Origin of the sequence: Oceanobacillus sp. CF4.6, assembly GCF_051262635.1 — a bacterium.
GTDB lineage: Bacteria > Bacillota > Bacilli > Bacillales > Amphibacillaceae > Oceanobacillus.
In genome coordinates, this window is sequence record NZ_JBIMEX010000002.1 from 461,370 (window position 1) to 576,712 (window position 115,343).

112 protein-coding genes, 1 pseudogene and 1 riboswitch (2 of these 114 cut by a window edge) are annotated in these 115,343 nt (G+C 39.8%); of the genes and pseudogenes, 48 read left to right on the forward strand and 65 right to left on the reverse strand.

The window, feature by feature from the left end:
- The 4 genes from ACHABU_RS05890 to ACHABU_RS05905 form a co-directional block, all read left to right on the forward strand.
- Positions 1-1,645, forward strand: partial view of a thiamine pyrophosphate-binding protein gene (locus tag ACHABU_RS05890; RefSeq protein ID WP_435763287.1) — the 3' portion only. It extends 116 nt beyond the left edge of the window; only the last 1,645 of its 1,761 coding nucleotides appear in the window; its start codon lies off the left edge, out of view; the stop codon is at positions 1,643-1,645.
- A gap of 28 nt (positions 1,646-1,673) precedes the next feature.
- A complete protein-coding gene (locus tag ACHABU_RS05895; RefSeq protein WP_435763288.1) occupies positions 1,674-2,648 on the forward strand; it encodes an NAD(P)H-quinone oxidoreductase in 975 nt (324 codons plus the stop codon).
- A 92-nt stretch (positions 2,649-2,740) separates the two neighbouring features.
- Positions 2,741-3,829 carry an NAD-dependent epimerase/dehydratase family protein gene (locus tag ACHABU_RS05900; protein WP_435763290.1) on the forward strand — a complete coding sequence of 363 codons (1,089 nt, stop codon included), beginning with the start codon at positions 2,741-2,743 and terminating at the stop codon, positions 3,827-3,829.
- A gap of 28 nt (positions 3,830-3,857) precedes the next feature.
- The gene (locus ACHABU_RS05905) at positions 3,858-5,309 is read left to right on the forward strand and encodes an aldehyde dehydrogenase family protein (RefSeq protein WP_435763688.1); all 1,452 of its coding nucleotides are present in this window, start codon (positions 3,858-3,860) and stop codon (positions 5,307-5,309) included.
- Positions 5,310-5,490: 181 nt separating this feature from the next.
- Here the strand turns inward: ACHABU_RS05905 and ACHABU_RS05910 are convergent, their stop codons facing one another.
- Positions 5,491-5,730, reverse strand: a complete 240-nt coding sequence (locus tag ACHABU_RS05910) for a transposase (protein WP_435763292.1) — start codon at positions 5,728-5,730, stop codon at positions 5,491-5,493.
- A gap of 112 nt (positions 5,731-5,842) precedes the next feature.
- Between ACHABU_RS05910 and ACHABU_RS05915 the strand changes: the two genes are divergently transcribed.
- The gene (locus ACHABU_RS05915; protein WP_435763690.1) at positions 5,843-6,277 is read left to right on the forward strand and encodes a substrate-binding domain-containing protein; all 435 of its coding nucleotides are present in this window, start codon (positions 5,843-5,845) and stop codon (positions 6,275-6,277) included.
- Positions 6,278-6,371: 94 nt separating this feature from the next.
- Here the strand turns inward: ACHABU_RS05915 and ACHABU_RS05920 are convergent, their stop codons facing one another.
- The 10 genes from ACHABU_RS05920 to ACHABU_RS05965 all read right to left on the reverse strand — a co-directional run bounded on the left by ACHABU_RS05920 (position 6,372) and on the right by ACHABU_RS05965 (position 17,230).
- Positions 6,372-7,787 carry a hypothetical protein gene (locus tag ACHABU_RS05920; RefSeq protein ID WP_435763294.1) on the reverse strand — a complete coding sequence of 472 codons (1,416 nt, stop codon included), beginning with the start codon at positions 7,785-7,787 and terminating at the stop codon, positions 6,372-6,374.
- 154 nt (positions 7,788-7,941) lie between these two features.
- Complete coding sequence (locus tag ACHABU_RS05925; protein ID WP_435763296.1) at positions 7,942-9,207, reverse strand: TRAP transporter large permease; 1,266 nt, start codon at positions 9,205-9,207, stop codon at positions 7,942-7,944.
- The gene (locus ACHABU_RS05930) at positions 9,188-9,676 is read right to left on the reverse strand and encodes a TRAP transporter small permease (RefSeq protein WP_435763299.1); all 489 of its coding nucleotides are present in this window, start codon (positions 9,674-9,676) and stop codon (positions 9,188-9,190) included. Before ACHABU_RS05930 ends, ACHABU_RS05925 begins: the two co-directional genes overlap by 20 nt.
- Before the next feature lie 76 nt (positions 9,677-9,752).
- Positions 9,753-10,745 (reverse strand): TRAP transporter substrate-binding protein, encoded by a 993-nt coding sequence (locus ACHABU_RS05935; protein WP_435763301.1) that lies wholly within the window; start codon positions 10,743-10,745, stop codon positions 9,753-9,755.
- 519 nt (positions 10,746-11,264) lie between these two features.
- Complete coding sequence (locus ACHABU_RS05940; protein WP_435763304.1) at positions 11,265-12,224, reverse strand: biotin-dependent carboxyltransferase family protein; 960 nt, start codon at positions 12,222-12,224, stop codon at positions 11,265-11,267.
- Entirely contained in the window at positions 12,225-12,989 is a 765-nt protein-coding gene (locus tag ACHABU_RS05945) for a LamB/YcsF family protein (protein WP_435763306.1), read from the reverse strand.
- 18 nt (positions 12,990-13,007) lie between these two features.
- Positions 13,008-13,730 carry a 5-oxoprolinase subunit PxpB gene (pxpB, locus tag ACHABU_RS05950; RefSeq protein ID WP_435763308.1) on the reverse strand — a complete coding sequence of 241 codons (723 nt, stop codon included), beginning with the start codon at positions 13,728-13,730 and terminating at the stop codon, positions 13,008-13,010.
- 70 nt (positions 13,731-13,800) lie between these two features.
- Positions 13,801-15,021, reverse strand: coding sequence for an NRAMP family divalent metal transporter (locus ACHABU_RS05955; RefSeq protein WP_435763312.1), 1,221 nt, complete (start codon positions 15,019-15,021; stop codon positions 13,801-13,803).
- A 395-nt stretch (positions 15,022-15,416) separates the two neighbouring features.
- The gene (locus ACHABU_RS05960; RefSeq protein ID WP_435763314.1) at positions 15,417-16,589 is read right to left on the reverse strand and encodes a toxic anion resistance protein; all 1,173 of its coding nucleotides are present in this window, start codon (positions 16,587-16,589) and stop codon (positions 15,417-15,419) included.
- On the reverse strand, positions 16,586-17,230 hold the full coding sequence (locus tag ACHABU_RS05965) for a 5-bromo-4-chloroindolyl phosphate hydrolysis family protein (RefSeq protein WP_435763316.1): 645 nt from the start codon (positions 17,228-17,230) through the stop codon (positions 16,586-16,588). Before ACHABU_RS05965 ends, ACHABU_RS05960 begins: the two co-directional genes overlap by 4 nt.
- 204 nt (positions 17,231-17,434) lie before the next feature.
- Between ACHABU_RS05965 and coaW the strand changes: the two genes are divergently transcribed.
- Positions 17,435-18,235 (forward strand): type II pantothenate kinase, encoded by an 801-nt coding sequence (gene coaW / locus ACHABU_RS05970; RefSeq protein WP_435763319.1) that lies wholly within the window; start codon positions 17,435-17,437, stop codon positions 18,233-18,235.
- Here coaW and ACHABU_RS05975 read toward each other — a convergent pair.
- From ACHABU_RS05975 to ACHABU_RS05990, 4 genes and pseudogenes are all read right to left on the reverse strand, one after another.
- A pseudogene (locus ACHABU_RS05975) lies at positions 18,224-19,023 on the reverse strand (polyphosphate kinase 2 family protein). The gene coaW and the pseudogene ACHABU_RS05975 sit on opposite strands and share 12 nt — an antisense overlap.
- Positions 19,024-19,075: 52 nt before the next feature.
- Positions 19,076-19,756, reverse strand: coding sequence for a hypothetical protein (locus ACHABU_RS05980; protein ID WP_435763321.1), 681 nt, complete (start codon positions 19,754-19,756; stop codon positions 19,076-19,078).
- Positions 19,757-19,879: 123 nt separating this feature from the next.
- The gene (locus ACHABU_RS05985) at positions 19,880-20,455 is read right to left on the reverse strand and encodes an REP-associated tyrosine transposase (RefSeq protein ID WP_435763323.1); all 576 of its coding nucleotides are present in this window, start codon (positions 20,453-20,455) and stop codon (positions 19,880-19,882) included.
- A gap of 15 nt (positions 20,456-20,470) precedes the next feature.
- Positions 20,471-20,770 carry a DUF3006 family protein gene (locus ACHABU_RS05990; RefSeq protein WP_435763325.1) on the reverse strand — a complete coding sequence of 100 codons (300 nt, stop codon included), beginning with the start codon at positions 20,768-20,770 and terminating at the stop codon, positions 20,471-20,473.
- Positions 20,771-21,027: 257 nt separating this feature from the next.
- Between ACHABU_RS05990 and ACHABU_RS05995 the strand changes: the two genes are divergently transcribed.
- Both ACHABU_RS05995 and ACHABU_RS06000 read left to right on the forward strand, forming a co-directional pair.
- Entirely contained in the window at positions 21,028-22,344 is a 1,317-nt protein-coding gene (locus ACHABU_RS05995; protein ID WP_435763327.1) for an MBL fold metallo-hydrolase, read from the forward strand.
- Positions 22,345-22,441: 97 nt separating this feature from the next.
- On the forward strand, positions 22,442-22,702 hold the full coding sequence (locus ACHABU_RS06000; RefSeq protein ID WP_435763329.1) for a DUF3006 domain-containing protein: 261 nt from the start codon (positions 22,442-22,444) through the stop codon (positions 22,700-22,702).
- 105 nt (positions 22,703-22,807) lie between these two features.
- Here ACHABU_RS06000 and ACHABU_RS06005 read toward each other — a convergent pair whose 3' ends face one another.
- The 4 genes from ACHABU_RS06005 to pdxS all read right to left on the reverse strand — a co-directional run bounded on the left by ACHABU_RS06005 (position 22,808) and on the right by pdxS (position 25,723).
- Complete coding sequence (locus tag ACHABU_RS06005) at positions 22,808-23,707, reverse strand: sulfurtransferase (RefSeq protein WP_435763331.1); 900 nt, start codon at positions 23,705-23,707, stop codon at positions 22,808-22,810.
- Between the two features lie 168 nt (positions 23,708-23,875).
- On the reverse strand, positions 23,876-24,067 hold the full coding sequence (locus ACHABU_RS06010) for a CsbD family protein (protein WP_379496040.1): 192 nt from the start codon (positions 24,065-24,067) through the stop codon (positions 23,876-23,878).
- 88 nt (positions 24,068-24,155) lie between these two features.
- Positions 24,156-24,746: a pyridoxal 5'-phosphate synthase glutaminase subunit PdxT gene (gene pdxT, locus ACHABU_RS06015; RefSeq protein WP_435763692.1), complete on the reverse strand. Its 591-nt coding sequence runs from the start codon at positions 24,744-24,746 to the stop codon at positions 24,156-24,158.
- Positions 24,747-24,835: 89 nt separating this feature from the next.
- Positions 24,836-25,723: a pyridoxal 5'-phosphate synthase lyase subunit PdxS gene (gene pdxS, locus ACHABU_RS06020; protein ID WP_435763333.1), complete on the reverse strand. Its 888-nt coding sequence runs from the start codon at positions 25,721-25,723 to the stop codon at positions 24,836-24,838.
- A gap of 132 nt (positions 25,724-25,855) precedes the next feature.
- Between pdxS and ACHABU_RS06025 the strand changes: the two genes are divergently transcribed.
- The 4 genes from ACHABU_RS06025 (at position 25,856) to ACHABU_RS06040 (ending at position 31,155) form a co-directional block, all read left to right on the forward strand.
- Entirely contained in the window at positions 25,856-27,289 is a 1,434-nt protein-coding gene (locus tag ACHABU_RS06025; RefSeq protein ID WP_435763335.1) for a PLP-dependent aminotransferase family protein, read from the forward strand.
- Positions 27,290-27,576: 287 nt separating this feature from the next.
- Positions 27,577-29,022: a dipeptidase gene (locus ACHABU_RS06030; protein WP_435763336.1), complete on the forward strand. Its 1,446-nt coding sequence runs from the start codon at positions 27,577-27,579 to the stop codon at positions 29,020-29,022.
- Positions 29,023-29,379: 357 nt separating this feature from the next.
- The gene (locus tag ACHABU_RS06035) at positions 29,380-29,772 is read left to right on the forward strand and encodes a helix-turn-helix domain-containing protein (protein WP_435763694.1); all 393 of its coding nucleotides are present in this window, start codon (positions 29,380-29,382) and stop codon (positions 29,770-29,772) included.
- 174 nt (positions 29,773-29,946) lie between these two features.
- Entirely contained in the window at positions 29,947-31,155 is a 1,209-nt protein-coding gene (locus tag ACHABU_RS06040; RefSeq protein ID WP_435763338.1) for a CynX/NimT family MFS transporter, read from the forward strand.
- Here ACHABU_RS06040 and ACHABU_RS06045 read toward each other — a convergent pair.
- Complete coding sequence (locus ACHABU_RS06045; RefSeq protein ID WP_435763696.1) at positions 31,152-31,562, reverse strand: CAT RNA binding domain-containing protein; 411 nt, start codon at positions 31,560-31,562, stop codon at positions 31,152-31,154. The two genes, ACHABU_RS06040 and ACHABU_RS06045, sit on opposite strands and share 4 nt — an antisense overlap.
- A 432-nt stretch (positions 31,563-31,994) precedes the next feature.
- On the opposite strand from ACHABU_RS06045, the gene gvpQ reads away from it, so the two are divergent.
- From gvpQ to ACHABU_RS06100, 11 genes are all read left to right on the forward strand, one after another.
- Entirely contained in the window at positions 31,995-32,558 is a 564-nt protein-coding gene (gene gvpQ / locus ACHABU_RS06050; protein WP_435763341.1) for a gas vesicle protein GvpQ, read from the forward strand.
- 54 nt (positions 32,559-32,612) lie between these two features.
- A complete protein-coding gene (gene gvpA, locus ACHABU_RS06055) occupies positions 32,613-32,888 on the forward strand; it encodes a gas vesicle structural protein GvpA (RefSeq protein ID WP_435763343.1) in 276 nt (91 codons plus the stop codon).
- A 71-nt stretch (positions 32,889-32,959) separates the two neighbouring features.
- Positions 32,960-33,226, forward strand: coding sequence for a gas vesicle protein GvpO (gvpO, locus tag ACHABU_RS06060; protein ID WP_435763345.1), 267 nt, complete (start codon positions 32,960-32,962; stop codon positions 33,224-33,226).
- 19 nt (positions 33,227-33,245) lie between these two features.
- Positions 33,246-34,160 (forward strand): gas vesicle protein GvpN, encoded by a 915-nt coding sequence (gvpN, locus tag ACHABU_RS06065; protein ID WP_435763347.1) that lies wholly within the window; start codon positions 33,246-33,248, stop codon positions 34,158-34,160.
- Between the two features lie 5 nt (positions 34,161-34,165).
- Complete coding sequence (locus ACHABU_RS06070; protein ID WP_435763349.1) at positions 34,166-34,933, forward strand: GvpL/GvpF family gas vesicle protein; 768 nt, start codon at positions 34,166-34,168, stop codon at positions 34,931-34,933.
- Positions 34,930-35,187, forward strand: a complete 258-nt coding sequence (locus ACHABU_RS06075) for a gas vesicle protein GvpG (RefSeq protein ID WP_435763351.1) — start codon at positions 34,930-34,932, stop codon at positions 35,185-35,187. Before ACHABU_RS06070 ends, ACHABU_RS06075 begins: the two co-directional genes overlap by 4 nt.
- Positions 35,188-35,197: 10 nt before the next feature.
- A complete protein-coding gene (locus ACHABU_RS06080) occupies positions 35,198-35,998 on the forward strand; it encodes a GvpL/GvpF family gas vesicle protein (RefSeq protein ID WP_435763353.1) in 801 nt (266 codons plus the stop codon).
- Between the two features lie 14 nt (positions 35,999-36,012).
- On the forward strand, positions 36,013-36,273 hold the full coding sequence (locus ACHABU_RS06085; protein ID WP_435763356.1) for a gas vesicle protein: 261 nt from the start codon (positions 36,013-36,015) through the stop codon (positions 36,271-36,273).
- Entirely contained in the window at positions 36,263-36,583 is a 321-nt protein-coding gene (locus ACHABU_RS06090) for a gas vesicle protein K (protein WP_087972787.1), read from the forward strand. Before ACHABU_RS06085 ends, ACHABU_RS06090 begins: the two co-directional genes overlap by 11 nt.
- Positions 36,584-37,114: 531 nt before the next feature.
- Positions 37,115-37,438 carry a gas vesicle protein GvpJ gene (gene gvpJ / locus ACHABU_RS06095; protein WP_435763358.1) on the forward strand — a complete coding sequence of 108 codons (324 nt, stop codon included), beginning with the start codon at positions 37,115-37,117 and terminating at the stop codon, positions 37,436-37,438.
- A gap of 34 nt (positions 37,439-37,472) precedes the next feature.
- A complete protein-coding gene (locus tag ACHABU_RS06100) occupies positions 37,473-38,066 on the forward strand; it encodes a YtxH domain-containing protein (RefSeq protein WP_435763361.1) in 594 nt (197 codons plus the stop codon).
- A 196-nt stretch (positions 38,067-38,262) separates the two neighbouring features.
- Here the strand turns inward: ACHABU_RS06100 and purU are convergent, their stop codons facing one another.
- Entirely contained in the window at positions 38,263-39,162 is a 900-nt protein-coding gene (gene purU, locus ACHABU_RS06105) for a formyltetrahydrofolate deformylase (RefSeq protein ID WP_435763363.1), read from the reverse strand.
- A 177-nt stretch (positions 39,163-39,339) separates the two neighbouring features.
- Between purU and ACHABU_RS06110 the strand changes: the two genes are divergently transcribed.
- Complete coding sequence (locus tag ACHABU_RS06110) at positions 39,340-39,660, forward strand: hypothetical protein (RefSeq protein WP_435763365.1); 321 nt, start codon at positions 39,340-39,342, stop codon at positions 39,658-39,660.
- Positions 39,661-39,842: 182 nt separating this feature from the next.
- On the opposite strand, the gene ACHABU_RS06115 is transcribed toward ACHABU_RS06110, so the two are convergent.
- Complete coding sequence (locus ACHABU_RS06115) at positions 39,843-41,834, reverse strand: S8 family serine peptidase (RefSeq protein ID WP_435763367.1); 1,992 nt, start codon at positions 41,832-41,834, stop codon at positions 39,843-39,845.
- Positions 41,835-42,144: 310 nt separating this feature from the next.
- A riboswitch (TPP riboswitch) is annotated at positions 42,145-42,252 on the forward strand.
- Positions 42,253-42,355: 103 nt separating this feature from the next.
- On the opposite strand from ACHABU_RS06115, the gene ACHABU_RS06120 reads away from it, so the two are divergent.
- From ACHABU_RS06120 to ACHABU_RS06135, 4 genes are read left to right on the forward strand one after another with little or no spacing between them, the layout of a single operon-like run.
- Entirely contained in the window at positions 42,356-42,970 is a 615-nt protein-coding gene (locus ACHABU_RS06120; RefSeq protein WP_435763369.1) for a YkoF family thiamine/hydroxymethylpyrimidine-binding protein, read from the forward strand.
- Positions 42,963-43,541, forward strand: coding sequence for an ECF transporter S component (locus ACHABU_RS06125; protein ID WP_435763372.1), 579 nt, complete (start codon positions 42,963-42,965; stop codon positions 43,539-43,541). The genes ACHABU_RS06120 and ACHABU_RS06125 overlap by 8 nt, the downstream gene beginning before the upstream one ends.
- On the forward strand, positions 43,538-45,202 hold the full coding sequence (locus ACHABU_RS06130) for an ABC transporter ATP-binding protein (protein WP_435763374.1): 1,665 nt from the start codon (positions 43,538-43,540) through the stop codon (positions 45,200-45,202). The genes ACHABU_RS06125 and ACHABU_RS06130 overlap by 4 nt, the downstream gene beginning before the upstream one ends.
- Entirely contained in the window at positions 45,183-45,923 is a 741-nt protein-coding gene (locus ACHABU_RS06135) for an energy-coupling factor transporter transmembrane component T family protein (RefSeq protein ID WP_435763376.1), read from the forward strand. The genes ACHABU_RS06130 and ACHABU_RS06135 overlap by 20 nt, the downstream gene beginning before the upstream one ends.
- Positions 45,924-46,260: 337 nt before the next feature.
- Here the strand turns inward: ACHABU_RS06135 and ACHABU_RS06140 are convergent, their stop codons facing one another.
- From ACHABU_RS06140 to ACHABU_RS06175, 8 genes are all read right to left on the reverse strand, one after another.
- A complete protein-coding gene (locus ACHABU_RS06140; RefSeq protein WP_435763379.1) occupies positions 46,261-47,976 on the reverse strand; it encodes a CocE/NonD family hydrolase in 1,716 nt (571 codons plus the stop codon).
- 426 nt (positions 47,977-48,402) lie between these two features.
- On the reverse strand, positions 48,403-49,287 hold the full coding sequence (locus tag ACHABU_RS06145) for a glycine betaine ABC transporter substrate-binding protein (RefSeq protein WP_435763381.1): 885 nt from the start codon (positions 49,285-49,287) through the stop codon (positions 48,403-48,405).
- A 17-nt stretch (positions 49,288-49,304) separates the two neighbouring features.
- Positions 49,305-50,135, reverse strand: coding sequence for an ABC transporter permease (locus ACHABU_RS06150; RefSeq protein WP_435763383.1), 831 nt, complete (start codon positions 50,133-50,135; stop codon positions 49,305-49,307).
- Positions 50,132-51,328, reverse strand: coding sequence for a quaternary amine ABC transporter ATP-binding protein (locus tag ACHABU_RS06155; RefSeq protein ID WP_435763386.1), 1,197 nt, complete (start codon positions 51,326-51,328; stop codon positions 50,132-50,134). The genes ACHABU_RS06150 and ACHABU_RS06155 overlap by 4 nt, the downstream gene beginning before the upstream one ends.
- A 40-nt stretch (positions 51,329-51,368) precedes the next feature.
- Positions 51,369-51,839, reverse strand: coding sequence for a thioesterase family protein (locus ACHABU_RS06160; protein WP_435763389.1), 471 nt, complete (start codon positions 51,837-51,839; stop codon positions 51,369-51,371).
- Positions 51,840-51,853: 14 nt separating this feature from the next.
- Positions 51,854-52,810: an L-carnitine dehydrogenase gene (locus ACHABU_RS06165; RefSeq protein ID WP_435763391.1), complete on the reverse strand. Its 957-nt coding sequence runs from the start codon at positions 52,808-52,810 to the stop codon at positions 51,854-51,856.
- 11 nt (positions 52,811-52,821) lie between these two features.
- Complete coding sequence (locus ACHABU_RS06170) at positions 52,822-53,700, reverse strand: 3-keto-5-aminohexanoate cleavage protein (protein ID WP_435763394.1); 879 nt, start codon at positions 53,698-53,700, stop codon at positions 52,822-52,824.
- 281 nt (positions 53,701-53,981) lie between these two features.
- On the reverse strand, positions 53,982-54,524 hold the full coding sequence (locus tag ACHABU_RS06175) for a TetR/AcrR family transcriptional regulator (RefSeq protein ID WP_435763396.1): 543 nt from the start codon (positions 54,522-54,524) through the stop codon (positions 53,982-53,984).
- A gap of 581 nt (positions 54,525-55,105) precedes the next feature.
- On the opposite strand from ACHABU_RS06175, the gene ACHABU_RS06180 reads away from it, so the two are divergent.
- A complete protein-coding gene (locus ACHABU_RS06180) occupies positions 55,106-56,704 on the forward strand; it encodes an esterase/lipase family protein (protein WP_435763398.1) in 1,599 nt (532 codons plus the stop codon).
- A 168-nt stretch (positions 56,705-56,872) separates the two neighbouring features.
- Positions 56,873-57,658 (forward strand): sulfite exporter TauE/SafE family protein, encoded by a 786-nt coding sequence (locus ACHABU_RS06185; RefSeq protein ID WP_435763400.1) that lies wholly within the window; start codon positions 56,873-56,875, stop codon positions 57,656-57,658.
- A 120-nt stretch (positions 57,659-57,778) separates the two neighbouring features.
- Here ACHABU_RS06185 and ACHABU_RS06190 read toward each other — a convergent pair whose 3' ends face one another.
- From ACHABU_RS06190 to ACHABU_RS06215, 6 genes are all read right to left on the reverse strand, one after another.
- Entirely contained in the window at positions 57,779-58,606 is an 828-nt protein-coding gene (locus ACHABU_RS06190; protein WP_435763402.1) for a mechanosensitive ion channel family protein, read from the reverse strand.
- A 132-nt stretch (positions 58,607-58,738) separates the two neighbouring features.
- Positions 58,739-59,719 (reverse strand): Gfo/Idh/MocA family protein, encoded by a 981-nt coding sequence (locus tag ACHABU_RS06195; protein WP_435763404.1) that lies wholly within the window; start codon positions 59,717-59,719, stop codon positions 58,739-58,741.
- 171 nt (positions 59,720-59,890) lie between these two features.
- Positions 59,891-61,024, reverse strand: a complete 1,134-nt coding sequence (locus ACHABU_RS06200) for a glycerate kinase (RefSeq protein WP_435763406.1) — start codon at positions 61,022-61,024, stop codon at positions 59,891-59,893.
- An 88-nt stretch (positions 61,025-61,112) separates the two neighbouring features.
- Positions 61,113-62,213, reverse strand: coding sequence for a CdaR family transcriptional regulator (locus ACHABU_RS06205; protein WP_435763408.1), 1,101 nt, complete (start codon positions 62,211-62,213; stop codon positions 61,113-61,115).
- 155 nt (positions 62,214-62,368) lie between these two features.
- On the reverse strand, positions 62,369-63,493 hold the full coding sequence (locus ACHABU_RS06210) for a M20 peptidase aminoacylase family protein (protein ID WP_435763410.1): 1,125 nt from the start codon (positions 63,491-63,493) through the stop codon (positions 62,369-62,371).
- Complete coding sequence (locus tag ACHABU_RS06215) at positions 63,493-64,323, reverse strand: MurR/RpiR family transcriptional regulator (RefSeq protein ID WP_435763412.1); 831 nt, start codon at positions 64,321-64,323, stop codon at positions 63,493-63,495. The genes ACHABU_RS06210 and ACHABU_RS06215 overlap by 1 nt, the downstream gene beginning before the upstream one ends.
- A gap of 90 nt (positions 64,324-64,413) precedes the next feature.
- On the opposite strand from ACHABU_RS06215, the gene ACHABU_RS06220 reads away from it, so the two are divergent.
- The gene (locus ACHABU_RS06220; RefSeq protein ID WP_435763414.1) at positions 64,414-64,548 is read left to right on the forward strand and encodes a hypothetical protein; all 135 of its coding nucleotides are present in this window, start codon (positions 64,414-64,416) and stop codon (positions 64,546-64,548) included.
- A gap of 20 nt (positions 64,549-64,568) precedes the next feature.
- Positions 64,569-65,675 (forward strand): o-succinylbenzoate synthase, encoded by a 1,107-nt coding sequence (menC, locus tag ACHABU_RS06225; protein ID WP_435763416.1) that lies wholly within the window; start codon positions 64,569-64,571, stop codon positions 65,673-65,675.
- Positions 65,676-65,779: 104 nt separating this feature from the next.
- Here the strand turns inward: menC and ACHABU_RS06230 are convergent, their stop codons facing one another.
- From ACHABU_RS06230 to ACHABU_RS06245, 4 genes are read right to left on the reverse strand one after another with little or no spacing between them, the layout of a single operon-like run.
- A complete protein-coding gene (locus ACHABU_RS06230) occupies positions 65,780-66,991 on the reverse strand; it encodes a M20 metallopeptidase family protein (protein WP_435763419.1) in 1,212 nt (403 codons plus the stop codon).
- 6 nt (positions 66,992-66,997) lie between these two features.
- Entirely contained in the window at positions 66,998-68,209 is a 1,212-nt protein-coding gene (locus ACHABU_RS06235) for a cystathionine gamma-synthase family protein (protein WP_435763422.1), read from the reverse strand.
- A gap of 15 nt (positions 68,210-68,224) precedes the next feature.
- The gene (locus ACHABU_RS06240; protein WP_435763424.1) at positions 68,225-69,196 is read right to left on the reverse strand and encodes a cyclodeaminase; all 972 of its coding nucleotides are present in this window, start codon (positions 69,194-69,196) and stop codon (positions 68,225-68,227) included.
- Complete coding sequence (locus ACHABU_RS06245; protein WP_435763426.1) at positions 69,183-70,397, reverse strand: M24 family metallopeptidase; 1,215 nt, start codon at positions 70,395-70,397, stop codon at positions 69,183-69,185. Before ACHABU_RS06245 ends, ACHABU_RS06240 begins: the two co-directional genes overlap by 14 nt.
- A gap of 234 nt (positions 70,398-70,631) precedes the next feature.
- Between ACHABU_RS06245 and eutB the strand changes: the two genes are divergently transcribed.
- On the forward strand, positions 70,632-71,633 hold the full coding sequence (gene eutB, locus ACHABU_RS06250; protein WP_435763428.1) for a hydroxyectoine utilization dehydratase EutB: 1,002 nt from the start codon (positions 70,632-70,634) through the stop codon (positions 71,631-71,633).
- Positions 71,634-71,666: 33 nt separating this feature from the next.
- On the forward strand, positions 71,667-73,283 hold the full coding sequence (locus ACHABU_RS06255; protein WP_435763430.1) for a PucR family transcriptional regulator: 1,617 nt from the start codon (positions 71,667-71,669) through the stop codon (positions 73,281-73,283).
- A 366-nt stretch (positions 73,284-73,649) separates the two neighbouring features.
- On the opposite strand, the gene ACHABU_RS06260 is transcribed toward ACHABU_RS06255, so the two are convergent.
- Genes ACHABU_RS06260 through ACHABU_RS06285 form a run of 6 tightly spaced genes read right to left on the reverse strand, consistent with a single transcriptional unit; the run spans position 73,650 to position 79,938 of the window.
- Positions 73,650-74,738: an ABC transporter ATP-binding protein gene (locus ACHABU_RS06260; protein ID WP_435763432.1), complete on the reverse strand. Its 1,089-nt coding sequence runs from the start codon at positions 74,736-74,738 to the stop codon at positions 73,650-73,652.
- Positions 74,735-76,477, reverse strand: coding sequence for an ABC transporter permease (locus tag ACHABU_RS06265; RefSeq protein ID WP_435763434.1), 1,743 nt, complete (start codon positions 76,475-76,477; stop codon positions 74,735-74,737). Before ACHABU_RS06265 ends, ACHABU_RS06260 begins: the two co-directional genes overlap by 4 nt.
- A gap of 28 nt (positions 76,478-76,505) precedes the next feature.
- Complete coding sequence (locus tag ACHABU_RS06270; RefSeq protein ID WP_435763437.1) at positions 76,506-77,537, reverse strand: ABC transporter substrate-binding protein; 1,032 nt, start codon at positions 77,535-77,537, stop codon at positions 76,506-76,508.
- Positions 77,538-78,323 carry a 5'/3'-nucleotidase SurE gene (gene surE, locus ACHABU_RS06275; protein WP_435763439.1) on the reverse strand — a complete coding sequence of 262 codons (786 nt, stop codon included), beginning with the start codon at positions 78,321-78,323 and terminating at the stop codon, positions 77,538-77,540. It abuts the gene before it with no gap.
- Complete coding sequence (locus tag ACHABU_RS06280; RefSeq protein WP_435763441.1) at positions 78,320-79,114, reverse strand: sugar phosphate isomerase/epimerase family protein; 795 nt, start codon at positions 79,112-79,114, stop codon at positions 78,320-78,322. Before ACHABU_RS06280 ends, surE begins: the two co-directional genes overlap by 4 nt.
- Positions 79,111-79,938, reverse strand: a complete 828-nt coding sequence (locus ACHABU_RS06285) for a PHP domain-containing protein (RefSeq protein WP_435763443.1) — start codon at positions 79,936-79,938, stop codon at positions 79,111-79,113. The genes ACHABU_RS06280 and ACHABU_RS06285 overlap by 4 nt, the downstream gene beginning before the upstream one ends.
- Positions 79,939-80,325: 387 nt before the next feature.
- Here ACHABU_RS06285 and ACHABU_RS06290 point away from each other — a divergent pair, with 387 nt between their 5' ends.
- The 4 genes from ACHABU_RS06290 (at position 80,326) to ACHABU_RS06305 (ending at position 84,135) form a co-directional block, all read left to right on the forward strand.
- Complete coding sequence (locus ACHABU_RS06290) at positions 80,326-80,823, forward strand: N-acetyltransferase family protein (RefSeq protein WP_435763445.1); 498 nt, start codon at positions 80,326-80,328, stop codon at positions 80,821-80,823.
- Positions 80,824-81,293: 470 nt separating this feature from the next.
- Positions 81,294-81,689 (forward strand): hypothetical protein, encoded by a 396-nt coding sequence (locus ACHABU_RS06295; RefSeq protein WP_435763447.1) that lies wholly within the window; start codon positions 81,294-81,296, stop codon positions 81,687-81,689.
- A 62-nt stretch (positions 81,690-81,751) separates the two neighbouring features.
- On the forward strand, positions 81,752-81,997 hold the full coding sequence (locus tag ACHABU_RS06300) for a PAS domain-containing protein (protein ID WP_435763449.1): 246 nt from the start codon (positions 81,752-81,754) through the stop codon (positions 81,995-81,997).
- Positions 81,967-84,135: an EAL domain-containing protein gene (locus tag ACHABU_RS06305; protein WP_435763698.1), complete on the forward strand. Its 2,169-nt coding sequence runs from the start codon at positions 81,967-81,969 to the stop codon at positions 84,133-84,135. The genes ACHABU_RS06300 and ACHABU_RS06305 overlap by 31 nt, the downstream gene beginning before the upstream one ends.
- 269 nt (positions 84,136-84,404) lie before the next feature.
- On the opposite strand, the gene ACHABU_RS06310 is transcribed toward ACHABU_RS06305, so the two are convergent.
- The 5 genes from ACHABU_RS06310 to tatA all read right to left on the reverse strand — a co-directional run bounded on the left by ACHABU_RS06310 (position 84,405) and on the right by tatA (position 89,773).
- A complete protein-coding gene (locus ACHABU_RS06310; protein ID WP_435763451.1) occupies positions 84,405-85,118 on the reverse strand; it encodes a DUF6320 domain-containing protein in 714 nt (237 codons plus the stop codon).
- Between the two features lie 5 nt (positions 85,119-85,123).
- Positions 85,124-86,389 carry an alcohol acetyltransferase gene (locus ACHABU_RS06315; protein WP_435763453.1) on the reverse strand — a complete coding sequence of 422 codons (1,266 nt, stop codon included), beginning with the start codon at positions 86,387-86,389 and terminating at the stop codon, positions 85,124-85,126.
- 317 nt (positions 86,390-86,706) lie between these two features.
- On the reverse strand, positions 86,707-87,558 hold the full coding sequence (locus ACHABU_RS06320) for an HAD family hydrolase (RefSeq protein ID WP_435763455.1): 852 nt from the start codon (positions 87,556-87,558) through the stop codon (positions 86,707-86,709).
- Between the two features lie 154 nt (positions 87,559-87,712).
- A complete protein-coding gene (locus ACHABU_RS06325; protein ID WP_435763457.1) occupies positions 87,713-89,446 on the reverse strand; it encodes a phospho-sugar mutase in 1,734 nt (577 codons plus the stop codon).
- A 129-nt stretch (positions 89,447-89,575) separates the two neighbouring features.
- Positions 89,576-89,773 (reverse strand): twin-arginine translocase TatA/TatE family subunit, encoded by a 198-nt coding sequence (gene tatA, locus ACHABU_RS06330; protein WP_435763459.1) that lies wholly within the window; start codon positions 89,771-89,773, stop codon positions 89,576-89,578.
- Positions 89,774-89,982: 209 nt separating this feature from the next.
- Here tatA and ACHABU_RS06335 point away from each other — a divergent pair, with 209 nt between their 5' ends.
- On the forward strand, positions 89,983-91,428 hold the full coding sequence (locus ACHABU_RS06335; RefSeq protein WP_435763461.1) for an alkaline phosphatase PhoX: 1,446 nt from the start codon (positions 89,983-89,985) through the stop codon (positions 91,426-91,428).
- 126 nt (positions 91,429-91,554) lie between these two features.
- Here the strand turns inward: ACHABU_RS06335 and dacB are convergent, their stop codons facing one another.
- Positions 91,555-93,084 (reverse strand): D-alanyl-D-alanine carboxypeptidase/D-alanyl-D-alanine endopeptidase, encoded by a 1,530-nt coding sequence (gene dacB / locus ACHABU_RS06340; protein WP_435763463.1) that lies wholly within the window; start codon positions 93,082-93,084, stop codon positions 91,555-91,557.
- Between the two features lie 346 nt (positions 93,085-93,430).
- On the opposite strand from dacB, the gene ACHABU_RS06345 reads away from it, so the two are divergent.
- The 5 genes from ACHABU_RS06345 to ACHABU_RS06365 all read left to right on the forward strand — a co-directional run bounded on the left by ACHABU_RS06345 (position 93,431) and on the right by ACHABU_RS06365 (position 97,257).
- On the forward strand, positions 93,431-93,685 hold the full coding sequence (locus ACHABU_RS06345; protein ID WP_435763465.1) for a GlsB/YeaQ/YmgE family stress response membrane protein: 255 nt from the start codon (positions 93,431-93,433) through the stop codon (positions 93,683-93,685).
- 329 nt (positions 93,686-94,014) lie between these two features.
- The gene (locus ACHABU_RS06350) at positions 94,015-94,863 is read left to right on the forward strand and encodes a glutamine ABC transporter substrate-binding protein (RefSeq protein ID WP_435763467.1); all 849 of its coding nucleotides are present in this window, start codon (positions 94,015-94,017) and stop codon (positions 94,861-94,863) included.
- Between the two features lie 117 nt (positions 94,864-94,980).
- A complete protein-coding gene (locus ACHABU_RS06355) occupies positions 94,981-95,643 on the forward strand; it encodes an amino acid ABC transporter permease (protein ID WP_435763469.1) in 663 nt (220 codons plus the stop codon).
- A complete protein-coding gene (locus ACHABU_RS06360; RefSeq protein ID WP_435763471.1) occupies positions 95,640-96,362 on the forward strand; it encodes an amino acid ABC transporter ATP-binding protein in 723 nt (240 codons plus the stop codon). Before ACHABU_RS06355 ends, ACHABU_RS06360 begins: the two co-directional genes overlap by 4 nt.
- Before the next feature lie 112 nt (positions 96,363-96,474).
- Positions 96,475-97,257: an ABC transporter ATP-binding protein gene (locus tag ACHABU_RS06365; protein WP_435763473.1), complete on the forward strand. Its 783-nt coding sequence runs from the start codon at positions 96,475-96,477 to the stop codon at positions 97,255-97,257.
- A 92-nt stretch (positions 97,258-97,349) separates the two neighbouring features.
- On the opposite strand, the gene ACHABU_RS06370 is transcribed toward ACHABU_RS06365, so the two are convergent.
- Positions 97,350-98,129: a transposase gene (locus ACHABU_RS06370; protein ID WP_435763475.1), complete on the reverse strand. Its 780-nt coding sequence runs from the start codon at positions 98,127-98,129 to the stop codon at positions 97,350-97,352.
- A 680-nt stretch (positions 98,130-98,809) separates the two neighbouring features.
- Between ACHABU_RS06370 and proC the strand changes: the two genes are divergently transcribed.
- The 4 genes from proC to ACHABU_RS06390 all read left to right on the forward strand — a co-directional run bounded on the left by proC (position 98,810) and on the right by ACHABU_RS06390 (position 103,358).
- On the forward strand, positions 98,810-99,652 hold the full coding sequence (gene proC, locus ACHABU_RS06375) for a pyrroline-5-carboxylate reductase (RefSeq protein WP_435763477.1): 843 nt from the start codon (positions 98,810-98,812) through the stop codon (positions 99,650-99,652).
- Positions 99,653-99,686: 34 nt separating this feature from the next.
- Positions 99,687-100,820: a glutamate 5-kinase gene (proB, locus tag ACHABU_RS06380; protein ID WP_435763479.1), complete on the forward strand. Its 1,134-nt coding sequence runs from the start codon at positions 99,687-99,689 to the stop codon at positions 100,818-100,820.
- Positions 100,821-100,890: 70 nt separating this feature from the next.
- Positions 100,891-102,150, forward strand: coding sequence for a glutamate-5-semialdehyde dehydrogenase (locus ACHABU_RS06385; protein WP_435763481.1), 1,260 nt, complete (start codon positions 100,891-100,893; stop codon positions 102,148-102,150).
- 161 nt (positions 102,151-102,311) lie between these two features.
- Positions 102,312-103,358 (forward strand): lactonase family protein, encoded by a 1,047-nt coding sequence (locus tag ACHABU_RS06390; protein WP_435763483.1) that lies wholly within the window; start codon positions 102,312-102,314, stop codon positions 103,356-103,358.
- 167 nt (positions 103,359-103,525) lie between these two features.
- Here the strand turns inward: ACHABU_RS06390 and ACHABU_RS06395 are convergent, their stop codons facing one another.
- From ACHABU_RS06395 to ACHABU_RS06450, 12 genes are all read right to left on the reverse strand, one after another.
- The gene (locus tag ACHABU_RS06395; RefSeq protein WP_435763485.1) at positions 103,526-103,933 is read right to left on the reverse strand and encodes a VanZ family protein; all 408 of its coding nucleotides are present in this window, start codon (positions 103,931-103,933) and stop codon (positions 103,526-103,528) included.
- A 179-nt stretch (positions 103,934-104,112) separates the two neighbouring features.
- Entirely contained in the window at positions 104,113-105,507 is a 1,395-nt protein-coding gene (locus tag ACHABU_RS06400; RefSeq protein WP_435763487.1) for an L-cystine transporter, read from the reverse strand.
- Positions 105,508-105,655: 148 nt separating this feature from the next.
- Positions 105,656-106,822, reverse strand: a complete 1,167-nt coding sequence (trpB, locus tag ACHABU_RS06405) for a tryptophan synthase subunit beta (RefSeq protein WP_435763700.1) — start codon at positions 106,820-106,822, stop codon at positions 105,656-105,658.
- A 160-nt stretch (positions 106,823-106,982) separates the two neighbouring features.
- Entirely contained in the window at positions 106,983-107,891 is a 909-nt protein-coding gene (locus ACHABU_RS06410; RefSeq protein WP_435763489.1) for a nucleotidyl transferase AbiEii/AbiGii toxin family protein, read from the reverse strand.
- Between the two features lie 209 nt (positions 107,892-108,100).
- Positions 108,101-108,424 carry a hypothetical protein gene (locus ACHABU_RS06415; RefSeq protein WP_435763491.1) on the reverse strand — a complete coding sequence of 108 codons (324 nt, stop codon included), beginning with the start codon at positions 108,422-108,424 and terminating at the stop codon, positions 108,101-108,103.
- On the reverse strand, positions 108,403-108,933 hold the full coding sequence (locus ACHABU_RS06420) for a hypothetical protein (protein ID WP_435763493.1): 531 nt from the start codon (positions 108,931-108,933) through the stop codon (positions 108,403-108,405). Before ACHABU_RS06420 ends, ACHABU_RS06415 begins: the two co-directional genes overlap by 22 nt.
- Before the next feature lie 264 nt (positions 108,934-109,197).
- Positions 109,198-109,884 (reverse strand): hypothetical protein, encoded by a 687-nt coding sequence (locus ACHABU_RS06425; RefSeq protein WP_435763495.1) that lies wholly within the window; start codon positions 109,882-109,884, stop codon positions 109,198-109,200.
- A 567-nt stretch (positions 109,885-110,451) separates the two neighbouring features.
- Complete coding sequence (locus ACHABU_RS06430) at positions 110,452-111,672, reverse strand: CaiB/BaiF CoA transferase family protein (RefSeq protein WP_435763497.1); 1,221 nt, start codon at positions 111,670-111,672, stop codon at positions 110,452-110,454.
- 19 nt (positions 111,673-111,691) lie between these two features.
- Entirely contained in the window at positions 111,692-112,597 is a 906-nt protein-coding gene (locus tag ACHABU_RS06435) for a hydroxymethylglutaryl-CoA lyase (protein WP_435763499.1), read from the reverse strand.
- An 18-nt stretch (positions 112,598-112,615) separates the two neighbouring features.
- Positions 112,616-113,902: a TRAP transporter large permease gene (locus tag ACHABU_RS06440; protein ID WP_435763501.1), complete on the reverse strand. Its 1,287-nt coding sequence runs from the start codon at positions 113,900-113,902 to the stop codon at positions 112,616-112,618.
- Positions 113,899-114,411 (reverse strand): TRAP transporter small permease, encoded by a 513-nt coding sequence (locus ACHABU_RS06445; RefSeq protein ID WP_435763503.1) that lies wholly within the window; start codon positions 114,409-114,411, stop codon positions 113,899-113,901. Before ACHABU_RS06445 ends, ACHABU_RS06440 begins: the two co-directional genes overlap by 4 nt.
- Before the next feature lie 33 nt (positions 114,412-114,444).
- Positions 114,445-115,343 carry the 3' portion of a TRAP transporter substrate-binding protein gene (locus ACHABU_RS06450; RefSeq protein ID WP_435763505.1) on the reverse strand. 103 nt of this gene lie beyond the right edge of the window, so the window shows 899 of its 1,002 coding nt (coding positions 104-1,002); its start codon lies off the right edge, out of view; the stop codon is at positions 114,445-114,447.

Genomic DNA, 115,343 nt, shown 5'->3' on the forward strand with positions numbered 1-115,343 from the left:
ACCTGGTGGAAATATGAGTAAGTTGTATCCTGAGTTATATGATAACGACAAAGTAAAAGCAATCCTTGTACGCCATGAACAAGTTGCAAGTATTATGGCTGAAGTATATGGTCGATTAACGAAGAAACCAGGAGTTTATACTTCACAAGGTGCATGGGCCATTGCAAATGGAACAATGGGGGCAATCGAAGCACTGCAGGGTGGAAGTCCGATGTTGATTCTGACAGACATGTCTGACAATGCACCATTTTCTCATCATGCACCATATCAAATTGGAACAGGAGAATATGGTGGCTATGATGTTAAAAAATCCATGGAAGCAGTGACTAAATATACTACTGCTGTATATAACGCGGAACAAGCGATCCAAAGTACACAACTTGCGATAAAACATTCGATATCAGGTAACCCTGGCCCAGTTTCGGTCGTATTCCATAGTAATGCGTTTAAAGATAAAGTAAAAGAAGATGGACCAAAAATATATCATACGAGAAATTATATGAAATTTGCTAATAGATCGGAAACAGTTGACAAAATCAAACAGGCTAGTGAGAAGCTTTTGACTTCTAAAAAGCCATTTATTATTGCAGGAAGTGGAGTCAACCTGGCTCAGGCAAACGATGAATTAAGAGAAATATCGGAGCTAATTGGTGCTCCTGTTGGTACGACCGCTGGTGGTAAGAGTGCTCTTGAAGAGACGCATCAGCATTCAGTAGGTGTGATGGGAAATTGGGGACATGATGTAGCGAATGAGTTTCTTTCGGAAGCAGACACTGTTTTAGTAGTTGGCTCCAGATTAACTCCAACTGATACTGTCTTTGAAAGTGAAGAGTTAATCAATCCTGCTAAACAGAATATCATCCAAATTGATATTGAAGAGAAAAATGCAAGCTGGACGTATCCTGTGGATCTATCCTTAATAGGCGATGCAAAAACGATTTTAAATCAAATCAAAGATTATATGAATGTGAATCGCTTAAGACTAACAGATTTTGAATTAAACAATAGAACGGAAGAAATTAAAGCACGAAAAGAACAGCAAGCTTTTATGTGTGCCGATGAAAAATATTCAGATGATACGCCAATCTTGCCTCAACGAGTAGCGAAAGAGCTAGAAGAAGTAATCGATAAAAAATCCATTATTACCTTCGATTCAGGGGAAAACAGAGTATTATTGACCAAACACTTACAAACAAAATCACCAAGAAGTATCATTGCACCAACTGCCTCTGGTGCAATGGGATATGCGATGCCAGCAGCATTAGCTGCAAAATTAGTTCATCGTGATTCAGAAGTCTTTGCCGTTTGTGGTGATGGTGGCTTCCCAATGACAATGAATGCATTATTAACTGCGATACAATATGACTTAAAAATTACGGTTATCGTGTTAAACAATTCTGCGCTTGGCTGGGTGAAAAATAACCAAGGAGCGCGACAAATTGCCTCCGTTTATGGGGAACATGACTATAGTAAGATAGGAAAAGGGCTTGGATGTGAAGGAATTAGAGTTACAGATCCAGATAAAATTGGAGAAGCACTACAAAAAGCGAAAGAGTCAAAAAAATCGACTGTCATCGATATCGTGACAACAGATCAAGAGAGTTTTAGAAAAGCACAATCTACATTAATGAGAAACCGTAAATAGATTTTAATCATAGTTAGGAGGAAAGCCGTTGCAAGCAGTACAGGTAAATAAAGAAACGCAGCAATTATACATCGGAAAAGAAGAAGATCCTATTCCTAAGGAAGGGGAAATCCTTGTTCGAATCCATGCATCAGGAGTTAACCGAGCAGATCTTTCTCAAAAAAAGGGAAATTACCCCCCGCCAAAAGGAGAAAGTGAAATTCTTGGGCTGGAAATGGCTGGAGTAATTGAAGAATTAGGAGAAGGGGTCACCGATTTGAGAATCGGAGACCGTGTTTGTGCCTTGCTACCTGGTGGAGGGTATGCGGAAAAAGTAACCATCCCATCCAGTATGGCCATGAAAATACCAAATGAATTCTCGTTTGAGGAAGCTGCAGCGATTCCAGAGGTTTATTTAACTGCATACTTAAATATAATTAAACTAGCCGAGTTAAAAAAGGATGAGTTTGTATTAATACATGCTGGTGCTAGTGGTGTAGGAACGGCCGCTATCCAGTTAGCAAGAGTAATTGGTGCAAAATCTATTGTCACAGCAGGAACAGATGAAAAGTTAGAGGTATGTAAGTCTCTTGGTGCAAATTATACGGTTAATTATAAAAAAGAATCTTTTTCTGATAGAGTCCATGAGATTACGAATGGAAAAGGAGTAAACGTTATTATTGACTTTGTTGGATCTTCATACTGGGAAAAAAATTTAAAATCAATTGCAACGGATGGTAGATGGATTATCGTTGCTGTAATGGGTGGAACTCATGTGGAAGTGAATTTAAAAGCGTTAATGGCAAAAAGGATTTTACTGAAAGGGTCCACATTGAGAACAAAATCGAAAGAGGATAAAATTTCCCTAACAAAGGAGTTCTATTCGTTTTCGATCGAGAAGTTTTTAAAGAAAGAGTTGATTCCAGTCATTGATACCGTGTTCGATTGGGAAGATGCCAATAAAGCCCACGACTACGTGGAAAATAATAAAAATATAGGAAAAGTCATATTAAAGATCCATTAAGTCCGTATTTGGTGATACTAGAAATCTATTAGTAGTAACAGTATTCCATAGTGATCGTAATCGATATTATTAGATTTAGAAAGGATGCCAAAATGACAGATAAAAAAGTTTTAATCGTCGGAGCCTCTGGCCTTGTTGGGTATGCCGCATTAAAATATTTTTCCAAAGAGAATTGTGAAGTTATCGTTGTTTCTAGAAGAAAACCACTAGATACTTATGGTTCTCAATTTATCTCCGTAGATTTAATGGATAAAAACCAATGTGATAAGTTTTTTAGCACGATGAATGACGTAACTCATATAGTTTATACCGCCCTTTATGAGAAACCTAATTTAATTGATGGATGGGTAGATGAAGAACAAATAAAGACGAACGATCAAATGCTTCGAAACATGTTTGAGCCTTTTGAAAAAGCTGCAAAAAACTTAAAACATGTAACTTTATTACAAGGTGCAAAGGCATATGGTGTACATGTTAAATCCATTCAAAATCCGGCACGTGAAGGAATATCTGAAATGCGTGAACAACCGAATTTCTATTGGCTACAAGAGGACTATTTAAAAGAAAAACAAGTAGGTAAAGATTGGAGCTGGACCATCTTTAGGCCTGCACTTATTGTCGGAGAATCGATTGGCAGTGCGATGAATATTATCCCAGTATTGGGTGTATATGCAACCATTTTAAAAGAACGAAATAAACCACTTTATTTTCCGGGTGGTGTGGAAACGATTCGAGTTGCCACTGATGCAGATTTATTAGCAAGTGCAATTTCTTGGGCTGGTGAAGCGAATACCGCCTATAATGAGATCTTTAATATTACAAATGGGGATGTTTTTGTATGGTCAACCATTTGGAAAAACATAGCAGAAACATTGCGCATGCAACCAGGTGAAAATATTCCGTTTTCCTTAAAGGCAGAATTACCTAAGTATGTCGACGAATGGGATAAAATTCGAGAAAAATACGATTTAATATCCCCGTCGCTATTTGAATTTGTTGGCTACTCACTAGAATATGGGGACCGATTTTTTGCTTATGGACATAAAGAGATGCAATACCCAAACCTCTATTCAGATATCAAGCTAAGACAAGCTGGTTTTACGGAATATATTGACTCTGAACATATGTTTATAAATTGGCTTAAACTCTATCAAGATAAGGGATTTCTACCAAGACCGTAAAATTAAAATATTTATTAGGGAGGAAATCATTTTGTTAAAAACGAAAGTAGCAGAAAAACAACGACTGTTTATCGATGGGGAATGGTTTGAAGCAAGAGAATATGCTCCGTTATATTCACCATATGACGGAGAAATCATTACCCATATCCCAATGGCTTCTGAAGCAGAAGCTGAGATGGCCATTCAATCAGCAGTAAAAGCACAAACGAGTATGAGAAAGCTAGCTTCGTATGAGCGTAGTGAAATACTCTATAATCTTACCAATCTATTAAAAGAAAATTTTGATCGAGCAGCTGAGCTAATTTCAATAGAAGCTGCGAAGCCAATTGCTACGGCTAGAGAGGAAGTAAAACGGACGATCCAAACGTATCGATTTAGCGCACAGGAAGCGAATCAATTATATGGGGAAACGCTACCGATGGATGCCGCTCCAGGTGGCACGGGTAGAATTGGATATACAAAAATGGAGCCATTGGGAGTGATAGGGGCCATCACCCCATTTAATTTTCCAATGAATCTAGTAGCACATAAAGTAGGACCTGCCATTGCAACAGGAAATACAGTTGTTTTAAAGCCAGCTTCCCAAACACCACTATCTTCTTTATTTTTAGTAGAGTTACTTCAAAAGGCTGGTTTACCAAAAGGAGCAATCAACGTCATTACCGGTAGAGGCAAAACGGTTGGTGATTATATGGTTAAACACGATAACGTAAAAATGATTACATTTACTGGTAGCCCAGAAGTAGGAAAACAAATAAGAGAAAAAGCCGGACTGAAAAAAATTGTCTTAGAGCTTGGATCCAATTCTGCTTTAATTGTCGACCAAGACACGGATATCGAACAAGTTGTAAGTCGTTGTGTCCAAGGTGCTTTTTCATATCAAGGCCAAGTATGTATTTCGCTTCAGAGAATTTATGTGCATGAAAATTTATATGAATCATTTGTAGAACAATTTGTAAAAGAAACAAGGAAGTTAAAAACTGGTGATCCGCTGGATGAGCAAACCAATGTTTCAGCACTTATTACAAGTAACGATGTTGAACGCGCGCTTTCTTGGATCGATGAAGCAAGAAACAGTGGTGCTAAGATTTGTTTAGGAGGAACGAGCAAAGGAAATGTATTATTGCCAACCGTTATTACAAATGCTTCTCCTGACTTAAAAGTATCATGCCAAGAAGTATTCGCTCCAATCGTAGTGATTAATTCTTTTTCTACATTAGACGAGGCGATAAGTGAAGTAAATAACTCAAGATATGGACTTCAAGCTGGAATCTATACAAAAGATATACGAAAAGCAATCTATAGTACGGAACAACTAGAAGTTGGTGGAGTAATCATCAATGATATCCCTACATTTAGAGTCGACCACATGCCATATGGTGGAGTGAAAGAAAGTGGAATAGGAAAAGAAGGAATTAAGTATGCAGTGGAAGAAATGACCGTTCAAAAATTAGTAGTTATCAATAATTCGATTCAATAAGATTAATAAAATGAATGTAAATGAACAACCATCTGAAAGTGGTTGTTCATTTTGTTTTTTATCTCCTAGTTTTATTTCCTTTTATATCGGTTTCCCATCTTAACCCGAGTTACGGCAAAAATTTTGTAAAAGGGCTAAAATGGGTTATATGGCACCTCATAAACCTTGATATTAAAGGATTTTAATTTTGGTGTAACTGCTTATTTCTTTTTCGTAGCTGCATCAATTCTTGTTCTTCAGGGCTTCGATTATCTTTCTCTTTAAAAGATCCAGACTGTTGGAATTGATTAATCCATCTGTCTAAAGCAGATGAAATTAATTGGTATACACTGACAATATCTTGGCGGCTTTTTCCATTTTTATATAAAGCAACCACTTGCTTTTTAAACTCCGTTGTAAACGTTCTTCTTTTTCTGGACAAAGTAGATTCTCCTCACTAGTTATCTATTATTCTACTTGCCCTTATTTTTATGTCTAACTAAGTGTAATCGATTCAACCTGCCAAAGTATTCCTCAAAGGACCGTGTATAGATATCAAAGGTGACTATCCCTGGAAGGAGCAAAAAGAACTACTCTATGAGGAAAATATTTGCATCGCATCTCCATGGGATTTTGAATGGGAAACCCTTCCTACATTACCGCGTATTGATTACTTTACGGATGAACGAATGAAAAATCTTGTAGATATTTGGTGGTACAATAATTACAAGCAAAGCCCAAATATAAATATTCAAGTCAATCAAGTGGAAACATGTAAAGAGATGGTTATCAATGGATTGGGCTATGCTATTTTAGCGGATTTAGTAGTACGGCCTTACCCTGAACTTATCACCAAACCTTTATATAATCATTTAGGCGACCCGATTACACGCAAAACATGGATGTATTATCATGAAGATTCGCTGAAGCTGAATATTGTTCATGCATTTGTTAGTTTTATCCGCACATTGGATGTTAAAAAATTATAAATGGAATATATAAAGATAGAAAGCGACTTAATTGTTTTAGCGCTTTTCTATCTTTGTTTATAATTTGGATTACAATACCTAGGTCACTAATCACCTACCACCCCAAATAAACCCTCACCTGCACATACCCCATCACCAGCACATAAATAACGAGCGCATACTTCCAATTAAACAGCACCCCATTCTTAAACCCGCTCAATCCATTGGCACTACTCAATATAATAATGGGCATGAGTACTGGCGATAAAAGGATGGAAATAGAACTCCCAAGCGTAATTACGAGCACAATAAGTTCTGGTGGATATGGGAGATAAATAGTTTCCAGGATTCCTGCTACAAGGACCATTACCGTAAGTGGTCCAAGACCGACAAAACCTAGAATAATAACCATAAATGGCAAGAAATATAAGACATTTAGGAAAGGTAGGGTCTCCTGTATGGAATAAATACCGTTCACAACGAAACTTGCAAACCCCGTCTGAGTCAGTGCGAAAATGAGTATTCCAGCGCCCAGCATGACACAGAGCTGATAAGATTGACGTGCCATATCCTTTTGCACATAACTTTTTGTATTATTAAACAAGTTATTTATTTTGCGCTTGATCACATAATAAGTAACAATCCATACCATAACGACTAGTGGAATCAGAATAAGCAGTTCCACTTTCACAAAAGCATTTAATATAAATATGGAACCGAAAAGCGATATAAATAAGACAGCAAACTCAATAACGTTGCGGTTCATTTCTTTTTTGTTGGAAGAATGGCTGAGGAGATCCTCTATTTCGGTTGTTAATCCTGCTGTCAGATTCACGCCATATTTTTTCTCCTCGTATTTAGAAAAGATCAGCGCTACAAAGATGCCAATAATCGATACGATCATCCCTTGCATAATTGTTATTCCAAGATTTGCATCCATAGTTTCCACTACAAATGCAAAACTTGGAATACTGACCACCCACATGACAGAGAGCGCGAATCCGCGAAGTACAGCAGTTCCCTTGAAGTGCTCCCATGCTTCACCCTTCTCGTCTTTTAAGATCATGTTCACAAATTGATACATCATTGGAATCGACCCAAATAACAGAAAGTATGCGATTATTTGGGTAAAAGAAATAATCCCAAAATAAAACTTCCTGCTCGTATTTAACAGACGGTGGCCAAAACCCATAATTGCTTCCAGGTAAGGTTCTTCACGCAGCACCCAGCTGATCATCGGCACAATAACGAGTAAACCAATTATATTCCGCATCTGCAAAAATCCATTCATCACACCCTGGATCATCGATGTATCCGAAAAGATTAAAATGATCATTCCTACAATAAACAGCCCAAATGGCATTTTAATTTTAGGAGGTGTATAGATGATTACAGCAAAGAAGAAAATTCCCATGCCGCTGATGGAGAGGAGATTCAGAAGAATTGTATTTTCATAAAAATAGGTGTAGAAATGCAGAATCGTAAAGATGATGATGGAAATGGTAATTCCCCATTGATTGACTATCTTCATGGTAAATGCTCCTAAGTAACTTTTTTATTCTTATCTTTTCATAAATTTCATCTTTCGTCCAGAGCCGTTGGTATGTTCCTTATTCTAAAGACTGCTCTTTTACTAGAAACTGCATACCCCCAAATGAGGTATGCAGCATCAAAAAAGTCATTTCTTAATCAATTAACAGCATACTCAATGCTGGTACAAAAGAAATAATTAGTAAACTTATGACCATCACCAACACAAACGGTATGATGGCCCGTATGACATGTTCGATTTTTGTCCCTGAAATATTGGAAGCAACAAATAAGTTAACCCCAACAGGAGGAGTGATAAACCCAATGGCAAGGTTGACGATCATGATAATTCCAAAATGAATGAGATCAATCCCCAATACAGTTGCAATAGGTGCAAGAATAGGCGTCATAATAATAATTGCTGCAGACGTTTCAATAAACGTGCCTACAATTAAGAGCAGCAAGTTAATGATAAGTAATGCGATAATCCAGTTATCTGTAATACCAAGCATAAATTCTGCCAATTCTCTTGGTACCCTTTCCCTCGTTAAGTAATAACCGAACACAGAGGCGCCCGCAATAATAAACATAATTACCGCACTCGTAACAACTGCAGATGAAAATATATCAGGCAAATCTTTGATATGAATTTCCCGGTAAATGAATAGTCCTACGATTAATCCATATACAACTGCAACGACCGCAGCTTCGGTTGGTGTGAAAATCCCTCCATAAATACCACCTAAAATAATGACAGGCATCATGATAGCTAAGATCGCATCAAGAAAAGCTTTCACAATTTCCTTCGAAGTAAAAGATTCACCACCACCATAGCCTTGTTTTAAAGAGATAATATAAACTAGTATCATTAAAGACAGCGTAACAAGTACACCTGGAATAATTCCTGCTATAAATAGTTCGCTGATTGATACTCCTGCAGTAACCCCGTATAATACAAGCGGAACACTTGGAGGAATCATAACACCGATTGTCCCACCAGCTGCTTGAATCGCCGTAGAAAAACTTTTATCATATCCCTTTTTCACCATCGCAGGAATTAAAATCGATCCAACTGCTGCTGTTGTTGCAGCCGCAGAACCTGAAATTGCTGCAAAAAATGCACAGGCTGCAATCGAGACAATTGCCAAACCCCCATTGACTCTACCAAAAATGACGTTGGCAAAATCGATAAGTCTTTTGGAAATCCCTCCACTTTCCATCAACTTACCTGCAAGGATAAAGAACGGTATAGCAAGCAATGGAAATGAATCGACCGAATTAAACATCCGCTGCATAATAACGACTAAGGAAACATCACCTTGAATGAGGAAAATAAAAGATGCAGCCATTGCAAGGGCAATTGCAATCGGCACATTAATGAAAAATAAACAGATCATCAAACTAAATAACAGAATCGTCATGTACGCTGCCCCCCTTCAATAATTCCACAAAGTTGGACAGGTGATTAACTGCAAGAAGTAAACCACTAATTGGAATAACTAAGTATAGAACACCCATCGGAATGCGAAGTACTGGAGATAATTGGCTCATGGCACTCGCTGCAAGATTAAAACCTTGAAAGATCATAAGTAAATAAAATAACAAACAGACAAGCAGTGCGATTGCCTGCATTACTTTCTTTCCAGCAGGTGGAAATTTATCTACTAGAAACTCGATGCCGATATGTTGTTTTAAGGACATCGCGTAAGCCGCACCGAGGAAAGTCAAAATGATTAAACAATAGCGAGCCAACTCTTCCGTCCATGCAAGTGGGTTACTTAAAAAGAACCTGAAAATCACCTGCATAAAGGTGGAGAATACGAGAACCGCCATAATGAGATTGAGGATATGTTTCATACCGGAATTTATGTAACTAACGATTCGCTGCATTGTATCTACTCCCTATTAATGGGAGAAACAGGAGAAAGTAGTATTCCTCCTGTTTCCCCATTCAGCTAAAACCTATTTACTTTTGTGCTTCTAAAATTTTGTTTAAAAGTTCCTGATGTTCTACTAATTCATATACGGGACTAACAGCTTCCTGGAATGGTGCAACGTCAACTTCTTCAATAATTTCCATTCCTTGCTCTTTTAAAGTTTCAATCGATTCTTTTTCCATCTCTATAATCATGTCCCGTTCAACAGCCCCAATGCGCTGTCCTTCCTCGAGTACAATCTCCCGCAAATCTTCAGGGAGCTCGTCATGTGTTTGCTTGCTCATCATATAAATTGCTACAGAATAAACATGGCCAGTCAATGTCATATATTGTTGATTGGCTTCAAAAAGACTGTACTGATCAGCAACGATAGCCGGATTTTCCTGTGCATCCACAACTCCTTGCTGAAGCGCTGTAAGAGCCTCTGTCCATGCCATTGGAGTTGGCTGGGCTCCCATTTCTTCAAAAGCAGCCAAGTGAATCTCGTTTTCTTGTGTTCTAATTTTTACCCCATTTAAGTCTTCTGGTTTTTCAATTGGGTGGGTGCTATTTGTGATGTGACGGTATCCATTTTCAGCCCAGGACATACCTATAATTCCCTGTTCTTCCAATGCCGCAAATAACTCATCCCCAATTTCACCCTCCAGGATCTCAACCGCGGATTCACGGTCATTAAAAATAAATGGAGCATCCAATACGGCCAATTCCGGTACAAAATTAGTTACTGGTGCAGTAGATGATACGACAAGGTCAACCGTCCCCAATGTCATTCCTTCTGTTAATTCGCGTTCAGCTCCGAGTTCACTAAAAGGAAAAACTTCAATTACTACTCTACCATCTGTTCTTTCCTCTACATTCTCAGCCATTTCCAGTAACCCCAAGTGATATGGATGATCATCTGGCAGTGAATGCCCTGCCTGTAATGTATAAACCTCTTCACTGTCTGTATCTGAACTACAAGCTGCAATAAATAAGATTGCAGTCATCATTAGTACTAGTATTCCAATTCTCTTTTTCAACATAATTGCCTCCCCATTGCTATTTCTATTTGTAATTCCAACTTCCTACTCAATATTTGTCGTTTTATGTAAACCTCCTTAATGGCCACCTGGATAATATCGTTTTTTCAGAAAATAGTTCAAATACTTTTTCCTACTTTAATGACAACAAAATGATGGCTATGGTAACGAATTCAGCGTCTAAATAAAACAATGATTAAAATATATACTACCTAATTTAAAATTGTTTGTAAATAGGGTTTATAGGAATATTTCCTATTTATAGAAAATTCATTCCTTGTCAGTTTTTATCACAAGGAAGAAACTTCTATTTTGTTAGAAAACTTGACATGCGCCAAGCCTTTTTCGGCGAATGGCTTAGTTGCATAAAAAAACAGCAATTCTTCTTCTCTACTTAAGAGTAAAAGAATTGCTGCTTTTTTATTCCCCGGGAAATATTTTGCCGAAAATTGTCCGTGTATTACCTTTATCCTTCGACAAAATTCATTAGTAATAATGATTGTCACCTATCCATTACTACATTTACAGTACTCCAGCCCGTAAACTTAGCTTTCGCAATAAAATTTCCCGTTCTACATACAGTTTTTGCGCATCCTCCACACTCACCGCTTCAAACTGCAATATACTGCCGGACAACTTTTGGACAACATAGGGAAGATCAACGGAAATAACTGTTGCAATTCTTGTATAGCCACCGGTCGTTTGCCTGTCTGCCAATAAAATGATAGGCTGCCCATTTGCAGGAACTTGTATTGCTCCGGGTAAAATGGCATCTGAAATAATATCAGCTCCATCCACATGCGAAAGCTCCGGTCCTTCCAGACGGTAGCCCATTCGATCAGACTGTGTGGTCATTTTAAATTGGGACGTGCAAAACGCTTCTACCATACTGTCCGTAAAAGCAAACAAATCTGGTCCCAATACGACACGGATTTTCCTCTGTCTACCGTAATCTGGCACAGCCCGTTCCGATAGTCCACGTCCGGAAAGTTGCTTCAAGGGCTTACTCGCTTCTCCTGCTTCCAGACGATCACCCTTTTGCAGATTACGACCTTCGAAACCACCTAATTCTGCTTTTGGATATGTAGACTTGCTTCCCATGACAACAGGGGAATTAACGCCACCCGCTGCAGCAATATATGCATAACTACCAATTTTCGGTTGCCCAAATGTTACGCGTTGTCCCTTTTTAGCTGAAAAGGATTTCCAGATAGCCACTGGTTCTCCATCCAATTCTGGGGATAAATCCGCACCACAAATCGCAAGTACCGTATCTTTTAGTACACAAAGCTCCGGCCCCATAATAACGACCTCAAGAACAGCCTCATCCCGACGATTGCCAACAAGTATATTTGCAATTTGCAATGCATAACCATCCATTGCACCTGATTCGACAACACCATATTGCTGATAACCAGTCCGTCCAAGGTCCTGGACAGATGTTGCCAATCCTGACTTTATAACTTCAAATAGTTTCCCCATTTATTCCCCTACTTTTTCTATAGAAATACCTTCTGCGATCAACTCTTTAGACAGTTTCTTTGCAAACTCCAATGATTTTGGTTCATCTCCATGAATGCAAATCGTGTCTGCTTGAATAGCTATATCAGAGCCATCCACAGCTTCCACTTTTCCATCTTTCACCATCCGAATGACTCTATGGACTGCTTCATCAGCATCTTCTACCATCGCGTTTTTAAGCGTTCTTGAAGTTAAAGAGCCATCCGGTTGATATGTACGGTCAGCAAAAACTTCCTCCGCAACAGACAGTCCTGATTTTCTGCCCATATGAACAAGTTCACTGCCTGCCAATCCAAAGAGAATAAGACCTGGATGGATAGCATAAACAGCCTCAGCAATCGCCTGAGAAATCTCTTGATTTTTGGCAGCCATATTGTATAAAGCACCATGCGGTTTTACGTGATTTAATCTATTCCCATTAATTTTGGCAAACATATCGACCGCACCTACCTGGTATACAACAAGATTGTAGACTTCTTCTGGGTCCATTTTCATTGGACGACGCCCAAATCCAATTAAATCCTGCAGTCCGGGATGTGCTCCAAGACCGACATTTTTTTCCGTCGCTTTTTTTACCGTATGCTGGATAACGTTATGATCGCCGGCATGATAGCCGCAAGCAATATTGGCAGAGGATATATAGTTCATCACTAAATCATCCTGCCCAATTGTATATGCACCAAAACTTTCTCCCAAATCGCTGTTCAGGTCGACATGATGTGCCATCGTACCTCTCTCCCATCTTCATTCTTTCCGTTTTTCAATGTGAGGAATATAATTTCCTGCCTCTATATCCTTCTCAATTGCTACAAATTCCTCTGCATTGATTGGCAAAAATCGAACATAATTCCCTGCTCGAAGCAAAATAGGTGTCTCCCGATTTGGATCATATATTTTCACTGGTGTTTGTCCAATAATCTGCCAACCTCCTGGCGACTCGAGTGGATAAATTCCGGTCTGTTCACCGGCAATACCAACCGATCCTAATGGGATTTTTGGACGCGGATTCGAAAGTCTTGGCGCGGCAATTTTCTCAGACATTCCACCTAAGTATGGAAAACCTGGGATAAAACCCATCATGTAAATTAAATAATCTGTTCCAGAATGAATCGAAATCACTTCTGACTCAGCAAGCCCATTTAAATATGCAACCTGTTCAAGGTCAGGTCCTTTTTCTCCCCCATAAAGCACCGGAATATGAATGACCTCAGCTGCAGGCAATTCGATGGCCGATAGTTGATTTTGCATTAGTTCGATTCGCTTTTTTAATGAATCATACAAAATGTAATAAGGGTCATAAACAATAGAAACCGATGTATATGTTGGGATCCATTCGATAACACCTGGTATATTTTCTTCTTTTAGATACAGACAAAAATTCCGGATTTGCTCATTCGTTTTCTTAGAGATTATTTCCCCAAATTGAACCCGTAAGCCTGCATCTCCATAAGCACTAATTTGAAACACTCGTATCCACCACCTATGAAGAATAAAAGGAGAAACGGATTTCTCGCCTTTTTATTGTACCATTTTTTGGTTAGAACAATTGTGGCAATGTCTGGATTAATGTTCTAACTCCTAGATATGTTGTTAAAAGAACGACAATCACACCGAACACAGTCAACCATATGGGATGTTTGTAATCTCCGATAATTTTTTTATTATGTGCTGCCAATAAGATGGATCCTAATGTCAACGGCAAAATCAATCCATTCACAGCACCGGCGAGTACGAGCAATGTTACTGCCTCACCGATAAACACGAAAATGGTGGTTGAAAAAATAATAAAGCCAATGATCCAATAACGATAATATTCTTCAATCTTTTTATGGAATGACCGCAGAAATGATACGGATGTATAGGCTGCACCGATAACAGATGTAATCCCGGCAACCCAAAGCACAAGCCCGAACATGCGATAACCAATTTCTCCTGCTGCATGTTGGAATACAGTTGCCGCTGGGTTGGCTGGATCAAGACTTATCCCTGCAGAAACTACTCCGAGAACTGCAAGGAATAGCATAATACGGATAAATGATGCTACCAAAATCCCCATAACAGATGTTCTCGTCACTTCAGGAATGCTTTCCTTTCCGGAAATACCGGCATCCAGCAAGCGATGTCCACCGGAAAATGTGATATACCCACCAACCGTACCACCAACGATCGTTATAATGGCATAAAAATCAAGCTCTAAAGGAACAAATGAACGATAGATTGCTTCCCCGACTGGTGGCTGACTCACGAACATCACATACGCAATTAAAATAATCAGAATGCCACCAAGCCATTTCACGATTTGGTCCATCGCTGCTCCGGCTTCTTTTGATAAAAATATAAAAATCGCAATAATAGCTGTAATTACAGCACCAACTCTTGGATCAAATCCCAGCAGTGCATTGGTACCAAGCCCTGCACCACCAATATTCCCAATATTAAAAGCAAGACCACCAATCACGATAAAAATCGCTACAACAAAACCAAGTCCCGGCAGAACTGCATTGGCAATCTCTTGGCCCCGCATTCTGGAAACAGCGATAATTCGCCAAACATTTAGCTGTGCACCAATATCCAGGAATATCGATGCTAATATAACAAAACCGAAACTAGCAAGCAAGGTTTCCGTAAATACAGCTGTCTGTGTTAGAAAACCTGGTCCGACTGCTGAGGTAGCCATCAGAAAAGCAGCACCAATCAGCGAATTTTTTCTATTCTTTTTATCTTTCTCCGACAGTATCACTGGTTCTTTTTGGGACATGTTGTCACTCTCCTTTTTTCCGCTTCGTATAGTAGGATGTTTCCCTGATTCTTCATTTATTAGTAAAAACGATAAAATGGCTCCAAGGAAGAGGCTAAAGCTGAGCCCACGGAAAAGCGAAGTGTATCTCCAAAGCGTTATGTTACGTCACAGTATGCAGGTTTTTATCGCAGTAACAACAAACTTTTATAAAACAGCCCTATTATTATACCATACGATGTTTTTTTTAGTATTTTGGAATTTGGGAATTGCTACCTTCACGGGGCATGACAGAGGGATTCCCAAGGCCGGATTTCCTTCACACACATCCTAAACGAAAAAGCCGTTAGCATCCGTGCGTACGCACAGAAACCAACAGCTTCTATTTTTCGACAAAATTCGAGGAGTGACAGGCACTACCGTAGTTCAAGCAGTTTTTGTTTGAGTTCTTCTTCCATTCCGTGTAATTCTTTTTCGGCTAGGTGACGTTTTTCACGTCCCTCGGATTGGATTTGGATTGTTTCTTCAATAGTGGAAACAAGATGTTCCTGTGTTTGTTTTAATGTATCAATATCGATTAGGCCTCGTTCATTTTCTCTCGCTGTTTCGACTGTATTTGTTTTTAGCATCTCTGCATTTTTCAAGAGTAGATCATTCGTCGTTTTCGATACTTGTTTCTGTGCTTCGACTGCACTACGCTGTCTTAGTAGTGTTAGTGCGATTGCAACCTGATTTTTCCAAAGTGGAATAGCTGTTAGGATGGACGATTGAATTTTTTCAACCAAGGCCTGGTTTGTATTCTGTATAAGTCGAATCTGTGGTGCACTTTGCATCGTGATCTGTCTGCTCAGCTTTAGGTCATGTGTCCTTTTTTCCAGACGATCAGCAAATTGCATCATGTCGTTGACTTTCTGAAAATCCATCTGACTTTGGCTCACTTCTGCTACTCTTCTCAGTTCCGGAATAGTCTGGTTCTCCAATTCCTCCAGCTTCACTTCACCTGCAGCGATATAAATATTTAAGGCATCATAATAATCTCTGTTTTTATCAAATAACTGTTCCAGCATCGTATTATCTGACATTAATGCGTCCTTGCTCCGATCCAGTTTAACGCTGACCCGGTCAATTTGGGCACCTGTTTTTTGGTACTTGGAAAGGATCTCGTTCACGGAACCGGAAATTTTCCCAAAGACGCGGGAAAAGATGCCTCGCTTTTCTGGCTTCAGTTCATCCGGGTTAACCTGTTCGAGCTTTTTCATTAGATCCGTTAGAATCGATCCGATCTCACCAACATCCTGATTTTGGACATGTTCTAGCATACCATGGGAAAACTCCAACAGTTTCGATTGTGCCTCTGTTCCATATTGGGCAATCGACTGATTGTTTTGTGGGTCAATTTGCTCTGCCAGTTGCATTGCCCGCTCGCGGCCTTCTTCAGGTAATTTATTAATTAATTTCTCAGGCTTGTCTGTTTGTTGATGAGGTTGTTTGATAGGTGCTGAGGCTTCTTCACCTTTTTGCACGCCAAATGGATTAGCAAGTAAATCATCCATTTCCTCAGATCGTTTGCCCTCGTTTTGTTGATTCATTTTGTTAACCTCCTGTTATCCTTTTTCGTTCTGCTGATGGACTGCTTGGCCACATCAAGTTCGAAGTGCAATGTGTCGACATCATCATCAAGCATAATGTGCAAGTCTTTTTTGATGGATTCACCAAGCATTCCAACTGTCTGCCTCGTATCCCGCAATGATTTTTCCATTTCTCTTGTTTTGGCTGGCTGCGATGACAGATACGCATACTTGTCCGTCAGTTCCACGAGGGAATCAAGATGATTGTAAAAAAATCCTTCCGCCTGGTAAAAGCGCCTCGGTTCTTTTTTTGCGTTTGCATATATTTTCTGTGCAGTTCGTGCAATTTCGAGATTTTGCTTGGCATGCTGCATCGACCGTACACGAAATAGTGACTTTTGCAGTCTTGATATTTTATGTTTTGCTTCTTTTAGATTATTTTCGATAAATTTATATTCCCGCCTCGTCAATCCATTCACTTTCACAAAGCGGTAATCCAAGATTTGCTTGGAAGTAAGGTACACAACAACTCCACCAGCAATGGCGAATAAACTCGAGAGCAAAATGGTTTGCCCAAAAGCGAAAAAGCTGACCAACCCTGTTGAAACCGTACCTAAAAAACCTGTCATTGACTGAATCATAAATTGGAATACAGCCCGCACATCCATCAACTCCTATATAAAAATCCTGGAAGATTTTTAATTAATGATAACCTATACCTACTATTATACTACTACGATAGCTTCCTGCAAAAGGTTTCACCCAAAAAACCGAACAGTGCCTGTCACTTCCCGAATTTTGTCGAATGTGGAGGTGTGCGATATGATAGGGTAAGAGTAAAATTGTTTTTGGAGGGAGTTATATTTATGAGAAGAATCGGTATTGATGCTGGAGGTTCCCTGATAAAGCTTGCCTATGAGGAGAGCGGTAGACTTCATGTGAAAACATACCCCAATCAGGATAGGGAGCAACTTCTGCGATGGCTGGCAAGTGTCGCCCCTGATGCTACACTTCATGTGACAGGTGGAAAAAGCGATTATTTGACCACAGATGCAACTCAAAGAATCCGTCAAGTAGACGAATTCAAGGCAATCATAGAGGGCACACGTTATTTGCGCAATCAGGAAAAACATAGTCCTAGTAATGAATATACTGTTGTCAGTATTGGAACGGGGACATCCATTTTTCATGTCACACCAGCACATTCGGAGCGATTATCGGGAAGCGGTATTGGTGGAGGCACATTCATGGGGCTCGGTTCACTGATTACAGGTGAAAAAGATTACCTCAAGCTCGTTGAATTAGCCGCAAAAGGGAATCATAAAAACAGTGATTTATTAGTAAAAGATATCTACGCTCCTGATGAAGCACCACTTTCCGGTGAACTCACTGCAGCGAATTTTGGTAAAGCACATGACAATGGTTCCGCAACGACAGAGGATCATATGGCTGCACTCCTACAGTTAATTGGGGAGACCATTATTCTACTTGCCGGACAAGCGGCCGTTGCAAAAAATATGCAGGAAATTGTTTTTGTCGGAAGTACATTAGACCGAAATAAAACACTTCAAGACGTATTAAGCAGTTTTCAAGATCGCATGCCATATGTGCCTGTTTTCCTTTCTAGGGGGCCATATGCAGGTGCAATTGGCGCTTTACTTTTGTAACAGCTGGCAGTAACCGGAAGCAAGCCCTGCTACAATTAGTCGGGCTTGACCTGGGATGCTTAGCCCGACATACTCCTCAAACAAATCGTATTCCGGTAATTCGATACCTGCCTCTTTCAAATAATCTTCTATATGGTGGACCGTACTTTTAAGAACCTTTACACGTGCATAACGTTTGTTATTTCCCTCAGGCGACAATCCATGGTGCATAATCATGGTCGGTTCGCCGCAGCATTTCTATTGCTGCCGTTTCATAATTGTCCCATTTTTTTCGGTTTCGCCAGTCTTCATCCGTTATTTTCCAGCTTTTCAATGGATCATTTTGACGTTTCTCAGGAGCGTCCCAATTGCTCATCTTTTGATAGTTGAATCCAAAACTTCAGGGGAATGTAGTGATCATCTGTTACTAATTTTTCAAAGTGGTTTATTTCATTATAGGCCCGTTTCCATTCTTCATTTGTCGCAAATTCTTCAATCCGTTAAACAAGCACCCTGCCATACCAGGAACGGTCAAAAACCCCGAACCATATTGAGGGATCTTCCGTCAAAATCGCTGCATATAATGATATCTTTGTTCGTGTGGCTTCGGTGCAGATATCGGGTGTACCGCAACACCTCTTGGAGCGAGCTCAGAAGTCAGACGCTTAATAGCTCCACCTTTTTCCAGCCGCATCGACCCCTTCAAATGCGAGAAGGACACTAAGATTTTCATCGACAATTTTCCGTTGTAAGCTCATTTGCCGTTTTTGATATTTATCCAATCCTTTTTTATAAGTTACTTTATCCATTTTTTTATGATGATCTAGTTTGCTTAAATCGATCTCTACGATTTTGACATCCTTAGGCGTCAGGTGTTTTAGCATCGAAATTCAAATTCAATGTGAGATCGATCAAATACAGCGGGGAGATTCCGTGTTTCTCCGCTATTTTCTCGATATAGAGATTATTTGTACCTTCATTCATGTACGTTTTCAATCCTTCCATATAACTGTAGTATCTGTTATAGGATTGAAAAGAAGATCCGAAAATCGATTTGCACACATTTTTTTCAAACATCGGGAAAGTCTGCGGAAACATAAAATGCAAGAACTTCGTCAATGTCGGAAGTTGGCTGGCGATATTTTCTTTTTCATAGATCATGGAACTGATTGGGATTAGAAATTCATTCAGATTATATTGCTTCTTTTTAAAACGAATCATTTTCTCTTCTTCTGTATCGATAAATTTGATTTTCTTTAGTTTGGCATGTAGGAAATGCTTTTCCATCGTAATGAAATTCTCGTCTATGGTTGACAGTGTTGCCGACTTTGGAACGCTCTGTAACCAGGAATACGTAAATGCGATCCGCTTCACCCAGTTTTTTTCCGAGTGCTTCCCGGCAGAATTCGCGAAATAGTTTATAATGACAGCGTAAGATGCCCGTTGCCATTCATTCACATGTTCCCCATTCTGCGCCTTATCAATCGCTTCCTTCGTCAAAATACCATCCAATTTTGCAAATATGTCCATGGAATCTATCATAAAATCGACCTACTTTCCCTTTTCTATACCTATTCGCTACAAAGTCGAAAACTCCTGCCTGACTCGGGCGAAAGAGGACTCACCAGAGCTGCAGTGCCTGTCACTCCCCGAAATTTGTCGAATTTATTCACCAATATTAGCAAGAATAATATTTTCATCTGTTTTGTTCACGTAAACATCATACTTTCTTCTCTTTCCAATTTCATCGCCTGGTAAACATTGCAGTATATCGTTTTTATTCAATAACTGTGACTGGGAATTATAGAAATAGTGTCGGTAACTGCTCCATGGATAATTTTCTGCCCGATGTACAATTCCTGCTTCAACAGGATTCAAGTGGATGTAGCGACTAACTTCCAGCAGGCCATAGGATGTACCAATCGGTTTGTCAAAAAAACGTTTTTCAAAAACATGTCCACTTACATTATTCTTTGTGTTGAAATAGTCTGCATACCGCTTATTTACCATGGACATCACTTTGGATATTGGTTGCTCGGTCGTGTTAAGCAGCAAATGGTAGTGGTTAGACATGAGGCAGTAGGAAGCTAACTTAAATGGGCTTTTCTCGTGGACATTGCGTAGTATCTTAAAAAAGACTTTGTAATCTGCCTCTTCCTTAAATAATAGATCCCTCCGATTCCCGCGTGATGAAATATGGTAATACGTATCCGGAATCCAGACGCGCTTATTTCTTGGCATAATTCCCTATCCTATCTAATTATTTTTCGACATCATTCGGGGAGTGACAGGCACCAGTTCGATAGTGAGGTGGGTGTTGGCTTTGCTGTTTAGTGGGAGGAGTGCTTTTGGCAGGACAATTTCTTCCCCTTCTTCTTCCAGTAGGATGACTGCCATGTCATTCTCAAATCGGTCTATGAAGCCGGTAACCTCCACTTTTGCTGCCTCTCCTTGTGATAAAACAATGCTAGTGAATAATAAAAATGCCAGGAATCCTGCTATTACAGTTACAGTAAGAACATACAACTGATGTCTCCCCTCCACAGAATTTTTCATAAAATCTTCCTCCTTTCTATTTTCTTCATTATGCCAACTGTCCCGAAAACTTTCATCTCTGTAAAATTGTAAAACCGAGGATGTAAACACCTTGAAAACGCATTTTTCCCTAGGGATAAAATCGAAAAGTTTCCTGTAAAACGATACATAAAATTCTATTTTTATTAAGTTTTAAAAGTCACGGACTAAAATCACATAGATTTAACTGCTATTCTTTGGTAAGCTTAATGAGAATGTAAACATATGGGGGAATATAATTGAATACAAGATTTTTACTGATGATGATTCTAACTGTTTTTCTTGTTGCATGCGGCCAGGATGGAGCAACTCAAACGAATGAGAATAGTCATGTTGATGATGGTATCGAGGCTAAAACAGCAGATAAAGAAAATGTAGTTCCAGAACCTGAAGTAGAAGAAAAAGAAGGCGAGACATCAGAAGAGACCGCTACAATAGAAGATGAGACTGCTGAAGCAGAAACAGCAACAGAAGAAGAAGTCAGCCAAGATACCTTACGTTCTGATTTAAAGGTTCATTACATCGATGTTGGGCAGGCAGATGCAACGCTTTTTCAGTATTCGGAGGAAGGTAGCGACTATACTATCCTTTTCGACACAGGAGACTGGCGAGGAAGTGAGGTCGTAAATTACCTCCAGTCGCAGAACGTTTCTTCTATTGATTTGGTTGTTGTCAGTCACCCGGATGCCGATCATATCGGGCAGCTTGAAAAAGTGGTGAATACATTTGATGTCGGGGAGGTTTGGCTTTCTGGGAATGAAAGCTCTTCACAGACATTTCAAAGAGGAATGGAAGCGGTGATAAACAGTGGCGCAGATTTCCATGAGCCACGAACCGGTGAGGAATACGAAATTGGACCGCTCGAAATCGATGTGCTTTACCCTTCCAGTATATCCGGCAAGACAAATGAGGAGTCTGTTTCATTACTTTTCACTTACGGCAGCACGGAATTTTTATTTACAGGCGATGCCGGCAGAAGTGATGAATTGAAAATGATGAACAGCGGAATTGACATACAGGCAGATATTCTTCAGCTCGGACATCACGGGTCAAATACATCCAGTGATCCTGCCTTTATTGATGCAGTCAATCCATCTGTTGCCATTTATAGCGCAGGGTCCAGCAATAGCTATGGGCATCCCAGTACGGAAGTTGTTTCGCTTATCCAAAATACTGGTATCGAGCTTTACGGAACAGATGTCCATGGCACGATTATCGTCACTACCGATGGGGAAAGCTATCAAATTGCGACAAATAAAGATGGAACAGTTAGTCCTGGGAGTGCGCCAGCAACGACGCCGGTAGAATCGGAAGCTGAGGAAGAACCCGATGCTGATGCGGATTCATCTAGTGATGCTCCCACCGACAGTTCCTGTATTCATATTAATACTGCTTCGACGGAAGAAGTTCAAGGTATTATCCATATTGGACCAGCACGAGCACAGGATCTCATTGATTTAAGACCTTATCATTCTGTCGATGACCTAAGTCGCATTAGTGGAATAGGGCCAGCAAGAATCGCAGATATAAAAAGTGAAGGCTTGGCATGCTCATAAAATGAAACATCACTTAAGGGTATTTTTTTCGACCTCTTAAAGCGAGTTGAGGGCTTACTGCAAGTTAAGATACATTGTGTAAGGAGGAGGCGTAAAAATGGAAGGAATTCTTGATCGGTTCGAAGGTGACAAAGCTGTTATTTTAATAGAAGAACATAAAGCAGAGTTCATTGTTGAAAAAAGCAAATTACCCACAGGCAGCAAAGTGAACACTGTTTTCCTAATGGAAGAGAACAACGGCGACTATAAAATACTAAGGGTTAATACTGCCGAAACCCAGGCCCGTGCTGAGACATCATCTGACTTGATGGCAAAACTCAGAGCCAAAAGCAGTGGAAGCAAGTTCGGAAAAAAATAGGTGCCTGTCACTCCCCGATTTTTGGCGAATATTGTCGAGAAAAAAAGGTTAGCTTTGGAATGTGGTAAACCACAAATCCTAGCTAACCTTTTTATACATACATCCTTATTTTTCAACCTTGTCCAATGGTAATGAAGGATCTGCAGCCCATTCGGTCATGGAGCCATCATACATTGCTACATTATTTTGGCCAAGTTTATTTAAAACGAGGGCATTCCATGTTGCCGCAATTCCACTTCCGCAATAAGTAATAACCTTTTTACTTGGATCAAGTGCACCTACTTCATCAAACTTTTTACGTAACTTTTCTTCGTCATAAAGTTCTTTCGTTTTCATATCAGAAAGTTCTCCAAAGAATACATTTACACTACCTGGAATATGTCCACTTCGAGCATACGTATCTGATTCTCCTTTAAAGTCAGCTTCAGTTAAGCTATTTAGCAAAAGTACATTTTCATCGTTCAATGCATTTTTCACATCTTCTTTTGTTGCTAAAAGTTCTGGACGACGCTCACCCGAGAATGTTGCTGTAGGATAGGAGCCCGGCTCTGTTGTAACAGGACGCCCTTCTTCCTGCCACTTAGGAAATCCGCCGTCAAGTACTGCTACATTGTCAAAACCTTCGTAGCGCAATTGCCATGCAAGACGTGAAGCCCAATCAGATGCGATAACAGGAGCTCCTGCCACGGCATAGCCTTGATCATAAACTACCACATATGTGTCATCGCCAACACCAAGCTCACTAATCTTAGTTACAAATCTCTCTCTTGATGGCACAGTGAATTTAAATTCTGCATCCGGATCAGAAAGTTCCCCAAGTAAGTCAGCAAAAACGGCACCGGGAATATGACCTTTCTCGTATGCTTCTTTTCCCGACCAAACATCGTAATATCCACCTTCAGCAGGTTGTTTTAAGAATGTTGTAGCGTCCAACAACCTTAACTTAGGATCTTCTTGTCTTTCCGCTAACCATTCCGTACTTACAATTAAAGGGATTTTACTCATCACATATTCCTCCTCAGATTCTAAACTAAATAATTCATATCAATTTTATCTGATTTACCATTAGATTAACAGACTAAGGTGGCTGTCACTCCCCGGATTTTGTCAAAATATGTCGACAGATAGAAGAAGCCACCGGATCTTTTCCAGTGGCTTTATATTTTACCCATCCTAATATTTATTATTCTTATCCTTATTCTTAGTATCTCCTACACTATCTTGTACTTCACCTTTCACCTTATCAAGCTTACCATCTGCTTTTTTATTCGAATCATTGGTTGCAGAACCCCATTGATCTTTTGCTTCACCTTTAATTTTGTTACCTACACCTTTTGCTTTGTCTTTAAATCCGTTGTCTGACATTTAAATCCCTCCAACTTGTAGATACTATATAATTACCCTGCTGGGGAAAATATCAAACATGGCACTTCTGCTTCGCTAAAGTGAACCTTCAGTGAGTAACAGGCAACGCAAAAGAAGAAGTTACCATTTCCGTGAATAACTTTATAAACCTCGTATCAGTTGTCAGTTCAGGGTGGAACGACGATACGATTAGATTTTTTTGGCGTGCTGCTACAATTTTCCCATCAAAAGTAGCTAATACTTCCACATGATCAGCAACAGATTCAATGTACGGCGCACGAATAAACACGGATGGAAACGCACCCTCTATGCCTTTCACTTCTAAATCCGCTTCAAAGCTGTCACGTTGCCGTCCAAATGCATTACGTCTCACTTTAATATCCATTAAATCTAGATGAGTTTCCTCTGCGTCGACAATTTCCTTAGCTAGTAGTACCATTCCGGCGCATGTTCCAAGGATTGGTTTACCTGCTTGCGAAAAACTCTTTAAGGCTCCTAGAAAACCATATCTGATAATAAGGTTTTTAATTGCCGTACTTTCCCCACCAGGGATAATCAACCCGTTAATTTCATTTAACTGCTCCGTTTTCTTCACACTGACTCCTCGGAAACCAAGTGCTTCAATATGCTTTAAGTGTTCCTCCACCGCACCTTGAAGCCCTAGTACGCCAATCGTCATGACTCCTTCACCCATACGCGCTCAGGCCCCCTCATTAACTATCCATTTCTATTCGACAAAATTCGGGAAGTGACAGGCACTGCCTCTTCCTACCAGCCGCGTTCTTGCATTCTTTCTTCTGCAGGTAGTTTGGAGATGTCGATTCCTTTCATGGCGCTACCAAGTTCTTTTGATAGTTTTCCAATTAATTCATAGTCATTATAATAAGTCGTTGCCTGAACAATTGCATTGGCGAATTTTTCCGGGTTTTCCGATTTGAAGACTCCTGACCCTACGAAAACACCATCCGCGCCAAGTTCCATCATTAAAGCAGCATCCGCTGGCGTAGCGACACCACCGGCAGCAAAGTTAACGACAGGGAGTTTCCCTTCTGCTCTAATCTGTAATAGTACGTCATATGGAGCACCCAATAATTTTGCTTCGGTCATCAATTCATCGTCGTTCATATGCACAACTTTTCGAACCTGTGCTCGAACTTTACGCATATGACGAACTGCCTCGACAATATTTCCTGTACCTGGCTCCCCTTTTGTACGAAGCATTGCAGCACCTTCACCAATACGTCTGGCAGCTTCACCTAAATCACGGCATCCGCAAACGAATGGAACGGTGTATGCACTTTTCAAAATATGAAATTCCTCATCTGCTGGGGTTAACACTTCACTTTCATCAATATAATCGACACCCATCGCTTCTAACACGCGAGCTTCCACCACATGCCCAATCCGTGCCTTTGCCATTACAGGAATAGATACCGCGTTGATCACTTCCTCCACAATTCGTGGATCTGCCATTCTTGCTACGCCACCAGCCGCACGAATATCAGATGGTACGCGTTCCAATGCCATTACAGCTACTGCACCTGATGCCTCCGCAATTTTTGCCTGCTCTGCATTAATGACATCCATAATGACGCCACCCTTTTGCATTTGTGCCATTCCTCTTTTTACTGTTTCACTACCTACTAATTTTTCCATATTTCCACTCCATCCCAAAAAATTCAGTTTGTAATCTTCTAATATATCCTATATTATAAAAAGTATGTGAACCTATTAAAAGTGTCAGTTTTCTAAAAAATAACAAGGTCAGTTTAAAAAGGAGCAATATAAATGGAAATGCTATCCTGTCATTTAAACCGCGATAAAGAAATACCCCTATACGAGCAGTTGTATATTTATATAAAAAATGAAATAACGGAAGGTCGGTTGCCATACGGGTCCAAGCTGCCATCCAAACGCAAACTGGCTGAATTTCTCAGCATCAGCCAAAACACGGTCGAGACTGCATACGATCAGCTCATGGCAGAAGGCTATTTGGAATCATTGCCACGCAAAGGCTATTTCATCATGGCAAGTGGAGATCTGGAATACGTGCAGCCTGCTGATGCAGATCCGAAACTTGATCCTGGTGAAGAAGAACATTCAAAGGTTAAGTACAATTTCCATCCAAGCTGGGTTGATACTGAAAATTTCCCATTTGCACAGTGGCGTAAGTATGCGAAAAACACAATCGACAAACAGAATCATTCCTTGCTTTTACTAGGCGATGCGCGGGGGGAATTCGAACTCCGCCAGGAAATTTCCCACTATTTGTACCATGCCAGAGGAATTCAATGCTCCCCGGAGGACATTATTGTTGGAGCAGGAGTAGAAGTTTTATTACAGCAGCTTCTGCTTTTATTTGAAAAAAATACGGTATACGGTGTCGAGGATCCCGGATATCATTTGATTTTACGTATTCTGAAAAGCTTTCCGAATGAAGTTTACCCACTTGAAGTTGACGAGGAAGGGATTCAGGTCGAGCCAATTGAAAAATCAAACCCGAATGTCGTTTACGTGACCCCATCACATCATTTCCCATACGGAACCGTGCTTTCGGTTAATCGGCGGACACAGCTTTTGAACTGGGCTTCTGAGGAAAAGAACCGTTACATTATAGAGGATGACTATGATAGTGAATTCCGATACAGTGGGAAATCCATTCCTTCATTGAAAAGCTTGGACAAAAAGGGAAAGGTAATCTATTTGGGATCCTTCTCCAAATCACTTATTCCATCATTGCGCATTAGTTATATGGTTTTGCCTAAGCCGTTGTTAGAGCGATATAAAGATGAACTATCCTTCTATCATTCTTCCGTTTCACGAATTGACCAGCACATCCTTGCTCAATTTATGAAAGAGGGTGACTTTGAGAGGCATTTAAACCGCATGCGGAAGATCTACCGACGGAAACTGGAGAAAATTATTGATATGTTAAAGCCATATGAGGGTACAGTGTCCGTGATTGGGGAGCGATCCGGTCTGCATATTGTGCTTTCTGTAAAAAATGGCATGAGCGAAGAGGAACTTGTGAAGCAAGCGTTAGATGCTGGCATTAAGGTCTACCCCCTTTCTGGTTACTCTTTAGGGAAAAATTACGAAAATCCGCCAAAAATCATTCTCGGCTTTGCCGGCATCCCAGAGGAAAACCTAGCAAAAGCCATAACCAGCCTCCTCAACATATGGGTGCCTGTCACTCCCCGAAATTTGTCGAAAAATGTGTAGGGGAGTTGTATGGAGAAAGAGTAAACAATTGGGAAGGGATTTATCTAGTATGAAGTCGGTTTGTTTATATATTTATTGCCCTAATCACCTTTTACTTGTACAATTTCTGTGTACCGAAATCTAATAAAACATTGCTGATTTTGCGTCTATATCTGCAATGTCATTTGTCTGGTGCATAATACACTCCCATTTTACCCGGAAATCCAAACAAACATAATTCGACAAAAAACGGGGAGTGACAGGCACTTTTTCGAGTTACTAATCACACGCAGTAAAGGAGGGTTTGTTTGCCTTTGACACTTTTATGGCTTATCGTTATTCTTTTTCTTAACTTAACGAATCCAATGCCAGCGATAGACAAGTTGATATCCACTTTAAACCCGACGCTGCAGCAAGAAAAAAGCGCCGAAGACATCCATGCTTCATCAATAATCGTTGATGCGCACGTAGACACCATGATGAATATCATTAACGAAGACACATGGCTTCCCGAAACGGATATTGGTAAAGATACATCCTTACATATCGATATTCCCAAGCTTCAAGAAGGCGGATTGGATGCTGCATTTTTCGCTGCTTATACAACGGATTATTACGGAAATAATCCGCGAAATATTAGCCGCACCCTTGCTTTATTAAATGCACTTTATTGGACAGAACAAAACAATCATAATCAGTTTCAGATTGCTTCGACATCAATGGAAATAATGAAAACAATAAACAGTGGAAAAATTGCAGCTATCCCGACGATTGAAGGTGCCTATTCGCTTGAGGAACATAACGCCATTGAACTGCTCCACCAGTATGATGACCTTGGTGTAAAAGCTATCGGCTTTAACTGGAATTACTCAAACGCACTTGGCGAAGGGGCTGATCGTGTTTATGGTGATCCTGCAAAAACACCCTCACAGGGAGGGCTGACCTCGCTAGGAGCAGAAGTAGTGAAGGAAATGAATAAAATGGGGATGGTAATTGATGTATCCCATATGTCTGAAGGTACCTTTTGGGATGTACTTGAAGTAACGGAGGCCCCAATTATGGCGACCCATTCTGGTGTCAATACATTGAAAAACCACCAACGTAATCTTAACGACGAGCAGTTGATCGCACTCTCTAAAAACGGTGGTATTGTCGGTATTGTCTTTTATCCAGTATTTTTGACGGATGAACCTGAAGCCTATGTTACAGACGTTGTTGATCACATAGACTACGCCGTAAATCTCATTGGCATCGATCATGTAGCTATTGGTTCCGATTTTGATGGGTCTGACATGCCTAAGGATATTCATGACGCGACGGACTTATATAAAATTACCGATGAGCTTATAAACAGAGGTTACTCTAATGAAGAAGTCGAAAAGCTGCTCGGGGAGAACACTCTTCGACTTTTAATGGATGTTGAGGAGGCTGCTAAGATCAGCCCGTATAATAGCGGTGCCGGTGCAAACTTAAAAATTAACCCGACATTTGAAATGGGGGAGATTATAAACAGTACGACTCCAATTCTTTCAGCAAATATAGAAGTCAGTGATACATCGGAGATAAATAAGAATAAGCTTAGAGTAATCGTCGATGGCATACCATATGAGCCTGTTTACAATTCAAAATCATCGACAATTACACTGGAAGTGAAAGAACCATTACAGGAAAAATTTCACGTTGTAACCTTTGAAGTTGCTAATGATAATAATGAAATTCATAGAGAAACGAGAATTTTTTATATCGATAATTGATTGATCGTTCGAAAATCCGGGAGTTCCAGTGCAACATGGGTGGCTTTTGTCACTCGGATGCGATTTTTAACTGACTCCTCCAAATATGTACTAAGCATAATCATGTTTCTCGTTTTGCCTGAAAAATCTACTCAAAAGTTTAACTTTTATTTTTAAACAAATTTCGCCCGCTCTATTTTTCAGTTCTTATTTCCTAGGACTATTATACTTTTGTTTCTAAATAATTTAAAGATTTGTTATGTTTATTTAATAACACATTTAGAGTGTTTTATTATTTAATACACATATTGAGTTATTTCAATAAACTTCAACCCATTTATGATAGATTTTCCCTCAAATGGGGGGGCGATTTATTTGATGGACGGCTTCGGCAGACGCTTGGAAAACTTGAGAGAAAAACACGGATATTCCAAAAAAGAAATAAGCTCCAAGCTCGGTTTTCATGATAATACATATGGGCAATACGAAAGAGAAGAAAGAAGACCTGCCCTTGAAACGATTATGGAATTGGCAGAAATTTACCACGTCGATATTGACTATTTGATACAGGGTGAGAAAAGCGATAACCGTACTTCCGACAATCCTAATGTGGCGAAAATAGAACAACTTATAAACTATTTTAAAAATGCAGGAATAGAAGAACCCTACTTTTTGCAGCTTGAAAAATGGGCTAAGCTGGATGAGAAAGATCTCAGAGAAATTACCAATCATTTTGAATGGATTGTCCATAGAGCTTCATTGAGGGATTAGAAACTAATACAAACTATAAAAGCACCAGTGGCCGAACGCGATGCCACTGGTGCTTTATTATTATGCAGGGCTATTCAGTCGACATAATTCGGGAAGTGACAGGCACTCATTCATTTCTAAAAAGTGACAGAGAATAAACGAAATTATAAAATGAATGGGGAAGGAGTTACTAGTATGGATTTACAATCTCAATCACAGCAATCAAAACGATTATATTACTTTTTATTAACAACTGGGATTATTATTATTGCGTTTAATTTACGCCCAGCAATTACATCTATTGGACCGATTATCGGTATCATTCGGGATGATATTGGACTTTCCAGTTGGAGTGCAGGGTTACTTACGAGTTTGCCACTTATCGCTTTTGCAATTATGTCTCCGATGGCACCACGCCTTGCTAATCGTTTTACAAATGAACGAAGTATGTTAATCGGCCTCATTCTATTGTTCATTGGAATCAGTGTAAGGTCAATTTCAATAATCTTTCTCCTTTTTATGGGTACTTTGCTTGTCGGATTAGGGATTGCTATTTTAAATGTCCTTTTACCGGGTATCATTAAAGATAAGTTTCCTAATAAAGTTGGGCTGATGACAAGTGTATACTCCACATCAATGGGGATTTTAGCTGCTACTGCTTCGGGATTAAGTGTTCCTTTGGCAAACGGCATGAATGGTGGATGGCAGGTCGCTTTACTACTTTGGACCATCCCTGTAACGATAGGGATTATTGTTTGGAGCTACCTTTCCAGAAAAGAACGTAAGAAAAATCAAACGGAAATAAAATTTATTCAATCGGCTGATAACCAAATTTGGCGTTCACCTCTCGCCTGGCAAGTAGCTGCTTTTATGGGTTTCCAGTCATTTTTGTTTTATGTAACAATTTCATGGCTCCCGGCTATTCTTCATGATTCAGGTTTGAGTATGGCAACTGCAGGTTGGATGCTCTCGTTTACGCAAATCATTGGTCTTCCCGCAAGTTTCCTCGTGCCTATGATTGCGGAAAAATTTAAGTCACAGCGTGGAATCGTTTTCGTTTTAACACTATCCAGCTTTCTCGGATATGGTGGGTTGCTGTTAGGCACCTCCTATGCCGTCATGTTGATTAGCATTCTATTGATTGGTGTAGCGCTGGCTGGTTCGTTTTCTTTAGCTCTTACGTTTCTCGGAATGCGGGCGAAAACTCCTAAACAAGCTGCCGAACTTTCTGGTATGGCACAGTCTATTGGTTATTTACTTGCTGCAATTGGGCCAATTATCATTGGTTACTTATACGATTTAACGAATGCATGGACTGTACCACTCATTATGATAATGTTTGTGTCCATTCTCGTTTTCCTCTTTGGTATGGGAGCTGGGCGAAATAAATATGTTCTGGGTTAAGCGATTTCATATTCACCAGGATAAAGCGCTTTCGTTTCGGACAAAAATGGATTCCGGATTGCCATTCCTTTTAGCAGGCGATTAATCGCAAACACAATATGGTCGGTTAGTGCAACATGTACATTTTCATTTAGTATGGATTTGGATCTCTTTTTTATAATTTCAATCGATGAGACGAACGCATTCAGCGTTTCTTCATCAATCTCCTGTAATAGTTTTTTATAATTCTCTTGTTCTTTTTCATCATGGAGCGCGAATAATTTTTCAACGGTTTCTTTTGCGATAGGGTCATTTTTTTTCGTATTAAAACCAATACCCTTACCGATGAGCACTACTTCCTGACCCTTTATATCCATTGCAATCAACACATTGTTGTTTAATACTTTTTTAACCGAAAATGTATCCATCACATTCCCCACCCCCTAAGCACCGTATGAGCAACATTATATCACCAACACACAAATTTAAAAACACCTTTCAACCGAAGTGCCTGTCACTCCACGGTTTTTGTCGAGAATTGTCATTTTGCAGAGTGACAGTCTGGTTCGGTTTTGTGGTTGGTTCCACGGTTATATCATTGATCTATTTCTCTTTTTCATTGTCCGATGTAAAGTTTATGGTTTGTTTTTAAGATTAATATAATTGTAATGTTTGTAACACCACTCACTCAAACCCACACCCCGACACAGTCTATTCTTTTCTCTTTGTAACAATCTATCTGAATCTTTCATAATTAGCCATTACAGGTTAAATTAACCAGTTTGTTAAAAATTTCGGCAGGGTAATCATTAGAAAAGGGTCAGAGAACAATTTGGCAACCACTCAAAAGGAGGTTACCTATGGGAGCAACCAAAAAGATGATGAATCATCCTGGAGTAACGGCATCTGTCATGGCCGGAGGAATTACATTTTTAGCTTCCACTGCACCATTACTATTTCCAAAGGTACGCAAAGGGATTAAATATGCGATGCCAAAAGTGAAACATGTAATCAAGGAAGCCGATGACCCTACTGAATTAAAAGAGGTTGCAGAAAAGGAAATTAAAGAAGAAATGGCTGCGCAATTCCGCAATAAATTGACAGAAGGTATTCAATCCAAAGCGAATGAAGCCGCCGAAAAGTTCCAGCAAAAGAAAGATGAAAATGCAGAAAAGGTTCATGCTAATGCAAAAAAAATAGAAGATAGAATGCAAAGTGCCTTGCTACAAGTGAAGGATAATGTCCAGGGTGCAAAGGAAACCGGTCAGGAATTCCAGAGTAATATGAAAGAAAGGACAAGCTCAGATACCGGAGTGCCTGGTGTGAATCAGATTAAAGGTGCAAGTCATATCAAAAGTGTTACTTCTATAAAAAGCTCTACGAAAATAAAAGGTCCGAGAAATATAAAGCATCATTCAGATTAAATGTATTAAAAATATTTTATATAAATTTTCACAACTAGAAAGGAGCATGTTTACATGCCTATTCAAAAGTCTACAGATGGTTCAAGTTTAGCGGAGGTAATAGACAGAATACTAGATAAAGGAATTGTCATTGATGCATTCGTGAGGGTTTCCGTTGTAGGAATCGAATTGATTACCGTTGAAGCCCGCGTCGTAATTGCCAGTGTTGACACATGGTTACGATACGCAGAAGCTGTTGGCTTATTACAGGACGATTTTGAGGAAGATGGCTTGTCCGACCGCTTATCTGCCCGCTCAGATAGTTTGGAATACGATGAGGAAAAAGCTTAATATTACGGGTAAGGAGTCATGATCCTGGCTCCTTCCATACTTATCAAAAGCAATAAAGGAAGTGAACCAATATGAAAATCATGGAGGAAATCAAAAGCTTTTTCAATGAAAATATTGCCCCTCCCCATAAAATTATTTCGGTGAAAAAGCACAATGAAAATGGTGAAAGCGACTGGAGAGCTTTAGTTGAAGTAATAGAAGAAAAGGACTATATGAAAAAATATGCACATGACCAAATGATCGGCCTATATGAAGTTTTTCTTGATAATGATTCAGAAGTAACTGGATTTTCGAGAATCAGCCTAAGGTTTCGGAGCGATCTAGAGGAGCAGGCGTAGATGGACAGGAGAATCAGACATGACCGGGAACACAGATGAGAACCAAACAAGCCTATATAAACAATCATCCTATTACAAAAGAATGATTAAACGGTCATTGCGATACCTTGAAACTGGCTATCCAATTCATTTCACCGGCCCATCCGGGATCGGGAAAACAACCCTTGCCCTTCATATTGCTAAAAAAAGAGAAAGACCCGTGATGCTGATTAATGGAAATAAAGATCTTTCCACAGAGGATCTGATTGGCGCTTTCTCAGGCTATAAACGTCAGAAACTAAAGGATAATTATGTAAGAAGTGTTCATAAGATTGAGGAAAACGTTAAAGAATCCTGGTCGGATGGACGGCTGCTTGAAGCGGTAAAAAAAGGTTACACCCTTGTCTATGATGAGTTTACACGTTCCCAGCCAGAGGCAAACAATATATTTTTACCGATTTTGGAAGAAAGGATTTTGCCTCTATATGGAATGAAGCAAAATAAATCGTTTATAAAGGTCCACCCTGATTTTTCGGTTATTTTCACGAGTAACCCAGTGGAATATGCCGGTGTTTACGAAACACAGGATGCATTATTGGATCGGATGGTTACAATGACGCTTGGATCACTGGAACAGGAAGCGGAAATTACTGCCGTTATCAATAAAACATCCATTGAAAGAGAAAAAGCAGAAGCAATCGTACAGTTCATGATGCGAATTCGTAAGCTTTGTCATTCAAGTCACGACTTTCAAGGTCCATCGCTGAGAGCGTCCATTATGATTGCTGATATGGTAAAACGCTACGACATTCCGGTTGACGGTTCAAATGAGGAATTTAACCAATTATGTTTTGATATAACTTGGTTTCCCCTTCAGGCATGTGTTGAAGATAAGCATAAACACCGCGTCAAAAGACAACTAGAACAAGAAAGCAAAAAAATTACATTGGAGTGAATACAATGAGTGAAGAACAAGGCATTTATGTGTTTTGCGGAATACAAACAGAAGAAAGTCCGTCCTTTGGCACGATTCATTTTGAAGGACAGGAAAGGGAAATATATACGGTTCATTACAAAGATGCTGCAATGGTCGTCACTAAAGTACCGATGAAAATCTATCATCCAAGTAAGGATAATCTGATGATGCATCAGCAAGTACTTTCAACCGTCATGAGTGAAATGGATACGGTTATACCAATCAGTTTCGGGAATATGTTCCATAGCGAAGCAGATGTCATTGCACTCGCTGAAAGCCTCTATCCCCAGTTGGAAAAGATATTTCCACAAATTAAAGGGAAAATTGAGGTCGGCTTAAAAGTAGTCGGTAAAAAAGATTGGCTCGAAAAAAATATTAGCCAAAACGATCAAGTAATGAAGAAAAAACAGGTCGTGCATTCCAAATCAGAAGCAGCAGGCTATTTTGACCGAATCCAGCTTGGTGAGATGGCCAAAAACTTTTTCCAAGAGCTGCAAAGTGATATCAAGTCAGAGATCCATGAGCCTCTAATTCCACTGGCAGAAGCATCTCAGCTCAATGATCCTATTGGAGAGAAAATGCTTTTAAATGCTGCCTATTTAATTGACCGGGATAAAGAAGCGGAATTCGATGAAATGGTAAATGCACTCCATGACAGCTGGCTGGATAAAGTGGACTTTAAATATACAGGTCCATGGCCAGCATATAATTTTATCAATATTAGATTGAAAGTAGAGGAGCCCTCCACATGATCCAAAAACTCTTCACTTCTCCTATAAACTTAATGGTAAAAATCGGGGAAAAAGTACAAGAAGAAGTGGAAAAGGAATTTTATGATCTGGAGCATATCCAAAAAAAGTTAATCCATCTGCAAATGATGTATGAACTGGAAGAAATCGATGAGGAATCCTACAAAAAATCGGAAACAGAACTGTTAACCCGGTATGATATAGCTAAAAGATTGGAAATGGAACAAATCAATGAATTTACCAAAGGCAAAAGGTGAGGAATCTATCATGGAAAAACTAATATATTTATACGGTATTATACCTGCAGCAGCTAATAATCAACCTCTTCCCCCTCTTAAAGGCCTTGATGGGGAGTCAAACGTATTTAGTTTATCTTTTGATGAAATTGATGCGGTCGTTTGCGAGTTGGACCCAGAAGAATACGGTGAAAGGGAATTGGAGAAAAAAACGAACGATGCGAAGTGGCTTCACCAACATGCATTTCACCATCATGAAGTATTGATGAAACTATATGAAAACTATCCAATTATTCCAATGAAGTTCTGTACCATTTATGAAAGTTTCGAGAGTCTGAAAAACACAATCAATCAGCATAAACAGCATATGATGGAACTTCTTGAAAACATTTCAGACAAGGAAGAATGGATTTTAAAAATATATTGTGAAGCAGACAAAGTAAAAGAAAGTGTAGCAGAAGATAACGAAACGATTGAGGCGAAGAAAGTAGAAATTGCTGCAATGTCACCAGGAAGGCAATATTTAGAAAAAAGAAGACTGGATCAATTAATCGATCAGGAAGTAGAAAAAGAAAAACAAGCCTTTTCCGAGAAAATTCATGGAGATCTGGCTGCTTTTAGCGTCGATACAGAAGTGAAAAAGAATTGGAATAAAGATGTGACTGGACGGACGGATGAGATGTGCTGGAACAGTGTTTATTTGCTGGAAAAATCGACAGTCGATCATTTTCTATCCGCTATTAAAGAAAAACAAAAAAAATGGGAAGATGCTGGCTGGCACATGGAAGTTACCGGTCCATGGCCGTCCTACCATTTTGCAAAGATTAGTTAATATGGAGGATACCCATGTCACAAAGAAGTGAATTTGATAACAAAGATGTTGGTCTGATAGATATTCTCGATGTTGTACTCGATAAAGGGGTGGCACTTAAAGGAGATCTCATCATCTCCATTGCCGGAATTGATTTAGTCTATCTCGATTTACGGGTACTCATCTCCTCCGTTGAAACACTGATTGAATCGAATAAGGAATCTGCTGCAAAATTATCATCGAAGCAGTTAGATCAAGAGAAGGAGGAATTGGATCGTGTCATCAATCAATCTTAATAATCAGCCCCAGTCGCTTGCAAGTCTTGACCGGCAACCCGAAAAAAGTGGTCGCATACAGCTTGACCCTGAAGGTGCGGAAGAAGGTCTTGCCCAACTTGTCCTAACTGTCATCGAGCTATTAAGACAACTGGTTGAACGACAAGCAATCCGGAGAGTCGACGGCGGTAATTTAACCGAAGAAGAAATTGAAAAACTCGGTGTCGCACTGATGAATTTAGATGTGAAGATGGATGAGTTGAAAGAAATCTTTAACCTGGACGATGATGATTTGAACATTGATCTAGGACCATTAGGTAATTTACTCTAGTTTAGGCTATTTAATGTTTTGTTTGTAGCTTTATAACCCAAACAACAACTGCCCGAGATAACTGCGAAACTTAGATTAGAAACTTCGGCGGCCGCTCTAGGAAATATACTTCGCTTTCCGCGGGCGGCTGGTGAGCCTCTTCATGCTAACGCATTTCAGAGTCTCACCTATGCCTTTCCTCCCGTAGGAGTCTTCGTATATTTCCCAGAGCTAGTTAGGAGGTTGCTGACAATTACTAGAATTGCAATAGCTAGAATAGCATCTTACAGCTTCACCACTCCGGGTGAGCGGAGGGCGGTGACTCCTGCGGGAAAAGCACGTGTCCGAAGACCAGAAGAGTGGTTTTCTCTTCGGGGCTGAGGCCGTGCCCGCGGAAAGCACCCGCCCAGAGCGATCCCGGACGGCGAGATAAGCGCATGTCTTGGAATTAAATCTAAAGTTACTTCGCATTTTATAAATTTTTTGTGGAAAAGTCTTGAAAACAAACTAAGAAATGGAACAACGCTTTACTGTAAAGGAGGTCAATCTGAAATGAATCAAGGGAATGCGCCTCAAACAACTAACCAATCAAGTAGTTTGGTTGATGTTCTTGAAACTGTTCTGGATAAAGGTGTCGTTATTGCTGGTGATATTCGCGTAGGTATTGCCGATATAGAGTTATTATCAATCAAAATAAGACTCATTGTTGCATCCGTTGATAAAGCAAAAGAAATCGGGATGGATTGGTGGGAAACAGATCCCTTCCTAAACTCTCAAGCCGCAATACAGGAACAGGATAAGCTGAAAGAAGAGAATCAACAGCTACAAAAACGACTGGAAAAATTGGAAGAAAAACTGGCTGGAAACGGCCGCTAATCATAAATAATGACTTTTCAAGGAGGAATATGTAATGACTGAACAAAACAACCAGGAGATGCAAAATAACCATGAAAATCAAAATGCACAAGAAAATGTAGAAGTACTGGATAAAGTATATACCAAAAAGGATATAATTAGAGGTGGCGCTATCGGATGGGCACTTGGTGTAGCTACGACGATGTTCTTTGCCCCTAAATCCGGAAAGGAACTGCGTGGAGATATAACGTATCAAGTAGGCAATGCAAAGGATACAGCTGTAAATAAATCGAAGGAGCTTAGCGATTCAACTGTAGAGAAATATACTTCAATTAAAACGAACGCTACAGATAAAACGAAAGAACTCACAAACAAAATTACCAACCGGAAAAAAATGAACGATGAAGAAAAAAATGAAGAAGATACAGAAGATGGATCCCAATTACAATCAAATAATATGAAAGACGCAATGGGAAACAATCAGGAAGATAAAGTAAATCAATCTGCCGAAAACGAATCATCACCGAAACCGCAAACAAAAGCAGCGCCCAAATCAAGACCAACCACCAAAAGAAAACCAACAACAAATAGACGTACAAGCGCAAGAAGCAGCTCAAGTGCTAAAACAAAAGCAACATCCGCCAAATAAAGCAAACTGTTGAAAACCAACCCAACAACACAACCAAAAAAACCGAACAGTGCCTGTCACTCCCCGGTTTTTGTTGAAATATGTCGAATAGTAATTAAAAGCTGTTAGATTAAGATAGGAGAGATATTCTATCAATCTAACAGCCTTTTTATATGGCTTTTCATATATTTATAAGAGAAATACGTTCAAACCATTTCTAAAACACAATTGTTTTATTCCGCTGGACAATAATACGATCATCCAAATGCCATTTCACAGCCCTCGCCAGTACGCTACGCTCAATCGACTGCCCGATTTTCTTCATACCTTCCTCATTATCCCGATGATCGACCCTGCCGATATTTTGCTCAATGATTGGTCCCTCATCCAAATCACTTGTCACATAATGAGAAGTTGCGCCGATCATTTTCACCCCACGCTGGTATGCACGCTCATATGGCTTTGCACCAATAAATGCTGGCAGGAAGGAATGATGAATATTGATAATTCTGTTCTCGTACCCCTTTACAAAATCATTTGTGAGAATTTGCATATAGCGGGCCAGTACAATAAGGTCAACATCATATTGTCCAAGTAGCTCTTTCTGCTGTTGTTCTACCTGGCTGCGTATTTCTTTATTTGCCGGTATGTAATAAAATGGAATGCCAAGTGACTCCACCATTTCACGGGCTGTTTCATGATTACTGATTACAAGTGCAATATTGGCCATCAAATCGCCGCTTTGCCATTCCCATAGAAGCTCCAGCAGGCAATGAGGCTCTTTTGAAACAAATATCGCTATGTTTTTAAGTTCGCTCACATACATGATTTTCCAGTTCATTTGAAATTTTTCTGCGAGTGGAAGAAAGCTCTCCTCCAGCTTCTCTGCCCTACCTAATAAATCTGGGCATTCAAACTCAATTCGTATAAAAAATTCTCCGCCCTCGGGGTCGATCGTATATTGGTCTGATGCTACAATATTTGCCTCGTGGTCATAGAGAAACTTGGATACCGCGGCAACAATTCCTGGTTGATCAGGACACTTAATCAGAAAACGCGCCCGGTTCTCATTTTTATCTTGATAAGCTTTTATTTTTCCTTCTGAATAGCTGTTCATGATTGTATACCTCATTTTTTGTTTTTATTATACTTTAGGCTACTCTACGGAACGGGTCAAGCAATCCGGCTGTTTTTATCCTATTTGGTATTGACAAAAGCCGGAGTACTGCATAAAATGAAATAAACCAATCAAAATACTATGAATTAAGTTTATAAAAAAGGGGGACACAGACCATTGAAGAAATATACACCATATATTGTATTCGGTTTTATGTTTATTTCATGGATTATAGGGATTTATTATTTAACCGTTTTTTATACACCGACAAGTGTCATACCGCTATTTAATAATTTCTATTGGACGTCCACTTTTACTGCCATGCTAGGACTAACCATCTTGACTACGATTATTTCCCTTGCAGCATTACTTCTCTTAAAATACAGAAAAAAAATGCAACGCTGGTATGTGATTCATGGCTTTGGACTTTTCCTTTGGATGTTAACAATCTCTTCCCAATTAAAAATTGCAGCTTTCAACCTGGAAATCTGCCACTAATGACGTGCGCCACTAATGCGGTGCCTGTCACTCCCCGGTTTTTGTCATAATATGTCGAATATCAATCTATAGATAAATGCTGCTAGGTTACGTGTTTACTAGTAAATACTTAACCTAGCAGCATTTTATTCTCATTCGACATATTTCGGGGAGTGACAGGCACTGCGCTGGGGCTTCTATTTTTAAGTAAATAGTCCAATGATCCAGTCAAAGATAGTGATAAATAGGTTTCCAATATATTCAAAAAAACGTACAAAAATATTTTTACTTTCATCCTCTTTTTCATCTGGAGCTAAATCCTCATCCGAATCCGCTATCGCTTCATCTTCTTGTTCTGTATCATTCTTTTTCGGCTCACTGCCATTGTCGTTTTCTTTATCTGAATTTAGTGAGGCATTAATTTTGTCAGCATCAACAGCCGAAGCGATATCTTGACGATTGCTTTCCTCCGTTTTTTCGATGGCTGATGCTTTTTGAGATTGAGATTCTTCGGGATCATCTTTTACTTCATTTCCCTGGGAACCTTCATCCAATTGCTTTTCAGCTTGCTCCTCATTCCCAGCCTGTTCTGTTTCTTCCCTATTCAAGTCCGCATTATCTTCCTCACCAGGTTCTACCGCAACTTGATCATTCTCTTTTTCTTCGGCGGTATTCTGATTCAGATCAGCTTCTTCGCTTTCTATTCTTCCTTTATCTGTTTTGTCCTCACTAACAACTACTTCTGCTTTTTCATCGGGGGCTTCTTCTTCATTCGAAACAGGTTCTCCTACCTTTGTACGTGTTTCAAAGAACTTCCCTACAGATACATTACCAAATCGATCTTCGGTATAAAATGAAAACGAATATTCCGTATCAGCTTCCAATTCTTCAGCAAGATATGTTGTCTCCTCATCACGAGTAACAGATGTTAAAAAAGAATCATTCAAATAGACACTCACTTCAGTAAAGTCCTCATCTACTGGGTTCTCCCAACTTACCAAAAGAGAATCAGCACTAGATTCAATCAGTTGTAGATTGGTAACTTCCCCTGGAGCAATTTGATCATCGGGGTTATACGTAATAAAGCCATGTCCATAGATGGAATCTCTTCCGGAATCTCCTAAATCCTGTACATGCTTCACTAGTTCTGCGCGAATTTCATAATTCGTCATTTCAGGGTATTTCTGTTTTAGAATTGCGAGCATTCCTGTCACATGTGGAGATGCCTGTGATGTTCCGCTGCTTGTCCCATACGAATCATATAAATAAGTGCTAATAATATTGATTCCAGGTGCTGAGAATTCCACCTCTGCGCCCGTGGAAGAAAATCCAGTGATATTCAAGCGACCGTCTACAGCAGATACGCCGATTACACTTTCATATTTTGCCGGGTGGGCGACACTATTTCCGTCATTTCCACTTGCACCAACAATTAAAATTCCTGCATCATAGGCTTCTTGTAACATGTTCTCCAATGACTCGCTGCTTTCATCAGTACCTAACGAAAGATTTATAATGTCCATGTTATTGTTTATGGACCATTCAATTGCTTCCAGTAAATCGGTTAGTGTTCCTTCCCCATTACTATCCAATGCTTTAACCGCATAAAGATTAGCTTCTGGCGCAACACCAACTACACCAATATCATTTTTCTTTGCGCCGATAATACCAGCGATATGCATCCCGTGCCCATTATCATCCAGCCATTCTCCTGTATCATCGACGGTTGAATGGCCACCCGAAATAAGTAAATCCTCATGCGGGGAAATCCCTGTATCAATGATTGCAATATTAACATTTTTGCCGGTAAAGCCCTCTTCCCATGCAAATGCTGCACCGGTTGTTAAAATATTCCAATGTTCCGTTTCTTCTAAAATATCCGTTTCCGTAACTTCTGTAATCGTTTGGATTTTATTTGATAATTCGAATGCTGTATTTTTCTCTATGTATGAGATATTAGAATTTCCATAGAGTCCCGTTAAATCACGGCTATTCATCGTTACAGCAACTGCAGATATATTCGTAAATTCATAGTCTATTTCACTGCTTGTTTCTATAATTAATTGTTTTCCAGCTTCATTTTCATACCCGATGATTGCCTCAACCTCACTACTTGCAAAGGCGTTTAATGGAATAAATAAAACGAAGAAAATCACAAATAAAAGGAACCTACTACATAACTTTGGTTTAGACAATTCTTTTAATCTCCCTCTCTATCTATCTTCTCTCTAAATTTTATCAGTTATGTCGATTTTTGTCTGCATTATTTTTGGAAAAAGATACAAATTGGTGCCTGTCACTCCCCGGTTTTTGTCATAATATGTCGAAGTAATAATAAAGAACTACTCGCTTCAGCTATCAAAATATTATTCGACAGAAATCGGGGAGTGACAGGCACTGTTCGGTCTACTTCAGCTTCTAAATATTTCGAGTTTCTTATTTACGTTTCTCACCTTTACAACATTCCTATAACGTGTTACGTTTGTATTTAGAAAATTGCATAACTGTTAGCGCTAGGGGAGCTGTTTTAAACGGCTGAGAAGAACTGTTTTGTTCTGACCCTTTGCACCCGAACTAGATAATACTAGCGTGGGGAAGTGCGGTCGACCGTGTATATCAATATTTTTTATGATGATAAATACAATAAGACTGCATTCCCTAAAGTGGGATGCAGTTTTTTTAATGGAAAAAATGATAAAACAGGAGGAATTTAGCTATGACTAATCAAAATCAGGCATGTACAAAGAGCGATATCGCCGGAGCAAGTTTTTCTATTCACCCAATGAGTGATGCATTCATTGCGATTATTAAGGGAGCACTCAAAGAGGTTGACACGTCAAAGGTACATCTGCAAACGGATGACGTCACAACAACTGTAAGAGGAAAACTTGTACACGTATTCGATGTCACAAAAGCGGTTTTTCTTCATGCAGCAAAAACGGGTGAGCACGTGGCATTTCAGGCAACTTACTCCCTCGGATGCCCCGGAGACTCGCAAGGTGAGGCATACATGGCCGAGGATGAAACACCTCTAAATTCCAATCTTGTAAAAGATATCAAACAATCGGTTGCATCTAAATTTTCACTTTACCCCCTTGGCGGCGGTGATTATATGGATGTCATCTATGCGCAAATCGATGCAATGAAAAAACATGTGTCCGTATCCCCTGCACATTATTCAACACGTCTGGATGGAGAGGCAGTTGCCATATTCGATGGACTGGAGCAAGTTTTTCAAGCAACTGTGGAAGGTGGGTCGAGTCATACCGTCATGACCGTCTCTATCTCAGCCAATAGTCCATCACACAAAGGAGATGCGAAAAATGGCTAATTGGAGATTTAAGGAAATTGTTGTCATGGCTGCTTTATCTGTCGTTTTTGGGGTTGTTTACTTAGCATTTTTGCCTGTTGGTGCGGTACTCTTTGGATTTTTCGGACCAATTGGCTATGATTTCATCTTTGGTATTTGGTTCATCGTATCCATTATTGTCGCCTATATTATCCGAAAACCCGGTGCGGCATTTCTATCAGAAACCATTGCCGCGATGATCGAAGTATTAATTGGAAACGCTATTGGCCCAATGCTTATTGTAACAGGGATGGTTCAAGGGATTGGCGCGGAAGCAGTGTTTGCTGCAACCCGTTGGAAAAATTATTCAACATGGGTATTAATGGCTGCTGGGGTTGGATCCGCTGTAACTAGCTTTGTCTATGGGTATTTCATGAGTGGGTATGCTGCACTCGCCCCTGGATATGTGACCGCTATGTTGATCATACGTATGATCAGTGGGGCATTAATCGCTGGACTGCTTGGTAAAGCATTGAGTGATGGACTAGCACAAACTGGTGTCCTTTCAAGTTTCGCTTTAGGAAAAGAATATCGAAAGAAGAATGCAGCATGAAACCTTTTGTCGAAGTGCATGATCTCAGCTTACGATTTGAAACGAATCAAAAAGATATTTTATCCAATTTAAATTTTAAATTGGGGCAAGGAGAAAGTGTCTTGTTACTCGGCCCAAGTGGTTGCGGAAAAAGCACGTTAACTTCCTGTTTAAACGGACTTTTCCCACGTGAATTGGATGGGGAGATGCATGGTAATATTTTTATCGATGGGAAAAAAACGTCTGATTACAAGCCTGGTGAACTAAGCAAGCAAGTTGGCGTCGTGTTCCAGGATCCGGAAACACAGTTCTGTATGCTAACTGTAGAAGATGAAGTAGCTTTTGGACTCGAAAATATCGGTGTTTCCTATGAAGAAATGGAGGCTAAAATCGATCAATCTCTCGCACTTGTTCATATGCTCGATTTTAAAGAATCTACCATAGCCTCCCTATCCGGCGGGCAAAAGCAAAAGCTTGCGCTATCATGCATCCTTGCACTCGAGCCATCATTGCTTATTTTGGATGAACCAACAGCCAACCTAGATCCAATCGCAACAAAAGACTTAATTCAAACAATCAAAATATTAAAGGAGAAAATCCCATTTGGACTGATCATCATTGAACATAAGCTGGATGGCTGGACAGATTTAGCGGAACGATGCCTTCTATTAAATCGAGACGGAGAAATTTTTTATGATGGCTCTTTACGAAATGCAATCAAAAATAATCGCCTGCAATTGACAGAACAAGGAATCTGGCTGCCGAATGTGACACAATATCTTTTGAAAAACAAACCGGAACTGACGGACCTTCCACTTACTGTCGAAGAATTTTCCGAGCATCCTTCAAGATGGGGGCACATCGAATCGGAAGCTGCAAAACTTGATTTCCCTGGGTCCAATACTCCCATTTTGGAAACTCACGCTATTTTCTGGTCTGCCAATAAAAAGGACATCGTAAAGGACGTTTCACTACCCTTTTACAAGGGGGAGTTTGTCGCCATTGTTGGAGCAAATGGCAGTGGAAAAACTTCCCTCTCCCGGATACTGGCCGGCATTCAAAAGCCTGCTTCTGGAAGTATTCTGGTAAAAGGAAAAGCCTTAAATGAATGGAAGGAATCCCTATTACGGCAGGAGATTGGTTATGTTTTTCAAAACCCGGAGCATCAATTTATTACGAACACGGTCTTTGATGAGGTTGCATTTAGTTTAAAAATAAAAAATGAACCTGCTGAAACAATCAAGGAAAAAGTTCACTTGATCTTGAAAACCTGTGGACTGCTTGAACTAAAAAATGAACATCCATTCTCCATAAGCCAGGGACAAAAGCGCCGCCTGAGTGTTGCGACGATGATTGTTGACGACCAATCCTTCCTACTCCTCGATGAGCCTACATTCGGACAGGATGCACATTCAAATGCTGAGCTGATGCACCTATTACAGCAACGTCATCAATTAGGATCAACCATTGTAATGATTACCCATGATATGGAAATCGTTGATCAGTATGCAACAAGAGTGATCGTGATGAACGACGGAAGTGTTGCTGCCGATTGCCTGCCGGACAGGTTATGGAAAATGGCTCCTGATAAACTAAAGGAATGGAAACTCGAACTTCCCGTACCTGTCCAGATTCAAAATATTTATGAAAAGGAAGCTTATTATGTTTCTACAACGTCTTAATCCAAGTATAAAAGCATTGACAATTATGATGCTTGTTGTGTTGCTAGCATTTATTTTTGAACCAATAACACCAGTGCTATTTTTGATTTGGACTGTTTCGATTACATTTATTTTTGGAAAAGTAGATTGGAAAAAATATACGCTGTATTTTCTTCCCTTTCTTATTTTTGCTTTTGGAATGCTATGGACGTCCGTCATTTTTGCAGATACACCGAAAAATCAGGATGAAATCATTGTATTGCTCGGCATGGAATATCCACGGGAATCGGTGTTGACTGCACTTGCGCTTTCCATTAGGGTATTGAATGTTGCAGCATTATCACTCATGTTTATTTTCACAACAAATATTGTCCATTTTATCTTGAGCATGATGCAGCAACTAAGATTACCGCCAAAAATCGCCTATGCTGTCCTGGCTGGTTACCGATTCTTACCGATGATGCGTGACGAAATAAAGATCATCCATGATGCACATCGCGTACGTGGAGTGAATCAGGCTAAAACAATAAAGGAAAAGTGGAACAACTATAAACGCTATTCCATCCCATTGCTTGCAAGTGCCATCCGAAAAGCAGAAAGAACAGCAATGGCAATGGAATCAAAAGGATTCACAGGTGATAAAAATAGAACCTTCTACCGCCAATTTACAATTAAAAAAACAGACTGGCTCTTCCCACTCATCATGCTCGTCGGCTTTTTCACCGCTCTACTAGTCTCTTAAGGAAGCACGGGGACGGTTCTCTTGCTTCCATTTGGGTTTAACGTGCTAAGCAACATTGGGAGTGGTGGGTGTTTCGAGCGCTCGGGCAAGGGTGGCGATCGTTTATTCTGGTTTTGGGGAGACTCGGGCCATGGCTTCGATTGCTCAAGACACACCCACGATTGCTTATCCTTATTACCAAGACCCAGTCGTCCCGCTAATAATTGTTAGTACTAACAAAACAAACGCCAACACTATCTGTATGCAGATAGTGTTGGCGTTTATTAATGTATTTGGAAGCAAGAGAACCGTCCCCATGCTTCCATTTCCGACAAAAGCCGGGGAGTGACAGGCACCCCTATCTTGGTATGATCGGTAATACTACATGGGAAGGGTGGTGTTGATCGTGATAAATTTGTTGATTAGACTCCACCATTTCCGTTGAATCAATGATTGTTTCCCCTGTTCCTGGATTCACATCGAAACGTGGGTAACTGCTTGATGAGATCTCTATCCGGATAGAATGTCCAGCTAAAAATACGTTACTTGTCGCCCACATATCTACGTCCAGCGGGACAATTCCATCCATTGAATGATCTTCTTCGTTATTGCCGTCGCGATATTTTGCACGTATTACGCCATCAGTCAGGTTATAGGCAGTTCCATCAGGGAGAACGTCAATTAATTTCACGACGAAATCTGTATCTTCGGCATCATATGCAGCCCACAGTTTCATCTTTATCCAGCCTGTTATTTCCACAGGAGCTTCCAAGGCTTTTGAGGTGAATGTTAGTACATCATCCCGTTTTTCAATCTCGCGCTGATCATACGGACCTGCACCTCTGCCGTTGTAGAATAAAACACCTCCACCATGTGTTGGGACAGGATTACTTGGATCATGTACATAAGAATCGTGTACTTCTATACCTGGTTTAACTTCAGAAAGAGAGCCAGATTCATGTAAGTAATATGGTGTATAGACAGTTTGTTCCAATGGCCATGTTTTTTCGGTACGCCATTTATTTTCACCCATCGTAAAAATCTTCACAGGATCTTCGTTATCGGGAAGTGTTTTCTGATCTTCTTTTAACCAATAATCAAACCATTTAATATGTAGGCCTGTTATGTCATCTTTCCCCTCAATTGACGTACCTGCACTATGCAACCCAAAACTACGTTCGCCAAGTTCTGAATTCAGCATGCCATGTCCCCATGGTCCAATGATCAATTTCTGATTAGAATTTGATCCTTTCAATGCTTCAAAATTACGAATCGTGTCACCTAAAAAGTTATCATACCAACCTGCAAGATGATAGGCTGGGACACCTAGTTCACTTGGATCCCCTTTAAAGCTAGCTTTTTCACGTGCTTCTTGTGGAAATTCCTGATACAAATGTTTTTTGAAAAAGTCCATCAGTTGCGGATGCTTTGTCATTGGTGGCCATTCGTTTGCGGGTTTAAACGCATGCCATTCATCAATGTTATCCAAATCATTCGTAATTTCCTGTATGGTATTTGCATATTGCTGTGATGACTGTTTGCGTTTTAAATAATCAGCTGCTACAGAATCCAATACCCATGTCTGTAAGGAGGCTAAATTAAATACACCGTTCTGTTTAAATCCTTCACCAAAAATATAGCCTGTCATAGCTGGGAATAGTGCTTTTAAAGATGGTGGTTGCTCAAGTAATGCGAATAATTGTGTAAATGCATAATAAGACAATCCGAACATGCCGACTTTACCATTTGCAAAGGGAAGTGCTGCCGCCCATTCTACCGTATCATAGCCATCTTCAAGCTCCTGTACATATGGTTTAAATTCACCTTCAGAAGCAAATCTACCCCGCACATCCTGAATGATAACCACATAACCACTCATCGCCATCCGAATCGGATCAATATAACGATGCGAGAAATTAGGAAGGTTTTTATCGTAAGGAAGTCTTGTAAGCAAGACCGGATATTCCCCTTCATCACTCGGACGATAAATATTGGCATATAGCTTTGTTCCATCACGTAATGTACATGCAACTTCACGATCTACGATAATTTGATCGTTTTTAGATTCATTCATATTTCTACCCCTCTCTTTTTTTAAAGCTGTTTTCTAAAAGTTAGTTGTCTTTGACGCAAAAGATATAAACTGCGACGTAATATACCGCTACGGAAATGTGATGTCCAATAATGGAACGATAGTGATCACTTTATTGGTTAAAACATGAATTTCCACTATTATGGCAGTTGATTGGAGCGGAGGACCGTTGACACAACAGGAACAGCACGTGTCCGAAGACCCAGCAGAGTGGTTTTCTCGAGGAGGCTGAGGCCGTGCCCACGGAAAGCAACGGTCCGTAGCGGAAATCAACTTAGCAGTTATGTCGCAGTTTATATCATCTATAAAGCTAAAAAAGTAACAAAACTTATGAAAAGAGCCTTTTTAAACTATGTAAACAAACATGCTGAAGCTCTTAAAGCAACAGCATGTCTGCATTTTAATGAATTACTTTCCAAGCATTTCATTCACTTTATCCTGATTATTATCAATCCATTCCTGTGCTACTTCAGAAGGTTCACGCTCTTCTTCTTCAATTTGTATGATCATTTCTTCCACATCGTCAATTGGGATGCTCCAATTTTGGAGAAACTCGTAAGCTTCGGGAGCTTCTTCTTTTAAGTTTGAATTCGCGATCACTTCAACAGACGCACTATTGAAGAAACCTCGATCTTCTTCCAATAATTTGATATCAAACTTATTAAACATGGTATGTGGACGCCAGCCATAGAAAATTACTGGATCTTCATTCTGCATTTTACGCATTGCCTGTGCAATCATAGCTCCCTCTGAAGAGTTAACCTGAGTAATATCCAGTTCATAATCCTCAATCACTTCATCAATTAACCCTACGGCACTTGCACCTTCTTCAATAGAGTACATTTCATTCATAAACAAATCTTCCTTACCTTTTATATCCTCTATAGAATTAATGTCTTCCATATACGTTGGTACAACCCATCCAGCATTTGCATCATCATAACTGACAGCAACACTTTCGATGTTCTCACTGTATTTATCTAAATACACTTCATGAACCGGAAGCCATGCATCCATAAAGATATTGAGATCCCCACGGGAAAGCCCAATATAAACATTTCCTGCATCTGCTTGCGTTTGTTCTACTTGATATCCCATATCCTGCAAGATAATACTTGCTATTTCTGTTGGTGGAACTGTACTTGTCCATGGCGTAACACCAAATGTAAGGATTGGTTTATCGGCAGATTCTCCTTCAGTTGCTTCATCTGTTGTTTCATCATCATTTCCACCACATGCTGCCAAAATAAGAATCGTTAGCAAAGCGGTTAAAAGTAATAGTTTCTTACGCATAATTAAAACTCCTCTTTTTATAATTTATTTGTAATTCCTTGTGTAACTCGGTCCAATACAATTGCCAAGACAACAATCGCTAGTCCACCAGTTAATCCAAGACCAACATTAACCTGCGAAATACCAGTTAATACGGTAGAACCAAGTCCTGGTGCTCCAATCATGGATGCAACAACCGCCATGGATAATGCCAGCATAATCGTCTGGTTAACACCAGCCATAATCGTCGGCATTGCGAGTGGTAGTTGAACCTTAAGCAATAACTGTTTTGGTGTGGAACCGAATGCTCTAGATGCTTCAACAACTTCTTCAGGCACTTGTTTAATTCCAAGACTAGTCATTCTTACTGCTGGTGGCGCAGCAAATACAAATGTCGCAATAACTGCTGGCACCCCTCCCAAACCAAATAGTAAAATGGAAGGTATTAAATAGACAAAAATCGGTAATGTCTGCATAAAGTCAAGAATCGGCCGAACGATTCGATCGACAACTTTACTAGATGCACTTAAAATTCCAACCGGTACCCCAAATAGGACGGATATAACAGTTGAGACAATCACAATCGCAAGTGTCTGCATGGACTCTTCCCATAAATCAATCGATCCGATAAATAAGAAGCCAATAATTGCAAAAATCGCAACACCTTTTCCGGCTATCCACCAGGCTAGTAAAACAAATATAAGCGCAATTACTTCAGCTGGCGTAACAATTAAAACATTTGTAACAGATTCAATAAATGAACTGAGAAATATACTGATTTGATCAAAAAAACCACTGAAGTTTGGTAGAAACCAATTATTCACAAAATCATTTGTTAGATCCTCGAGTGGGAAATCGAAATAATTCATTCTGTATCCTCCTCTTTTTCCTTACCAAGCACAAGACCAGAAAGGATTGATACACGGGAGACAATACCTCGTAATTTTCCTTCTTCTACTACTGCTATTGGATATTTGGCTTCCGCTGCTATTCCAACAAGATCATTCAATAATGTATCAGGAGCTGTTACTGGTACATTATCAACCAACACATCTTCCATCGATACACCATCTTTGTATGCCTTGATTGCATCATCAATTGTAAGCAGGCCTTTAAAGTTCTTTTCTTTATCCACTACGAAGATACTGGATGCGCCAGCTTCCTCCATTTTTCTTACCGCTACACGTACACCATCCTTGTAGGTAACGAGAACTTCCGGCTTTTTCATTACAACACTAGCATTTAGAACCTTGGAACGGTCTACATCTTTAACAAAGTTGGAAACATAATCATTTGCTGGATTTTCAAGGATCTCTTCAGACGTCCCGATTTGGACAATTTTTCCGTCCTTCATAATCGCAATACGGTCACCAAGCTTTAATGCTTCATCCAAATCATGTGTAATGAAAAGAACGGTTTTTTTCAATTTACTTTGCAGTTGTATTAATTCATCCTGCATTTCTTTACGGATGATTGGATCAAGTGCACTGAACGCTTCATCCATCAGAAGAATATCACTATTATTCGTTAATGCCCTTGCAAGACCAACACGCTGCTGCATTCCACCACTTAACTGACTAGGATAGCTATGTTCATAGCCTTTTAACCCAACATCTTCAATGGTTTTATTCGCACGTTTCTCACGCTCTTCCTTTTTAACTCCTTGCAACTCAAGACCATAGCCTACATTATTTAAAATGGTACGATGGGGTAATAAACCAAATTTTTGAAACACCATGGCTAACTTTTTACGCCTTGTATCAATTAATTTATTTTTATCCATTTTCGTGATATCTTCCCCATCGATATAAACTTCTCCACTGGTAGAATCAATTAATCGATTAACCAAACGAATTAACGTGGATTTCCCACTTCCGGAAAGTCCCATAATAACAAAAATCTCTCCCGGTTTAACCGCAAAATTTGCTTGGTTAACCCCTACTGTCATTCCTGTTTTTTTAAGAATTTCTTCTTTGGTTTCTCCATTATTCAGTCGTTTAAGACCTTGTTGAGGATGGGAACCAAAAATTTTCGTTAGATTTTTCACTTCAATCTTATTCATGCTTCATATCCCCTCTTTTTTCCTGTTATCAAAACACGACCTATCGTTTTATTCCAATTGTTCGTCCCGCTTGTTTGGGACGCTCTGCTTTTTCATGATGCTTAAATAACGCACTAATTTTTTCATTTACGGTTTCTGGAAATGCAGCTGGACGATTAATCGTTGTATCCATCCCCATCAACATTTGCTCGCTCGTTGCAATCAATTGCCCATTCTGATTATTCATCAGAAAAATTGCATGGACTCTTTTGGCATCTATATCCAAGAGTTGGAGATTTACCGTGAGTTTTTCTTTTTCATGTGCTTCTTGTAAGTAGCAAAGATGGGTTTCCAATGTGAAGATCGTATAGTCATATTGTTCCCTTGCCTTTGCATCTAGACCAATTTCTTCTATCCATTTGTCCAAAGCAAGACTGAAAACCTTCGCATATTCGGCATCATTCATATGGCCGTTATAATCGACCCATTCGGATGAAACATGGCATGAATAGTTAAAAAATGTATTATTCATGATTATCCCCCCATCTATTCTGATTTATTATTAAACACCGGCCAGTAATCTGCTACTAATTCCAATTGTTTCACTAAAAATTCGTTTCGTTTTTCTTCGAGTTCGGCAACTGACAGGTCGCCTGCACTTTTTTCAGAACCAGTAATAACTCTTTCTTTCAATTCATCTGTTAATTCCGGTGCCACCAGTTTCGTCCATGGTAATTTTAATGCCGGGCCGAATTGTTCCAGCATATGACGCATTCCTGCATCTCCTCCAGCAAGGTGGAATGTCATAAATGGCCCCATTTGTGCCCAGCGGAGTCCTGCACCATAAATAATTGCTTTATCAACTTCTTCTGTCGTCGCAATCCCATCATTAACGAGGTGAAGTGCTTCGCGCCAAAGTGCTTCCATTAGGCGATCTGCTATATGACCCTCAATTTCTTTTCTTACAATCAGTGGTTTCATTGCGATAGCCGTTAACAATGCATCTGCTCTTTCAATCGTTTCTTTGCTTGTTTTCTCTCCTCCAACAATTTCAACCAATGGAAGAATATAAACCGGATTAAAAGGATGTGCCACAATCAGGCGCTCCGGATTTTTCAATCCATCTTGCAATGTGCTTGGCATAATTCCAGAAGTACTCGAGCCAATAATGACATCTGGACGTGTATTTGCATCAATGGACTGTAGCACGTTTTTTTTCAAATCTTCTCTTTCCGGTACGTTTTCTTGAACGTAATCGGCAGTTGCAACAGCTTCTTCCAATGTCGCTACAAAGGACAAGTTATCTTGTGAAGCACCTTCACTGATACCAAGTTCCTTTAAAGAAGGCCAAACTCTGTCTAACATTGCTCTTGTACGCTCTTCGGCACCTTCTGCAAGATCAAACGCTGTTACGTTGTAGCCTTTTGCTATAAAACGTGCTATCCACCCGTTACCGATAACTCCTGTACCAATAACGGCAATGTTTTTTATTTCCTTATTCATCAATAATCCTCCTATTTTACCTTACGTAGTCCATACTGTTCACGAGCTTCTGCCGGTGACATGATTCCGATGTTATTTTGTGCAAGCATGCTAACTGTCTTATCTACCAATTGTTCATTGCTTGCGAGTACGCCTTTTTCCAAGTACAGATTATCCTCTAGGCCAACACGAACATTTCCGCCAAGGAGAGCTGTTTGTAATGCAACTGGCAACTGCATTCGACCAATTCCAAATGCGGACCAGGTTGCATTTTGCGGTAGACGATTTTTCATATATATCATTGTTTCTGCATCTGCCTCAGCTCCCCACGGAATACCGAGGCAAAATTGAAACATCGGGTCTCCGTCAATAAGACCTTGATCAATTAAATGTTTCGCATAGCTCAAGTGACCCGTATCAAAGCATTCCATTTCTGGTTTTACGCCGCTATCTTGAATTAGCTTTGCCTGTTGTTCGAGCCAATCCGTCGGGCTCAAATAAATCATGTTGCCAAAGTTAATGCTTCCACAATCCAATGTGCACATTTCAGGAAGTAATTCTCCAACCGGACGATGTCTTTCTTCCGGCGTCTGAATGAATGTACCGGTACCTCCCATTGCTGGTGTGTCAAGGTTTGGAATGAAATCACCACCACCACCTGCTGTAATGTTGATCACCACATCGGTTTCTGAATCTCTAATTCGATCAACAATTTCACGGTAATGTTCGATGTCATGACTGATTCCGCCTGTTTTTGGATCCCGTGCATGTACATGTGCTACAGTCGCACCTGCTTTCGCTGAAGCGATGGCTGAATCTGCAATTTCCTTTGGCGTCACAGGTACATGGCTGCTCTTAGCTGAAGTATCACCCGCACCAGTTACTGCTGCAGTAAGTAGAACCTTTTTCATTGTAAAACCTCCATGTGTCTTTAATTATTTAATTTTTACTTTACCATCCGGACGGTTTATAAATACATTTGAAACTATAACATTATACCTGTTTCCTTTCAAGGTAACAGAGCGGTTTCATTGTGTTTCAAGTACTTCCAACATAGATGCTGTATGGCTTCAAAGAATTTATAATTAAATTAAAAAATTTCGTTATCTGGTCCCAATAGTAAAAAAAGCAAACAAAAAATCTTCCGCGAATGAACAATTGAGGATGGTTCAAAGACGAAAGATTTCCATTTTTAGTTGTTACTTTTTGCCCATTCCATTAAGGATTGAAAAACTTCTTCTTTTTTCTCTTCTTCCATCCGATTAATATCAAATAACTCAGAAAGCCAAATTCCATCTGCTGCCAGCTGAATAAGCGTTGCTTTCATTGGATCAATGCCATCATTTTCTAGCTGTTCCCTCCAGTCTTCATACACATCTCTGATTGGGTCCAGTAATTCTGCATCCACTGCTTTCGCTGCAAGTAGAACTGCGTTTCTATTTTTATTCTCATTTGCCCGATTAAACGTCACATTGACATAGGCGCGAATCCATTTTCCTTTATCTTCAGGATCTTTTTCCATATCTGCTGAAACCTTTTGTTGGTAATTTGCTGCTAAATGTTCCACCATTCCCTTTACGAGCGCTTCCTTTGAAGGATAGTGATAGAGTAGCCCACCTTTACTAAAGCCTGCTTCAGCTGCAACCGCATCCAAAGTCAAATTAAAGATTCCGCGATCATTGACAATCTTTGAAGCTGCATCTAGTATATCCAACTTACGAGAATTTCTTCCCATTATCATTACACCTACTTCCGATGAATTTCAATTTTACTATACTAGCTGGACGGTTTTATTACAACCCTCCACACCCAAAATCAAAATCCCCAAAAGCGAACAGTGCCTGTCACTCCCCGGTTTTTGTCACAATTTGTCGAGGCGTTGAACTGTTGAACAGAGATTAGGAAAGTAAACAAAAGTTTTGTTGCATTATTTTTCCCTACTATCTTGCAATCATTCATCATTCACCTAAAACTCCGGTGCTTCACATTTACTTTTTCCTAGTTCCTTCCTATCGCTTTTTTAAAAATCACATCCGTTTTCAGCTTTTTGTTGATAGTCCCTCCATTCATTTACGTATTAAGAATCACGACCAAAGTAGGATTTTAAACGCTATGTATTATATTAATAAAATTCAAGGCAAAATTACTATATAATTAATATTAGTAATCTATATTCTTTTCTTAAGGATACCCCCATCCAAGATACACTTACTTCACTTACAAACCTTCAAAAGAATCGACATAAATTCGGGCTTTTTAAAATCCCATCATTTTTTATGATGTCTCTATAATTAATTATTTAAGGGAGAGAAAAAAATGAAAATCTTAAGGGGTGTTTTTATGCTTCGTTTATTGAGTGTACTGGCAAATGGGCTCCATTCTCCATCACAGGTTTCAGCTAAAACGGATACAGGAAATGTAGCAGATAGGCCTGTATTAGCGGAAGAATTTTCAGGATTTTCAGCGATGGGAAAAGCAGGAAATGGAAATGAGGAAACGCCAGGTGCATGGTATATTGGGCAAACACCTGAGAATTTGCAGCCCGATACTCCTGTGTTGCTATTTGTTCCCGGATTAAACAGTGTTGCACAAGTATTTTGGGAAGATAATGATATGTACCAAACCGCTTATCAAGCAGGCTATCAAACTGCTTTTGTTCAACTGCATGATGCAGGTGGCGAGAACGCTGATATGCGGAATAATGGAAGTTTACTAGCTAGTAAGATTCAGGAGATTTCCAATCATTTTGGCGGAAAAGATATAACCATTGTGGCGCATAGCAAGGGAGGCGTGGATTCGCAAACGGCGCTTACTTATTATGGTGCCTCGGAATATGTCGACAATGTCATTACGTTATCTAGCCCACATCATGGCTCACAGCTGGCCGATTTGGCGTATAGCTCTGGGGCAGGGTGGCTTGCTGATTTGATTGGAATGCAAGGGGAAGGAACTGCGTCCATGCAGATGGCTTACATGGAAAACTTCCGGTCGATGACAGACTCTAATCCCGATGCCTATCGTAACAACTATTTTACGCTTGGTGGGACGGATTGGGGAAGTATGTTTTCCTCCAATTGGTTTGGGGGCGTATATTTATCTGGGTATGGACCGAATGATGGCGTCGTCACTGCAGCTAGCAGCAATCTTCCTGGGGGTATTGAACTGGCAATTGGAGAATGGGATCATTCAACGGTTCGAACAGGAATGACATTTTCGGTGTTTGAAAGTTTTCTAGCTGGAGAACATTTAGTAGATAGCGATGATTTTTCGATTGCCGATCATCAAAGTGAAGCAATTCCTCCTGTTTCCAATCATTGGGTACATGGTGGTCCATTAGGGAATAAAGAAGCGCTTATGGTGGACGTGGAAGAAAATGTTGAAAACCTAACACTTAACCTGTTAACCGCTGAACCGATTTCCAAGTTCAAAATTACCAACTCATCTGGGAAAAAGAAGCAAGCAAATGTGCAACAGACCCGTCTCAAGGAAGGCATTTTTAAAGGGGCCTATAGTTACACGATGACAATTGATAAACCAGAATCCGGAAAGTGGCAGCTGGAAATGCGTTCGAGTAAGAATGACAATGCGTACCTATTGGTAGCAAACTTTAAAACCGATACCTATTTACAAACCAATGTGGCGCAAAACTTTATCACACAGGATGATCTTTACCACATAAACATGGATGGGGATTTGTTTGACGAGGATACATTAACAGCAACCTATCATGTAACAGAAACAGGGAATCCTCAACATGAAAAACAATGGACAGTTAAAGGTAATTCCAATCTTTCTCAAAAGTTGAATCTCAAAAAACCCGATACTGTCTATAACGTAACCGTGGACATAGCTGGTATCACAAATGAAGGAAATCCTTTTAAACGGACAATTGTGGACTCTGTATATGCGAAATAGTCCGACCCTCAATTCTTTCTTTTAAAAAATAGTATTCAAACCACAAGGAATCGGGAATAATATCTCTGATTCCTTTTTTTATGGGGGAATTCGACAAAATTTGGGGAGTGACAGGCACCGATTAATGGTATAGTTAATGTGGTAAATTTTTATTTGTGTTAGTTGGAGATGATTAAGATATTTATTTTATACTTTTTAATCGGCATTACTGCTTCATTGTTAGGTGCTATGGCTGGATTAGGCGGCGGAATCATTATAAAACCTGTGCTTGATTTATTTGGTCATTATGACTTAGCAACAATTGGCGTTTTATCAGCTGCTACTGTTTTATCAATGGCCACAGTGTCGTTAATCGAAGTGAGACGCATGGATGCTTCTATTGATAAGACGATTGGCTTACTCATTGCAATAGGGTCGATCTTAGGAGGCTTTTTAGGAAAGGGTTTATTTAACTTTTTAGTCATTGAAGTCAGTGCAACGAATGGAATAGGTATGTTGCAATCTGGATTATTAGCCATCATTTTAATTATTATTTTTATATACATGAGATACAAAGGATTGATAAAAGCCTACCGCTTGAATAACAAAGGTATTATATTAGCGGTTGGAATTCTATTAGGGACAATATCCTCCTTCCTGGGCATCGGAGGCGGACCACTAAATGTCGCTGTTCTTTATTTGCTTTTTTCGATGAATGCTAAGAATGCCGTTGTAAATTCAACATTTATCATATTCTTTTCACAACTGTCTGCACTCGTCTTGTTAGCATTTACGACAGGGTTTGCGACTTATGATTTATCGATGATCGGTTACATGATTGTTGGTGGAATACTTGGTGGCTTTATGGGCAGCAATCTCGTAAGGAAACTTTCCAATAAACGGATTGAAATGATATTTAATGTAACGATTCTTATGATTATTTTAATCAACGTATATAATTTTTTTATGTATTAACAGGAAGGCGAAAAATTACATAAAAAGATCCCAGCAGATGGATAATCCGCTGGGATCTTTCATTTTATGTTGAGCGGCCGAGACTATTCGACAAATTTCGGGGAGTGACAGGCACCAAAACTATTTCTGTACGATAACTTGGTGCGGGTATGGGATTTCGATGTTTTGTTGATCGAATATTTCTTTGATTCGTTTTTTCATATCACGTTCACATTCCCATTGCAGTCCATTTTCAGTTTGGCCTACAACACGGAGAACAACGTCGGATGTACCCAAGCTTTGTACACCGATGGCATTTGGTCCATCCTTAAATCGTTCATCCAGTTGAAACTCTGCGCAAATGTTTTCCAAAACTTTAATTGCCTGGTCAATATCCATATTGTAACTGATGCCAATATCCACGAGGGCACGCATATTACCGCGCGAGTGATTCGCCACCCCTTCAATATAGCGGTTTGGTACATAATTTAACGTTCCATCAAAGCTTCTTATTTTAGTAGTGCGCAAGCCGATTTCTTCGACAATACCGTCATAGCCAGCGGTCGTAACATAATCATCCACTTCGATTTGACGTTCCAACAGTACAAAAAATCCGGTTACAATATCACTGACAAGGCCTTGTGCACCAAATGCGATTGCAAGTCCAGCCACACCAGCCCCAGCGATAATCGGACCAATTTCAATTCCTAATGTTGTTAAGAGCATGACAATTAATATAAAAATCATCACATATGAAAATAAATTAACTAATAGTTTTTCCAGCGTTTTCATTCGTCCAGGCGACGTTTTCTGTCTAGCGGACGCCTTATTTAATGCTCTCTCAATGAGTTTCTTACCTATTGGGACGGTAATTGCATACAAAATAAGTAATAAGATGATTTGCCCGATAACCGGTATTGCCGCTCCAAGTATTTCCCCGATCTCAATTGTATATCCAAAAATATCCATAATTACTCTCCCTCTACTACTAGATGTAAATATCGTAGCGGAATTTAAATAGGAGTTCAATAGATAGAACAAAATATCGACACTATTCAACAAAATTCGGGGAGTGACAGGCACTTTTTTCGGGAGTGCTACCTATTCGTCAGCGGGATATATGATTCCGGCATCTTTTCGTGCTGCTTCGAGAACTTCAACTACAGACTTCGTATAATCCAATAAATCATAGCATCGGTCAAAGTCTTTTGCTTGATAAATCTTCTGGATTTCAGCTACTTCATAATAGAGGCGGTTCGATTTCGTCTGCGCGTTCAGCCTTACTTCTCGGTCGCCAATTGTAACAATAACCTCCTGACAGCCGTTTGCACCATTTACGACATTCAAGTAGCCCTTTTCACCCTGGATCATCGCAAAGTTCATACTCTGTGCATCTTTAGCACCAACACATTCAGCAATAAAATTGGGATACTTCATAACTGCAACACCTGAGGTATCAATCCCATTTTCATGCTTATTTGCTGTATAACTCACTGATTTTGGAGAGCCGAAAAGATTCATCACAAAATGCAAATTATAAATGTTGATATCCGCTAACGCACCTCCTGAGAATTCAAGGTTAAAGACATTCGGTGTTTCGCCATTCATCAGTTTTCCGTATCTGCTGGAAAACTGACTGTAATTACATTGAATTAATTTAATTGGGCCAAGACTACCAATATACTCCCGGATTAATCTATAATTTGGCATATGTATCGTTGAAATGGCTTCAAAAATCATTAACTGCTTTTCTTTCGCCAGCTCGCTTAACTGCTCCGTTTCTTTTGCAGTTGACGTAAATGGCTTTTCAACAATCACATTTTTCCCATGTTGAAGCGCAAGGTATGCCTGTTCAAAATGCAAACTGTTCGGTGATGCGATATACACAAAATCAATTGCCGTATTTTCCATCATTTCTTTCATATCGGTATAAATCGCCGAGATGTCGAATTTATCCGCCAATGCCTCAGCCGTCTCCTCATTTCTGGAGTATACCGCCACACATTGCATCCCATTAACCTCTTCGACAGCTGACAAAAATAACTCTACAATACTGCCCGTTCCAATCGTTGCTATATTCAAAATGAATCACTCCTCCATAACGCATAACCATGTAATAAATATCTCCCCCATTATAACAGAGGAAGCACGGGGACGGTTCTTTTGCTTCCGAGTGCCTGTCACTCCCCGGTTTTTGTCGGATATTGTTGAAAAATATTAATTTCTAATTACAACGCTACACTTATCATTTAACTAAATTTCTCTTACCAATGAGGATGCAAAATGAATAACTTGTTTTGTTTGTTCATATAACAAGCTCTCTGCTTGTGCCATGCATTGTTCAAGTGTTAAGGGTTTATTAATAATGGAAAAACATCCGGAGAATCTTTCTCTTAAAATATTCAAGTCTCCGGTAAGGCTTCCAGATACCAGTACTACTGGCACCTCATATTTCTTTGCTAACAAAGCAACATGGCCCGGTGCTTTACCGTATAATGTCTGTTCATCGCTTTGACCTTCTCCTGTGATAACAATATCCGCATTTTTAATCGCCTCTTCCAACTGCATCGTCGTCGCCAGTAATTTTGCCCCTGAGACAAGATCTGCTCCAATAGCAAGTAAAGCAAATCCAACTCCACCTGCAGCTCCTGCACCAGGAAAATCTTTTAATGATTTTTCTGTTGCTTTTTCTATTAAACTTCCATATGCATCAAGGCTTTTATTATATTCATATACTTGAGACTGACTTGCTCCTTTTTGGGGGCCGTATACGACACTTGCTCCTTCACTTCCACAAAGCGGATTATTCACATCACATGCTACTTTAATATCAGTAGCTGGAATTCGTACATCTAAATCTGCAAAACTAACTTTCTTAACCCGATGCAAATCGGCACCAAAACCTTTCAACTTATTGCCTTTTTCATCCCAAGCCTTCATTCCTAAAGCCAATAACATTCCCAAACCACCATCATTGGTAGCGCTACCACCAAGGCCAATAATAATAGAAGTACACCCTTTATCCAGCGCATCCCGTATAACCTCTCCGAGACCAAAAGTAGTTGTGTAGTCAGGATTTCTTTTATCTGTTGGAACCTGGACAAGACCTGAAACAGTTGCCAACTCAATGACTGCCTGCTTGGAATCCAAAATGGCGTAGGAAGTAGTGATCTTCTCTCCCAATGGTCCTGTACAGTCGATGGATATCCTTTCTCCTTTTATTGAGGATAACATCGCATCAATCGTACCCTCCCCACCATCGGCCATTGGTTTTAACATCACTGCATGGGTATTATTAATATCTATAACAGCTTTCTTCATCGTCTCTGCTACCTTTGAAGCTGTCAGACTTCCTTTGTATGAATCCGGTGCGATAATTATATTCATAGCGATCCCCTCATTTATTACCATTTAACTACATAATAATAGCGTTTACAATCATATGATCATCTGAAGATATCTACTTTTTAAACTACTATTTTTGTACATTTGCACAAAGTTGTCTATTCCTAATAATCTTTAAAATACATGCATCATGGAATTTCCTTGGTTCCAGACCAACTTTTTTATAAATTTGGTCGAGTCGGTAAATAAGTGTATTACGGTGAACATGCAAATCTTCTGCAGTTTTTTTAATAGAGAGATTCATATGCAGAAAGATATCGATGGTTTCGAGATAAATTTCGTCCAGATTTAGTAATGACTGTTCATACCCAGTACTAACACGCTTGTATTCATTTTCGTCAATTGCCGCGATTAGTCTTTCCAATTCCCAATCAGCACTATTGGATATTCTCTGATCTCTCTCCGCAAAAGATAATGCCTGCTTTGCCAACATATACGAATTACGTATCCCAGGAAGTCCAAAGCCTGTTTCACCAACTCCTATTTCGGAATCCTTACCCGTCATTCCCAATAGCATTTCACTAAACAATTCCACCCGATCGAAGCTTGCCGGAATCGTTATAATGATTTCATTTTCAAAAAAGGGCATGGTAAATAATGTATTCAATTTCATACTTGTAATTTCTCTTCTAATTATTGCCAACACATCACGCCCTATTTCCCCATATAGTACAATAACTCTCCAATCTGACCGGATGTTAACCTGAAGCGAATAGTCCGCTGCTTCCTCTAATTCCGCTTGATTAAAACCACTAGGATGTAATAATTGCTGTAACCAATAACTCAACTGTGTTTCTTGAAAATATTCTTGTCTTTCTATATGGAGCTGTTCCATGACAACCTCAACAGCTGTGAGAATGATTCCAGTAAATTTATACATTTCTTCCGGGTTACCACTGACACCAACGACACCCGATATGTTTTCATTATTTATTATTGGAAGATTGACACCTTGTTTTGTACCCGGATAATCCGTTAATAGCTGCTCATCAATAATCAATTCCTGTTTGGTATGTAATACTTCAACAGCTCCTGCATGAATTTCCCCTATTCTACCCAAATCGGTACTTGCGACAATCTTTCCATCCTTGTCCATAATATTGATATCTATTTCCGTATATTTAGCAACTCGTTTAATAATTTCCTGTCCTAGATTGCTTGTGATTTGCAAGATTAACCCTCCATCATTTTATAACACACTTCATCCTGAAAAATTCAGACTATTTTCCATAATCTTACCAAAAAAATGCAGAAAAAAGAATAAACTCAGCTATTCCTTTCCTGCATTTCTATACCTTTATTTGAATTTCACACCATATAAGCTACTTATTTTTTATACGTATTTAACACAGCTTTATGTAAAATATTTACTCCATTTAGCAATGCTTTCTCATTAAATACCATTTTAGGGTGGTGTAATCCTGGTTCGAGATCACAGCCTAATCCTAACATTGTTGCTTTTAATGAAGGTTTTTTTATCGTATAAAAATGAAAATCATCGCCACCTGGAGTAATCAATGGCGGGTTCGTATTTTCCTTACCAATCGTTTCTTCAATCGATTGGCGCATAATGGAAATTGCTTCATCATTCGTTTCCGCAGCAGCAATCCCACCTACATTCGTAATATCAATATCCACATCATACAAATTACGAATCGATTCAAATATACTATTGACTTTCTTCTCTAATTGGGCGATCAATTTATTATTTTGTGCTCGTAAATCAAGAGAAAAGGATGCATTGCCCGGGATGATATTTGTGTTTTTTCCACCAGCCTGGAATTTAGTCATTTTAACGGAATGTGGGACACGTGGGTCGAGATGAATCTGGCTGATCATATTGACAATTTGCGCTCCAATCTCAATCGCATTGTGATTAAGATGAGGTCTTGCTCCATGCGCATCATCCCCCTTAATGTCAGCACTGTACATTTTCGTAGCACCGTGGACAATGACAGGGGTTGCTTGCCCCATTTTCGCTTCCTGTGAAGGCCTTACATGAACACCGAATAAATAATCCACATTATCTACAACTTGTTTCTCTACCATTTTTAAGGCACCTGTACCATTTTCCTCTGCAGGTTGAAAAATAAATTTAACGGCAACTTTTTCTGTTAATTCCGGATTTTGCTTAAGCTTCCATAATACGCCTAAAACCATTGCCATATGTGCATCATGTCCACAAGAATGGTTTGCCTGATATTTTCCATCTACTTCCTGCCATAATGCATCCATATCTGCGCGAATTCCTACCACTGGTAATTTTTTGCCAAAGTTTCCATACTCCCCAATTACACCAGTACAGTCATCAAAAACAGTAACACGACAGCCACTTTCTTCCAATAGGCCCTTAATATACTTGGTCGTTTCAAACTCTTCCCAGCTGATTTCTGCATGATGATGTAAATAATGAAAGGTGTCTATCACTTTTTGTTCAATCGGATTGTCCATTATTCTTCGCCATCCTTTATAAAGTATTTATATGTTGGTTGTATTTTCCCGCGATCTTCTGTACGGTTAATTATCTCAAATAACATGGAATTAATGAAAGACATTGTTAGAGGTCCTTTATTTAATAATGTTTTCGTATCATGAATCGTAAGTGAAATAACAGTGTCCGCATGGTCTGTTATCGGGGAGGCCCAGGAATCAGTAATCACAATGACGTTAATTCCCTTCTTCTTCGCTTCTTCTGCAAGCCGGATTGTGTCTAACGCATAACGGAAAAAGGAAAATATAACGATGCATGATTTTTTCGGTAACAAATCCAGTAAACCAGCATCATTCTCCGGACGATATAATGTTGCATTTCCTAAGATGTAATTTAAATTATAGGAAAACCAATGGGCAAATGTAAATGAATGATAATAACCGGCAACGATTATTTTTTCAGCGTTTATAATTTTTTCCACAGCTTCATCCACCGCTTTTACATCCATTTTTTCCATATTCATTTTTATGTTCGATATGTCATCCCTCATGCTGCTTATATACGGATTTTCGGTGCTTTCTGTTTCTGCATCTTCAGAAGAAGGTTGATTAAGATTCAGCAAATGGGTCCGTACTTCTTTTTGTAACTCACTAAATCCATTGTACCCAATTTGATTACAAAATCGAATAATCATCGTTTCACTAACACCTATTATTTCACCAACCTTTTTTGCGGGATGAATAGCAAATATCATCGGATCGGAAATGATATGATTAGCAACTTTTTTCAGTCCCTTTGTAAGGGTTGGAAGCATTTCCCTTGTTTTTTTCATATAATTATTATTTTTCATCATTTCACCTTTTTGAAGTATTTGCATTATTTACTATTGATTTGAAGTATAAACATCAATATAATTTAGTGCAAGTTCGATATAAGCAAGATGGCGAATCTTGCAATTGCTGGTGTACCGTGGACGAAATGGATTAAATTTGCATTTCCATTAGTAATGATCTGGTATCTAATTGGTATCCTATTCTTGGTCATTGCAGTTATGATGAATTGGGGACCAATGTAAAATAAAAGGAGCATACTGACATGAAATTAACAGAAATCAATGTTTATAAAGTTAATATGAAAATGAAAAATCCATTCACGACAAGCTTTGGGACCGAACATGACCGATTTTTTTTGTTAGTGGAAATTAAAAATGAAGAAGGCTTATCCGGATGGGGAGAATGTGTCACCTCTGAGCAGCCACTGTATATAGAAGAATTTACAGAGTCCAGCTGGATCATGCTTCATAAATTCCTTATTCCGCTTATTTTAAACAAGGAAATCAACCATCCCGATGAGTTACAGGAATTTTTCAAACACTACAAACGCAACAACCTAGCGAAGTCGGCACTCGATGCTGCGGTTTGGGATTTATATGCGAAGTCAAAAGGCATGACGCTAGCTGAGGCATTGGGTGGAGATAAAACTTCCATTGAAGTCGGAATCAGTTTAGGAATTGAGGAAAATATCGATACCCTGCTTGAGAATATTAAGCAAAAAACAGAAGAGGGTTACAAGCGAATCAAAGTTAAAATCAAACCAGGTAAAGATGTCGAAGTCGTAAAAATCATTCGTGAACACTTTCCCGATATTCCGTTGATGGTAGATGCGAATTCCGCATATACACTGGATGATATCGATACATTAAAGCAATTGGACCAATTTAATTTAATGATGATCGAGCAACCATTAACTGCCGGCGACCTGATCGATCATGCGAAATTGCAAAAAGAATTGAATACACCGATTTGTCTCGATGAAAGCATTCATTCCTATGATGACGCACGAAAAGCAATCGAGCTTGGCAGTGGCAGAATTATAAATATGAAGATAGCTAGAGTTGGTGGGTTAACGCAGGCGAAAAAAATTCACGACCTGTGTGAGAAGGCCGGGATTCCAATGTGGTGTGGTGGCATGCTTGAATCCGGAATCGGACGAGCACATAATATTGCCATCACTTCCCTAGCAAACTTTACGCTCCCAGGTGACACGGCATCATCTTCCAGATATTGGGATAAGGATATTATTGAACCAGAAGTTGTTGCCCAGCACGGCGTGTTACATTTACCAACGAAACCTGGTATTGGGTATGATGTGAATTTAGATGAAGTTAGAAAACATACGATTGAAGTAAAGTCTTTTAACTAATTAAAAATGAAATAAATGTAGCCCCACCTAATAAAAGGCGGGGCTTTTCATCTTGAGCTCGACATAATATGACAAAAACCGGGAAGTGACAGGCACTATGTGTTTTATGTGTTTGCGGTTAGATAGTTTAAGACCGTTTTTGTCAAAATTGCCGCCCCAATCGGTAAACAGCTTTCATCGATATCAAAAATCGGTGTGTGCAGATCGCGTTTTACTCCATCCTGATACGCACAGCCAAGAAAGAACATTGCTCCAGGTACTGTATTTGCCATATGGGAAAAATCTTCCCCTGCCAATCCAAAAGGAATATCATTAATCGCAAGCATGGGATCGAGTTCCTGTATCGACTTTTTCAGAACACGGTTAACATCCTTATGATTAAATAATGCAGGCTCTCCTTGCGTTGTTTCGAAGGTATAGGCACCACCGAATGATTCGACAATGGAAAAGGCATTTTTTAAGCGGTGAATTAAATCATTTCTCACTTCAGGCGTGTAACTTCGCATTGTTCCTTGTAAGAAAACTTCTGTTGGGATAATATTGCTTCTTGATCCTGCTTTTATCTCTCCGATACTAATGACCGCAGCTTCCAGTGGGGAAATATTTCTGGCCACAATTCCATGGATGGCTTGCAGCACAGGACCCAACATCCAAATTGGATCTGTTCCAAGATGCGGATATGCCCCGTGCCCCCCTGAACCTTTAATCGTCGCTTGAAAGACATCGACATTTGCCATGCTATACCCATCATGAACACGTACATTCCCAACCTCATACTCCGGATCGACATGCAGGGCAAGCACACAATCCACCCCATCCAATACTCCTGCTTCAATTAAATAAGGCGCACCGCTTTTTCCGAACGCATCCATATCCTCTTCGGCTGGCTGAAAGATAAATTTAACCGTCCCTTGCATATCTAAGGATGTGTTCCAGATTTCACCGAAAAGTTTGGCGACCGCGATAACGATTGCTGTATGTGCATCATGACCACATGCATGCATCACACCTTCATTTTTGGAAGCAAAACAATAACCGGTTTCTTCCCGAATCGGAAGTGCATCCATATCCGCACGAATAGCAATTGTCGGACCTTCCCCGAGTGATAACGTACCAATAACAGATGTTTCTGCACCCACGCCCTTTTCAACTCGCATCCCCTGAATTGCTGTCAATTGTTCATAGATAAAATTAGCGGTTTGATATTCCAAAAAACTCAGTTCCGGATTGCCATGAATCTGTCTGCGCCAACGGGTTATACTTGGTGTTATTTTTTGGATACGATTCCGTAGCTCTGAGTTATTCAAGCGACTCACCTTCTCTTAACTTCCAAGTGATACAGAACTTTTTTCCAAAATGGCAAATGCTTGCTCCAGATCTTGAATTAAGTCTTCTGTATCTTCAATCCCTGCTGAAAGCCGCACCAGCCCTTCTGGAATCCCCATTTTGGCTCTTTCTTCTGGTGTACATTCAATATGGCTTGTCGTCCGTGCCGGTCCGTAAGTTGTTTCGACCGCCCCTAAATTGGCTGCACGATTCGCATAGGTTAAATTAGGAAGAAGAATCCTTACTGCATCCATCTCGCCTTTTAGCGAAAAGCTAAGCATACCGCCGAACCCCTTCATTTGTTTCTTTGCAATATCATGATTCACATGTGTTTTTAAGCCCGGATAATACACATCTTTAACGAGATCCTTTTTCTCTAAATACTTCGCAAGCTCCATGGCATTTTTTTCCTGCTGGATAACCCGCAATTTCAACGTCTTCATTCCTCGCAATAATAAATAGGCAGCCCACGGATCAAGTGTCGCTCCATTGATTTCCCGGTAATGAAAAATCGGTTCAATCAATTCCTTTGACCCACATACAACTCCGCCAAGGGCATCGGCATGACCACCTAAAAATTTGGTTGCACTATGAAGAACAAGATCTGCACCGAGTTCGAGCGGGTTCTGGTTAATCGGGGTTGCAAATGTATTATCAACGATGACAATCGCACCTGCTTCTTTCCCTTTTTTCGCCATCCGCTCAATATCCGTTATTTTCACGGTTGGATTTGTAGGGGTTTCCAAATAGAGTATTTTACATCCCTTCTCCACTTCCGCTTCAATTTTTTCGTGATCACCAGTTTCACAAAGCGCAACGTCCACATGAATATTCGGTAAAAATTCCGTGAAAATTTTATTGGTGCCTCCATACGTATCTTTAATGGAAACAACACGGTCACCAGGTCTTAATATCGTATACAATGTGTTACTGATTGCTGCCATGCCTGTTGAAAAGCTCGTCGCTGCTTCTGCCCCTTCCAAAATACGAACCTTTTCTTCAAAAGCCTGCACCGTTGGATTCGTGTTTCTTCCATAAATATGACCTTTCTTTTTACCTACTGCAACATCAAACCATTCATCCATATCGTCATAGTTATAAGCGACACTTACAATGACTGGAACTTGCGTCGCTCCATGTACGAGTACTTCCTCTTCCCCTGCCCAAACCGTTTTCGTGCCGATTGTGCCTTGGTTCTTCTTTGTCATGTAATCAGCCTCCCATTAAAGATTTGTTGTTTCCTGTAACCGCCCGTAGGCAAACCTTGCAATGACGGTATCCTGAACACCTGTACCCGTTAAATCACAAATCGTAATTTGCTTATCATTCCGGCGGCCTTTTTTCATGCCGGATGTGAGTTCACCCAATTCGATAAGGCGCGGATCCGCAGACGTCACAATCCCTTGTGTAATTGCGTGATGAAGTTCCCCAAGCCTGAAACACTGTGACTGCACATCACATACAATAACGTCCGCCTTCTGGAACACCTTGGCATATAGTTCCTGCTTATGGCTCGCATCAGAACCCATCGCGGTAATATGAAGCCCTGGATGCAACCATTCTGCCTTAATAAGCGGTTCCGTAGCAGGTGTCGTCGTCACAACAATTTCGCTCATCTTTATTACTTCTTCCACACTCTCCGCAATGATCACTTCTTTCCCAAGTTTCTCGCTTATCTCGGCGGCATACTCTTCTGCCGACTCCCGCTTTCGACCATATACATAGATGACATCGAAATTCCTTACGAGTAAAAGTGCCTCCATTTGATAACGGGCCTGTGTACCGGTTCCAATCACGCCAACGCTTTTTACCTGTTCTTTAGCCAGATAGTCAGCAGCAACCGCCCCAGCCGCAGCAGTTCTTACATCAGTTAAATAGCCGTTATCCAGCAGAATCGCTTCCGCAAGACCCGTCTTGGAGCACAATAAGAGCATCATGCCACTTAAACTTGGCAAACCGAGGGATTGATTATCAAAAAAACCCGAAGAAATTTTAACAGCAAACGTATCCAGTCCCTTTATATAAGCTGTTTTCACATCCATTTCCCCATGATGTTCGGGAATTTCCATCGTCAAGATTGGCGGTAAGGTCACGTTTTCACTGGCTAATGCAGTGAACCCTTCCTCCACGATTTCAATCGCTTTTGAATTCACATGGACAAACTTCCGGATCTGTCTTTCATCAAATATTTTCATACATACCTCCCAGCTTAAAAATCTTCCCGGAAGGTTTGACAAACAGCTGTCTAGGAAAATTTGCAAAGACTTCACAGCCCGTTTCCGTTATGCGAATCGATTCACTAATTTCCACGCCGTACTGCGCAAGCCAGATTCCAGGAATCACATGGAATGTCATATTTGGCTGTAATACTGTTTTATCTCCTGGGCGCAAACTTACGGTATGTTCCCCCCAGTCAGGCGGATAATTGAGTCCCATCGAATAGCCGATACGGGTATCTTTAATAAAGCCACTTTTGGCAATCGATTTGCTCCAAACTGCTTCGACCTCCTCTGCTGTCATTCCCGGTTTGATGGCATCAATCGTCGCATTTAACCCTTCGATAACAACATCTGCCAAATACGTTACCTTTGGATTTGTTTCCCCAATAAAAACAGTCCGGGATAGTGGTGAATGATATCGTTTATAACACCCAGCCAGTTCCAGGATGACGGGATCTCCGGATTTATATGGTTCATCCGTCCATGTTAAGTGCGGGGTCCCTGTCTTGATGCCAGACGGGAGAAGCGGCATGATTGCAGGATAATCTCCACCGTAGCTGGCGGTGCCGCTTATTTGAGCATGCATGATAGCGGCAACAACATCACACTCCCTTACACCAACCTCAATTGCATCGATTCCTGTCTGCATCGCCTTCTCTACAATTTTCGTAGCATTTCGTATATAATCAATTTCCCGAGCTGATTTGATGATTCGAATATAATTCACCAAATTGGTAGCATCCTGGAAAGTTGCTTGTGATAGTTCTGCTCTTAATCTGGTATAGCACTTGGCAGTAAAGTAATACGTATCCATTTCAATCCCAATCGTCGCATTTGCCTCACCGATTTCTTTTAAAATATTGGAAACAAAGTCCATTGGATGCTTTTCCGTTGAATGTACAAAGTCATCCGGATAACCAATCAGATGGCTATCACCTAACCATGTAGTTGCCCGTGCCCCATTCAAATCCTGGCCTCGCCCAATCCAAAATGGCTCCTCTTCATCTATGAGTATCATTAACAGTTGGTGTACATAGAAGGTCCACCCATCATACCCTGTTAAATAATTCATGTTTGCCGGGTCAGTTATCAATAGCACATCCAAACCTTTTTCCACCATTTTTTCTTTCGTCTTCCGAATCCGCTCCTTGTACTCCATATTTGCAAAAGCAGTCATCTTCCAAACCAACCCCCTTATATATGCGATTACATAATAACTTATTAATTAAATTGAATTATTACAATTATCTTACAACTTATACTCCAAAAATACTATTCACCATTTTGTATGATTTTATTAGTCATTTTTATAACGGTAAACTATTGAGTTACGTTTTTAAATTTTTCTGGAAATTGAGATAATTATATGTCAGAATACATTTTATAGGAAACATCGAAGGGGGATTTACTCATGGCAGGTCCATCAAAGGAAAAAAAGACACTTCAGATGACCGTGCAAGCTGTTTGGGAGGCCAAACAATCGATTCAATCTGTTGTAAAAAAAACGCCACTTATTCATTCGAAGAAACTTTCCGCGCAATACGGGGCCAACATTTATTTAAAGTACGAGCATCTTCATGAGAGCAATGCCTTTAAAATAAGAGGTGCTGTCAACGCCATCAATCACTTAACCGCGGAAGAGAAAGCACTTGGGGTCACTACTTTTTCAACCGGAAACCACGGTCTTGCTGTTGCCCTAGCTGCTAAAAAAATGGGCATCCGCGCTTGTATTTGTGTGTCAAACCATGTCCCGATCGTAAAATTAGCTGCGATCAAAGCATTAGGCGCTGAACTGGAGATTTATGGAGATGGACAGGATGATGCTGAACAACGCTGTTATCAACTAGAAAAAGAACAAGGCTTAGCGGTTATTCCACCGTTCGATCATCCATATGTCATCGCAGGCCAAGGAACGATTGCTCTTGAAATACTGGAAGATTTACCGGCAGTTGACTGTGTCATTGGCGGATTATCAGGTGGCGGCCTTCTGTCCGGCATCGGTTTAGTAATGAAACATACCAATCCAGATATTAACGTATTTGGAGTCTCTATGGAAAAAGGGGCTGCCATGCACGAAAGCTTACAAGCTGGTAAAACCGTATCCGTTACAGAGGAGTCCACACTCGCAGATAGTTTGTTAGGAGGAATCGGTTCTAATAATCGCTACACATTTCAGATGATTAAAAACTATGTTGACAAATCTTTCCTTATCCCCGAACAGTCGATTGCAAAAGGGATGGCCTACCTTTATAAAGAGCATCACATCATGGTAGAAGGTGCTGCAGCGATTGGTGTTGGTGCATTACTCGATGAATTATTTCCGATTGACCAGCAGGAAAATATTGTTCTGGTCATAAGTGGTTGTAATGTTGACGCCTCCTCCCATTTTAAAGCAATAGAATCCTATATTTAAACATATATATATGAATAGAAGGAGGTCATTACGTTGCAATATACCGTGAAGGATTTAATTACCAACCCCTTATTGAATTCTGCCAATCTATTGGCCGCTGAAACAATTATTTCCTCGCAGCCCATTGACTCGGTTACCGTAATGGAAATGCCTGTCGAGGATTTTGTTAGGGAAAATGAACTCGTGTTAACGACGGCGATAGGCTGTGGGAACAACCCTGACCTTTTCCTTTCCTATGTCGAAGCCATTTGTAATGCTGGCGCTGCCGCAATGGCCATTTCCACGGGCAGGCATGTTTTAGAAATCCCACAGCAAATAATCAGCTATTGTCAAGGACAGAACTTTCCGCTTATTGAATTGCCATGGGAACTCCGATTTGGCGATATTATTAAAATTACCTTGGAGCAAATTAACCAATGGGAGCAAAATTCTCAAGGGAAAGCAGATATCATTCAACGTAAGCTACTTCAATTGTATTTGGATAATCAGTCACTCGATGAGGCGGTATCTTATTTATCGCAGGAACTAAAAATGGAAATTTTTGTAGAAAACGATGATACCGGATGGCTCGACACGAAGTTAATCGAATCCGAATCACTCCTACCCTCATTCCACCAAGCAGAACCAACCATCAACCATTTAAAGGATGGCCACTTTACACAAACATTACCAATGCATCTTTCAACACAGGAATCCTATCATCTACATCTTCAATCCAAATCACCAACGGCAACACCAATTCCGTGGTTCATCCTGAATCAAGCCGTCACGATTCTATCACTATGGATTCTTAAAGAACAATCCAAAGTAAATCAGCAAGAGAAGGAAAAAGAAGAGTTTATGCAAATTTTATTGAGTGGCGACTGGAACGCAACAGGTAAAAGTGAGTTTACGAAGCAAGCGGAAAAGTTAGGTTTTAATGTGCAGTTATCCTATGTATGCATGGTCGGCTATCCAGAGAATCTCGTTGAATTTTATACAATTTCAGGCAGTGACTCCATCCATCAAATTGAAAAAACATTTAAACGATCCGTATCCAATATTCTCGAGTCCTCAGCTACATTGCTTCAGAAAAAAGTGATTTATACATTTCAGCGTCATTTTGTCATCGTCTTTTTAGAATGTGTCGAGGAAAATATAACCCAACAGACCCACCTCTTTTTGGATAAAATGGATATAGCTGTGGGGAAAAATGAGATTCCCGCATTTTCTTGGGGCATTGGGGAAAACCAGGCAGGAAAATTTACCTTCCACCAAAGTCATCAAAACGCCAGAACTGCACTGGAAATCGGTAGAAATCACAAAGGGCCAGGTCTTCGGTTCACCTATGCGAACACAGGAATCTATCAACTGCTCGCAGCCCTTATGAATAACCCATCAGCAACTGAAATCATGCATGCAACGATTGGCAATATAGCATCCTATGATAAAAATAAAGGACTGGATTTACTGCACACTCTCGCAACTTATATCTACCATCAAAAAAATGTCAGCCAAACAGCCCGAACACTATCCTTACATCGCCAGTCACTTTTATATCGCTTGAGGAAAATTGAAAAACTAACAGACCGCTCCCTCGACGACCCCGACGACGTATTTCTACTAGATTTATGTCTAAAACTATGGAAAGTACGATTTGAAAGAGGATAAAGAAAGGAAGCATGGGGACGGTTCTCCTGCTTCCATTTTCGACATTATGTGACAAAATCCGGGGAGTGACAGGCACCGAATGGTTCGGTCTTGGCGGGTCGGGTGGAGAGTGCTTTCGCGAAAATAACATTGGAAATCGCGGAATAAGTCGTACGATACGCCGATAAATTTAAAATTACGTGGATAAACGAGCTGAATCCGCGGAATCAATTCCGGAAACCCTTAAATAGCGCTTGGCTGCACGCGATTGGAACGCGATTGGAAGCAAGAGAACCGTCCCCGTGCTTCCACACGTGCTTCCAATGAAAGAAGAAAAACAGCCTCCCACCCAGGTTTTGCGGTGAGGGCTGTTTTTAACAATCACAATCAAACAAGCAATTCACGATGACTTCCTATTTCGGAAGCAAGAGAACCGTCCCCGTGCTTCCTTGGGGTTATTGCGACGTGTTCGCCGATTTGGAATTTTTCCTGGAGTGGTAGGTGGGCTACGATTACTTTTCCGTTTACGTCGATGGAGTAATGGTATTCTTTTCCTTGGAATTGTTTTGTAATGATTTTTCCTGTTAGTTGCTTATCATTTGGTTGCGAGAGATTGATTTGTTCAGGACGAAGCGGATAGATATTTTTATCCTTTAATTGCTTCGAAAATCCGTCACCCTCCCAAACGACCGGGCTATCCATATGTGAAAACGCAGAACCATTCCACCTACCTTCAAAAAGATTCGCTTTTCCGACAAAAGTGGCTACAAACGGTGTTTCAGGATGATAATAGATATCTTCCGGCACACCGATCTGTTCAATTTTCCCACCATTCATTACGACAATTCTGTCAGCCATTGCCAATGCTTCACCCTGATCATGTGTCACATACAGTATGGATGCTTTAGTTAATCGATGTAGTTTTTGAATTTCATGACGCATTTCCATTCGTAATTCAGCATCCAGGTTACTTAGTGGTTCATCCATAAGCAGCAGTTTTGGTTCCGGGGCAATCGCACGGGCCAGGGAAACACGCTGTTTTTGTCCGCCAGAAAGTTCACCGGGCATCCGCTTCTCTAAATTTTCAAGCCCAACAATTTGTAATACTTCCTCAATGCGCGCAGCCGATTTCCCTTTCCAACCCTTGTCGACAAACCGATGATAATCCATCGCAAATTGGATATGTTCCCGTACATTCATATGTGGCCAAAGTGCAAAAGACTGAAATACCATGCTAACATTTCGTTGTTCTGGTGGAATAACTTTCTTGGAATTGGCAGCTTCTTTTCCATCGATTTCAATCGTACCATCCGTTGGTGATTCAAATCCTGCTAGCAGACGCAATAGCGTCGTTTTCCCACAGCCCGATGGACCTAAAATCGCAAGAAATTCACCATCCTTCACGGTTAAATCAATATGGTGAAGCGCCTGGAATTTGCCGAAATTTTTATTGATATTTACCATTGTTGTGCTCATTTACTTTTTACCACCTTTCTTTTCCAAACGGCCTGTCCTGCAAATAAGATAAAATAACCAAAGATAATCAATACGACAATAATACTAGAAAAGGCAGTGGAGTAGAGGGTATATCCAGACTGCTGAAAACTTAAGATAGATACACTGATCGTCTCCGCTTTCGATGAATATAGTAGTGAGGAAACGGTCAATTCGGTTAACGCACTCAAGAAGACAAGCATTGCTCCACTTAAAATACCCGGGGCGATTAATGGAACCATAATTTTCTTCCATTTTCCAAACCCATTGGAACCATTAATGCGTGCTGCTTCTTCAACTTCAATATCAACCTGCTGAAAAGCTGTAATCCCACTTCGCACTTGTAAAATTAAAAACCGGGTTATATAGGCGATATAAAGAATTGCTGCCGAACCATAAATACCAGGATTCCACCCAGGAATAGGCTCCATCCAGGCAAAAATCATAGCCAGCGCCAGTACCGTTCCAGGCAATGCATAAGGAATCGTAATTGCATTTTCCATCAGCTTCGTTGTGAAATTGGCTTTTCTCACACGGTAATAGGCAAAAATCGTTCCCGCAATGATCCCAATAAATGTTGTTACCCCGGCCAATTTTACACTTGTTAAAATCGAATCAATCGTTGACTCTCTAGTTAAGATATACTGATAGTTTTCCAACGAAAGGTTCTCCATTACAAAATCCAGACCATATGCCTTTAAAAAGGAGGTCATGACCATTGATATTAGAGGAAAGATACTTGTCATGGCAAAAAACAGCCAGATCAAGATTTCGACAGTGAGCCTACCCTTTCCTAAATAATATCGGGGTTTATAATCAATTTTGGTTGTTTCAATTCGCTTTGTCTTTCTTAATAGCACCCATTGCAAACTGATTCCCATGATGGCAACCACACCAAGAATCACGGACAGGACAGCAGCTTCATGAAATGCCGAGGTCCCAAATCCGATTATTTTTTGATAAATGTACGTGGAAAGCACGGAAATATTTGCTGGGGTTCCTAAAAAGGCAGGAATTCCGAAATTATCCAATCCCCCTAAGAAGGCGATGAATGAACCACCAACAATGCCTGGTAATGCCATTGGTAAGACAATTTTTGAAAAAGATGTCCACCGTGATGCTCCCGAAACCCGTGCAGCCAACTCCATTTCACGTGGAATTTGCCGAAAGACATTGACAGTGAATAAGTAAACGAGTGGAAAATGACTGATTCCCATAACAAAAATGATTCCCGACATACTGTATAAATTCCACCCAGCAATGTTAATGGATAAGCCCTCAAGGAGGTTCTCCACTAAACCAGCAGATCCGAAAAATTGTACCCAAGCTAAAGACGTTATGTAAGATGGAATGATAAATGGGAGAAATACAAATAACTGTACAACATTTTTCAAGCGAATATCTGTATAGGCAACAATCCATGCAAAAACGGTACCTAAAATTAGAGAAATCACTGTCGAACCAGCAACTACAAAGAAGGTGTTTTGTAATACCTGCCATGTCCGTTCATCTTTTAAAATAGCTTCATAGTATTGTAGACTGATACCTTGATCACTTGTAAAGCTCATTATTAATAGGCGAATGATCGGTACAATAAAAAAGATAATTACTAGACCGATAGCAATCATTTTGTACATATTGGGGTTAAAAAAGGCAGAGGAAATAGCGCGGGGACGCTTTTCCTCCTGATTAAATTCATTCTTTGTCTCTTTGTTCGTCAATATCATCACCCTACAGTTCCGTTAGAGTTTACTTTGAAAATATTTCGTCAAATTGTTCTTTATCTGCTTCACGGTTTTGATATAAATCATCTATTGGTGCGCTTAATACCTCGAATTCCTCCAAAGCTTTTAGTCCTTCTGGAGCGTCAATCCCTTCACGTATTGGCGTATAACCAATCTCAGCCTGTAGTGTTTGCCCCTCTTCGGAAAGAACGAAATCAACAAATGCTTTTGCAATGTCTTCCTGTTCTGTATTTTCCATAATACCGATTGGTTCTGTAATAACCGGTACGCCTTCTTCTGGATAAACCAATTCTACCGGGGAACCATCATTTGCAGCACGTGCGACTAAATAATCAACTACCATGCCGTACGATTTTTGACCAGATGCCACATTTTCTACAACAGCACCATTTCCCTCTGTAATCATTGGATTATTCGTTTTGATTTCTTCATAGAAATTCCAACCAAAAGCATTATTGCGCGTAAATATACCAAGATTGTAAGCTGCTGCACCGGAGTATAACGGACTCGGCATAACAACTTGATCCGCTGCTTCTTCAGATGTGAGTACCTGCCATGAAGTTGGTGCTTCTGTGACATCTTCCGTATTAATTACAAGTCCAGTTGCCATGATTTTTGTTCCTGTGTACGTACCATCTGCATCCACAAACTCTTCCGGGATAGTTTCTGCTTCAGGGGAAACATATTCCATTAACATATCTTGTTTTTTCAAGCCTTCAAATGTGACAGCGTCTGCTACTAGCAGGACATCAGCAACAATGTCTCCAGCCTGGTTTTCCGCATTGATTTTACTAATTACTTCTTCTGTACCAGAGCGGAAAATATTGACTTCAACATCTGGATATTTTTCATTAAATGATTCTACTAATTGTTCCGCGTCCACATCCGGTTGGGACGTATAGAATTCCAGTTCTCCACTCATTTCACCGGATTCATCGGATGATGCGTCTGCTGCTGTTTCGTCCTCTGTACTGTCTCCACAAGCTGCAAGCAATAGAAGTAACATGGTAAGTAGTAGAAATAGACTTTTTTTCATTTAGTTCTCCTCCTGAATATAATTCATTTTATTGAACCAGCGGCTTATTTGATCGATTTTTCGTTTCTGCGTATTCTTTAGATCAATCGGTGAGACGGTAATATAACCATCTTTCAATAGTTGATAATCGGTTCCTTCATTCACTTTTAAGTCCTGATAATTATCTTTCAGCCAATAGTAATCCTGTCCCTGTGGATCATTTAATGCGACAAAATTATAACGGGAGATGGACAGATCCATCGGTACGACACAAACTCCTTTGCAAAGCTCCTTGGATGTATAAGGCAAATTAACATTGAGCATGACATTTTTCGCTATTTTATTCTGTAGAATCACCTCCACAACATTGTAAAGCAGCTGCTTCACAATACCGAATTTGATTTTAGTCGTCTTAAACGTTTCTAAGGAAACCGAGACAGAAGGAACCTGGTACAGCATAGCCTCTTGAGCTGCAGCAATCGTTCCGGAATAATACATATCCCGACCGACATTTGGTCCAATATTGATTCCCGAAAAAACAATATCCGGTTTTTCCTTCAGCAGTACTTCCATCGCAAGTTTTACACAGTCTGCTGGAGAACCATTTACCGCATATGCTTCCGCATTGGGAGCAAAGTCAATTTTTTTTAATTTCAGTGGCTGGCGTAATGTGATTTTATGGCTATAGGCACTTTTTTCCGTATCGGGGCAAACGATCACCACTTCGCCAAAATGGGAAAGTAAATCAGCCAGTGCTTCTACTCCTGGCGCAAAAATACCATCATCATTTGTAATTAATATTTTCAAACGTTTGTCTTCCTTTCTATCCAACCAGCGTTCTGTAAAAATGCTAGATGCTTTTTTAAAAAAGTTAATTCTCGTGAAGTATCCATCCCTTCCAGCACAACTGGAAAATCAGTGTTCGATAAGGAAGTTAGTACCGAGTCAAGATCAATTTCTCCTTCCCCGAGCGGCAGATGATACTGCTTCTTGCTGGAATCACTTAAATGAATACTATTTACCCGCTCCAACTTGTCTAAGTAATTGATGCTGTTTTCTTCCAAAGGTGTATGCGCAATATCCAACGTAACGTGCAGCCCCTGTCCAACTTGCTCGAGAAACGTATTCATGACTCTCGGATTCGTTATAATCTCTTTTGGAATTGGCTCCATTAATTCTTGAGAAAGAATGACCCCTTTGGCTGCAGCATATTCCACGAGCATTCTTGTGTTTTTTACCATTGCCTGCATATGTTCGTTGGCTAAATAGTTTTTCACCGTGAATCTGCCAGGATGAAAGGTCATATGCACAACCTGAAGTGCTTCTGCTAGATCAATAGATTTCTTTAACTCACGTACGGATTGTTCCTGAATTCCTTTGTTAATAGAACAAATATTCAAATCCCAGCTCGAGGCATGTAACGATAACGTGATACCTTCTTTATCAGCAGCGGAGCGAATTTCATAAGGATCTGATTGGTGATGGTAGATATGCTCCGCCCACAGTTCCAAGCCTTGTACCTTGTTTTCCTTTGCAATGGCTATCACTCCGATTGGGGGATAGTCCCAACATAAAGACGATGCAAAAAATAGTTTCATCGTGTCGAACCAACTCTTTCTAGCCAATGTTTTCTTGATATGTGATCTATTTGAATACTTCCTATTGGAAAAGGATTACGGGAATCTGGCCCATGACTATCGGAACCACCGGAAATCAGCAAGTGATGTATTTCCGCAAATCGCTTCCAGTATTCCACATCCTGCTCGCTATGTTTGGAGTGATACACTTCAATACCATCAATTCCATAGGAAAGGATATTTTTTTCATTGATGGAAAAAGGATATGCACCAGGATGGGCTAAGTAAGCTTCTCCACCACAGTCTTTAATTAATACAATGGCATCTTCAGCTGAGAAAGGCTCTCGCGTAATGAATGCTGGCTTTCCTTTTACTAAAAGGGAATCATAAGCATCTTGAGAAGTGGGAAAGTAATTTTTGTCATAAAGTGCGCTCGCAATATGTGTGCGTACAATAATATCTCCGTAGCTATACTTTTCTACGTCCTCAAATGTAACCATATAATCCAACTCATTCAGCCGATCAATGATTTTCCTTGCCCAGCGCTTGCGTTCTTCTTTCCGCCATGCAATATGTTTGACCATCCGAGGATGATTCGTGTCAAAAAAGTATCCAAGAATATGTAATTCATCGTCCTCACCGTCGGTATTCAATTCAATTCCTGGAATTAATTGAATGCCAAGCTTATTCGCCAATTCACGTCCCTGCTTATAAGCTCCTGTTTCATCATGATCGGTAAAGGAAAGAACCTGAATGTTTTCTTCTTTTGCTAAACGCAATATCTCCTCCGGCGTCTGTTCGCCATCTGAAAATGTAGAATGAATATGCAATTCCATTCTGTCCATCGAATCCTCCTCCCTCTTAACCTAACTTCATTATAAATAACGAATGTTAAGGACAATTAAAGTTGAATTTAAGAAACTATATTAGTTATGTAAATTGTATTTACAATTGGGTTATTTTACATAAATATCCAATTACAAATAAACCCTAATACGACGCACTTCACCCGAGTTTTACCTGCTACACCATTTTTATCATGTAAACCCAACATGAAGAATTTACAAAAAATTAACATCAGGAAGCATGGGGACGGTTCTCCTGCTTCCATTTCCATTTATGAATTCGTTGCAATGTTCGTTTTCCTAAATTCCATGATGTATTATAATGTTTAATGCATTAGAAGATAATGCTTTACTGATAAGATTACTTCAAGAGGAGAATGGAACAGCATGATTCGGCTAGCTACAAGTAAGGATTTAAATACTATTGTAAGGATTGCTAATAAAGCAATAGAGGTAATGAACGCTGAAGGAAGCAATCAATGGGATGAAAGTTATCCAACTGTTGATCATTTTACAGAGGATATAAAACATTCTTCTCTCTTTATATACGAGAATGCTGGTACTGTTTTAGGTTTTATTACGGCCGATCAAAACTTAGCGAACGAGTATGATACGTTGAAATGGAAACTTCCCAACGATAAATGTGGCACTTTTCACCGTTTAACTGTTGACCCAGGCCATCGCAAATCAAACATTGCCTCCATGATGATTACTTTTCTTGAGCAATATTTCAAACAGTTGGGTTTATCTGGTATGAAGATTGATACATATTCCATTAATGAAAAAGCAGAACGTTTATTTACGCAACTCGGTTATCAGAAGGTTGGAGAGTATTATATGAAAGAGCGGACTTTGCCGTTTTTGGGCTTTGAAAAGCGATTGTAACTTGGTGGTGGAAGCATGGGGACGGTTCTCCTGCTTCCATTTTCGACATTATGTGACAAAATTCGGGGAGTGACAGGCACCCAGATGGTTCGGTCTTTGCGGGTGGAGAGCGCATTCGCGGATATAACATTGGAAAGCGCGGAAATATCTTCATATTCGAGGAATAAGTCGTACACTATGCCGGTAAATTTAGAAATACGCGAATAAACGAGATGAATACGCGGAATCATTTCCGGAAACCCTTAAATCGCGCTTGCCTACACGCGATTGGAAGCAAAAGAACCGTCCCCGTGCTTCCTAGGTGAAATAGGTCTTTTGGATTATATCCTTTTCTATTAAATTAAATCATACTTAACTTCAAAAGAGAAAAATCAGATATTTTATTGCAAGGATATTGGGGGGTTATGGTTGTGAATTAAAATTTTTTAAACCAATTATTTATAGGCAATCGTACGAAAGTTGTTGACCGAGTGAAGGCGAACAAAAATACGGAGTCAAATTTATTACATAGCTATTCTGCTTTAGCAGCATATCATCCGAATATCATTATTCTATTTTCCCCAAATGGTGAAATAATCTCGAAGAACCATAGCGATGATATTAATGAATTATTAGGTTATTCACCTAATAATAAGTTAGATTTTAAAGAGATATTTTCTAAACATGCGTACAGGACTTTTGAATCAGCTTTTAAACGAACATTAAAAGGGAAGTCTGAAAGTCATGAAATCGAAATCAACCACAAAGATAGTGAGATCCTCTACCTCAACACTACTTTCATTCCTATAAAAGAGGGGAAAAATGCTGTAGAAGGCGTCTACTTAATAATTATCTTACTGAACAAAAAAGCTTACAACAGTCCCTAAGTCAAAATCAAAAACATTTAAATCATGCCCAGCAAATCGCTGAATTTGGCAGCTGGGAGTACTTGATTAATGATGATAAGATATTTTGTTCGGATTCCTGCTTTGATATATTTGGTTTAGATTACTCGGATAATGTCAATGTGCATAAACCTTTTGAATTTGTTCACCCAGATGATTTTGAAATGGTTCTTCATAAAGTTGACGAAGGGAAAAATTTCAAGAGTGAATACCGCATCTTTCATGGAAAAATAATAAGCCGTATAAGTTTGTTGGGGTTATTAAAGATGATACCGTTCAAAAAAGACTAGAAAATGACCTCAAAAGTAACAACGAAAACTATCGGTATACTTTTGATAACTTATCAGCTGGGATTTGGATGAAGGATTATACTACAGGACAAGTCAACTATGCTTCTAAGGCAGTTGAAGATATACTCCATACTTCAAAAAAAGAGTTATATAACGATGCTTCAATTTGGGAAAATATGATTGACCCTAAGCATCGTACGGACGTTTTTGTAAAGCAACATCTACTGAAAAAAGGAGAATCCATTAAACATAAATATCAAATCAATGCCGGAGATGGCACTACAAAATGGGTCTATGATCAAACGATTCCCCGTTTTAATGAGCATGGAGACATTGAAAGCCTCTTTGGGATGCTTGTGGATATCACACCGGAAATAGAGATGCACCAAAGACTGGACTATTTAAGTATGCATGATCCGCTTACAAAACTGCCGAACCAACAAAGCATTTATGAAAAAATAGATCGACTCTGTGAAAATAACGAGCCATTTGCGTTACTGTACCTTGATATTGATCGGTTTAATATCATTAATGATTCTCTCGGATACCAAGTTGGCGATGAAGCATTGAAAATGATCGCGGATCGATTTGTTTTAATGACGCCAGAAGAAGGATACATCGGTCGGTTAAGTAGTAATGATTTTGTAATTATCGTAAAAAACGATTCAAGCAAAGCTTCTGTAAACACATTGGCTAAAAAATTAATACAAAGAATGGAAGAACCGATTACGGCAATCGATTATGAATTGCATATTACAACAAGCATCGGGATCAGCTTTTTTCCCGACGATGCAGATAATAAACTAACCTTACTCGAACATGCCCATTCCGCTCTTTATCACGCAAAAAAACATGGTAAAAATAAATATCAAATCTATTCTATTTCCAAAGACATCTCTTCCTATAAAAAATATATACTGGATAGGGACATGCGGGAAGCAATCGTTAACGAAGAATTTGAGATCTACTATCAGCCACAAGTAGATCCACAAGATGGTCTCATTCTGGGTGCAGAGGCATTAATTCGATGGAATCATAAAGATTGGGGATTAGTCTCACCAGGCGAATTCATCTCATTGGCTGAAGAAAATCATTTGATTCATTTCATTGGTGATTGGGTCATTCAGAACGTCTTTGCCCAACTGAAGCAGTGGAAGGATAAAGGGATAACACTACGTCCGATTTCGATTAATGTCTCCCCTATTCGCTTTATGAAAAAGGGCTTGGTAGAGTTAGTTAGCGAGCAATTGGCTCTTCATCAAATTCCAGCAAAGTATATCGAATTTGAGATTACCGAAGGCTCTTTGTTGAAAGACGAGAAGCGTGTCCTGTCGACATTAAAAGGTTTACGAGATTTGGGAGTGAAAATTGCCATCGATGATTTCGGAACTGGTTATTCATCCATGGAATATTTGCGAAAATTTAAACCCGACACCATAAAAATTGATCAGATTTTCATAAAAAATTTAACAAATGAAGACAAAATAGACCGTGGCATTATATCTTCCATTCTGCATTTAGCTAAATCAATAGACGCAAACATTGTTGCAGAAGGTGTGGAAGAGTACGAACAATATGAGTTCTTACAACAACAGGAATGCAATAGTATCCAAGGCTATTTATTTTCAAAGCCTGTTCAACTGGAAAAGTATGAGCAAATGATACAAATCGGATATTTAAAGCCGACAAAAACGAAGATGAAGCCTGTCTTACAGGAAGAACGTAGAGATTTCTTTCGGTTCGTTTTTCCATATCATGTACGAGGTGAAATGACCATTACAGAAGTCGCCAATCGAAAAGTCGAACTCGGCTCCACAAAAATTTTAATCGAAGACGTCAGCTTGGGTGGCTTGAAAATGGTATCTTCGTTAAAGCTGCCAATCAACGAAGATATGAAATTTATGTTTGAATTTAAACTGATAAATGAATTATTTGATTTAAACGGCATATTAAAATGGAAAAACGAGGAAAAGGCTGATATGTACTCCTATGGCGTTTCTTTTGATTTAAACCAACATGATGAAGATCGCTTAGCACCTCTAATCAACCTGATGAGTACATTAAGAAATGCAAATCAGGAAATACCAGATACCGAATTTATATATGAAGACGCACATCTATTTTTCTTAAAAAACTGAGGAAGCATGGGGACGGTTCTCCTGCTTCCTTTTTTTTCGACAATAATTGACAAATTCCGGGGAGTGACAGGCACCGGATGGGTCTGTGCGGGTGGGGAGTCCATTCGCATTCTCGGATATCACATTGGAAATCGCGGAATAAGCCATGCGATTCGCCGATAAATTGGGGAATCCGCGGAAATCATTCCCGGAAATCCTTTTAAATAGCGCTTACCTACACGCGATTGGAAGCAAAAGAACCGTCCCCGTGCTTCCACATGTGCTTCCAATTACAAATGAAATTTTCGTGCGATTTTTTGTTTGATTCGTTCCGGCATACCGAATTTGACGTAGATCATGATTAGAGCTACTGGTAATAGTTGAAAGGCAGTGACGATTAACCAATTTAATAGATCCGTTTCATGTTGATATCGATTAATGAAAAAGTTTATCCACATAGAAAGGATGGCAACGGCGATAAAGAAAAATCCGATAACATTAAATCCTCTTACAGATAGGGCTCTAATTAAACTCCAGTAGCTTACACCTATGGCGGAGGTCCCAACAACGATTGGTAATGCTAACGGGATAAACCAATCAAGACTCCCACTGAAAATGTCCAATCCAAATAACAGTACTAATGAAATCAAACTGATCCCAATAATTACTTTATAGTAGTTTTGAACATAACCGAATGAGAAGTATAAAATTCCCAAGCCAGCCAGAATACTAATATTGATATATCTTGACCAGGTAAAATCCTGATTTAACTCATAGTCTATATAGAACATGAGGCTAACTGCGACAAATACCAGTAAAGTTACAAAGACAAAAATCCGGTTTAGCACCCTTCTCAGATGTGCAGGGTATGGGTTGGCAGCTTTAGGAAACTTTCTTTCTACCGCTACATCGGCTTCATTCACTTTTGGGATATGAAAGTTGCATAATGGGCAAGATCGATTATCTCTTTCTACTTTAATGCCACATTTTGGACAATAGGCCATTGTTTTTACTCCTCATCGTTTGTTTCTATAGTCACGTCAATCCCGAGATTACGAATTCTTCGAAAAAACTCCCGTTCCAGCATTCGGTCTTTCGTTAAATTTCCAAAAGAGATGTAAACATGCTGATTGTAGCTTATCATCAAAGCTTTTACTTTATTCCCTATACTAGGAGGTGGATAACATTCAACCCTTTCGATATAGTCTTTTATTTCGCTTGGCATCTGGACAATTCCCAAGTTGGACAATCCACTGGTATATTGGCCTTCACCAAAAAAGGAATAAATAGATGGAGCCACGATATCCTTGATTGGCGATGGCATTAATCTTAAGGCTAAAGATTTCTCACTGATTACACTGCGCTTAATATACTGCTTTAACTTTTTAGGGGTAAGTAACCGGCTAAACTCAATCTTTAACTCCGCTAAAATTTCTTCAAAATCGTATACACCAAGCCTTGCATCAATGGAAGGAGTGATACTTACAAAAAAGTTCCGCATCGTCTTGCTTTCAAAAAAGGACCGCATATTAACGGGGACATTGATAACGATTGGCTTTTTACGTCCCCCTGTTTCCTCTTGTATTTTTAACAGACTCTCAATATAAATAGCAGTCAGCAATATCGTGATGGAAACATCGTACGCTTTTGCCTTTTTCTTTAACGAGTCTACATTCAAAATTCCTGTCATGATATGGTATTGCCCTTTTTTGTCCAGTTGGATTGGGAGCTTAAATGATTTCCCAACTCGGGATTTTGGAGCGGGAATATCTTTTTCGTAATACTTTCGAAACGCATTTTCCGTTTCCGATTGCAACTGTACTTCGCTTATTTTCTCACTTTTTAACGGTACAGACTCCTTCAAATGAAGATATTGTGTGAGAAGCTCTTGTAAAAAAATAAGCGCACCCGTTCCATCCGTAATACTGTGAGACACTTCAAAGGCAATTCGCTTATTAAAATATAACACCCTATATGGAAAAGACCCTCGTCTTTTAATAGATAAACTCATACATGGATAATACATTTCTTTCTCCACCATCGGGGTTTGATTCGTCCCCTCAAAATAATACCAAAAGAAACCTTGCTTTAATTGCACCTTATAAAAAGGGTATCGCTCCAACGACGCATCCAAAGCTGCTTGTAAAAGTTCAGGATCAATTGACTTTGTCAGTGTGGCGGACACTCTAAACAAAGTTGTTGCCCTGGAAGATATGATGGATGAATATAGTTTTCCTGCATTATCAAGTCGGTACCACAAATCGTCATCCTTCATCAATTTTAGCCCCTTTGCAAATAAGGATTAACCTCTATTAGTCATCAAGTAATTGTATCATACAGGAAAACCCCACGCACTGGGAAGCGTGGAAGAAGCGTGGGGACGGTTCTCCTGCTTCCTATTCGACAATATGTGACAAAATTCGGGGAGTGACAGGCACCTAAGGGGGTTCGTGGATGGCGTTGCTGTTAGTTGGAATTACGCCGAGGTTATCGCTCAACTTCTCAGGGAGTGGTGTTTAGAGCAATTATATAGAGCCAAAAAAACTACTTCCACACCAAAAAGGAAGCAAGAGAACCGTCCCCATGCTTCCATCATTCAACATACTCTCTCAATCCATATGCGACTCCATTCGCGTTATTTTCCTTCGTGACATATGTGGCTTGCTCTTTCACTACTTGTTCCGCATTTTCCATTGCTATACTGATCTTCGCAACGTCAAACATGGAAAGGTCATTTAAATTATCGCCAATGGCAACTGTATTTTCCAGAGGGACATCAAAGTGTTTCGCAATAAACCGAAGTGCATTCCCTTTGCTAGATTCGCGGTTTCCGATTTCCAGCTTTTGCAGGCCGGAGGTAGTGAGCGATATATCATTTCTTTCCTGTAATTTATCCCGAAGCTCCAAGAGTTTCCCGCGATCAAAAGATAGTACAAATACTTTATAAACTTCTAACGGCTCATAATCTATATCCCGATAGTTAGGAACTAAAGTGAGTCCGTTCTGCTCGTATTGAATTTCAACAATTCTTTTAGCCGCTTCCAAGTCCAAATCGGCATTCTGTTTATGCAAACGCTGAATTTCCTTATTTAAAAGTTCCCTTCCACTTTCTTCAATATAAACGCCCTTATTTGTATAGAGCTCATAATAGACTTCATCTTCATCAATAACATCCATTAATTCTCCGATAACTTCCACTTCTAAGTATAAGTTCTGAAGTATTTCATCACTATGAAATACAACTGCTCCATTCCCAGTTATGATAGGACATTGAATCCCTGCATCTCTCATAATCTGTTTCGTATCATGCAGTGAACGGCCCGAGGAAATCACAATTATATCTCCCCTGCTTTGCACCTCACGTATTGCTGCTCTATTTTCTTTGCTTATCGAACCATCTTCAGACAGCAATGTACCATCCAAGTCTATAGCAATTAGTTTCATTATTAGTCCCTCCCAGGCGGTGTAACAATGGATTATTTTTCATGTTCCAGTAAAAGTAAAAAATTTAACAAAAGACCTCCTCACGTTAAGGAGATCTTTCATTAAAAATGTAAATTACTCATTTGAGGAAGCAAGAGAACCGTCCCCATGCTTCCTATTTTATTTCTTTGTTTACTCGGTGCATGACGGAAGTTTTTAATTTTTCCAATGCTTTTTCACTAGCATCAAGTGTATCTTCTTTCACGCCGAAGTAAAATTTAATTTTTGGCTCTGTACCGGATGGTCTAAGGCAGAACCATGATCCACCTTCTAATCTATATTTCAGCACATTGGATTTTGGTAAAAGAATGTCCTCTTCCAAATCACCTGCTACACGTTTACTCGTTTGATAATCTTCCACTGCTACAACAGCATTTTCAGCCATTTTCACTGGAGGGTTATTACGAAATGCAGTTAATATCGCATTGATTTGCTCAACACCGTCTTTTCCTTTTAATGTTAGTGACTCAAGGCCTTCTTTATAGTAGCCATATTGTTTAAAGATATCCAACAGCCCTTCATACACTGTCATGTTCTTTGATTTGTAATATGCTCCAACTTCAGCGATCAGCACACATGCTTGTACCGCATCTTTATCACGTACAAAATCGCCAATCAAGTAGCCGTAGCTTTCTTCATATCCAAATAGGAAGCTTCTCTCACCGGTTTGCTCATATTCCTTGATTTTCTCACCTATAAATTTAAATCCGGTTAAAGTATCGATCGTATCCAGGCCGTGTGCCGCTGCAATATCGCGTCCGATTTCTGATGTTACAATTGTTTTTAGGACCGTAGCATTTGACGCAAGCTCACCCTGCTTTTGTTTTTCGGTAATCAAATAATGTAGCAAAAGTGCACCAACCTGATTGCCAGTTAGCACTTCATAATTGCCTTGGCTGTTTCGAACAGCTACACCTACGCGATCGGCATCCGGATCGGTTCCAATCAACATATCTGCATCATATTTTTCGCCATACTGGATGGCCAACGCAAATGCTGCATGTTCTTCCGGGTTCGGTGATGTGACCGTGGGAAAATTTGAATCCGGCAGTTCTTGTTCTTTTACTACATGGACATGCTTGAATCCGATTGCTTCCAAACCTTTTCTCACTGGAATATTCCCGGTTCCATGCAATGGCGTAAACACGATTTTGAAATCATCCGCGACATGCTTGATCACATCCGGGTTGACATTGATAGTTTGAATCTGCTTCATGTAAGCTTGATCTACCGTATCGCCAATTATGTTGATAAGGCCTGCTGCTTTCAGCTTTTCTTCATCGCCAACAGCAACGGTTAATTCATCGTCCACTTCATTAACTTTTGCAATCACTTCATCTGCCACTAATGGTGGAAGCTGTGCCCCGTCATCCCCATACACTTTAAACCCGTTGTATTCCGGGGGATTGTGGCTTGCAGTAATAACGATTCCACTGTATGCATGCAAGTACCTTACTGCAAAAGATAATTTTGGTGTCGAACGCAGTGATTCAAATACATATGTCTGAATACCATGACTTGAAAGCGTTCTCGCTGCTTCCATCGCAAATTCAGGCGATTTGAAACGCGAATCATATGCAATTGCAACTCCACGCATTTTTGCATCCTCACCATTTTCTTCTATGTAACGCGCTAATCCTTCTGAAGCTTTTCGGATGGTATAGATGTTCATCCGGTTTGTTCCCGGACCAAGTTCCCCGCGGATTCCACCAGTACCAAATTCCAAAGTTTTGTAAAAGCTATCTTCGAGTTGCGTTGGATCTTTCTCCAATTCAGCCAATTTCCCCTTAAGTTCTTCCTCTAATTTCTCAAAACGATTCCATTTACTAAAGTTTGTTTGCCATTCCATCAATACATGCCCCCATCCATTCATCAATATGGCCATTATACTATAAAAAAGGAAGCACGGGGACGGTTCTTTTGCTTCCATAAATGTAAAAATGGAAGCAGGAGAACCGTCCCCGTGCTTCCGTTTGTTTTATTTTTTTGAGTTGTGTGTTGTTTCTTTTACTTCTTCAGCTGCCGTTTCGGCTGTTAGAGTATTCGTGGAATTTTTAAATTCTCGTAAGGTATCTCCTGCAGCTTTTCCAATCTCTGGGAGTTTTTTTGGCCCAAAAATAATTAACGCGATAATTAAAATTAGAATTAATCCTGGTATACCAATCGATGACAACATGTAGCACATCCCCTCCTTCGTTAAACTTTCTTTTCAACCTTAACATGTCCCATTAATAGAAAATGCGAATAATAACAGAATTTACATTATTTTCACTACAACTACATATCTAGTTAATAAAGTATTGATAGTCTATGTGTATAGTTGATTTGTCTTCCATAGACTTTTCAATTTAGGATTGACAAAACTATCCAAAGGTGGGGAATTCCATGAACGAGAAATCGAATATGGACAGGCGTAAGTTTTTGAAGGTCGGCGGAATGAGTACGGCAACAATTGCACTAGGAGCAACAGGTATCCTTTCCCTCGGTGGAAATAACGCATTAGCAGCTTCAGCAAAATCAGCGAATTCAAAAGGTGTACTTAGTGGCTATGGGCCTTTGATAGATGATACAGGCGGAGTCTTCAAGCTTCCAAAAGGATTTCAGTACCGGATTATCTCTGAAGAAGGCGGTAAACTTTCGGATGGCCGTCCAATTCCATCCATGTTCGATGGCATGGCCGCATTTAACGGACCTAAAAATTCAACACTTCTCGTACGTAATCACGAATTGACCACTGACACTAGCAACCCTGTAATTGGTAAAAATCCATATGATAAAGATAATACTGGTGGGACCACGGCACTTATCGTAGACGCAAACCGTAAAGTGCAACAAGAATACGTAACCTCTGCAGGTACCATTCGTAACTGTGCAGGAGGTGCCACCCCATGGGGGACTTGGTTAACCTGTGAAGAGACACTTGAGGAAGGACATGGCTATGTATTCGAAGTCGATCCTCTTGAACCGGAAAGTAACTTGTCAAAAACGCCAATCCGGGAAATGGGGGCTTTTTCCCATGAAGCTGTTGATGTTGACCCTGCAACGGGAATCGTCTATTTGACAGAAGATGCTGGTCCAAGTTATTTTTATCGTTATATACCGGTAGACCGCAGTCAAAAGATTGGTTCCTTACAAAAAGGTGGCCAACTACAGGCTGCTGCCTTTGAGGAATTGAGTTCGGACGAGGCGAGCAATTTTTACTCTGGGCAAAAATTCGGAATCGTTTGGAAAGATGTGAACCCCGAAAAGCCTACTCTAGAAGCAAGGCAACAAGGTTGTATCCAGTTCTCACGTTTGGAAGGCTGCCATTTTGTAGGCGGTGTATACTGGTTTTCCGATACGTCTGGTGGCAGTGAAAATCTAGGAACAGTTTATCGTTATATCCCTGCCACAAATACGTTAGAACTCTTTTATGAATCAACAAAATCAAATGATCTGGAATCACCGGACAACATTACCATCACTCCATGGGGAGATTTATGGATTGCCGAAGATGGCAATGGGACGGACCGCATTATAGGAATCACACCAGAAGGAGAAACATACGTCTTTGCCGAAAATATGTTGAATAACTCTGAATTGGCCGGACCTACCTTCTCCCCTGATGGCAAAACATTTTTCATAAATATTCAATCGCCAGGCTTGACCCTTGCAATCTGGGGACCCTTTGCAATCCGAAATTCCGGAAATCAGCGTAGAATGGGTCATGCAGCACCACCGAAAAACTATGAACCTAAAATCCCGGAAAATCTTGTAGCATTTGCTGAAGTTCAAGGAATGTCAAATCTTGAAGCCGCTGCTTTCCAGCGCCATGGCATGCCTATCATTTAAAGAGAATCATTGAAAAGAGCTCTCAATTGAGCTCTTTTTTTGTTTGTCGAGGAAGCACGGGGACGGTTCTTTTGCTTCCATAAATGTAAAACGGAAGCAGGAGAACCGTCCCCGTGCTTCTAGTTGCTAAAATTCGTGTCCGGCGATTGATGTTGCTATGCTATCTTCTACTTCTTGTATATTCCCACTTGAGCCGAGGTAGTTATTGATCATGATGGAAAAAACCAAGTCCTCACCATCGGCTGTTGTTACATAGCCGGAAAGTGTGGATACTCCAGTTAGTGAGCCTGTTTTTGCTGTGACATTGCCTTTAGCCGGTTCGGAGGTCATGCGATTACGCAATGTCCCGCCAACGAAACGTTCTTGCTCTCCTGCAATTGGCAAAGCATGTTGGAATACTGGAAACCAGCTCTTTTCCTGTGCTGCGTAAAGCAGCTGTGCAAGGTCATTTGCTGGAATCATATTTTTATGCGACATTCCCGATCCGTCGCGAAGCAGGATCGTATCCGGGTTTACACCTAGCTCTGTTACGACTTCTTCCATCACTTCAATGCCTTTATCCCAGCTTCCTTCGTTATGGACAACTTTTCCCATTTCTTTCGTTAAGACTTCCCCATGGCCATTGTTGCTTAATTTCATAAATGGAATCAGTAATTCCTTCAGTGGCATAGACTCCTTGGAGGTAAGTAGGTTTGCATCGACCGGAGTTGCTTCGAATCTCTCCTCTGATTTTCCAATGAATGTAATCCCTTGTTCCTCTAAGGCTTTCCGAAATACATCCGTTGCATATCCCGTCGGTTCCCATACGGAGACCCATGAGCGTGAATTAGAGCCTTCTACTGGCATCGTTCCCTCTATTATAATTTTATTCGATCCATGTTCCCTTTCAATGGAAATATCCTTCAACTCACCTGCGGGTACCATTTCGGTGTTATTTTCAATTGTGACATAGTCGGTTTCCGGACTCACTGTCACCTCTGCTTTTCCACCGACTTCCTCTTTTGTGCTGACCTGGATAATAACTGTTCCAGCGTCATAATCGTCATTTGGTGATAGGGTTAATGCAGAAATCTGTGCACCTGTATAAAAGGGCTCATCTGACCAATTTAGATCTTCGGAGAGACGAACATCATCATACCAGGTGTCATCTCCCACGAGATCACCTTTAATTTTGCTGATCCCTTGGTCCTTCAAATCTGTTGCAAATTGATCAAGATCTGTTTTCAATAATGTCGGATCACCTTTACCTTTTATGTACAAATTCCCATGTAGTATATTTCCTTTTTGCGCACCATCCGTTAACACCTCCGTGCTGAATCGATAATCTGCACCAAGTGTATCCAAAGCCGCTGCTGATGTAAGTAATTTCATGTTGGATGCCGGGTGTAGGCGAATATCTCCGTCCTGTGAAAAAAGCAATTGACCAGTATCAGCATGCTTCACGCTTATGCCAGTTACCGTTCCATCCAACATTTCATTCTCTAGAATGACAGCCAATTTTTCCTCCAAAGTAGCATTTTCAGTGAATTCTGCTTCTGTAATTTCTTCGGACGCATTTACAAATAGTGCTTCTTCCTGTTCTATAAAGGAGAACCCTGCAAATACTGCAATTACAACCAATAATGCTCCTTGTTTCATCCGCCACTTCAACTTCATGAACATATCACACCTTTCAAATTTTGAATATTTACATTATACAGTAAAACAGGATGGGAATAGCAAACGGAAGCACGGGGACGGTTCTGGTGCTTCCTTCCCAGGTAAGGCTAGGAGCAAGTTATCTTCTGGACATGAGGTATGATGCTCTCTTCTCTGCGGACGCTCCCAACAACCAGTCCATATTCACCGCCTCCCATTCATTTCATACGATAAGTAGTAAGCAATAGGCACCATTATTCCCTTATTTCGCTGATTCAATTAACAAATTCTCCATTTAAGTTTATAAACTTGATAAATAGGTAATACAGTATAATACATCACGATAAAAAGGAGAGAGATAATCATGGGATTTATTTGGAGTTTAATTATTGGTGGTATTCTAGGTTGGATTGCTAGTCTAATCGTTGGAAAAGATATACCAGGTGGAATTATTGGTAATATTATTGCAGGTTTTATTGGTGCTTGGCTTGGTTCCGCAATCTTAGGAAGTTGGGGACCTGAAATTGGAGACTTCTTCATTATTCCAGCATTAATTGGTGCAATTGTTCTTATTTTCATCGTAAGTCTAATTATGAAAGCTATGCGAAAAAACGCTTAATAAATAAAGCACGGGGACGGTTCTACACTTCCGAATAATTGTAAAATGGAAGCAAGAGAACCGTCCCTTTGCTTCTTCCAATCCCTTAAAAAATGGAAGCAGGAGAACCGTCCCCATGCTTCCATTTAAATCGACAGAATCATCATTAAATACTAGTTATTCAGCATATTCCTAAGCATATGACCGACATAAGTCCCAACACCCTACTTTATGCGGTTATATCCGTTTATTTCGTATAATATTAAATTTTCTAAAAAGTCACATCTTTGGTAACATTATAGTTGTCACTATATTGTAACAAGTGAATGTTTATACGAGGGGGATATTAAATGAAAAAAAGAAATTGGAAAACACAGGTTACTGTAATTATTTCTATCATGTTTATTCTTGTGTTGGCTGCATGTGGGTCGGAGGAAGAGACAGATAACACCGAAGACACTGGAGGTACAGAAAGCTCAGAGAGTACCGAGAGCACTGAAGCATCAGCAGGGGCAGAACTAGAAGATACATACACGGTAGTAAGTGATACTTCATTTGTTCCATTTGAATTTATGGAAGACGGTGAGTATACAGGATTTGATATTGATTTGATTCATGCGATTGCAGAAGAAGCAGGATTTGAAATCGAATTGGAAACAACGAATTTTGATGGAATTATTCCAGGATTGCAAACTGGGCAATTCGATATCGCTATTGCTGGAATCAGTATTACAGAAGATCGAAAAAAGGCAATCGATTACAGTGATCCTTACTATGAATCTGGTTTGGCTATCGGAGTTGCAAGTGATAATGAAGATATTAATGGAATAGAAGATCTCGAAGGAAAAACAGTTGCCACTCGATTAGGTTCAACAAGTGCATCTTATATTGAAGAAAATATTGAGAGTGCTGAGGCAAATCAATACGAGCAATTAGACCAAGCTTATCTTTCTGTAGAAAATGGCAGCTCGGATGCGATTCTCTATGATGCACCGAACGTTAACTACTATATTCAAACTCAAGGTGAAGGTAGTATGAAGGTAGTTGGAGATTTGTATCAGGCTGAGGATTATGGTATCGCGATTACGAAAGGTGAAGAAGATCTTGTCACTGCTATTAATGAGGCATTAGCTAGTTTAAGAGAAAATGGCACCTATGATGAAATCTATGCCAAATGGTTTGGAGAACCAACTGAATAAGTTTTTTCCAGGTAAAATTTATACACAACGAGAGTTAATCTTCTAAGAAAATGAAAAAGCTAAGGATTATCATTTTGTTTTGTGATAATCCTTAGCTTCATTATGTGAGGTGGAACAATGGAAGGAAGATTTGATTGGGTAGGAGTTATTGAATTCTTACCACAGTTAGGGACTGGACTTTATTATACCCTGTTAATTTCGATAATTGGACTGATAATTGGGTTTGTTTTAGGTGGTATTTTTGGATTTGGGCGAATTGCCAAAAATAAAATTATATATGGAATTGCTTCCTTATACGTAGAAGTTATTCGAGGAACTCCTGTATTGGTTCAGGCGATTTGGATATTTTTCGCTCTCCCTTTAATTACGAATTATAATATGGAATCCGTGACAGCAGGTATCCTCGTCATCGCATTGAATTCAGGTGCTTACATTGCAGAAATTGTCCGTGGGTCCGTTCAGTCTATTGAAAAAGGGCAAATGGAAGCCGGACGTTCACTCGGGTTAAGTCATAGTCAAGCGATGCGTTACATTGTATGGCCACAAGCTTTTAAGCGGATGATTCCACCACTTGGAAATCAGTTTATTATCAGTATAAAAGATACGTCGTTATTATCTGTTATTCTCGTTCCGGAACTGATGTTTCAAGGTAGATTGGTTGCGTCAAACTATTTTAATGCGGTAGAAATTTATACAATGGTTGCCGTTTTCTATCTGGCTATTACACTGTCGTTATCCTTTGTCTTGCGCATTGTTGAAAGAAGGTTGGATATAAAATGATTAGAGTAAAAGATTTACATAAAAGGTTTGGAAACAATGAAGTGCTGAAAGGAATCGATTGCCATATCGAGCCACAGGAAGTTGTTTGTGTCATTGGTCCGAGTGGTTCGGGGAAAAGTACTTTTCTCCGTTGTCTAAATATGCTGGAGTCCATTACAAGTGGAGATGTCGTTATTGATGGTTATAATTTAAGTGATTCAAAAACAGATATTAATATGGTACGAACAGAAATCGGGATGGTATTTCAGCAGTTTAATCTATTTCCACATAAAAATGTAATTGAAAATATTATGCTCGCTCCACAGAAAGTTCGTAAACTTTCCGAAAAGGAGTCTAGGGCACGCGGATTAAAGTTACTAGAAAAAGTTGGCTTATCGGATAAAGCAGAACAATTCCCTTCCCAACTATCTGGGGGGCAACAGCAACGTGTGGCCATTGCCAGAGCACTTGCGATGGAGCCAAAAATGATGCTGTTTGACGAACCAACTTCCGCTTTAGATCCCGAACTCGTCGGTGAAGTGCTCGAAGTAATGAAGCAACTCGCACTCGAAGGAATGACAATGGTCGTCGTCACACATGAAATGGGATTTGCAAAAGAAGTTGGCGACAGAGTCCTGTTCATGGACGATGGTGCCATTGTTGAACAAGGCGACCCAGAGCAAATTTTTACAAACCCCCAGTCAGAACGAACCAAAGAATTCTTAAACAAGATTTTATAGGAAGCATGGGGACGGTTCTCCTGCTTCCATTTTTTTGTGCAAAAAGAAGAAGCAAGAGAACCGTCCCCGTGCTTCCTCTTGCGTTTCCATTAATAGGTAAGGAGATGAATAGATGAATCCGATTATAGATATGCAGAATGTTTCATGGAAAAGACAGGACAAGACCATTCTATCTAATGTGGACTGGAAAGTGTTCAGTGGGGAGCACTGGGCCGTCCTTGGATTAAATGGGTCCGGAAAAACTTCATTACTTAATATGGTCAATGGTTATATATGGCCAACACGAGGAAAAATCAGCGTCCTTGGCCATCCATTTGGAAAAACCGATATTAGGGAATTAAGGAAATCGATCGGTTGGGTCAGTTCCTCGCTCCAGGAGAAAATAGTGGATACAGAATATACGGAGGCTATTGTTGTTAGTGGAAAATATGCATCAATCGGATTGTATGAAAATCCAACGAATAAAGACTTTCAAAAAGCAATACATCTAATGGAAGATCTCGGTTGCAGCCACTTAGAAGGTCGTACGTATCAAACATGTTCGCAAGGTGAAAAACAGAAGCTTCTTATTGCACGAGGATTAATGGCCTCTCCGGACCTGTTAATCCTCGACGAACCTACCAATGGACTTGATTTCATCTCTCGTGAAGCGTTAATGGTGACCATAACCAGGCTCGCAACTCAAGAAAATGCACCTACAATTATATTCGTAACCCATCATATTGAAGAAATCATACCTGTTTTTACAAATACACTTCTATTGCACCAGGGAGAAGTCTTTGATAAAGGGGCGAGACAGGAAGTGCTGACTAACGAACGCTTATCACACTTCTTTAACAGAAACGTCCAAGTAGAATGGCATCATCAACGCCCATGGATGACCCTCCGCGACTAGGTGGAAGCATGGGGACGGTTCTTCTGCTTCCCCTTCTTTACACAGCAAAAAATGGAAGCAAGAGAACCGTCCCCGTGCTTCCACTTTTCCTTTCATGCTTTAAATATGATGTTAGCTGATATTCCTAGTATTCTTGCTGCTTGGCGTTGTGTTAGTCCTTTGATTTGTTTTACGTTCTGTAATGTTTCCTTTCGTTTTAACCTCGGTAAACTTTTCACTTGTGCTATCTCGAATTCGCCCAACAGTTCTTTAATTAGCCGGCTCGCCTCTTCGTCTGTTAATCTTCTTCTCTCTGCAAATCGATGATCCAGAGATTCGTCATTACTTTCTCGTTCGTTAAATTCTCGAAAACTCCCCCTCGCAATCGATAAATCAGTCGAAAACTTGCTTAATACAAAATTACGATCCACCAAGTTTCTTGTATCGGAAGAATTACCATAGTACTCCAAGCAGCTACTCCACTTCCACCCATCTGCCCGATGAACCATTCCAGCTTTCACCGGATTTTGGTGGATATACCTTACGACTCTTAATAGGGACCTGTCCGTCTCCACAATTTCACTTCTGAACCGATCCTGAAAAAGATGGCCGATTGTCTTATACTTTAAATTATAGTATGAGACAAAGCTCACTCCTATTCGCTTCATCGTAATCGAAATGTCCTCATTACCTTCTTTTAATAAAAGATGCACATGATTTCCCATCAAACACCACGCATAAATACGCATATCAGATTTTATTTTGTATCGCTCAACAATATCCAGGAACTTAAAACAATCTCCATCATCATGGAAAATTTCCTGTTTATTAGCACCTCTCAACATAACGTGGTATATCCCACTAATACTTCTTTTCCGAGCCCCACGCGGCATCTCAAATCCCCCCTCTAGGAGGAAGCACAGGGACGGTTCTTTTGCTTCCTCCATGCTCAAAAAAATACTAAATAGATTCATTTGGACAAAAAAATCAGCATAATTGCTATAGTCGTGTTTGAAATTGAAGTAAATGAAGGAATCAGAGTGTTCTTGCAATGTGTGTTTACGAAGAGAAACTTGATGAATGATCTTTACGGAGATTTCACAGATGGATGGTGAAAAAATGTGGAGTAAGCAGCTTAAATCCCTAAAACTTCCTCTGTTATAACAGAAGAAACCTGGCTCTTTTGCACTATTAAGTAATGACACTGGATGCTACATCTATCATATAATAATTTTTAAAATTTTTCACCTATTTTTCTATTAGGAAGCACGGGGACGGTTCTTCTGCTTCCTCTCCTTTACACAACAAAAAGCGGAAGCAAGAGAACCGTCCCCATGCTTCACCCATGCTTCCTCCGTGGTTCTTTCAGATTTTTATGTCCATATTTCGCGATGATAGCGGATATGAGCGGTTCTAAGCGGATGTGGGGTATATATCTCTTTATGACAACGCTTACTATCACTATTTCGGCTTTATCCACCCGACTTGCATAAAAACCCTTGAACTATAAATTGAGAGTGTTACGCTAATAACTGGTTCTAAAATAAGAAAACAGAAATAGGAGCGTATTCATTTGATTAATAAACGAATAGCATTTTTAGGTGCAGGAAATATGGCAGAAGCAATTATTTCAGGTTTTGTACAATCAGGAAAAATGAAACCTCAGCAAATTACCGTTACAAACCGAAGCAATCAAGAGCGTTTGAACGAATTAAAAGGCAGATACAATATTCAAGCAGTAACAAAAGATCAATTGGACTATTCAACAATAGATATTTTTATTTTGGCAATGAAGCCAAAAGATATAGATAGCGTATTGGAAGATTTACGCGATAAAATTACCGCTGATCAATTACTCGTTTCTGTGTTGGCTGGTATTTCCACTTCCTATATGGAAGCAAACTTAAACGATAGTCAACAAGTAATCCGCGTCATGCCGAATACTTCTAGCATGATTCAGGAATCAGCAACTGCTGTCTCCCCTGGTAAGCATGTAGCAATGGATCAAGTACTACTGGCTAAAGAACTGATGAAATGCATCGGGGAAGCTTATATTATCGATGAAGATATGATGGATATGTACACTGGTATCGCTGGCAGTGGCCCGGCTTATTTTTACAACTTGATGGAACATATCGAAGAAGTTGGCCATCAGGCTGGATTTGAACGTGAATTGGTACGAGAAATCGGAGCACAAACACTTTATGGTGCTGCAAAAATGATTCTTGAACAAGAAGAAACACCGGCAGAGCTTAGGAAAAATATTACGTCTCCAAACGGCACAACAGCAGCTGGCCTGGATGCGTTGAATAAACATGGTGGTGGAATGGCCATTATAGAAGCTGTGAAAAGTGCAGCGGCTCGCTCAAAAGAATTAAGCAAAGAACCAGAGAAAAAGTTAGCTCTACAGAAATAAATGCAGAAAACAATCATAAAATTGGAGTGATGACATGACGCCTGATACAGACAGGAAACGCATTGTAATCAAAATTGGAAGTAGTTCATTAACAAGTATGAACGGAGAATTAAGCCGCAGAAAGTTGGAAAAAATCGTCGAGGAAGTTGTTCGCTTAAAGGACGATGGTCACGACGTATTGCTAGTTTCCTCAGGAGCGGTTGCAGCTGGTTATCGTAAGCTTGGCTGTCTAACCCGCCCGGAATCCCTATCTGAAAAACAAGCTGCTGCATCCATTGGGCAAGGTCTACTGATCGAGACGTATTCTGATCTCTTTATCTCCCACGGATATGTAGCTTCTCAAATATTAATTACCCGTAGTGATTTTTCTGAGGAAAATCGCTATGATAATGCTCGAAATACAATCAATGTCCTATTAGATCGAGGGATTGTTCCAATTGTAAACGAAAATGACACCATTACAATGGATTTCTTAAGATTTGGCGATAACGATACACTATCAGCAAAAGTAGCTGGATTGATTGATGCAGATCAATTAATCATTCTATCTGATATTGATGGACTATATGATAGTGATCCACGTAAAAATGAAGATGCAAAACTTCTCTTTGAAGTAAATGAAATCACGCCTGAAATCGAAGCATCGGCTGGGGGTTCCGGTAGTGCTGTTGGGACAGGTGGAATGAAATCAAAAATCGAAGCTGTTAAAATTACAATGGCATCCGGAATTTCATCTTTCCTAGGAAAATCGAGTACAGGCGGAATCATTTATGATGCTGTCTATAAAAATGCGGTTGGCACCTATTTTGAACCGCAAGAGAACATTCAAAATCTGAATCAGAAGAAGCAGTGGATTGCGTTTAACTCTGGACCTGAAGGCGAAGTAACCATTAACCATTCAGCAACAGAAGCAATCATCGAAAACCAAACAAGCTTGGAACCATCAGCTGTACACAGTGTTCACGGTCGTTTCAAAAAAGGCGCAGTTGTGAAGATTTTTGATGTAAATGGAGACGAAATTGGCCTTGGAGTAGTGAATTACTCATCCAAAGCATTAGATCAGTTAATTAATCAGACAGATATTGATTTGGAAGAATATAAGAAAGCAGCAATTGAAAGTGAACAACTCGTTTGTCTACTTGATACGGTCGTTCCTGCAGGTGTATAAAGGGTAACTCTATGCATGAAGGATCTTACTGCCCGTTAAGGCGGGATAAAAATTTCACGGGAGGAATTTGATGACAGTCATTAACAAAGTGAACGTTGAAGAACAAGCTATTTTGGCTAAAAAAGCAGCGAAGACTTTATCTTTACTTTCAACAGAAGAAAAAAATGAAGCACTGCTTACATTGGCTGATGTGCTGGATGCTGATTATGAAACAATTTTAACAGCCAATAAAGAGGATTTGGAAAATGGCCGCAAAAAAGGCTACGATGACGCATATATGGATCGATTGACACTTACAAAAGAACGAGTGGAAGAGTTTGCCGGGGGATTGCGCGATGTCGCGAAACTTGAAGATCCAACTGGTATTGTGGACTCCGATTGGACATTGGATAACGGATTGAATGTTCAAAAGATAACCGTCCCGCTTGGAGTAATCGGTATGATTTATGAAGCACGCCCAAATGTGACAGTCGATGCGAGCGGACTAGCTTTAAAATCTGGAAACGCAATTGTATTAAAAGGTGGTTCCTCTGCCATTAATTCAAACAAAAAAATCGTCGACGTAATCCACCGTGGTTTGGAACAGACAAAAATACCAAAAGAAGCGGTGCAATTTATCGCCAGTACCGACCGGGAAGCAACACAACAGTTGTTCACGATGAAAAAGCATATCGATGTGCTTATTCCCCGCGGTGGCGGTTCATTAATACAAGCAGTCGTTAACAATGCTACTGTTCCTGTTTTGGAAACCGGTGTAGGAAACTGTCACATTTACATTGATGTAGAAGCAGATGTGACTAAAGCTTTAGCAATTCTCGTTAATGCCAAAACAGATCGTCCCGCTGTTTGTAACGCCGCTGAAACAGCAATCATTCATAAAGATTGGTTGGATAAAAATAAGGATGCATTAATACAAACACTGAAAGAAAATAACATTGCCGTTCATGGTGATGAATTGGCTGTAAAAGTGATTCAAGACGCTGTTCCTGCAGGAGAAGATGACTGGGCCAATGAATATTTGAGCACAGATATCGCTATCAAGACAGTGAACAATGTAGAAGAAGCGATTGATCACATTGATGCCTATGGAACAAAGCATTCAGAAGCAATTATTACAGAAAATAAGGGAACTGCTGACACATTCATGAAACTTGTTGATGCAGCTGCATTGTACCATAATGCTTCAACCCGTTTTACCGATGGAAGCGCACTTGGCTTCGGAGCTGAAATTGGAATTTCCACACAAAAGCTACACGCACGTGGCCCAATGGGACTACCAGCACTAACCACCATCAAATACATGATGAACGGCAACGGCCAAACAAGATAAAAAGCAAAGGAAGCATGGGGACGGTTCTCCTGCTTCCTTTTTTCTGTCGTTGGAAGCAAGAGAACCGTCCCCGTGCTTCTCCCATGCTTCCACTTGCTTCAGTTTGAACAGTTGGTTAATATTAGGAGTAAGATAATTGAAAAGGAGCGTCTTAAATACTTATGAAATATATTGGATATATTGGAACTTATACAAAAAAGGATAGCAAAGGTATTTATTCTTTTGAGCTTGATACAGAGAAAGCGACGGTAACAAATGTAACTATTGCGGCGAACATTGGAAGCCCAACATATTTGAAAATAACGGACGATAAACAATTTCTTTATTCCGTCGCAAAGGAAGAAGAAAGCGGTGGTATCGTCTCCTATTCCATTGACGTAACTAATGGACAACTCACCCTTTTAAATAAACAAATGACACCTGGTGCAAACCCTTGCCATGTCAATACAGATATGAGGCATCGCTACTTGTTCAGTACCAACTACCATAAAGGAACAGTCGATTCCTATTTAATTGAGCCAGAAAAAGGAACAGTTAGTCCTACTGTTTCAACGATCCAACATACTGGAAGTGGCCCAGATCATAGACAGGAAAAAGCACATGTCCATTACTCAGGTATGACTCCAGATGGAAAGTATTTAGTTGCTGTAGACTTGGGCAGCGATTTATTGGTTACGTACAGTGTGAGCGAACAAGGTGAATTAAATGAAGTAACTCATTTAGCTGTCCCGGCCGGAAGTGGTCCAAGGCATTTAACTTTTCATCCACAACTTAAAAATATCGCTTACCTTGTAACTGAATTTAGCTCCAGTGTCATCGTGTTAAAGTATAATTCGGAAAATGGCAGCTTTTCAATCCTACAAACGGTGAAAGCCATTCCTGAGGACTTTACCGAAAACAATCAAGGCAGCGCCATTCACGTATCATCAGACGGGAAATTCGTATATTCTGGAAATCGTGGACATAATAGTATTGCCGTATTCAAAACAGATGAACAGACCGGAAAACTCAGTTTCGTGGAAAATACTTCATCAGAGGGAAACTGGCCGAGAGATTTTGTTTTAGATCCAACAGAAAAATTCCTTATCGTAGCAAATCAGGAATCCAACAATCTCGTCCTGTTTTCAAGAGATGAAGAGACAGGTAAGTTAACATTGGTACAGAAAGATATATCTGCTCCAGAACCTATTTGTCTTAAATTCCTTTAAGACGTGGTTTAATGCAAGTGAAAAGGAAGTTAACCACCTACTATAGATGGTTAACTTCCTTTTATTTTATTTTTTTTACTAACCTAGCCTTGGAAAGGAAGCACGGGGACGGTTCTTCTGCTTCCTCATAAGCAGAAATGGAAGCAAGAGAACCGTCCCCATGCTTCCTAATCACTTTCCACGTAACGGTAAAAAACAAATCGAAGTGAGACGAGGCCAACCGCAACAAATACACCGATCGTATCAGCAGCGATATCGTATACATCCGCACCCCGGCTAAAGAAAATCTGCAGGACTTCAGTAAAAACAGCAAAGGTAACAGCGATTACAATAACAAGTCCTTTATCTCTAGAAATTTCCAGCAAGAGGCTAGTTAATACAAAGAACAATATAAAATGCCCTGCCATCTCAAATAAGCTCACATTTGATGGTGAATAAAGCCGCAAAAAATTACCCCAATCCGGTGTGAGCGTAAAGGAGAAACTTATATCAAAGGTTTCAAGCAGTGCACGAACATCACTTGTGCACGTACAAATAAAGATGAACCCAATCCATAAAACAAGTAAAAAAATCATAGCCCGCCGACTCCCGTTTTTTACCATTATGGGCAAAATTAAGAGATACAATACGGTAGGCGGAAGCACGGGGACGGTTCTTCTGCTTCCTTTTTATACGAAAAAAGGGAAGCATGAGGACTAGCCCCATACTTCCCTGTTCCTGTAAATGGAAGCAAGAGAACCGTCCCCGTGCTTCCTTAGACTGCAGTGCTTTCTGTTACTGCTTCTTTGTCGTTAAATTTTTTCGTATTTAATTTACCTAAGATCTTAGATGTTAGTGTTCCAGAGACCATGGAGCCATTTACGTTGAGCGCGGTGCGACCCATATCGATCATTGCTTCAACAGAGATGAGTAAACCTGCTAATCCGATTGGAAGACCCATGGATGAAAGTACAATGATCGCCGCAAATGTTGCCCCGCCACCAACACCAGCTACACCGAATGAGCTAATCGCAGTAATCAGCACTAACTGAATAATAAATTCGGGTGATAATGAATTAATTCCAACTGTTGGTGCAATCATGACCGCAAGCATTGCTGGATAAATTCCTGCACAGCCATTTTGGCCCATTGTTGCGCCAAATGAAGCGGATATATTTGCCGTACCATCATCGACACCAAGTGCTTCTTTTTGGGCTTGAATGTTTAATGGAATTGTTCCTGCACTCGAACGGGAAGTAAATGCAAATCCTAATACCGGAATAACTTTTTTCAAGTAAGTCATTGGATTTAAACCAAATACGCCTACGAGAACGAGATGAATAATGAACATAACGATTAATGCTACATAGGATGCAAGGACAAATTTTCCTAGTTCAATAATTCCGGAAAAATTCGTACTCGCTACCATTTTAGCCATCAGTGCTAATACACCAAAAGGAGTGAGACGTAAAATTAATGTTACGATTCGCATGACGATTGCGTAAAAGGAGTTAACGATTTTAAGGAACATTTCCGCCTGTTCCGGGTCTTTCCTTCGAACCCCAAGAACCGCTATCCCAACAATAATGGAGAAAATAACAACAGCAATAACAGATGTGGAACGTTCACCTGTCATATCTAAAAAGATATTGCTAGGAATAAAGTTTAATATTCGCTGTGGAGTCGTTTGACCGTCCATCGTAGCATAACTTTCTTCCAGGGAAGCTGCACGATCACTTTCTGCCTGGCCCGCTTCGATTTGTTCTGCATTTAAATCAAATAATAATGCGGAACCGATCCCGACTAATGCTGCTACCAGTGTGGTAGAAATAAGAATACCGATAACCCAGCCAGCCATCTTTCCAAGCTCTTTCGTTTTTTCCAGATTAATAATCGCTCGAATAATCGATACCATCACAAGTGGTACAACGATTACCATGAGAAAACGAACATACCCATTACCAACGATACTATACCAATCCAATGTCCCCACTAGAACATCAGAACCTACTCCGTAAATCGCTTGTAAAATTGCACCTAGTACAATCCCCAGACCCATACCAGTAAAAACACGTTTTGAAAAGGAAACATGCTTTTTTTGCATATAAATTAATAAACCAATGATTGCAACTAATACAACAATGTTGACCAGTATAAATAAACCTTCCATGCTTCTACTAACCTCCCAATTTTCTAACATATATATTATTCCTATGATTTTACTATGAATAATATACACCGGTTTTGGAAGAAATACAAGAGAAATTTTAAAATAAAAAAAGGAAGCAAGAGAACCGTCCCCATGCTTCCATCATTTATTACTTTTTCAACATTTCATAAACCTGGTTAACATCCTTATCGCCTCTTCCGGAGAGGTTAACGATGATCACATCATCTTTTGTTAACTCAGTTGCCAGTTTCATTGCATGGGCGACAGCATGAGAACTTTCAAGCGCTGGGATGATGCCTTCTATTTTAGATAATTGCTGGAATGCTTCCAATGCTTCCTGGCCTGTGGCAGTGACATATTCCCCTCTGCCAGTCGCGTTTAAATAACTGTGCTCTGGGCCAACACCTTGATAATCAAGACCTGCTGCGATGGAATTGGTTGGTTTTGGATTTCCATCCTCGTCCAATAAAGTCATGGAGCGATAGCCTTGGAAAACGGCTGGGATCCCTTCAGAAATGGACGGTGCTTCCGCGGGTTCTACACCAATTAATCGAACTTCTCTGTCCTCCAGATAATTGGCAAAAGCGCCAATCGCATTACTTCCTCCGCCGGTACAAGCAACGACTGCTGATGGCAACTTGCCTTCTTTTTCGAGGATTTGTTTTCTCGATTCTTCACTAATAATAGATTGGAAAAATTTCACCATTTCCGGGTACGGGTACGGCCCCACCGCAGAACCAATTAAATAAAAGGTATCTTCCTGATTAGCGACAAGGTCAGCAAATGCCTCATCGACAGCTTCCTTCAACCGCCCGCGTCCTTTATCCACCGCAACTACCTCAGCACCGAGCAATTCCATCCGAAATACATTCAAAGCTTGTCTTTCCGTATCCAGCTTGCCCATGTAAATTGTACAAGGCAATCCAACCATGGCACTCGCAGTAGCTGTTGCAACCCCATGCTGACCAGCACCCGTTTCCGCAATAATCCGCTTTGCGCCCATCCGTTTTGCCAAAAGAATCTGTCCAAGTGCATTATTGATTTTGTGCGCCCCGGTATGGTTTAAATCTTCACGTTTTAAATAAATTTTTGCCCCGCCTACCTTATCTGTTAGGTTCTTCGCAAACGTCAGCGGATTTTCGCGCCCTACATATTCCTTCAAATAATAACGATACTCTTCCAAAAATTTAGGATCATCTTTATATGTATGGAATTCACTTCCAATCTTATCTAAAACCACTTTCAGTTCATCTGGAACAAAACTGCCCCCAAACTCACCAAAAAATCCTTGCTCAACTTCACTCTCTCTACTCATCATTTCCTCAGCTCCTAAATATGTAATAATTAAAATTATTTACTATTATATATGAATAATTACATAATTTAAAGGATGGAAGCACGGGGACGGTTCTCCTGCTTCCATTTTTGCTGCATAAGAAGGAAGCAGGAGAACCGTCCCCATGCTTCCGTTTATTTTAGTTCCACTTTTGATTTTGGCTATTCCAGGTTTTAAAATACTCATTTTCTTGCAAAATTGTTTGATAAATTGGTTTTAGAAATTTACTAATGTGTTCCACTACTTGCGGAAATTCTATATTTCCAACATTTCCAATTCTGTTTAGTAAGTTTTCCCATTGGTTAATTCTTGCTCCATCTTCCCTATAGGATTTGGAAAATAAAGGATGTTCTTTCTCTAAGATGGTTCCTCTTCGTTGAAATGTTTCAAATATAGCTTCCAATAAAATCCGTCCATCAAAATCATGCGTTTCGAGCAAGATGTTCAAATCATATAAGTTAATTAAACTATTCTTGGTGAACGGACAGGATATTATTGATTCAAATTTTTCCGCTACTATCGATTCTGTTGAATATGTTCGAATGAATGGTGTTTCTGTATTTAATAACACAGGGTATTGAACGTTCTGTGGTTTTGGAATGATTACTTCACCAAAGCTGATCACCAATTGAATTATTTCTTTTCTTCCATTAAATGTAGCTGGAATTTTAATACAAATTCCTCGATTCTTATCCTCTATCGTGCATGGTTCAGCGATGATTCCCTCTTCATCAAAATCAACGTTATCCTCATCAACAGATTTCGAACATATCTTTTCAAATGCATTCTTAATTGATTGTGTATTATTTGTAATTTGATTAGCTAAAAACTCCATACTTTTTATTCCCTTTTTATTAGAATTATGTAAGGCATACAAAAGGAGATCGCCCTTCAGCAAAAAATTATCCCGATAACCCGAAATTGATAACCGGTGCAAAAGCCGCTCCTGAAAATACATTAATAGGATAGAATCGTAGTCTTCTCCCATTTCTCTAGCAGCATTCTTTAAACTTTCTTCTTGAACTGATATGTCATTGATTTCCTTCATTTTAATCCACCCCTTTTATTCATTAAATACCCTCTATCTATTTTATCGTTCCAACTTCGGTTAAGTTAACCGCCAATATAAGGGGCAGAAGGGAAAATGTGACAATTTAATTTATTTGGAAGCACGGGTTAATTGGAAGCACGGGGACGGTTCTCTTGCTTCCGTTTTTGCTGCATAAGGAAGCAGGAGAACCGTCCCCATGCTTCCCATCAAAGTCCAAACCGTATATATACCCGGTCATCAAAAGAGATATTTCCTTTTTGCAATCCCTTGGTACACTTGTATTGCCGGAAGCATAATGGATCGTTTTCCATCAGCTCACTTAATAGAGATTCGGATTCTAAAAGAGTAGGTTTAACAAATGGATACCCATCCGAAGCAAGGATCATTTCTTTAGCATTACTTGGGACGTTCACTTTTTTCACTTTACTCAGGTCAATATCAAAACCATCCACGACTTCAAAGCTATATTGACTATCTTTCACATTTTGCAAGTAGTATTGCTGTTGAATTAATGGTTTAATATACTCCATCCACTGTCCTTCACTAGTAATTCTTCTATCGTTTTACCTTTTTTCAGTTCCGCTTCCAAGAATAGAGACCTCGCATTGGCAGTGATACTGTCCAGCTCTTTTTCATGTTGGTATAAGCGGCCATCAATCATTGCCTGGCAATCTCCAATTTGCCAAATTTCCTGATAATAGCGGCTAAATACAATTACACTTGCTGTTGGGGCAAGTGTCCGATTTTCCACTATCTCATCAAAAATCCCGATTTCTTTATATACCTTTTGTAAATTAGCATTCATGTAGTCAATCATTTCTTCCAACGTACATTTTTCATCGTCTATCTGCTCGATAGCATCCTTGATGACTTCAGCCGCTAATCGCCCTGGAGATTTATTGCCAATGTACCTCCCCCATATATTGGTAGCACCATCAATCACTGCAACAAAATGCTGATTAAATACATACAAATCTTCACATAACTCTGGTTTATCCTTTTTCCCTTTATGAAATAATTCGATGACTTGTAAACTCAAAAATATCATCCCCTTTACTTGTATATTAGCATTCTTTTGGGATGGATGGTAAATAGTTGGTGCAAACAAAAGTAGCCGCCAGAGAGATGAAAAAAGCAGTTTCCCTGTGGCCTGGCCAAATGATATAGAGTAGAAACAGTAACCAGCATATCCCTTAATGTAATAACAAGATCAGGGATATGCTGGTTATTTCACGATTACCCTATATCACTCCTGCATAAGATCAGATCAAGCTGAGACAAGGTTCCTGTCCCTCACGACCCCTTATTCAACAGGCAGCAAAGTAGCCGGCGCACTAGATTCAATCATATATCCGTCTTTCGCAAAAAATACATAGTCCCCGTCTCCAACACTACTATCTCCCAATATTGTATTTACAACCAATCCGCCACCCGCACTGTATACAACAAAATTGGAAGAGCCGCTTGCTTGATACCTAGCAGCAGGGAGGTCCAATCCTACAATCCATTCTCCCGCCAGCAAATTGATCGGTTCCCCTGATTTTTCGAGAATCTGTCCCTCCAGAGATGCAAGATTATCTTGTTTATTTAAAATCTCACTATCTAATTCTTCCACATCCGATTGCCTGTTGTCCACTTCACTTTCAAGCGTTGTAAGTTCATCTACTAGTCCATCCCTTTCACTTATTAAGGCCAATGCCTCTTCAACTTCATCCTGCCTATCACTTAATGTTTTCTCCTCACTAGCTACTTTTGACGCGGTATCTGCCAATGTGGATGCTGCATCTGCAATCTTTCCTTCTAATTCTGTAACATTCTCTTCTAATTCCGCCATTCTAGAAGTCAGTTCCTCATACGTAACCTTTTCTTCTTCCAAAGCAACCACAGCACCGGATTCCCCGATTACATAAGCAATAAAAAATAATAAAATAGACCCAATAATTGCGCCGGTAATGATCCAAAACTTTTTAGTTTTAAAAAATGCTTTCATGCAGTCCCCCCTTTTGCACCGCTTTTCATCTTACAGTCTCACCGATTCCTCTTATTAGGAAAAATGACCTGTCCCACCGATGCTGAAGTTATATGTATGAAAGAAATGGTGAAAATAGTACAAGAAAATCCCAGACCCGCTGTTTCAGACTGCGGATCTGGAAATTTTTGGAACAGAGGATTAGGTTCATCGTCCAGACTGCTCGCGGCCTAATGTTACCTTTATTTCCTTCCAATAACACGGGAATGCTTTTCTTTAGTTAGTTACACCAAGAACTACGACGCATTCACTCGTTCACAACTCAATATATTTCATATGATGATTTGCTTTTAATAAAAGCTTTTCCCTCCATTCTCTTTTCAAGCAATCCTTAGCAAGTAGCAGATAATAATTATATCTCCACTTATGCAAAAGTTTAAGCATAGCTTCATCACCAATCGAAACGGTTGCCAACAATCATAAATTGGTAAAAAACACTTCTGCATAATTATTTAGAGAATTACCGTCTTCTTTTCTATAATTCAAAAAAAGGAAGCAGGAGAACCGTCCCCATGCTTCCTTTTTCAGTTAGATGATGCCGTTTTGTTTTAGTTTGTGGTATTCTTTTTCACTATATCCTAGTAGTTCCTTATATATTTCTTCATTGTGTTCACCTAATTCGGGGCCTGTCCATTCCACCGATCCAGGGGTTTCGCTTAGTTTAGGTACAATACCTGGCATGTGGAGTTCGCCAAGTTTTTTGTCCGTAATTTGTAAGATCATATCACGCATTTGATAATGGATGTCATTGGCAATATCTTCTGCATTATAAATACCACCAGCTGGAACTCCTGCATCATCAAGCATTTGTGTTAATGTTTCTAACTCATACTGTGCGGTCCAGTCCGAAATAATCGCATCGAGTACTTCCTGATTCTTGCCTCGTGCATTATGACTTAAAAATCGTTCATCATCTGATAGTTCTTCCATATTCATCACTTTCGTTAATCGTTTGAAAATGTTATCTGCATTTGCTCCGATCACAATCCATTTGCCGGATTTAGTTGGATAATTATTGGATGGTGCAACACCTGGTAAGATGGTTCCAGTACGCTCTCTGATTGCACCAACTTTCATATACTCGGTTAAACTGCTTTCCATTACCGCAAAAACAGATTCATATAATGCAGTATCAACTAATTGTCCTTGCCTTTCTGGTGAACGATCACGATGATGAAGTGCCATGAGCGCACCAATCACTCCGAACATAGCTGTTAACGAATCACCAATCGAAACCCCAACACGAGTAGGTGGCCGATCTGGATAACCGGTGATGTGCTTAAGCCCACCCATTGCTTCCCCGACACTCCCAAATCCAGCTTTATCTTTATATGGACCCGTTTGACCAAAGCCAGAAATTCGTACCATTATAATAGAAGGATTTATTACTTTTAGATCTTCATAACCGAGACCCCATTTTTCCATCGTACCTGGACGGAAATTTTCTATGACGATATCCGCTTCCTTCACTAACTTTTTCGCTATTTCCTGTCCTTCATTTCCCTTTAAATTTAAGGTGATACACTTTTTATTTCTTGCTTGAATCGGCCACCATAACGATTCACCTTTATACTTAGACGATCCCCAATTTCTTAGTGCGTCCCCATTATTCGGAGATTCAACCTTAATGACTTCTGCTCCAAAGTCTGCCATTAACCTAGAACAAAAAGGGCCTGCAATAAAGGAACCAAATTCTAATACTTTTATATCTTCTAAGGGTTTTTTTTCTTTGATTTTATCTAGTGCCATCTATGATATCTCCCCTTTATTATGCTTGATGCAAATCGGTTGATAGACCAGCCTTCATCACTTGTCCCGGTAGTTTATAACCTAATAATTTCTCTAATCTTTTGGAAGCTGTTATTAATTGATTCAAATCGGGATCAATCGGAATGTTCATCTGATAAAACATATGTGCAACATCTTCCAAACACACATTTCCGGTAGCACCAGGTGCAAAAGGACATCCTCCGATTCCACCAAGCGACGCATCAAAGATTCGGATCCCTGCATCGTATCCAGCAATAACGTTTGCTAGTCCCATTCCCCTTGTATTATGAAGATGCAAACTATAATCCACATCTGGAAAGCTATCTTTTACGCTATTTACAAAACCAGAAACTTGCAATGGATTTGCCATGCCCGTCGTATCTGCAAGCATAAAGCTGTCCAATCCTTGAGCGGTTAATTTTTTGATCACCTCTGTGACCCGGTCAACTTCATATAATCCTTCAAAGGGACAGCCAAAAGTCGTAGCTAAACCGACATTCACCTTTTTACCACCCGTTTTCATGAATCGATTTATTTCAACAATGCCCTCAATGGATTCATCTACCGTTTTATTTACGTTTTTTCTATTATGTGTTTCACTGACTGAGACGACCACATTGACTTCATCCACGTCTGACTCCAATGCGAATTCCGCACCTTTTACATTCGGAACGAGCGTAATAATACTTACATCTTCGCGATTCAGTTGTTGGATTACTTCTTTGGCGTCCTTCAATTGCGGAACTGCTTTTGGTGAAACGAATGAGGTTGCCTCGATTCGCTTCACTCCAGCAGCTATAATCTCATTGATAATACTAATTTTATCCTCTGTTTCAACCCAATCTTCCATCTGAAAGCCATCTCTACCGGTAACATCAGTTAGAAGTACTTTTTCATTATCCAATAGGTTCATCTCCATTCGTTATAAGAATAAATCAGGTAAAAACGTAACGAGTGATGGGAAAACAATGAGTACGATTAATATGATTAAAATCGGAATAATATAAGGCACGACACCTCGGACCAATTCAATATAAGGTAACTCTCCAACTCTAGTAATTGCAAACAAAACCATGCCAAATGGCGGTGTAATCTCTCCGATCATTAAAGCCACAATCATGATGATTCCAAAATGCAATGGATCTCCTCCGACTTCCATAATCAGTGGAACCAATACTGGCGTTGCGATCGTAATGGAAACAATCGATGATAGGAACATTCCTAATAAAAGCAGGAATACGAGACATAATCCCATCACGAGATAGTAGTTATCTGTAATCGTTGTAATCGTATTGGCAAATGTAACCGGGACACGCTCCCTTATAAGGATCCAGGCAAATATATTAGCTACTCCTAAAATAACCATAATTACCGCACTATCACGCATCGTACTTTTGAAAATTTGATATAAATGAGAAAGCGAAATCGTCCGGTAAATAACCGTTGATAAAATAATCGCATACAATGCTCCAACAGCCGCTGCTTCGGTGGCGGTAAACACGCCTGTAAGTACACCACCAATTAAAATAACAGGGGTTAATACTGGTAAGAAAGCCTTTTTAGCCGTTCTTGCTATTTTTCTCAACGATGCCCTGGCTTCTGTTGGAAAATTATTTCTTGTTGCTTGAATGGCTACAAAAATACTTAATGCAGCCGCCATCAATATACCAGGAATAATTCCTGCAATTAACAGCTTATTGACAGATACACCCGCAATAATTGCATAAAGCACAACAGGAATACTTGGTGGAATAATCGGTCCAATTAATGAAGAAGCTGCCGTAATACTTGCAGAAAATTTCTTCGGATAATTCGCATCGTTCATTGCTTTAATTTCCACTGCACCAAGTCCTGCAGCATCCGCAGTTGCCGATCCACTCATGCCGGCAAAAATAACACTTGCCAAAATGTTCACTTGGCCCATGCCGCCTTTCAAATGACCTACCAAAGCTTTTGCAAAATCAAATAAACGCGTCGTCACATTGGATTCATTCATCACCTTCCCTACTAACAGGAATAAAGGGATGGCCAACAATGTAAAACTATCCAACCCAAAAACGGTACGCTGTGCAATTAAGATATCAGGAATTTCAAAAAGTCCACGATCTAATACAAAATATGTAAGTGAAGCGATTCCCATCGAGAAAACGGCGGGAATACCGATGATAAGCGCAACAACTAGAGTAAGTAGCATAATAACCATAATCATTTTACATCACCGCCTTCATTTTTCCTAAAATCCATTATGTAGCGAACTAGTTGATGCCCAAAGAACCAAAGCATGAGCAACGAACTAACAAATAAAGCTAAATATAGGACCCCTTGAGAGATCGGAACCATTGTTAATGGGATGTGCCAGCGATCAATCGTCATTTTGATACTCCCCGTTAGAAAGCTCAATGCCACAAGTGCAGAAATAACCGTGGTAAACATATAAAATCCTACTTGTGCCCGGTATGGCCAATTTTTTACCAAGTTATCGATTAAATCAACACGTAAATGATCTTTGTATTTGACTGCAAGTGCCGCACCAAGCAATACAGACCATAAATTCAAATATCTGGAAGCTTCTTCACTCCAGGTCAATGGCATACTCAATACAAACCGGAAGAACACTTGCAGAATTACTACAATAAAAAATAAAATAAATAAAATTGTTGCTACATGTTCGATTATAAATGTAACGCCTGCCATCATTTTCTTATAAAGATTTTGCATGTTCTCCCTCCTTCTAATTAAAAGAATGTAACCCTATTCCTTGTTCATGATTCTTTGAACTTCTTCATACACACCGGGTGCTAATTCATTTTCAATAATTTCCTCAATCGCCGGTTGTGCTTTTTGCCTCATTTCTTCCTGGTCCGGATAAATAATCTCCATGCCATTTGCTTCGATTTCCTCAATAAATGCTTCATTACTATCTGCAACAATCTCATCTGCATATGCGAGGGTTTCGTCAATTGCTTGCGTGACGATTTCTTGCTGCTCTGTAGTTAACTTATTTTCCCACGTATCCTCACTGACGAGCCATTGTTGAAACAGTTGAATATGTTCTGTTTTCATCAGGTATTCCTGATAATCCCACATTTGACGTCCCGCGATATTGGTAAGAAAGTTTTCCTGTGCATCCACGGTTCCGGTCTGTAATGCAGATACAATTTCTGTAGCGGCGATTGGTGTCGGGAGTGCTCCCAATTCTGCCCATACATTCACCCACCACTCTATTTCCGGCATTCTTATTTTCATCCCTTGTAATTCCTCAATGTTTGAAAAAGGAATATTCGAGGTCGTCCAACGCGCACCATAACCATGAAGTCCCATTGGAATAATCCCGCCTACTTCTTTTGCAATTTCTTTGATTTCATCTCCAACCTTCCCGTCCATAAATTCTCTCATTGAATCAAGATCCTGGAATAAAAAAGGAATCGAAATGGCATTATAATCGGGATAATACAATTCAGCTTGCAATACGCTATACCCGATATCAATTTCCCCCATGTTCATTTGTTCTAAAGCCTCACGCTCTCCACCTAATTGACCAGCCATGAAAAATTCGATTTCCATGGTATTATCACTTAATTCAGTTATTTTGTTACCGAAAAATTCCTTGATATCTTTATCGATACCTGAATCATCCATCGTAGTTGCGA

Coding starts and splice junctions, on each gene's coding strand:
- ACHABU_RS05900 (WP_435763290.1), top strand. CDS start 2,741: ATGACAGATAAAAAAGTTTTAATCGTCGGAGCCTCTGGCCTTGTTGGG.
- ACHABU_RS05920 (WP_435763294.1), bottom strand. CDS start 7,787: ATGAAGATAGTCAATCAATGGGGAATTACCATTTCCATCATCATCTTT.
- ACHABU_RS05925 (WP_435763296.1), bottom strand. CDS start 9,207: ATGACGATTCTGTTATTTAGTTTGATGATCTGTTTATTTTTCATTAAT.
- ACHABU_RS05930 (WP_435763299.1), bottom strand. CDS start 9,676: ATGCAGCGAATCGTTAGTTACATAAATTCCGGTATGAAACATATCCTC.
- ACHABU_RS05935 (WP_435763301.1), bottom strand. CDS start 10,745: ATGTTGAAAAAGAGAATTGGAATACTAGTACTAATGATGACTGCAATC.
- ACHABU_RS05940 (WP_435763304.1), bottom strand. CDS start 12,224: ATGGGGAAACTATTTGAAGTTATAAAGTCAGGATTGGCAACATCTGTC.
- ACHABU_RS05945 (WP_435763306.1), bottom strand. CDS start 12,989: ATGGCACATCATGTCGACCTGAACAGCGATTTGGGAGAAAGTTTTGGT.
- ACHABU_RS05955 (WP_435763312.1), bottom strand. CDS start 15,021: ATGTCCCAAAAAGAACCAGTGATACTGTCGGAGAAAGATAAAAAGAAT.
- ACHABU_RS05960 (WP_435763314.1), bottom strand. CDS start 16,589: ATGAATCAACAAAACGAGGGCAAACGATCTGAGGAAATGGATGATTTA.
- coaW (WP_435763319.1), top strand. CDS start 17,435: ATGAGAAGAATCGGTATTGATGCTGGAGGTTCCCTGATAAAGCTTGCC.
- ACHABU_RS05980 (WP_435763321.1), bottom strand. CDS start 19,756: ATGATAGATTCCATGGACATATTTGCAAAATTGGATGGTATTTTGACG.
- ACHABU_RS05985 (WP_435763323.1), bottom strand. CDS start 20,455: ATGCCAAGAAATAAGCGCGTCTGGATTCCGGATACGTATTACCATATT.
- ACHABU_RS05990 (WP_435763325.1), bottom strand. CDS start 20,770: ATGAAAAATTCTGTGGAGGGGAGACATCAGTTGTATGTTCTTACTGTA.
- ACHABU_RS06000 (WP_435763329.1), top strand. CDS start 22,442: ATGGAAGGAATTCTTGATCGGTTCGAAGGTGACAAAGCTGTTATTTTA.
- ACHABU_RS06005 (WP_435763331.1), bottom strand. CDS start 23,707: ATGAGTAAAATCCCTTTAATTGTAAGTACGGAATGGTTAGCGGAAAGA.
- ACHABU_RS06010 (WP_379496040.1), bottom strand. CDS start 24,067: ATGTCAGACAACGGATTTAAAGACAAAGCAAAAGGTGTAGGTAACAAA.
- pdxT (WP_435763692.1), bottom strand. CDS start 24,746: ATGACGATTGGCGTACTAGGGCTTCAAGGTGCGGTGGAGGAACACTTA.
- pdxS (WP_435763333.1), bottom strand. CDS start 25,723: ATGGAAAAATTAGTAGGTAGTGAAACAGTAAAAAGAGGAATGGCACAA.
- ACHABU_RS06025 (WP_435763335.1), top strand. CDS start 25,856: ATGGAAATGCTATCCTGTCATTTAAACCGCGATAAAGAAATACCCCTA.
- ACHABU_RS06035 (WP_435763694.1), top strand. CDS start 29,380: ATGGACGGCTTCGGCAGACGCTTGGAAAACTTGAGAGAAAAACACGGA.
- ACHABU_RS06040 (WP_435763338.1), top strand. CDS start 29,947: ATGGATTTACAATCTCAATCACAGCAATCAAAACGATTATATTACTTT.
- ACHABU_RS06045 (WP_435763696.1), bottom strand. CDS start 31,562: ATGGATACATTTTCGGTTAAAAAAGTATTAAACAACAATGTGTTGATT.
- gvpQ (WP_435763341.1), top strand. CDS start 31,995: ATGGGAGCAACCAAAAAGATGATGAATCATCCTGGAGTAACGGCATCT.
- gvpA (WP_435763343.1), top strand. CDS start 32,613: ATGCCTATTCAAAAGTCTACAGATGGTTCAAGTTTAGCGGAGGTAATA.
- gvpO (WP_435763345.1), top strand. CDS start 32,960: ATGAAAATCATGGAGGAAATCAAAAGCTTTTTCAATGAAAATATTGCC.
- gvpN (WP_435763347.1), top strand. CDS start 33,246: ATGACCGGGAACACAGATGAGAACCAAACAAGCCTATATAAACAATCA.
- ACHABU_RS06070 (WP_435763349.1), top strand. CDS start 34,166: ATGAGTGAAGAACAAGGCATTTATGTGTTTTGCGGAATACAAACAGAA.
- ACHABU_RS06075 (WP_435763351.1), top strand. CDS start 34,930: ATGATCCAAAAACTCTTCACTTCTCCTATAAACTTAATGGTAAAAATC.
- ACHABU_RS06080 (WP_435763353.1), top strand. CDS start 35,198: ATGGAAAAACTAATATATTTATACGGTATTATACCTGCAGCAGCTAAT.
- ACHABU_RS06085 (WP_435763356.1), top strand. CDS start 36,013: ATGTCACAAAGAAGTGAATTTGATAACAAAGATGTTGGTCTGATAGAT.
- gvpJ (WP_435763358.1), top strand. CDS start 37,115: ATGAATCAAGGGAATGCGCCTCAAACAACTAACCAATCAAGTAGTTTG.
- ACHABU_RS06100 (WP_435763361.1), top strand. CDS start 37,473: ATGACTGAACAAAACAACCAGGAGATGCAAAATAACCATGAAAATCAA.
- purU (WP_435763363.1), bottom strand. CDS start 39,162: ATGAACAGCTATTCAGAAGGAAAAATAAAAGCTTATCAAGATAAAAAT.
- ACHABU_RS06120 (WP_435763369.1), top strand. CDS start 42,356: ATGACTAATCAAAATCAGGCATGTACAAAGAGCGATATCGCCGGAGCA.
- ACHABU_RS06125 (WP_435763372.1), top strand. CDS start 42,963: ATGGCTAATTGGAGATTTAAGGAAATTGTTGTCATGGCTGCTTTATCT.
- ACHABU_RS06130 (WP_435763374.1), top strand. CDS start 43,538: ATGAAACCTTTTGTCGAAGTGCATGATCTCAGCTTACGATTTGAAACG.
- ACHABU_RS06135 (WP_435763376.1), top strand. CDS start 45,183: ATGTTTCTACAACGTCTTAATCCAAGTATAAAAGCATTGACAATTATG.
- ACHABU_RS06140 (WP_435763379.1), bottom strand. CDS start 47,976: ATGAATGAATCTAAAAACGATCAAATTATCGTAGATCGTGAAGTTGCA.
- ACHABU_RS06145 (WP_435763381.1), bottom strand. CDS start 49,287: ATGCGTAAGAAACTATTACTTTTAACCGCTTTGCTAACGATTCTTATT.
- ACHABU_RS06150 (WP_435763383.1), bottom strand. CDS start 50,135: ATGAATTATTTCGATTTCCCACTCGAGGATCTAACAAATGATTTTGTG.
- ACHABU_RS06155 (WP_435763386.1), bottom strand. CDS start 51,328: ATGAATAAGATTGAAGTGAAAAATCTAACGAAAATTTTTGGTTCCCAT.
- ACHABU_RS06160 (WP_435763389.1), bottom strand. CDS start 51,839: ATGAATAATACATTTTTTAACTATTCATGCCATGTTTCATCCGAATGG.
- ACHABU_RS06165 (WP_435763391.1), bottom strand. CDS start 52,810: ATGAATAAGGAAATAAAAAACATTGCCGTTATTGGTACAGGAGTTATC.
- ACHABU_RS06170 (WP_435763394.1), bottom strand. CDS start 53,700: ATGAAAAAGGTTCTACTTACTGCAGCAGTAACTGGTGCGGGTGATACT.
- ACHABU_RS06175 (WP_435763396.1), bottom strand. CDS start 54,524: ATGGGAAGAAATTCTCGTAAGTTGGATATACTAGATGCAGCTTCAAAG.
- ACHABU_RS06180 (WP_435763398.1), top strand. CDS start 55,106: ATGAAAATCTTAAGGGGTGTTTTTATGCTTCGTTTATTGAGTGTACTG.
- ACHABU_RS06185 (WP_435763400.1), top strand. CDS start 56,873: ATGATTAAGATATTTATTTTATACTTTTTAATCGGCATTACTGCTTCA.
- ACHABU_RS06190 (WP_435763402.1), bottom strand. CDS start 58,606: ATGGATATTTTTGGATATACAATTGAGATCGGGGAAATACTTGGAGCG.
- ACHABU_RS06200 (WP_435763406.1), bottom strand. CDS start 61,024: ATGAATATAATTATCGCACCGGATTCATACAAAGGAAGTCTGACAGCT.
- ACHABU_RS06210 (WP_435763410.1), bottom strand. CDS start 63,493: ATGGACAATCCGATTGAACAAAAAGTGATAGACACCTTTCATTATTTA.
- ACHABU_RS06215 (WP_435763412.1), bottom strand. CDS start 64,323: ATGAAAAATAATAATTATATGAAAAAAACAAGGGAAATGCTTCCAACC.
- ACHABU_RS06220 (WP_435763414.1), top strand. CDS start 64,414: ATGGCGAATCTTGCAATTGCTGGTGTACCGTGGACGAAATGGATTAAA.
- menC (WP_435763416.1), top strand. CDS start 64,569: ATGAAATTAACAGAAATCAATGTTTATAAAGTTAATATGAAAATGAAA.
- ACHABU_RS06235 (WP_435763422.1), bottom strand. CDS start 68,209: ATGACAAAGAAGAACCAAGGCACAATCGGCACGAAAACGGTTTGGGCA.
- ACHABU_RS06240 (WP_435763424.1), bottom strand. CDS start 69,196: ATGAAAATATTTGATGAAAGACAGATCCGGAAGTTTGTCCATGTGAAT.
- ACHABU_RS06245 (WP_435763426.1), bottom strand. CDS start 70,397: ATGACTGCTTTTGCAAATATGGAGTACAAGGAGCGGATTCGGAAGACG.
- eutB (WP_435763428.1), top strand. CDS start 70,632: ATGGCAGGTCCATCAAAGGAAAAAAAGACACTTCAGATGACCGTGCAA.
- ACHABU_RS06260 (WP_435763432.1), bottom strand. CDS start 74,738: ATGAGCACAACAATGGTAAATATCAATAAAAATTTCGGCAAATTCCAG.
- ACHABU_RS06270 (WP_435763437.1), bottom strand. CDS start 77,537: ATGAAAAAAAGTCTATTTCTACTACTTACCATGTTACTTCTATTGCTT.
- ACHABU_RS06280 (WP_435763441.1), bottom strand. CDS start 79,114: ATGAAACTATTTTTTGCATCGTCTTTATGTTGGGACTATCCCCCAATC.
- ACHABU_RS06285 (WP_435763443.1), bottom strand. CDS start 79,938: ATGGACAGAATGGAATTGCATATTCATTCTACATTTTCAGATGGCGAA.
- ACHABU_RS06290 (WP_435763445.1), top strand. CDS start 80,326: ATGATTCGGCTAGCTACAAGTAAGGATTTAAATACTATTGTAAGGATT.
- ACHABU_RS06310 (WP_435763451.1), bottom strand. CDS start 85,118: ATGGCCTATTGTCCAAAATGTGGCATTAAAGTAGAAAGAGATAATCGA.
- ACHABU_RS06315 (WP_435763453.1), bottom strand. CDS start 86,389: ATGAAGGATGACGATTTGTGGTACCGACTTGATAATGCAGGAAAACTA.
- ACHABU_RS06320 (WP_435763455.1), bottom strand. CDS start 87,558: ATGAAACTAATTGCTATAGACTTGGATGGTACATTGCTGTCTGAAGAT.
- ACHABU_RS06325 (WP_435763457.1), bottom strand. CDS start 89,446: ATGGAATGGCAAACAAACTTTAGTAAATGGAATCGTTTTGAGAAATTA.
- tatA (WP_435763459.1), bottom strand. CDS start 89,773: ATGTTGTCATCGATTGGTATACCAGGATTAATTCTAATTTTAATTATC.
- ACHABU_RS06335 (WP_435763461.1), top strand. CDS start 89,983: ATGAACGAGAAATCGAATATGGACAGGCGTAAGTTTTTGAAGGTCGGC.
- dacB (WP_435763463.1), bottom strand. CDS start 93,084: ATGAAGTTGAAGTGGCGGATGAAACAAGGAGCATTATTGGTTGTAATT.
- ACHABU_RS06345 (WP_435763465.1), top strand. CDS start 93,431: ATGGGATTTATTTGGAGTTTAATTATTGGTGGTATTCTAGGTTGGATT.
- ACHABU_RS06350 (WP_435763467.1), top strand. CDS start 94,015: ATGAAAAAAAGAAATTGGAAAACACAGGTTACTGTAATTATTTCTATC.
- ACHABU_RS06355 (WP_435763469.1), top strand. CDS start 94,981: ATGGAAGGAAGATTTGATTGGGTAGGAGTTATTGAATTCTTACCACAG.
- ACHABU_RS06360 (WP_435763471.1), top strand. CDS start 95,640: ATGATTAGAGTAAAAGATTTACATAAAAGGTTTGGAAACAATGAAGTG.
- ACHABU_RS06365 (WP_435763473.1), top strand. CDS start 96,475: ATGAATCCGATTATAGATATGCAGAATGTTTCATGGAAAAGACAGGAC.
- ACHABU_RS06370 (WP_435763475.1), bottom strand. CDS start 98,129: ATGCCGCGTGGGGCTCGGAAAAGAAGTATTAGTGGGATATACCACGTT.
- proB (WP_435763479.1), top strand. CDS start 99,687: ATGACGCCTGATACAGACAGGAAACGCATTGTAATCAAAATTGGAAGT.
- ACHABU_RS06385 (WP_435763481.1), top strand. CDS start 100,891: ATGACAGTCATTAACAAAGTGAACGTTGAAGAACAAGCTATTTTGGCT.
- ACHABU_RS06390 (WP_435763483.1), top strand. CDS start 102,312: ATGAAATATATTGGATATATTGGAACTTATACAAAAAAGGATAGCAAA.
- ACHABU_RS06395 (WP_435763485.1), bottom strand. CDS start 103,933: ATGATTTTTTTACTTGTTTTATGGATTGGGTTCATCTTTATTTGTACG.
- ACHABU_RS06400 (WP_435763487.1), bottom strand. CDS start 105,507: ATGGAAGGTTTATTTATACTGGTCAACATTGTTGTATTAGTTGCAATC.
- trpB (WP_435763700.1), bottom strand. CDS start 106,822: ATGAGTAGAGAGAGTGAAGTTGAGCAAGGATTTTTTGGTGAGTTTGGG.
- ACHABU_RS06410 (WP_435763489.1), bottom strand. CDS start 107,891: ATGAAGGAAATCAATGACATATCAGTTCAAGAAGAAAGTTTAAAGAAT.
- ACHABU_RS06415 (WP_435763491.1), bottom strand. CDS start 108,424: ATGGAGTATATTAAACCATTAATTCAACAGCAATACTACTTGCAAAAT.
- ACHABU_RS06425 (WP_435763495.1), bottom strand. CDS start 109,884: ATGAAAGCATTTTTTAAAACTAAAAAGTTTTGGATCATTACCGGCGCA.
- ACHABU_RS06430 (WP_435763497.1), bottom strand. CDS start 111,672: ATGGCACTAGATAAAATCAAAGAAAAAAAACCCTTAGAAGATATAAAA.
- ACHABU_RS06440 (WP_435763501.1), bottom strand. CDS start 113,902: ATGATTATGGTTATTATGCTACTTACTCTAGTTGTTGCGCTTATCATC.
- ACHABU_RS06445 (WP_435763503.1), bottom strand. CDS start 114,411: ATGCAAAATCTTTATAAGAAAATGATGGCAGGCGTTACATTTATAATC.